Annotated in this window: 95 protein-coding genes and 5 pseudogenes (2 of these 100 cut by a window edge); 67 read left to right on the forward strand and 33 right to left on the reverse strand. The window is 60.1% G+C overall.

What is annotated here, in order from left to right:
• Both RI103_RS22055 and RI103_RS22060 read left to right on the forward strand, forming a co-directional pair.
• Positions 1 to 346 carry the 3' portion of a hypothetical protein gene (locus RI103_RS22055; RefSeq protein ID WP_310817608.1) on the forward strand. The gene continues 170 nt to the left of window position 1, outside the view, so only the last 346 of its 516 coding nucleotides appear in the window; its start codon lies beyond the left edge, outside the window; its stop codon occupies positions 344 to 346.
• Positions 347 to 1,550: 1,204 nt separating this feature from the next.
• Complete coding sequence (locus tag RI103_RS22060; protein ID WP_310817610.1) at positions 1,551 to 1,877, forward strand: H-NS family nucleoid-associated regulatory protein; 327 nt, start codon at positions 1,551 to 1,553, stop codon at positions 1,875 to 1,877.
• Positions 1,878 to 1,924: 47 nt separating this feature from the next.
• Here RI103_RS22060 and RI103_RS22065 read toward each other — a convergent pair whose 3' ends face one another.
• From RI103_RS22065 to RI103_RS22075, 3 genes are all read right to left on the reverse strand, one after another.
• Positions 1,925 to 2,428, reverse strand: coding sequence for a hypothetical protein (locus RI103_RS22065; protein ID WP_310817611.1), 504 nt, complete (start codon positions 2,426 to 2,428; stop codon positions 1,925 to 1,927).
• A gap of 811 nt (positions 2,429 to 3,239) precedes the next feature.
• Positions 3,240 to 3,479, reverse strand: a complete 240-nt coding sequence (locus RI103_RS22070) for a DUF2442 domain-containing protein (RefSeq protein ID WP_310817613.1) — start codon at positions 3,477 to 3,479, stop codon at positions 3,240 to 3,242.
• Between the two features lie 272 nt (positions 3,480 to 3,751).
• On the reverse strand, positions 3,752 to 4,207 hold the full coding sequence (locus tag RI103_RS22075) for a thioesterase family protein (RefSeq protein WP_310817615.1): 456 nt from the start codon (positions 4,205 to 4,207) through the stop codon (positions 3,752 to 3,754).
• Positions 4,208 to 4,451: 244 nt separating this feature from the next.
• Between RI103_RS22075 and RI103_RS22080 the strand changes: the two genes are divergently transcribed.
• The 3 genes from RI103_RS22080 to RI103_RS22090 all read left to right on the forward strand — a co-directional run bounded on the left by RI103_RS22080 (position 4,452) and on the right by RI103_RS22090 (position 7,045).
• Positions 4,452 to 5,423, forward strand: a complete 972-nt coding sequence (locus tag RI103_RS22080; RefSeq protein ID WP_310817616.1) for a LysR substrate-binding domain-containing protein — start codon at positions 4,452 to 4,454, stop codon at positions 5,421 to 5,423.
• Between the two features lie 121 nt (positions 5,424 to 5,544).
• The gene (locus RI103_RS22085) at positions 5,545 to 6,234 is read left to right on the forward strand and encodes a nitroreductase (protein ID WP_310818537.1); all 690 of its coding nucleotides are present in this window, start codon (positions 5,545 to 5,547) and stop codon (positions 6,232 to 6,234) included.
• A 229-nt stretch (positions 6,235 to 6,463) separates the two neighbouring features.
• Positions 6,464 to 7,045, forward strand: coding sequence for an NAD(P)H-dependent oxidoreductase (locus RI103_RS22090; protein ID WP_310817617.1), 582 nt, complete (start codon positions 6,464 to 6,466; stop codon positions 7,043 to 7,045).
• Positions 7,046 to 7,283: 238 nt separating this feature from the next.
• Here the strand turns inward: RI103_RS22090 and RI103_RS22095 are convergent.
• Positions 7,284 to 7,841 (reverse strand): annotated as a pseudogene (locus RI103_RS22095) (DUF4863 family protein).
• Between the two features lie 517 nt (positions 7,842 to 8,358).
• Here RI103_RS22095 and RI103_RS22100 point away from each other — a divergent pair.
• Together RI103_RS22100 and RI103_RS22105 are read left to right on the forward strand one after the other, a co-directional pair.
• Positions 8,359 to 8,517 (forward strand): annotated as a pseudogene (locus RI103_RS22100) (porin); the annotation flags it as partial.
• A 55-nt stretch (positions 8,518 to 8,572) separates the two neighbouring features.
• Positions 8,573 to 9,013 carry a hypothetical protein gene (locus RI103_RS22105; RefSeq protein WP_310817618.1) on the forward strand — a complete coding sequence of 147 codons (441 nt, stop codon included), beginning with the start codon at positions 8,573 to 8,575 and terminating at the stop codon, positions 9,011 to 9,013.
• Positions 9,014 to 9,187: 174 nt separating this feature from the next.
• On the opposite strand, the gene RI103_RS22110 is transcribed toward RI103_RS22105, so the two are convergent.
• A complete protein-coding gene (locus tag RI103_RS22110) occupies positions 9,188 to 10,135 on the reverse strand; it encodes a pseudouridine-5'-phosphate glycosidase (RefSeq protein WP_310817619.1) in 948 nt (315 codons plus the stop codon).
• Positions 10,136 to 10,364: 229 nt separating this feature from the next.
• Between RI103_RS22110 and RI103_RS22115 the strand changes: the two genes are divergently transcribed.
• The gene (locus RI103_RS22115; protein ID WP_310817621.1) at positions 10,365 to 13,118 is read left to right on the forward strand and encodes an MGH1-like glycoside hydrolase domain-containing protein; all 2,754 of its coding nucleotides are present in this window, start codon (positions 10,365 to 10,367) and stop codon (positions 13,116 to 13,118) included.
• 167 nt (positions 13,119 to 13,285) lie between these two features.
• On the opposite strand, the gene RI103_RS22120 is transcribed toward RI103_RS22115, so the two are convergent.
• Positions 13,286 to 14,176 carry a pirin family protein gene (locus tag RI103_RS22120; protein WP_310817623.1) on the reverse strand — a complete coding sequence of 297 codons (891 nt, stop codon included), beginning with the start codon at positions 14,174 to 14,176 and terminating at the stop codon, positions 13,286 to 13,288.
• 128 nt (positions 14,177 to 14,304) lie between these two features.
• On the opposite strand from RI103_RS22120, the gene RI103_RS22125 reads away from it, so the two are divergent.
• A complete protein-coding gene (locus tag RI103_RS22125; protein ID WP_310817624.1) occupies positions 14,305 to 15,207 on the forward strand; it encodes a LysR family transcriptional regulator in 903 nt (300 codons plus the stop codon).
• A gap of 10 nt (positions 15,208 to 15,217) precedes the next feature.
• Here the strand turns inward: RI103_RS22125 and RI103_RS22130 are convergent, their stop codons facing one another.
• Positions 15,218 to 15,892 (reverse strand): hypothetical protein, encoded by a 675-nt coding sequence (locus RI103_RS22130; protein ID WP_310817627.1) that lies wholly within the window; start codon positions 15,890 to 15,892, stop codon positions 15,218 to 15,220.
• 348 nt (positions 15,893 to 16,240) lie between these two features.
• On the opposite strand from RI103_RS22130, the gene RI103_RS22135 reads away from it, so the two are divergent.
• The 3 genes from RI103_RS22135 (at position 16,241) to RI103_RS22145 (ending at position 20,442) form a co-directional block, all read left to right on the forward strand.
• Positions 16,241 to 17,563, forward strand: a complete 1,323-nt coding sequence (locus RI103_RS22135; RefSeq protein WP_310817629.1) for a TIGR00366 family protein — start codon at positions 16,241 to 16,243, stop codon at positions 17,561 to 17,563.
• 332 nt (positions 17,564 to 17,895) lie between these two features.
• Positions 17,896 to 19,887: an acyl CoA:acetate/3-ketoacid CoA transferase gene (locus tag RI103_RS22140; protein ID WP_310817631.1), complete on the forward strand. Its 1,992-nt coding sequence runs from the start codon at positions 17,896 to 17,898 to the stop codon at positions 19,885 to 19,887.
• An 81-nt stretch (positions 19,888 to 19,968) separates the two neighbouring features.
• Positions 19,969 to 20,442 (forward strand): PRC-barrel domain-containing protein, encoded by a 474-nt coding sequence (locus RI103_RS22145; protein WP_310817632.1) that lies wholly within the window; start codon positions 19,969 to 19,971, stop codon positions 20,440 to 20,442.
• Positions 20,443 to 20,674: 232 nt separating this feature from the next.
• Here the strand turns inward: RI103_RS22145 and RI103_RS22150 are convergent, their stop codons facing one another.
• Entirely contained in the window at positions 20,675 to 22,045 is a 1,371-nt protein-coding gene (locus RI103_RS22150; protein ID WP_310817633.1) for an FAD-binding oxidoreductase, read from the reverse strand.
• Positions 22,046 to 22,414: 369 nt separating this feature from the next.
• Between RI103_RS22150 and RI103_RS22155 the strand changes: the two genes are divergently transcribed.
• Positions 22,415 to 23,299 carry a helix-turn-helix domain-containing GNAT family N-acetyltransferase gene (locus RI103_RS22155; protein WP_310817634.1) on the forward strand — a complete coding sequence of 295 codons (885 nt, stop codon included), beginning with the start codon at positions 22,415 to 22,417 and terminating at the stop codon, positions 23,297 to 23,299.
• A 125-nt stretch (positions 23,300 to 23,424) separates the two neighbouring features.
• Here the strand turns inward: RI103_RS22155 and RI103_RS22160 are convergent, their stop codons facing one another.
• Entirely contained in the window at positions 23,425 to 24,183 is a 759-nt protein-coding gene (locus RI103_RS22160; RefSeq protein WP_310817635.1) for a TetR/AcrR family transcriptional regulator, read from the reverse strand.
• Positions 24,184 to 24,555: 372 nt separating this feature from the next.
• On the opposite strand from RI103_RS22160, the gene RI103_RS22165 reads away from it, so the two are divergent.
• The 7 genes from RI103_RS22165 (at position 24,556) to RI103_RS22195 (ending at position 34,893) form a co-directional block, all read left to right on the forward strand.
• Positions 24,556 to 25,344, forward strand: a complete 789-nt coding sequence (locus RI103_RS22165) for an enoyl-CoA hydratase/isomerase family protein (protein WP_310817637.1) — start codon at positions 24,556 to 24,558, stop codon at positions 25,342 to 25,344.
• A 410-nt stretch (positions 25,345 to 25,754) separates the two neighbouring features.
• Positions 25,755 to 26,855, forward strand: coding sequence for a porin (locus RI103_RS22170; protein ID WP_310817638.1), 1,101 nt, complete (start codon positions 25,755 to 25,757; stop codon positions 26,853 to 26,855).
• A gap of 85 nt (positions 26,856 to 26,940) precedes the next feature.
• Positions 26,941 to 28,344, forward strand: a complete 1,404-nt coding sequence (locus RI103_RS22175; protein WP_310817640.1) for an MFS transporter — start codon at positions 26,941 to 26,943, stop codon at positions 28,342 to 28,344.
• Positions 28,345 to 28,612: 268 nt separating this feature from the next.
• Positions 28,613 to 30,352 carry a CocE/NonD family hydrolase gene (locus tag RI103_RS22180; protein WP_310817642.1) on the forward strand — a complete coding sequence of 580 codons (1,740 nt, stop codon included), beginning with the start codon at positions 28,613 to 28,615 and terminating at the stop codon, positions 30,350 to 30,352.
• 64 nt (positions 30,353 to 30,416) lie between these two features.
• Positions 30,417 to 31,205 (forward strand): enoyl-CoA hydratase/isomerase family protein, encoded by a 789-nt coding sequence (locus RI103_RS22185; RefSeq protein ID WP_310817643.1) that lies wholly within the window; start codon positions 30,417 to 30,419, stop codon positions 31,203 to 31,205.
• Between the two features lie 79 nt (positions 31,206 to 31,284).
• On the forward strand, positions 31,285 to 33,021 hold the full coding sequence (locus RI103_RS22190) for an AMP-binding protein (RefSeq protein ID WP_310817644.1): 1,737 nt from the start codon (positions 31,285 to 31,287) through the stop codon (positions 33,019 to 33,021).
• Between the two features lie 117 nt (positions 33,022 to 33,138).
• Entirely contained in the window at positions 33,139 to 34,893 is a 1,755-nt protein-coding gene (locus RI103_RS22195) for an FAD-dependent monooxygenase (protein ID WP_310817645.1), read from the forward strand.
• 82 nt (positions 34,894 to 34,975) lie between these two features.
• On the opposite strand, the gene RI103_RS22200 is transcribed toward RI103_RS22195, so the two are convergent.
• From RI103_RS22200 to RI103_RS22215, 4 genes are all read right to left on the reverse strand, one after another.
• A complete protein-coding gene (locus tag RI103_RS22200) occupies positions 34,976 to 35,665 on the reverse strand; it encodes a TetR/AcrR family transcriptional regulator (protein WP_310817646.1) in 690 nt (229 codons plus the stop codon).
• Positions 35,666 to 35,837: 172 nt separating this feature from the next.
• Positions 35,838 to 36,911, reverse strand: coding sequence for a maleylacetate reductase (locus RI103_RS22205; RefSeq protein WP_310817647.1), 1,074 nt, complete (start codon positions 36,909 to 36,911; stop codon positions 35,838 to 35,840).
• 207 nt (positions 36,912 to 37,118) lie between these two features.
• The gene (locus tag RI103_RS22210) at positions 37,119 to 38,003 is read right to left on the reverse strand and encodes an intradiol ring-cleavage dioxygenase (protein ID WP_310817649.1); all 885 of its coding nucleotides are present in this window, start codon (positions 38,001 to 38,003) and stop codon (positions 37,119 to 37,121) included.
• Between the two features lie 156 nt (positions 38,004 to 38,159).
• A complete protein-coding gene (locus tag RI103_RS22215; protein WP_310817650.1) occupies positions 38,160 to 39,083 on the reverse strand; it encodes an amidohydrolase family protein in 924 nt (307 codons plus the stop codon).
• A gap of 477 nt (positions 39,084 to 39,560) precedes the next feature.
• Here RI103_RS22215 and dctP point away from each other — a divergent pair, with 477 nt between their 5' ends.
• The 7 genes from dctP (at position 39,561) to RI103_RS22250 (ending at position 46,656) form a co-directional block, all read left to right on the forward strand.
• Positions 39,561 to 40,562 (forward strand): TRAP transporter substrate-binding protein DctP, encoded by a 1,002-nt coding sequence (gene dctP, locus RI103_RS22220; RefSeq protein WP_310817651.1) that lies wholly within the window; start codon positions 39,561 to 39,563, stop codon positions 40,560 to 40,562.
• A 30-nt stretch (positions 40,563 to 40,592) separates the two neighbouring features.
• Positions 40,593 to 41,504 carry an SMP-30/gluconolactonase/LRE family protein gene (locus RI103_RS22225; protein ID WP_310817652.1) on the forward strand — a complete coding sequence of 304 codons (912 nt, stop codon included), beginning with the start codon at positions 40,593 to 40,595 and terminating at the stop codon, positions 41,502 to 41,504.
• 51 nt (positions 41,505 to 41,555) lie between these two features.
• On the forward strand, positions 41,556 to 42,920 hold the full coding sequence (locus RI103_RS22230; RefSeq protein WP_310817654.1) for an acyclic terpene utilization AtuA family protein: 1,365 nt from the start codon (positions 41,556 to 41,558) through the stop codon (positions 42,918 to 42,920).
• A gap of 2 nt (positions 42,921 to 42,922) precedes the next feature.
• Positions 42,923 to 43,237, forward strand: coding sequence for a DUF4387 domain-containing protein (locus RI103_RS22235; protein WP_310817656.1), 315 nt, complete (start codon positions 42,923 to 42,925; stop codon positions 43,235 to 43,237).
• A gap of 64 nt (positions 43,238 to 43,301) precedes the next feature.
• On the forward strand, positions 43,302 to 43,919 hold the full coding sequence (locus tag RI103_RS22240) for a TRAP transporter small permease (RefSeq protein WP_310817658.1): 618 nt from the start codon (positions 43,302 to 43,304) through the stop codon (positions 43,917 to 43,919).
• Positions 43,916 to 45,214 (forward strand): TRAP transporter large permease, encoded by a 1,299-nt coding sequence (locus RI103_RS22245; RefSeq protein WP_310817659.1) that lies wholly within the window; start codon positions 43,916 to 43,918, stop codon positions 45,212 to 45,214. The genes RI103_RS22240 and RI103_RS22245 overlap by 4 nt, the downstream gene beginning before the upstream one ends.
• 266 nt (positions 45,215 to 45,480) lie before the next feature.
• Positions 45,481 to 46,656, forward strand: coding sequence for a porin (locus RI103_RS22250; RefSeq protein ID WP_310817660.1), 1,176 nt, complete (start codon positions 45,481 to 45,483; stop codon positions 46,654 to 46,656).
• Positions 46,657 to 46,680: 24 nt separating this feature from the next.
• Here the strand turns inward: RI103_RS22250 and RI103_RS22255 are convergent, their stop codons facing one another.
• Positions 46,681 to 47,601 (reverse strand): LysR family transcriptional regulator, encoded by a 921-nt coding sequence (locus tag RI103_RS22255; RefSeq protein ID WP_310817661.1) that lies wholly within the window; start codon positions 47,599 to 47,601, stop codon positions 46,681 to 46,683.
• Between the two features lie 687 nt (positions 47,602 to 48,288).
• Between RI103_RS22255 and RI103_RS22260 the strand changes: the two genes are divergently transcribed.
• The 10 genes from RI103_RS22260 to RI103_RS22305 all read left to right on the forward strand — a co-directional run bounded on the left by RI103_RS22260 (position 48,289) and on the right by RI103_RS22305 (position 62,612).
• The gene (locus tag RI103_RS22260; protein WP_310817663.1) at positions 48,289 to 49,986 is read left to right on the forward strand and encodes a methyl-accepting chemotaxis protein; all 1,698 of its coding nucleotides are present in this window, start codon (positions 48,289 to 48,291) and stop codon (positions 49,984 to 49,986) included.
• Between the two features lie 19 nt (positions 49,987 to 50,005).
• A complete protein-coding gene (locus RI103_RS22265) occupies positions 50,006 to 50,833 on the forward strand; it encodes a protein-glutamate O-methyltransferase CheR (RefSeq protein WP_310818538.1) in 828 nt (275 codons plus the stop codon).
• Positions 50,826 to 51,308, forward strand: coding sequence for a chemotaxis protein CheD (locus RI103_RS22270; protein ID WP_310817664.1), 483 nt, complete (start codon positions 50,826 to 50,828; stop codon positions 51,306 to 51,308). The genes RI103_RS22265 and RI103_RS22270 overlap by 8 nt, the downstream gene beginning before the upstream one ends.
• Before the next feature lie 14 nt (positions 51,309 to 51,322).
• Positions 51,323 to 52,819 carry a chemotaxis protein CheW gene (locus tag RI103_RS22275; RefSeq protein WP_310817665.1) on the forward strand — a complete coding sequence of 499 codons (1,497 nt, stop codon included), beginning with the start codon at positions 51,323 to 51,325 and terminating at the stop codon, positions 52,817 to 52,819.
• 807 nt (positions 52,820 to 53,626) lie between these two features.
• Positions 53,627 to 54,568: a hypothetical protein gene (locus tag RI103_RS22280; protein WP_310817666.1), complete on the forward strand. Its 942-nt coding sequence runs from the start codon at positions 53,627 to 53,629 to the stop codon at positions 54,566 to 54,568.
• Positions 54,569 to 54,947: 379 nt separating this feature from the next.
• On the forward strand, positions 54,948 to 55,265 hold the full coding sequence (locus RI103_RS22285) for a flagellar transcriptional regulator FlhD (RefSeq protein WP_310817668.1): 318 nt from the start codon (positions 54,948 to 54,950) through the stop codon (positions 55,263 to 55,265).
• A gap of 227 nt (positions 55,266 to 55,492) precedes the next feature.
• Positions 55,493 to 56,659, forward strand: a complete 1,167-nt coding sequence (locus RI103_RS22290) for a mandelate racemase/muconate lactonizing enzyme family protein (RefSeq protein ID WP_310817670.1) — start codon at positions 55,493 to 55,495, stop codon at positions 56,657 to 56,659.
• 163 nt (positions 56,660 to 56,822) lie between these two features.
• A complete protein-coding gene (gene dctA / locus RI103_RS22295; protein WP_310817672.1) occupies positions 56,823 to 58,178 on the forward strand; it encodes a C4-dicarboxylate transporter DctA in 1,356 nt (451 codons plus the stop codon).
• Positions 58,179 to 58,213: 35 nt separating this feature from the next.
• Positions 58,214 to 60,511, forward strand: coding sequence for an NADP-dependent malic enzyme (locus RI103_RS22300; protein WP_310817673.1), 2,298 nt, complete (start codon positions 58,214 to 58,216; stop codon positions 60,509 to 60,511).
• A gap of 373 nt (positions 60,512 to 60,884) precedes the next feature.
• On the forward strand, positions 60,885 to 62,612 hold the full coding sequence (locus RI103_RS22305) for a methyl-accepting chemotaxis protein (protein WP_310817674.1): 1,728 nt from the start codon (positions 60,885 to 60,887) through the stop codon (positions 62,610 to 62,612).
• Positions 62,613 to 62,676: 64 nt separating this feature from the next.
• On the opposite strand, the pseudogene RI103_RS22310 reads toward RI103_RS22305, so the two are convergent.
• From RI103_RS22310 to RI103_RS22330, 5 genes and pseudogenes are all read right to left on the reverse strand, one after another.
• Positions 62,677 to 62,772, reverse strand: a pseudogene (locus RI103_RS22310) (IS6 family transposase); the annotation flags it as partial.
• Between the two features lie 40 nt (positions 62,773 to 62,812).
• Positions 62,813 to 63,238: pseudogene (locus RI103_RS22315) on the reverse strand (cupin); the annotation flags it as partial.
• 144 nt (positions 63,239 to 63,382) lie between these two features.
• Positions 63,383 to 64,849 (reverse strand): efflux transporter outer membrane subunit, encoded by a 1,467-nt coding sequence (locus tag RI103_RS22320; protein ID WP_310817675.1) that lies wholly within the window; start codon positions 64,847 to 64,849, stop codon positions 63,383 to 63,385.
• Between the two features lie 47 nt (positions 64,850 to 64,896).
• Positions 64,897 to 66,126 (reverse strand): efflux RND transporter periplasmic adaptor subunit, encoded by a 1,230-nt coding sequence (locus RI103_RS22325; protein ID WP_310817677.1) that lies wholly within the window; start codon positions 66,124 to 66,126, stop codon positions 64,897 to 64,899.
• Between the two features lie 44 nt (positions 66,127 to 66,170).
• Positions 66,171 to 69,335: an efflux RND transporter permease subunit gene (locus tag RI103_RS22330; protein ID WP_310817679.1), complete on the reverse strand. Its 3,165-nt coding sequence runs from the start codon at positions 69,333 to 69,335 to the stop codon at positions 66,171 to 66,173.
• A gap of 614 nt (positions 69,336 to 69,949) precedes the next feature.
• Between RI103_RS22330 and RI103_RS22335 the strand changes: the two genes are divergently transcribed.
• Together RI103_RS22335 and RI103_RS22340 are read left to right on the forward strand one after the other, a co-directional pair.
• Positions 69,950 to 71,584 (forward strand): methyl-accepting chemotaxis protein, encoded by a 1,635-nt coding sequence (locus RI103_RS22335; RefSeq protein WP_310818539.1) that lies wholly within the window; start codon positions 69,950 to 69,952, stop codon positions 71,582 to 71,584.
• A 259-nt stretch (positions 71,585 to 71,843) separates the two neighbouring features.
• Positions 71,844 to 74,441 (forward strand): 2-oxoglutarate dehydrogenase E1 component, encoded by a 2,598-nt coding sequence (locus tag RI103_RS22340; RefSeq protein ID WP_310817680.1) that lies wholly within the window; start codon positions 71,844 to 71,846, stop codon positions 74,439 to 74,441.
• Between the two features lie 72 nt (positions 74,442 to 74,513).
• Here RI103_RS22340 and tatB read toward each other — a convergent pair whose 3' ends face one another.
• Positions 74,514 to 75,101 (reverse strand): Sec-independent protein translocase protein TatB, encoded by a 588-nt coding sequence (gene tatB, locus RI103_RS22345; protein WP_310817682.1) that lies wholly within the window; start codon positions 75,099 to 75,101, stop codon positions 74,514 to 74,516.
• A 46-nt stretch (positions 75,102 to 75,147) separates the two neighbouring features.
• Positions 75,148 to 75,375 carry a Sec-independent protein translocase subunit TatA gene (gene tatA, locus RI103_RS22350; protein ID WP_310817683.1) on the reverse strand — a complete coding sequence of 76 codons (228 nt, stop codon included), beginning with the start codon at positions 75,373 to 75,375 and terminating at the stop codon, positions 75,148 to 75,150.
• A 324-nt stretch (positions 75,376 to 75,699) separates the two neighbouring features.
• Here tatA and RI103_RS22355 point away from each other — a divergent pair, with 324 nt between their 5' ends.
• Positions 75,700 to 76,956, forward strand: a complete 1,257-nt coding sequence (locus RI103_RS22355) for a cupin domain-containing protein (protein ID WP_310817684.1) — start codon at positions 75,700 to 75,702, stop codon at positions 76,954 to 76,956.
• A 160-nt stretch (positions 76,957 to 77,116) separates the two neighbouring features.
• On the forward strand, positions 77,117 to 78,421 hold the full coding sequence (locus RI103_RS22360) for an Nramp family divalent metal transporter (RefSeq protein ID WP_310817686.1): 1,305 nt from the start codon (positions 77,117 to 77,119) through the stop codon (positions 78,419 to 78,421).
• Here RI103_RS22360 and RI103_RS22365 read toward each other — a convergent pair.
• Both RI103_RS22365 and RI103_RS22370 read right to left on the reverse strand, forming a co-directional pair.
• Positions 78,308 to 79,447, reverse strand: a complete 1,140-nt coding sequence (locus RI103_RS22365) for a LysR substrate-binding domain-containing protein (RefSeq protein WP_310817687.1) — start codon at positions 79,445 to 79,447, stop codon at positions 78,308 to 78,310. The genes RI103_RS22360 and RI103_RS22365 overlap by 114 nt on opposite strands.
• 753 nt (positions 79,448 to 80,200) lie before the next feature.
• Positions 80,201 to 81,019 (reverse strand): formate/nitrite transporter family protein, encoded by an 819-nt coding sequence (locus tag RI103_RS22370; protein ID WP_310817689.1) that lies wholly within the window; start codon positions 81,017 to 81,019, stop codon positions 80,201 to 80,203.
• A 350-nt stretch (positions 81,020 to 81,369) separates the two neighbouring features.
• Between RI103_RS22370 and RI103_RS22375 the strand changes: the two genes are divergently transcribed.
• The 4 genes from RI103_RS22375 (at position 81,370) to RI103_RS22390 (ending at position 85,900) form a co-directional block, all read left to right on the forward strand.
• Complete coding sequence (locus tag RI103_RS22375) at positions 81,370 to 82,140, forward strand: response regulator transcription factor (protein WP_310817692.1); 771 nt, start codon at positions 81,370 to 81,372, stop codon at positions 82,138 to 82,140.
• Positions 82,141 to 82,251: 111 nt separating this feature from the next.
• Positions 82,252 to 83,274 (forward strand): hypothetical protein, encoded by a 1,023-nt coding sequence (locus RI103_RS22380; protein ID WP_310817694.1) that lies wholly within the window; start codon positions 82,252 to 82,254, stop codon positions 83,272 to 83,274.
• Positions 83,275 to 83,660: 386 nt separating this feature from the next.
• Positions 83,661 to 84,644, forward strand: coding sequence for a LysR family transcriptional regulator (locus tag RI103_RS22385; protein ID WP_310817695.1), 984 nt, complete (start codon positions 83,661 to 83,663; stop codon positions 84,642 to 84,644).
• Between the two features lie 101 nt (positions 84,645 to 84,745).
• Complete coding sequence (locus tag RI103_RS22390; protein ID WP_310817696.1) at positions 84,746 to 85,900, forward strand: porin; 1,155 nt, start codon at positions 84,746 to 84,748, stop codon at positions 85,898 to 85,900.
• Positions 85,901 to 85,969: 69 nt separating this feature from the next.
• Here the strand turns inward: RI103_RS22390 and RI103_RS22395 are convergent, their stop codons facing one another.
• Complete coding sequence (locus tag RI103_RS22395) at positions 85,970 to 86,257, reverse strand: DUF4148 domain-containing protein (protein WP_310817697.1); 288 nt, start codon at positions 86,255 to 86,257, stop codon at positions 85,970 to 85,972.
• 339 nt (positions 86,258 to 86,596) lie between these two features.
• Here RI103_RS22395 and RI103_RS22400 point away from each other — a divergent pair, with 339 nt between their 5' ends.
• The 3 genes from RI103_RS22400 (at position 86,597) to RI103_RS22410 (ending at position 88,330) form a co-directional block, all read left to right on the forward strand.
• Positions 86,597 to 86,746: a hypothetical protein gene (locus tag RI103_RS22400; RefSeq protein ID WP_310817698.1), complete on the forward strand. Its 150-nt coding sequence runs from the start codon at positions 86,597 to 86,599 to the stop codon at positions 86,744 to 86,746.
• A 331-nt stretch (positions 86,747 to 87,077) separates the two neighbouring features.
• Positions 87,078 to 87,833 (forward strand): hypothetical protein, encoded by a 756-nt coding sequence (locus RI103_RS22405; RefSeq protein WP_310818540.1) that lies wholly within the window; start codon positions 87,078 to 87,080, stop codon positions 87,831 to 87,833.
• Between the two features lie 74 nt (positions 87,834 to 87,907).
• Positions 87,908 to 88,330 carry a histidine kinase gene (locus tag RI103_RS22410; RefSeq protein ID WP_310817699.1) on the forward strand — a complete coding sequence of 141 codons (423 nt, stop codon included), beginning with the start codon at positions 87,908 to 87,910 and terminating at the stop codon, positions 88,328 to 88,330.
• 128 nt (positions 88,331 to 88,458) lie between these two features.
• On the opposite strand, the gene RI103_RS22415 is transcribed toward RI103_RS22410, so the two are convergent.
• Entirely contained in the window at positions 88,459 to 90,681 is a 2,223-nt protein-coding gene (locus RI103_RS22415; RefSeq protein WP_310817700.1) for a TonB-dependent receptor domain-containing protein, read from the reverse strand.
• Positions 90,682 to 91,436: 755 nt separating this feature from the next.
• Here RI103_RS22415 and RI103_RS39700 point away from each other — a divergent pair.
• The 6 genes from RI103_RS39700 (at position 91,437) to RI103_RS22440 (ending at position 95,446) form a co-directional block, all read left to right on the forward strand.
• Positions 91,437 to 91,787 carry an aldehyde dehydrogenase family protein gene (locus tag RI103_RS39700; protein ID WP_409077033.1) on the forward strand — a complete coding sequence of 117 codons (351 nt, stop codon included), beginning with the start codon at positions 91,437 to 91,439 and terminating at the stop codon, positions 91,785 to 91,787.
• Entirely contained in the window at positions 91,712 to 92,089 is a 378-nt protein-coding gene (locus RI103_RS39705) for an aldehyde dehydrogenase family protein (protein WP_409077019.1), read from the forward strand. Before RI103_RS39700 ends, RI103_RS39705 begins: the two co-directional genes overlap by 76 nt.
• A gap of 251 nt (positions 92,090 to 92,340) precedes the next feature.
• A complete protein-coding gene (locus tag RI103_RS22425) occupies positions 92,341 to 93,120 on the forward strand; it encodes an acetoacetate decarboxylase (protein ID WP_310817701.1) in 780 nt (259 codons plus the stop codon).
• Positions 93,121 to 93,130: 10 nt separating this feature from the next.
• Positions 93,131 to 93,913: a 3-hydroxybutyrate dehydrogenase gene (locus RI103_RS22430; RefSeq protein ID WP_310817703.1), complete on the forward strand. Its 783-nt coding sequence runs from the start codon at positions 93,131 to 93,133 to the stop codon at positions 93,911 to 93,913.
• A 9-nt stretch (positions 93,914 to 93,922) separates the two neighbouring features.
• Entirely contained in the window at positions 93,923 to 95,176 is a 1,254-nt protein-coding gene (locus RI103_RS22435; protein ID WP_310817704.1) for a patatin-like phospholipase family protein, read from the forward strand.
• Positions 95,177 to 95,242: 66 nt separating this feature from the next.
• Positions 95,243 to 95,446, forward strand: coding sequence for a hypothetical protein (locus RI103_RS22440; protein WP_310817706.1), 204 nt, complete (start codon positions 95,243 to 95,245; stop codon positions 95,444 to 95,446).
• 339 nt (positions 95,447 to 95,785) lie between these two features.
• Here RI103_RS22440 and RI103_RS22450 read toward each other — a convergent pair.
• Positions 95,786 to 95,944 (reverse strand): annotated as a pseudogene (locus RI103_RS22450) (aconitase family protein); the annotation flags it as partial.
• A 219-nt stretch (positions 95,945 to 96,163) separates the two neighbouring features.
• Here RI103_RS22450 and RI103_RS22455 point away from each other — a divergent pair.
• The 4 genes from RI103_RS22455 (at position 96,164) to RI103_RS22470 (ending at position 98,627) form a co-directional block, all read left to right on the forward strand.
• Positions 96,164 to 96,961: a substrate-binding domain-containing protein gene (locus RI103_RS22455; protein ID WP_310817707.1), complete on the forward strand. Its 798-nt coding sequence runs from the start codon at positions 96,164 to 96,166 to the stop codon at positions 96,959 to 96,961.
• Positions 96,962 to 97,068: 107 nt separating this feature from the next.
• Positions 97,069 to 97,194 carry a hypothetical protein gene (locus RI103_RS22460; RefSeq protein WP_310817708.1) on the forward strand — a complete coding sequence of 42 codons (126 nt, stop codon included), beginning with the start codon at positions 97,069 to 97,071 and terminating at the stop codon, positions 97,192 to 97,194.
• Between the two features lie 127 nt (positions 97,195 to 97,321).
• The gene (locus tag RI103_RS22465; protein ID WP_310817709.1) at positions 97,322 to 98,218 is read left to right on the forward strand and encodes a GNAT family N-acetyltransferase; all 897 of its coding nucleotides are present in this window, start codon (positions 97,322 to 97,324) and stop codon (positions 98,216 to 98,218) included.
• Between the two features lie 97 nt (positions 98,219 to 98,315).
• On the forward strand, positions 98,316 to 98,627 hold the full coding sequence (locus tag RI103_RS22470) for a DUF4148 domain-containing protein (protein WP_310817711.1): 312 nt from the start codon (positions 98,316 to 98,318) through the stop codon (positions 98,625 to 98,627).
• Between the two features lie 231 nt (positions 98,628 to 98,858).
• Here RI103_RS22470 and RI103_RS22475 read toward each other — a convergent pair whose 3' ends face one another.
• The gene (locus RI103_RS22475) at positions 98,859 to 101,093 is read right to left on the reverse strand and encodes a xanthine dehydrogenase family protein molybdopterin-binding subunit (protein ID WP_310817712.1); all 2,235 of its coding nucleotides are present in this window, start codon (positions 101,091 to 101,093) and stop codon (positions 98,859 to 98,861) included.
• 258 nt (positions 101,094 to 101,351) lie between these two features.
• Between RI103_RS22475 and RI103_RS22480 the strand changes: the two genes are divergently transcribed.
• From RI103_RS22480 to RI103_RS22490, 3 genes are all read left to right on the forward strand, one after another.
• Positions 101,352 to 101,507, forward strand: a complete 156-nt coding sequence (locus tag RI103_RS22480) for a hypothetical protein (RefSeq protein WP_310817713.1) — start codon at positions 101,352 to 101,354, stop codon at positions 101,505 to 101,507.
• A gap of 359 nt (positions 101,508 to 101,866) precedes the next feature.
• A complete protein-coding gene (locus RI103_RS22485) occupies positions 101,867 to 102,469 on the forward strand; it encodes a DUF1326 domain-containing protein (protein WP_310817714.1) in 603 nt (200 codons plus the stop codon).
• Positions 102,466 to 103,263, forward strand: a complete 798-nt coding sequence (locus RI103_RS22490; RefSeq protein ID WP_409077020.1) for a DUF2182 domain-containing protein — start codon at positions 102,466 to 102,468, stop codon at positions 103,261 to 103,263. The genes RI103_RS22485 and RI103_RS22490 overlap by 4 nt, the downstream gene beginning before the upstream one ends.
• Before the next feature lie 122 nt (positions 103,264 to 103,385).
• Here the strand turns inward: RI103_RS22490 and RI103_RS22495 are convergent, their stop codons facing one another.
• Positions 103,386 to 104,813 carry an MFS transporter gene (locus RI103_RS22495; protein ID WP_310817716.1) on the reverse strand — a complete coding sequence of 476 codons (1,428 nt, stop codon included), beginning with the start codon at positions 104,811 to 104,813 and terminating at the stop codon, positions 103,386 to 103,388.
• Positions 104,814 to 105,059: 246 nt separating this feature from the next.
• Between RI103_RS22495 and RI103_RS22500 the strand changes: the two genes are divergently transcribed.
• On the forward strand, positions 105,060 to 106,019 hold the full coding sequence (locus tag RI103_RS22500; protein WP_310817717.1) for a LysR family transcriptional regulator: 960 nt from the start codon (positions 105,060 to 105,062) through the stop codon (positions 106,017 to 106,019).
• Positions 106,020 to 106,269: 250 nt separating this feature from the next.
• Here the strand turns inward: RI103_RS22500 and RI103_RS22505 are convergent, their stop codons facing one another.
• The 3 genes from RI103_RS22505 to RI103_RS22515 form a co-directional block, all read right to left on the reverse strand.
• Positions 106,270 to 107,580 carry an SUMF1/EgtB/PvdO family nonheme iron enzyme gene (locus RI103_RS22505; protein ID WP_310817718.1) on the reverse strand — a complete coding sequence of 437 codons (1,311 nt, stop codon included), beginning with the start codon at positions 107,578 to 107,580 and terminating at the stop codon, positions 106,270 to 106,272.
• 131 nt (positions 107,581 to 107,711) lie between these two features.
• On the reverse strand, positions 107,712 to 108,368 hold the full coding sequence (locus tag RI103_RS22510) for a helix-turn-helix domain-containing protein (RefSeq protein ID WP_310817720.1): 657 nt from the start codon (positions 108,366 to 108,368) through the stop codon (positions 107,712 to 107,714).
• Positions 108,369 to 108,779: 411 nt separating this feature from the next.
• Positions 108,780 to 109,247 carry a universal stress protein gene (locus RI103_RS22515; protein ID WP_310817721.1) on the reverse strand — a complete coding sequence of 156 codons (468 nt, stop codon included), beginning with the start codon at positions 109,245 to 109,247 and terminating at the stop codon, positions 108,780 to 108,782.
• 290 nt (positions 109,248 to 109,537) lie between these two features.
• On the opposite strand from RI103_RS22515, the gene RI103_RS22520 reads away from it, so the two are divergent.
• A complete protein-coding gene (locus RI103_RS22520) occupies positions 109,538 to 110,227 on the forward strand; it encodes a FadR/GntR family transcriptional regulator (RefSeq protein WP_310817722.1) in 690 nt (229 codons plus the stop codon).
• Between the two features lie 170 nt (positions 110,228 to 110,397).
• Here RI103_RS22520 and RI103_RS22525 read toward each other — a convergent pair whose 3' ends face one another.
• Positions 110,398 to 110,991, reverse strand: a complete 594-nt coding sequence (locus tag RI103_RS22525) for an acyl-homoserine-lactone synthase (protein WP_310817723.1) — start codon at positions 110,989 to 110,991, stop codon at positions 110,398 to 110,400.
• Positions 110,992 to 111,144: 153 nt separating this feature from the next.
• Here RI103_RS22525 and RI103_RS22530 point away from each other — a divergent pair, with 153 nt between their 5' ends.
• Positions 111,145 to 111,462 (forward strand): XRE family transcriptional regulator, encoded by a 318-nt coding sequence (locus RI103_RS22530; protein ID WP_310817725.1) that lies wholly within the window; start codon positions 111,145 to 111,147, stop codon positions 111,460 to 111,462.
• On the opposite strand, the gene RI103_RS22535 is transcribed toward RI103_RS22530, so the two are convergent.
• A complete protein-coding gene (locus RI103_RS22535; protein ID WP_310817726.1) occupies positions 111,446 to 112,150 on the reverse strand; it encodes a LuxR family transcriptional regulator in 705 nt (234 codons plus the stop codon). The genes RI103_RS22530 and RI103_RS22535 overlap by 17 nt on opposite strands.
• A gap of 565 nt (positions 112,151 to 112,715) precedes the next feature.
• On the opposite strand from RI103_RS22535, the gene RI103_RS22540 reads away from it, so the two are divergent.
• From RI103_RS22540 to RI103_RS22550, 3 genes are all read left to right on the forward strand, one after another.
• A complete protein-coding gene (locus RI103_RS22540) occupies positions 112,716 to 113,657 on the forward strand; it encodes a dihydrodipicolinate synthase family protein (RefSeq protein WP_310817727.1) in 942 nt (313 codons plus the stop codon).
• A gap of 23 nt (positions 113,658 to 113,680) precedes the next feature.
• Positions 113,681 to 114,619: an SMP-30/gluconolactonase/LRE family protein gene (locus tag RI103_RS22545; RefSeq protein ID WP_310817729.1), complete on the forward strand. Its 939-nt coding sequence runs from the start codon at positions 113,681 to 113,683 to the stop codon at positions 114,617 to 114,619.
• A gap of 239 nt (positions 114,620 to 114,858) precedes the next feature.
• Positions 114,859 to 115,343: the 5' end (the start) of an extracellular solute-binding protein gene (locus tag RI103_RS22550; protein ID WP_310817731.1), read on the forward strand. The gene runs 685 nt beyond the window's last position; the window shows 485 of its 1,170 coding nt (coding positions 1-485); its start codon is at positions 114,859 to 114,861; its stop codon lies beyond the right edge, outside the window.

The following is a 115,343-nucleotide window of genomic DNA, read 5'->3' on the forward strand; positions in this document are numbered from 1 at the left end:
GACGGTGGCCGAGTTCATCAAAGGCGCTGCAAGCGCATTCTTCCCATGGCCAGCAGAGTTGCTCGAGGCAGAACTCAATCGGGACGGACTCGCGTCGACGGTTCAGCACAACCTCTTTGGCGGCAATCCCGATGGCTGGAACGCGTATATCAGCGGTGTCCAGAAGAAAGTGAAGTGGTTTGGCGCCGGACTTGCGAATATGAACAAGAACGCTCCGGCTGAAGCGTCGCGCGATGTCACTGACGCGGCGACTCTAGTCGAGGCGCCGGTTATGGGCGTGGCGACAGTGGATGTGCTTAACGAAAAGAGAGGTTGGCCTTGGCCCGAACCGAGGTCAACGTCGTGAAGCGTTCAGTTCGTGGCCTACCCCGCCTGGTCAAGGTTCTCGAGCGCTCAAACCCGGATTGCAACGTTTATTCCGCCCGCTCCTGAAGCAGGCGGAAGTTTCGCATTTCAAAAGAACTCCGCTAACGGGACATACCCGGACCTTAAAGGATGAAAGGGACCCGGCCAGCCCGGCCAGGGACACCGGTCCCTTCCCGATGCGAGCGAGCAGTACCGTCAGTTATTGACTCGCGCGCCGTCAGCTGGCTTCTAGCTGCCCCCGAAAAAAACGTTGCATTGTGGGTCCACCCTACACGGCCTGGCATGTTTCGCGCCGCTTTGGACTCTTGTATCAGGTGTGCCGCCGTAGGACTCCATGCCCGTACTGGGCGAAGAAGAATCGGCCTGAGCCGCGGCGTTCTGCTGTGAGGTGGGTTGCGCAGCGTCGGGCGTGCTTTGCGCATATGCAAACCCGGCCATGACAAACAACCCGAAAGCAGAAGCAACCATCAGTCGTAATTTCATGTTGGCTCCTTAATCTAGGTTGAATTTTTCATCCACGTCATTCGTTGTTCGCGTGTCCCGCTGTCGAAATCCATACAGGATGTGCGGATGCGAAGCCGTCTTCGGGTCCGCGGGCCAATCGCCCGAGGCCAAAGTTTTAGGTAATTGGGAAGATATGAAGCGCAGTACGCCGAGCGAAAGTCTATGGACGCAAGATGGCGTGCGGACAGCTAATGCCAATGGATTTTATGGACCCATCGACACGAATAGTCGCCCCTGCAATTACGTTATAGGGCGCAGGAAGACGAAACGGAAGTGAATGTTTAAATCGAGCGCATCCACACGACACGGAAGCAACTGTCCGTTTCGGTTTGAAAGAGAAGGGCGCTTCGTCGGATAGCTGCCCTACGCCCCGCGTTGGTTGTCGTTCGGAGAGCGTCTCCGGCAAGTCGTGATACGCATCTTTTTTGATGCTCTGCCATTAAAGCGAGCCGGCGTTCAGCGAGGCATATCACACAACCGTCTGCAACTCGCACATGAGTACATGTCCGGCGAGTTAGCCGGTTTTGCCACGCGGCCTGCAACAGTGTTTTCAGGAATCGCACATCGACGCAAGTCTTGCTCGACATGATACTTGCCACATCCGAATTGTTGGGTGGCGGGGCGCGTCGGCGAGACGACAGGAGACCGCTACGAGACTATCGAGTCGAAGGGGAAACGACATGGATGAGCAAAAGCGCCAAAGCATGATTGCATACCTGCGTCGCAAGATGGCAACGGTTGGCATCAAGTTGGGCGATCTCGCGGCGGCAATCGCCGAGGACAAGGCGCGCCAGAAGTCGGCACGATACCGCAGCGCTTTCGGCGACACCTGGGATGGTAAGGGTGAACTGCCGCAGTGGCTGAGACAAGCCACGAGCGCCGGACAGTCGCTGGCGCACTTTGCTGTTGAGAAGTCGTCGAGGTCGGCTAGCGCCGGACGTCCGGCCATTGACTGGAGTCGCGACCCGTTCGCTGGCACGCGACTGGCGACAGTTCGGCCATCGTAAGCTGACGGCTAACAGCCTGTAGAACACGGGTGCATCGCTATTGGCGTTCAATGCGAATGGCCGTGGCCTCCTCCGCCGCCGCCCCTGTAATAGCCGCCGCCCATACCGTGCCCTGGGTATCCGTGGCCACCCCAGCCGCCATGACCGCCCCAACCGCCTCCATATCCGTGCCCCCAGTAGCCGTGGTGTCCCCAGTAGCCATATCTGCCGCCTCCATAACAGCAGCCGCCCCAATAGCCGAAACTCAGTGACACCGATGGTCCCCACCACGCGGGCCACCCGTAGTACGGATACGCGACCGGATAATACGCCGGCGCGACGAAGACGGGCACGGCTGGTGCGATATAGGCGTTCGTCGATGCAGTCGCATCTGACGCTGCCGCTGCGTCGGCCGTTGAGAAAGGATATTGCTGCGGCGCGCCCGCGGTTGGCACGTCGCCATACGGAACATAACCATAGGGCACGTAGTAGTAGCAACCGGACAAAGCGGCGGACAGGACCACCAACACAACGGCGCCGCCCGCGCGCGACGTTGCGTCCACCGTTTTCATGAGGTGCTCCAGTGTCTGACGCGACGCAGCATGCGCCGCGGCCTCAAGCTTCAATACAGTTAGCTTACTCCAGCAAACAGGATGCCGATGCACCTCGTAGCTCAAGGACATTTCGCATTGGGTTGCTGCCGCCGGAAACGGCGACGAAAGATCGGCTATTCACCGGTAGGGGCCACGAGGCTAAAACGCCGCTTCATGATTGCTCCCTTTCGAACGGAAACATCAGGCTGGTGATGGATAAGGCGAAACAGGCCGTACTTCCTTGGAGACACCATTCTCGGCGCTTTGTCGTACAAATCTCTTCCGGCGGCAACCGACTCCTCGTCATCGAACCTTCACACATAGACGGGACAATCGCACCACTGAGAGAACGGGGTGTTGCCACCCCAAAAAATGATATGCAAATCCAGCCGAGCACACCGGCCACCAGAATCAGCTTTCATCGAGGGTATGGTCTTCGCGCAAGTACGACGCCGACCGGCGATGGCTTGCATTCCGCGGACCTCGTTATCGAACCACCAGGACGGCCGCCGCAAGCGTTCAACTCGCTGGATCTGTTCTATGACCACGAACAGGCGATAAGCTACGCCACTGTCTGGGGGCGTATTTGGGTCGACTCGAGGGCTTAAACCCCATTTCTTTCTGAGCGTGCTTGTCGCGCTTGCCCAACGTCGAGTCTTTCAGGAGACGAAGCGCAGTGCCGACATCGCCTTGCCGGAAGAAACAAGCCGGTAAGCCGAGGCCGGACGAATCGCGCCATCGCGCTCGACGGGTAGCGCCGGATATCCCGCGGAAAAACCAGGGCAGGCCGCTAGTGTCGTGTGCTGTCTGGCAAGGACCGAAGCATTGCGGTAATGCTCATCTCTTCGTGCAGATCTGGCCAGTACAACTGCTGGCGATCCAAAGAGATTGCAAAATTCCCGCGCTCCGCTGTTGTAGCTGCCTGCAGGATAGGAAACCAGCCAAGCGGAAATTCAACGGCTTGGCCGTCGGACAGGTCGACAAACAGGTGCCCACTGTCGAAATGCACACTTACCGCTCCAGAGTCCATGGCCGCCTCCTGAATGACAAGCAACTTAAAGATAGGCCCGTGCAAGACGCCATACAAGAAAGAATGCTGGAATGCAGGCGTGCGCCGAGGTTGGGACTGAAGTGATGCGACGCTATCGGGTCCTGCCTTTCCTCTCACGGCGATTGGCAAGATATAGAAATCCGCGCTGGTTCAAAGGGAAATCAGGCGGCCAATTCTTGTAGTTTTCCAAAGGTTCATCCTGCCTGTTCTGGCCAGCACGACTTAGCTCCGGCGCAATTGCAGCCGCGAACTCAATCCGGTTGGACTCGGCTTACACTGCTCGGCAATTCGACAAAATCCTCCGTCTTGTCCAATGCATTCATCGCGTCGATCAGGGCGGGAGGCGGGCAAATCAGTTTGCGCTTTTCCAGATCGAGCCAACCGCCCGCCGATGTTACGCGGGCCACCAGCTTGCCCTCGCGTAGAAATTCATTGCGCAGCAACATACGGCTTCCATCGGCCGATAGGCCAGCGAGCGCAAAGCTCACCATGACCCGATCAAGCAGATGGATCTCGCGAAAATATTCAATCTCGTCCTTCATCACGACCGGTCCGATGCGCAGCTTCACGAACTCCGACATCGAAAAACCCTGTTTCGAGAAGTACAGCATCCGCGCATCGACGGACTTGTCGAGATAGGCGGTGTTGCGCATATGCGAGTTGAAATCCATATCGCCCCAGCCGGCGAAGAGTTCGGTCTCAAACATAGTGTGGCCTTACGATAGGGGTTGCGTGATAACTTCCTGCCAGTGTTGCCAGCACGGTTCAACGCAGAATATCAGGGATGGGCCGCAAGGATGCGCGCGCCTGCCAGTTGGCGATGGGCGGTACTTACGCTGAAGCTCTCGAGCCGTCACCGTTAAATCGAGCGCTATGACTGGGTGTCGTTCAGATGACGTGGTCGTTAGCGCGGGTAAAATGCTTCGACCGCAACGCTGACCTATTGATAATATGAACCTCGGACGGATCGACCTTAATCTATTGCGAGTATTCGACGCGGTGTTTGAGGATCGCAATTTGGTCCTTGCTGGAAAGCGGTTGAATTTGAGTCAGTCTGCCATCAGTCATGCACTCGGGCGGTTGCGGGACGCACTCGAGGATGACCTGTTCGTGCGTACGTCCAAAGGCATGGAGCCGACAGCCCGCACAGTCGCGATCGCGGCCCCGGTGCGCAATGCACTCCAACAGATTCAGGTAGCGCTCGGCGACGAGCCGTTCCGGCCCGAGGTTGCCGAGCGCGAGTTTGTCGTCGCGGCGAACGACTACATCACGATGCTTCTTCTCGGCCGCCTCAGTCAGAGGCTCGCCGCTGAAGCGCCAATGGTGAACCTTGTCATACGACCGTCCACCCGCTTGGACCTGGCCGGGCAGATCGACATCGGTCGGATCGACATCGCCGTTGGAGTCTTTGCGGAGGTGCCGTCGCGTTTTCAGTCGGCGCTGATATGGCAACAGAGAGACGTGCTGGTGATGCGCCTGGATCATCCCATCGGCGAGCGGGCCGTGACTCACGACGATCTGTTGATTTATCCACTTCTCGCTGTCTCGCTCGGCGGCCCGGAAGAGGGCGCCGTTGGCGGCTTCATCGTTGAACGAGGTCTGGCGCGACAATCGGAAATGTTCGATCGGCAAGCATTGGAAGATGCATTTGCAGAGGGGCCGGCGCGACCCCGGCTGAGGGTGGCTGTGGCGCATTCGTTGGCAATCCCCGCGTTGCTCCGTCACAGCGAAATGTTCGCCATCGTACCTTCTCCGTTGGGACGCGAGCTCGAACGCTACGGCGAGCTGAAGACGCGGGCGACGCCTTACTCGTGTCCGGAGTCTTCGGTCAGAGCGGTGTGGCATGCGCGAAATGCGCACGATCCGGCCCTACAGTGGCTGCGGTCCCAGATACTTGACGTCGGCAGACAGGTGCGAAGCTAGGTAATCCCGTTTTATTCAAGACCGTCTTGAAGACTCTTCACCGCGCGTGGGATTCGGGCTGTGCCATCATGCAGACACTATGCATACAGACATCCTTGAAGCCGCGGAGACCGGTCATCAAATGCATTCGGACGCCCACGTTTTTGATTCGGTTATTCGATCTCGGAAAGCCGTTCGCGTTTTTCGTCCAGATGCAGTCTCCCAGAAAGACATCGCTGACATTCTTGATGTCGCTCGCACGGCGCCTAGCAACTCGAACATGCAACCATGGCGGGTGCATGTCTTTAGCGGAAACCCGAAGGAGTCGCTGAGTGAAGCGCTTTTGTGCGCTCACCTGGCGGATTTGCATCCACCGCTCCAGCATATCCCCGATCCCATGCCGGAGGAGTATCGCCCCATGCAGGAGGCGTTCGGTGCCCGATACTATGGTGCGCTTGGGATCGACAAGGCGGACGTCGCTGCCCGAGCACTGGCCACTGGCCGTAATTTTGGTTTTTTTGGGGCGCCAGTTGGTCTGATCTTCAGCGTCGACGCGAGACTGACGAAGTACAGCTGGCTCGACTACGGCCTTTTTCTACAGACGATCATGCTCGCCGCACGCGCGCGAGGTCTGGATACATGCCCGCAAGTGTCGTTCGCCCGCTATCAGGCAATCATTGCGGAACATCTCTCACTCGATCCCGGTTTTGACGTCGTGTGCGCCATGTCGCTGGGTTACGCAGATCAGGATTCAGTGGTCAACAGACTCGCTATTCCACGCGAGAAGGTCGAAAGCTTTACAACGTTTGTCGGATTCGATGAAGCGTTGTAGTCAAGATCGCAGTTATTGTTCGAATGACTAACTAGTTATGAATTTCGGAATGCACGTTCGTCGCCGTCGCGATACGAGCATTAGCGTTGCCGTAGAACTCGCGAGACGCGACCGGCGGCCGAAAGTGTTTATGCGCGCGATCGCAGCTCATCTGAATACGCGGATCGGATCAGCTAGCGCCTGTTCGGTTAACTTTACCTCAACCTTCTGACTTGGCTACGTACAGAATATGACTGTGAAAATACTCGCTTTTTGTGGGAGTTCCCGCAGCGCGTCCCTTAATCGAAAACTGTTGGAAATAGCCGCATCTGGGGCGACAGCGGATGGAGCAGAGGTGACTTTTATCGCTCTGGCGGACTATCGCCTGCCAATTTACGACGCTGACATCGAGCTTGAGCATGGCGTACCTGAGCAAGTTCGAGCGCTCCAAGAATTGTTCGCCACACATGACGCGCTGCTGGTCGCTTCGCCCGAGCATAACGGCGGCTACACTGCGTTGCTCAAGAACGTGCTTGACTGGGTAAGCAGACCGACCGCGGCTGGAAAACCTGGCCTGACGCTCTTTGCGGGTAAGGTGGCAGCGGTCGTCTCGGCGTCACCGGGACCAATGGGCGGCGTTCGGGCAACGCTTGGGATGCGCGGTGTTCTTGAGAAGCTGGGCGCGATCCTGATCCCGCAGGGGTTTTCGCTGGGTTCTGCTCATCAGGCATTTGCCGAACATGGTGGCCTTGCCGATGAGAACACGGACGCCGAAGTTCGACGCGTGGGTTTTAGTCTCGTTCGCGTGACGAAGCAACTGGTCACAATCTGATCGTCGATGCCCGGGCGCAGCGCTACGCACCCGGTACATGCTGTTCATGACGTCGCGAAGCCTTATGGCGGCAATTGGAACCCCCAAGCAAAGCGAACCGTGGATTCCGAAGCAGTGAGGTTCGGTAATATTGCGTGTTATTCGCGCCTATGACACTACGACTTCTGGATTGAAGAGAGGTCGGTGTCGACGGGGCGAGAACGCGGGACGCGCCGTTACCAGCGCGTCCCGCACCTGATCAGTTTGCGTCGGGCGCCTTGACGTTGTACGCGATGCGCCCTGCAGGCAGAAAAAACAGAGCGATAATTGCACCGCCCTTTGTTTCTGGATAATGATGACTGCCCGGTGCCGGCGCAGTCCAGCCGCCATAACACCAGCCATTCGGGCCGGCGAGGGCCGCACCTTCGTTCAGCGACACCACCATGTTGAATTCGCCGTACGGGTGGGCGTGGTAGTCACCTCGGAAGCTTCCCTCAGGGTTGTTCTGATCATTGCCGGTGCTGTCCATATAGACAGCTGTAATGCTGAATCAAAAGGTCTCTTCGGAGGGCTCGACAAGACGTGCGCGCCGGTACTTGCGCCCGGATATCTCGACGTTTGCTGCCCAGCCTTCCTCCACCACGCCAATCGTGATCAGCCGTTTCAGATCCTGATAGAACTCGCTCGACGTGCCGTATTTGTCGTTGAGCCACTGTTCGACCTCGTTACCGGTAGTCAGGTCCTTCACCTCTTCAAGAAAGGGCAGACATTTGCCTATCAGTTCGTCTCTACTGCTCGGAATGTTAGCTGGTGACAAATTGGTCCTCACTAGTTTCAAGAGTTGCCTGTGCGACCCGCATCTATGTCGCCGCAACGGAAATGGCCGATATCGTCTGTCGGCGTATCACAAAAGCGCTACGGTCACGATGCCACATCGTTGATCGAGGACGAAGGGGAGAGTTTTCAATACCACATTGCATGGCGTTCAAGTAGCACGCACTGGACGAATGCCGGCCAAGACGCAGGAGACGACACGGCTTACTTCGTTCAATAGGGATATGAATACAATTCAGTTCGAAGTTCGAGGCGACCCGCGATTCTCTTTTGAATGCGATAGTGCAAAAAAGTAGCCGTGCAGCATCCCGCAGGAAGAAAAGTATGTGAGTCTGTGCGGCGGCAGAATTTAAATTCTTATACATGACTGAAGAGCCAGCTCGGATTTGCGTCGCCCCGTGTTGTTGCTTTTTATTTTCGACCATAACCTCAAAACCAATGATCCGTACCACAGAAAGTACTTGGTACGACGAAACGAATAAACATTCATTGGGAAGAGTATGAGGCGTGGACTGGCAGCGGTGTTTGGTTTCGGAATGGTGAGTGCATCGGCTTTCGCACAAAGCAGCGTCACACTGTATGGCTTGATGGATACCGGTATCGAGTACGTGTCTCATGCAAACGCTGCGGGGGACCACGTCATCCGCATGCCTTCCATGCGGCTGGTTGATGGATCGCTTTAATCCCTGACGAGTAGTCGCCCTGGCGTTTCTGTTGCTGGGTGCGGCTGTCTGTGCAATGGGGCAAGGGGCAGTCGATGTTCAGTTGCTTGGGATCGCGACTTTCGTCGCGGGTGTCTGCATGACGGGCGCGCAGATGTCGATGCTCGCCCTCGCGGCGCTGTTCTATCCCACACACGGTCGGGCGTCAGGGGTAGCGTGGATGCTGGGCATCGGGCGCTTGGGCGGAATTCTCGGTGCGCTTGGTGGTGGAGCGCTCTCGGCGGCGGGCTTCAGCATGATCACCATTTTGACGTCGATGGCCGCGCCCGCAGTTATTGCGGCCATGGCATTGCTGGTCGCGGTATCGGCCAGTAAGAAGCAACGAAACTTGCCGGCCGCGATTGTGGATTCGCGTCTGGGAGGTTCCGCGATAGCCGAACGCCGGACCGCTACACGCTCCGGACACCCGGTGACCTCGTCGAACATCTTCTGAACAAACGTCATGCGCGAGCTGTGTTGAACGGCGCACAATGATTGAACCCACGGGTGCCTGCACCGCAGGTGTGAAGGTGCGCATCACTCGCCAGCGTACGGTCGGAAAATCGCCCGACACAGTGGCGCGGACATAGCAGCCGAAGTAACGCCCGGCCGCCCGTGGCATTTCACGCTACGCCGCGCCCGCCCCGCGCCCTGCGTGTGCCAACGCCAGCGCCAGCCTTGCCCCCACCTCGGCATTGTGTTTCACGAGCGCGATGTTCGTTGCGAGGCTGCGGCCACTTGTCAGTGCCTTGATGCGAGCCAGCAGAAAGGGTGTCACGGCCTTACCCGTGATTCCTTGCGCCGTGGCCTCGGCGAGCGCCTGTTGGGTCAGCGCATCGATCTCTTCGAACCTCATCGCTGCCGCTTCCGGCACCGGCGTGCTCAGTACCACGCCGCCCACGAGGCCCAGGTCCCACTTGGCGCGGATGAAGCGTGCCTGCTGCGCCGCGTCGTCCAGCCTGAAGTCCGAGCGAAAGCCGCTGTCGCGCGTGTAAAAGGCGGCGAAATTGTCTTGCTCGCAACTGAGTACCGGCACGCCGTGGGTTTCCAGGTATTCCAACGTGAGCCCGATGTCCAGGATGGATTTCGCGCCGGCGCAGACCACCGCCACCGAGGTCTTCGCCAGTTCCTGCAGGTCGGCCGAGATGTCGAAGGTTTCCGGCGCGCCCCGGTGCACGCCGCCAATGCCTCCGGTAACGAAGACCTCGATCCCGGCCAGGGCGGCGCATATCATCGTGCCTGCCACTGTCGTGGCGCCAGGCTCGCCGCTGGCCAGCACGGCTGGCAGATCGCGGCGGCTGACCTTGTGTACCCGGTCCGAGCGGCCGAGCAGTTCCAACTCCTCGTCCGCAAGGCCGATGCGGATTCGCCCGCCGATCAATGCGATGGTCGCGGGCTCGGCGCCCAGCTCACGGATCAAGGCCTCTACTTCGCGCGCGGTGCGAACGTTCTCTGGATAGGGCATGCCGTGAGCGATGATGGTCGATTCCAGCGCCACGAGCGGCCGGCCGGCGGCCTGTGCCGCGGCCACAGGTGCGCTGCGGGTCAACCACGAGTGTGCGAGATTCGCAGCCATATGGATGTTTCCGTCAGGGCGATTCGCTCAAGTATGCAACACGGGGCGCGTCCGTGGTTCACGCGCTGCAGCGCGATGGCGCCTATCATTGAGGTTCAGTCTGGCCGCCGTTGCCGGGACCGGTCGCCGAAGCGGGATTGTGCACGTGGCGCACGGTGTTCCTGATGAAACAGGACAGACTTTCATCTGCAGAACATGTTGGATGGTCGATGTCGAGTCGGGAGGTTCCATGCCACCGCTACGCGCAATCAGTCTTCTCCAGTCGAAGGAAGGTGCCCGGCTCCATGGTCCGGAGATCGATCGCTGGCGCCGCTGGGGACCCTATCTGAGCGAGCGGCAATGGGGCACGGTTCGCGAAGACTACAGCGAATACGGCACCGCCTGGGACTACTTTCCGCACGATCATGCGCGCAGCCGCATGTACCGCTGGGGTGAGGACGGCATTGCCGGATTCGGCAACGACCCGCTCGACTGGTGCGTATCGCTCGCGCTCTGGAACGGGCGCGATTCGATCATCAAGGAACGGCTCTTCGGCTTGACGAATGAGGAAGGCAATCACGGCGAGGACGTAAAGGAGCTTTACTTCTATCTCGACGGCACACCGACGCATTCGTACATGAAGATGCTGTACAAGTATCCTCACGATGCGTATCCGTATCAGGATCTGATCGACGAAAACCTGCGGCGCGGAACCGATCAGCCGGAATATGAAATCCTCGATACGGGCGTGTTCGACGATAGCCGCTACTTCGACGTCTGCGTCGAGTACGCGAAGCACACACCCGACGATATCGTGATGCGCGTTAGCGTCGAAAACCGCGCGGACCAGCGCGCGGCGCTGCATGTGTTGCCGCAATTCTGGGCGCGCAACAGATGGGCATGGTCGGGCAAGCCCGGCAAGCCGTCGCTCACATTGGAGTCGAATGGCGAGGAAGGCGTGCGCGTCGTCGCGCGCAACCCCACGCTCGGAACGATGATCGTGACGGCCTCGGCGCAACAGCCGTTCGAGTGGATCTTCTGCGAAAACGAAACAAATGTGCGCCGCATTTTTGGCTCCGAGGGTGCCGGGCCGTTCAAGGACGGCTTCAATGACTACCTCGTTGACGGTGACGAGCAGGCAATCCGGCGCGACAAGGGCACTCGCGCCGCAGCGCATGTGTGCCTGCAGTTCGCGCCTCATGAGCGCTCGGTGCTGTATCTGCGCTGGCGTCCCGACTCGGCTTCGAACGCCGTGCCTCTCGACATGGAAGCACTCTTCACGCGCCGGCAGGCGGAAGCCGACGAATTCTATGCGGCGCTTCAGCACGACATCCCCGACGCGGATGCGCGGCTCGTGCAGCGTCAGGCGCTCGCCGGCATGCTGTGGACGAAGCAGTACTACCAGTTCGACGTGACGCGCTGGCACGACGGCGACCCCGGGCAACCGAAGCCGCCGAGAGCACGCAGGCATGGTCGCAACGCGGACTGGCGGCACATGTGCAATGGCGACATCGTGTCGATGCCCGACAAGTGGGAATACCCGTGGTACGCGTCGTGGGACCTCGCGTTTCATGCGGTCGCGTTCGCCATGATCGATCCCGACTTCGCGAAGAAGCAATTGCTGCTGCTCGTGAAGGAGCGCTATATGCATCCGAACGGACAATTGCCCGCCTACGAGTGGGCGTTCGGCGATGCGAATCCGCCCGTTCATGCGTGGGCAACATGGCGCGTGTATGAACTCGACCGCGAGGTGACGGGCGTCGGCGATCACGAGTTTCTTGAAGTCATGTTCCACAAGCTGCTGCTCAATTTCTCGTGGTGGGTCAACCGCAAGGACGCCGATGACCGCAACATCTTTCAGGGCGGCTTTCTTGGACTCGACAATGTCGGCATCTTCGACCGGTCTTCGCCGCTGCCGACCGGCGGTCGCATCGATCAGGCCGATGGCACGGCATGGATGGCCTCGTACGCGCTCGACCTGATGCAGATCGGCCTTGAACTGGCGATGACGAACAATGCCTACGTCGAAATCGCGGTGAAGTTCTTCGAGCACTTTCTGTATATCTCGGAAGCGGTCAGTTGCAGCGAAGGCTGCAGCACGGGGTTATGGGACGGACACGACGAATTCTTCTACGACGTACTCCACCTTCCGGACGGTACGCCTGTGCCGATGCGCATTCGTTCGATCGTCGGGCTGATTCCGCTTTTCGCCGTTCATGTGCTCGAGGAGGGGGTGTACGGCCATCTGCCGGGTTTGCGTGAACGGCTGGCGTGGTTTCTCGATCATCGGCCGAATCTGGCGAAGCTGGTGTCTCGCTGGACGGAGCCCGGCAAGGGTAGGACCACGCTGCTGTCGTTGTTGCGCGGACATCGGATGAAAGCGCTGCTGCACCGCGTGCTCGATGAAAACGAGTTTCTCTCCGGGCATGGCGTGCGCGCGCTCTCCCTTGTGCATCGCGATGCACCGTACGTGTACGACCATGACGGCGTGAGCTTCCGTATCCAATATCTGCCCGCGGAATCGGACTCGCGTGTTTTCGGCGGCAACTCGAACTGGCGCGGCCCGGTCTGGATACCGGTCAACTACCTGCTGATCGAATCGCTGTATGAGTTCTATCGCTACTACGGCGACGAGTTTCGCGTCGACTATCCGACGGGGTCGGGGAAGCTTTTTTCGCTGAGCCAGATTGCCGACGATCTTGCGCGGCGCGTCACCACGCTCTTTCTCAAAGATGCACAAGGCGTGCGGCCCGTGATGGCGGCCTATCCGATCCTGCAAGCCGACCCGCGGTCGCAGGATCTCGTACTGTTTCATGAGTACTTTCACGGCGATAATGGGCGCGGCGTCGGCGCTTCGCATCAGACTGGCTGGAGCGGGCTCGTCGCGCTGCTGCTCCAGCCACGCGTGATGAAGCTGTCGCATGTTGCGCCTGATGTTGCGCCGGTTGATGCGTCGGTTGATGAGTCGACGAGAAGATCCTTGAAGCGCTCAATGGCGCAGTGACGGTGTTCGAATAGTCGCACGTGAACGCGGCGGGCGACCTCTTTCCGTGTGAGGTCCGGCTCGTGCGGTTGCCCGATGCCGCGCGCCGTCTGGCTCGAGGCAACGTGATAGACATTAACGACCGCAAGTGTGCCGAGGCGGCGACGGGCCGAGCACTCCCGGTGTTGTTAGTGGGCGGCGCGCGGTTCGCTACCCGTCGCCATTTGCCCGAACCGTCCGCTATTGAAATCACTTACCGCCTGTTGGATTTCCTCAGTGGTGTTCATGACAAACGGCCCATACGCGACAACCGGTTCATCGATCGGCTCGCCGCTCAGCAGCAGGAGCGTTGCGTCGCTGATCGCTTCGAGCTGCACCCCTGTCCCTTGGCGCCCGAGCAACGCCGTCTGCGCTTCGCTGACCGTCTCCTTGCCGTTGACCAGCACCTCGCCGTGCAGGACGACGAGGGCCAGTGAATGGTCGGCGGGCAGCGTAAAGTGGGTCGGCCGTCTCTTGTTCAGCCGCACGTCCCACACGTCCATCGGCGTGAAGGTCAATGCCGGACCCCTGTGTTCCTCGTAATCGCCCGCGATCACGCGGATGCGGCCCGCATCTCCCGGCAACTCAACCGACGGAATATCCGCGGCGAGTACCGTCTGATAGCGCGGGGGCGTCATCTTGTCCTTTGCCGGCAGGTTCACCCAGAGCTGCACCATTTCCAGCGTGCCGCCTTGCTGCGCGAACGTGCCGGAATGGAACTCCTCGTGCAGGATGCCGGCGCCGGCCGTCATCCACTGCACGTCGCCGGGACCGATCTTGCCGCCTCCGCCGGACGAATCGCGATGCTCCAGTTCACCGTCGTAGACGATCGTGACGGTCTCGAAGCCCCGATGTGGATGCTGACCGACACCGCGCTTCCGGGAAGTCGGCGTAAAGTGAGCCGGACCCGCATAGTCGAGCATCAGGAACGGACTCAGGTGGCCACCCATCATGCTGTCCGAAAACAGCGTGCGCACGGGAAAGCCGTCGCCGACCCAGTGCGATCTGGTATTACGGTACATGCCGAGAATCTTTTTCATGGTTTCAATTCCTGGTGAAGGTCGCGTCGACCTCGTTTGCATGGCAGTAAGATAGGCGCGCGGCGCGCCGTTCGGTAGACGTCCTGGGCTATCCTCTGTGTCTCACGAATGGAACGACGGGTCATCCGATGCAGGATCTCAACGATCTTTATTTCTTTGCGCAGGTCGTCGAATATCAGGGGTTTGCGCCGGCCGGGCGCGCGCTGGGCATCCCGAAGTCCACTCTCAGCAGGCGAATCGCCTTGCTCGAGGAACACCTCGGCGTGCGGCTCATTCAGCGCTCTACACGGCGTTTCACGATCACAGAAATCGGGCAGAGCTACTACAGCCACTGCAAGGCCATGTTGATCGAGGCGGAGGCGGCGCAACAGGCGATCGAACTCAACCGTTCCGAGCCGCAGGGCATTGTCCGGTTGACCTGCCCCGTAGCGCTGCTGCACGCACGCGTGGGGGCGATGCTGGCAGCTTTCATGGCGGAGACCCCGCGCGTCACGGTACATCTCGAAGCGACCAATCGCACGGTCGACGTGATCGGCGAGGGTATCGACGTGGCGATACGGGTGCGGCCGCCGCCTTTGAAAGACAGCGATCTCGTCATGAAAGTGCTCAGCGAGCGCCATTGGTGTCTGGTGGCGTGCCCTTCGCTGCTGGATCGGTATGGGGTGCCGGCCGCGCCGGCCGATCTGGCCACGCTGCCCAGTCTCGATTTCGGTCCGCCGCACGGCGAGCACGTATGGCACCTCGAAGGGCCGGCCGGCTCGGCGGCGGTTCGCCATACGCCCCGCTTTGTCACCGACGACATGATCGCCCTGAGGCAGGCGGCGGTGGCCGGCGCAGGCGTCGCCCAGTTGCCGGTGATGATGGTGTGCGACGAGCTGGCGAGTGGCGCACTCATCAAGGTCATTCCAGCGTGGTCACCTAAACGCGGAATCATTCATGCCGTATTCCCTTCGAGGCGCGGCTTGCTGCCTTCCGTGCGAAAGCTGATCGACTTTCTGGCGGCGCAATTCGGACAAATCGAAGAGATGTAGTGAATGCAGCTCAGCGTGAGTCCTTACCTCGGACGTGTTTTGTGGGGTCGCCGTTGCGTCGAACGCTTTTGGTTCGGCGGATGACGAATGCGCCGCATGCAATCGCGAGGAGGACCACAGCCATCAGGCCGGCGCTCATGCCGGTCGTGTTACGGGATTCACTTGCGCTGGAAGGTGCGGAAGCGACCGCGGATGAAGAGGCTTGAGTCTCGACAGGCTGCGGAAGCGCCACGCCGGCGGCACTCCCCTGACGCACAAGCGATGCTTCTGATGTCGACAAGGCTTGGGATGCGGGAAGGGCGATTGCGTCCGAAGCAGGTCCGACAGGGGCCGTGGCGGTGGCCGAGGCCATGACCGGAGCCGCCGCGGCGCGAGAAGTGGTTTCGACAGACCTGGCTATCGCCGCCCACCGTGCAAATACGCCGTCGATGCAGTGAACATCAGTGCACGCGTTGCGCGATTGCCTCCATTGGGCGATTTGCTCACGTGAGAGCTTTCCCTTGCTGAGCTGAGCCTGCTGTTGAGCAAAAATGTTGTCGTATTCATTGTTCAGGATGGCGTGGTCGCATATAACGCGCTCGGCCGGTTGCCGCGTGGTCGAACATTGAATATCGCTCGCCCATGCTCCGGCCGAACCAAAAGCTGTCATTGACAGCAGTAATGCAGCATGTCGTTTCAGATGCACCGTGCCTCCTCGAAGATGATTGTCGTGATTTGAACCGCGATCATATGTGAACGAACTCGAAATTTGTGCCGGACCTACTCAAGGCCCGGCAGTGCCACCCTCCCGACACTGACAAGAGCGGTTTAGTGGACGCCCGATTTTCGCGGTCCATGTTGCCCGGCTGTCTGCCTAAAACACGAATTCTGCCGGGCGAGGCTATGCCGATCAATGCTGTCTTCACCGACTGCGACAGTCGTGGTGTCCGGCGCTGCAGGATTTTTCGTTGTGTGCAAGAATCGCCGCGCGCGGCTTACCGCCCATAACAATGACAGTAGGTCGATTCCATCTTTGGTGACGAGGAGTAGATAGTTGATTCAGCGAATTTCCGCCTTTTTTACTCAGGTGGTGCATCGGGTTTTGCCCGACCCCTTGATTTTTGCCATCCTTCTGACCGTCGTGACCTTCGCGCTCGCGCTTGGTTTGACGCCGAAGCCTCCAGCCGACCTCGTGATGCTGTGGGGCGCTGGCTTCTGGAATCTGCTCGCATTCTCGATGCAGATGGCGATGATTCTTGTGACCGGTCACGCATTGGCGAGTTCGGGCCCGGTCAAGCGAATGCTGGTTGCTCTGGCGAGCTCCGCGCGTACACCTGGCCAAGGCGTAATGCTGGTGGCGTTCGTAGGCGGGGTTGCCTGCGCCATCAACTGGGGATTCGGTCTGGTCCTTGGTGCGATGCTTGCTCGTGAGGTCGCCCGGCGCGTTCCGGGAACGGACTACCGCCTGCTCGTCGCAAGCGCCTACATGGGGTTTCTGACGTGGCACGGTGGCTTGTCCGGGTCGGTCCCGCTCGTGGCAGCTACCAAGGGCAATCCCATGGAGAAGACAGTTGGGCTGATTCCGGTTTCCCACACGATTTTCACTGGCTACAACGCGTTTATTACCTTCGGCCTCATCATTCTCTTGCCGATTCTGGCGAGACTCATGATGCCGAAACCTGAGGACGTCGTCACAGTTGACCCAGCCCTTTTGCAGGACCCACCGAGCGTTGAGCGCAAACTTTCTCCTAACGCAACGATGGCCGAGCGGATGGAGGAAAGCCGTATATTAGCGGTCCTCGTGGCCGCACTGTGCGCCCTGTTTCTGGTAATCCGATTCGTCAAGAAAGGCTTCGTACTTGATATCGATACCGTCAACCTCGCGTTTCTCGCAGCCGGTATCGTGCTTCACAAGACGCCAATGGCATACGCGCGCGCGGTGGCCGGGGCAGCGAAGGGCGCGTCAGCCATCATGATTCAGTTCCCCTTCTACGCGGGTATTCAGGCTCTCATGGACCATTCGGGGCTGGCCGGCGTAATCACGAAGTGGTTTGTCGACATAGCGAACGTCCACACATTTCCGCTTCTGGCGTTCCTGAGCTCGGCACTGATCAATTTCGCGGTGCCATCGGGCGGTGGTCATTGGGTAGTGCAGGGACCTTTCGTCATGCCGGCGGCGCAAGCGCTCGGCGCGGATCTCGGCAAGTCCGCGATGGCAATTGCTTATGGCGAAGCATGGACGAATATGGCGCAGCCGTTCTGGGCACTGCCTGCGCTTGCTATCGCCGGTTTGGGCGTTCGAGACATCATGGGTTACTGCGTGACGGCGCTTTTGTTCTCGGGCGTAATTTTCGTAGCTGGTATGTACCTGTTCTGAGAAGGTTGGCGGTCCGCCTCGGACGAGGTTGGGCCGCCCAGGAAGGCAGGAATTCATCCGGTCCATGGCACTTCCTTCATAAGATACCGTCGCCGCTTGTTCGAGGCGATTGACGCTTGCCTCCTGAAGTACTCACCGTCAATTTTCGAAGAGACGGTGCGAGGCGTGTACTCTTACGACTGAGCCGCAAATTCATTCGTCAAGCCGGCTCCCGCGCCGGTGATGAATGGTCTACATACTTTTCAACGCATAGAAATGGTGGTCGAGTTGCAGCAGGTCCGAACAACTATATAGCGCCGGAGCGCGGCTCCATGGTGCGGTTTGGAGACATCATGAGCGCAGGCTTTCAACACCCGTTTCTGGCCACCGCAAGCAGCGTTGGGCGAGGCAAAATCGTCAGTGCCCAGCAGGCCGTCAGACTGATTCGTCCGGGCAATACGGTGGCAACGGGCGGCTTCGTCGGCATTGGCTTTGCGGAAGAAATCGCCGTCGCACTGGAACAGCTGTTCCTCGACTCAGCCGCTGGCGATAGCGAGGCGCCTCGAAATCTGACGCTAGTCTACGCGGGCGGTCAGGGCGACGGCGCCCGCAAGGGCCTGAATCACTTTGCCCACCAAGGTCTGGTCCGGCGGGTCATCGGTGGTCACTGGGGGCTCGTTCCGGGGCTTCAACGCCTGGCCGTCGAAGGCCACATCGAAGCGTATAACCTTCCCCAAGGCGTCATCTCCCAGCTGTTTCGCGATATCGCGGCGCATCGGCCAGGGCATTTGTCCACGGTCGGACTCGATACGTTCGTCGATCCGCGCAACGGTGGCGGCAAGCTCAACGCCCGCACAACCGAGGACCTGGTTAGCCTGATATCGGTCAACGGCGCTGACTGCCTGCTGTATAAGACATTTCCGGTCGATGTCGCCATTGTGCGCGGCACCACTGCCGATGCAAACGGCAATGTGACCATGGAAAAAGAAGCGCTGACTCTTGAGTCCCTTGCTATTGCAATGGCCGCACGCAACTCGGGTGGCATCGTGATAGTGCAGGTCGAGCGCATTGCCGAGTCAGGGACATTGAACCCACGTCAGGTGAAAATACCTGGCATTCTGGTCGATTGCGTTGTGGTCGCAAAACAGGAAAACCACTGGCAAACCTTCGCTGAGCCGTACAGCCCCGGTTTTTCGAGCGAGCTTCGCATGGCGACCGGTTCGATTCCAAACATGGCGCTGACTGAGCGGAAAGTCATCGCGCGGCGCGCTTCGTTCGAGTTGATGGCCAATAGCGTCGTCAACCTCGGGATCGGCATGCCGGAAGGGATTGCCAGCGTCGCGAACGAAGAGAAGGTGTGCGACCTTTTTACCATGACAACCGAGCCGGGCGTCATCGGGGGGATCCCGGCCGGGGGCTTGAATTTCGGTGCGGCAACCAATACCGACGCCATCATCGACCAGCCCTACCAGTTCGATTTCTATGACGGCGGTGGCCTCGACATTGCATTTCTCGGACTCGCGCAAGTCGACCGGGAAGGCAACCTCAACGTGAGCAAGTTCGGGCCAAAGCTTGCGGGTGCAGGTGGATTTATAAACATCTCGCAGGCGGCGAAGAAGGTCGTGTTTGTCGGAACGTTCAACGCCGGCAAACTGGAAGTCAATATCAAGGATGGGCGCCTGCAAATTCTTCAGGACGGCGTCTGTCAAAAGTTCGTGGACGCTGTGGAACATCGAACCTTCGGCGGTCGTTACGCCAATGAACGGCAGCAGCCCGTGCTCTACATTACGGAGCGCTGCGTCTTTACCCTGACGCCTGACGGACTCGAACTCATCGAAATTGCACCGGGGGTCGACCTGCAGCGAGACATCGTTTCGCAGATGGGGTTCGCTCCCATCATTAAATCGCCGCCGCACCTGATGGACGCCCGCATTTTCGACAATAAGCCGATGGGTTTGCGAGCAATGCTGTTGAGGCTGACTCTCAGTGAGCGGTTTAGCTACGACGCCGACAAAAACATGTTGTTCATCAACTTCGAAGGGCACAAGGTCACAACTGTTGACGACGTTGAAGCAGTCAGAGCCGAGGTTGACCGGGCCCTGTCCGGCCTCGAGGTCCGGCCCCACGCAATCGTCAATTACGACAATTTCTCGATAGCGCCCGAAGTCATCGATGCTTATTCTGAAATGGTGACTGGCCTGGTCGCCCGATATTACTCAGACGTGACGCGTTACACGACAAGCAGCTTCCTTCGAATGAAACTGGGGGACGCGCTGCAACGGCGCAGTGTCGCTACGTACATTTACGAGAGCCCCGAGGAGGCCTCGTCTCACGAGGCACGTTAGCCTTCAGTCCGAACACCCATACCAACGGCTCGGGAACGCCTCTTGCGCGCCACCTGGTTACCTTTTTCAAGGAGGTGAACCATGGGCTCAATCAACCCGCAAGGTGGCACCCAGGGTGGGGCCAATATTGTAGGTGGCGGTATGGGCGAAGGGCCGGGGCCGGACATCATGGCCGCGGCAACGCTGGATGGAAATAAGGTGATGTCTTCCGACGGCGAACATGTGGGGAAAATTTCAGACATCATGCTGGACGTCCGGGGCGGACGCATTGCGTATGCGGTGCTGGCTGAGGGAGGTTTTCTCGGAATGGGGGCCAATCTGCACGCCATCCCATGGAGCGCACTGACACTCGACACCGACGAAAAGTGCTTCTTCGTCGACATTACCGCGCAGCGCCTCAAGGACGACCCGGGTTTTGACAAGGACCACTGGCCCGTCATGGCGGACACAAAGTGGGGCATGTCGATGCACACCTACTACAACCGGGAACCGTACTGGATGGCAACCCACGAAGTGATCGAACGCGACCCGAGCATCAGGCCGAGCGAGCATTAAATACATAACGGTAAGCCGCGCCATGCGGACAGCCAGTCTGTCGCTCCGGTGCCTACGCCACCGCGATCCGTTGCGGTGGCGTAGGCACATTCTTAGCAACAAGCCGCCCGAATAGCCCTTGCCCGTCTTCTTCGAGCTTTAAACGGCCGTGAGTCGCACTGGCGAATCCACCGCGGCCCGGTTGACCCAAGCCGATGCTTTGGCGCGCCCACGAGCCGTGCCGCGCGTAGATTTACGCTTTCGGTTTAATGTTCTGGTTGACCTGGAACAGGTTGTTGGGATCGTACTTCGCCTTGATCGAGGCAAGACGCTTGTAGTTTTCACCGTAACTTAGTTCGACGCGGTTCGCGGCCTCGTCGGCGTCCAGGAAGTTGACGTAGGCGCCTTCCAGATTGAACGGGTGGACGGCCTCCCAGTAGGCACGGCCCCAGGACTTAAGCGCCTCGGCGTCCTTTGGATCGGGGCTGATCGCGGCAATCACCATCGAAAAAGACGCGTCCCGCGCGCTCCACGGCGTGGCGTCCTTGGAGACCCGTCGAACGGCGCCGTCAATGGGGTAAAGGTGCATCAGGCAGAAAGGGGTCGGCGCCTTGAGCGCGTTAGCGATGTGCACCTCAATCGCCTCGTCAGGCAGCGCCTTGACGAAGTCGCCCTTCCAGTACCACTGCAAGCCTTTAGGGAAGAACGGGTCGAACAGACTGTTGATGGCGGTCCATGGCATCTCGCCCATCCAGTTGAACAGTGGGGCGGGCAGTTTCTCGAGCAGCGAGGCCATGAGCTTCTGCCCCTCTGCGATCGGCCCATTAAAAGCACCGATCAGAGCGCAGGCGCGTTTGTTCCAGTGCTCCTTAGGGAAGGGATCGGTCGGAGGGACGGTTTTGAGGCCGACAAACAGGCCAAGCTCTTCGGGGGCGTCCGGGATGAAATCGCGGTACGTCGCCATGATCTGCCTGGCGTCCTTGGCGTCCCAGAAGATCGGACCAGCGAACACCATTTTGGCTTGGTGGGCCTGGAACAGAAAGCTCGTGACCACGCCGAAGTTACCGCCGCCACCGCGTACCGCCCAGAAGAGGTCAACGTTATTGTCCTTGCTGGCGGTGACGAAAGAGCCGTCGGCCAGCACGACATCCACCTCGAGCAGATTGTCGACCGTGAGGCCGTGCTTGCGCGTGAGATAGCCGGTTCCTCCGCCCAAGGTCAGACCTGCGACGCCCGTGCTGCCGACGATGCCGAGCGGCACGGCCAGGCCAAAGGCGTGGGTTGCGTGATCGAGATCCGCTGCAGTGCAGCCTGGATCGACACGCACGGTGCGGCTCGCGGGATCGACGCGCACGCTGCGCATCTGCGACAGGTCGATGACCAGCCCACCGTCGCAACTGCCCAAACCGGGGCCGTTGTGTCCGCCTCCGCGGATTGCGACAAGCAGCTTGTTCTCCCGCGCGTAATTGACCGCCGCTATGACGTCGGCGGCGTCGGTGCAACGGGCGATCGCCTTGGGCCGCTTATCGATCATCCCGTTGTATAGCGCTCGCGCCTCGTCGTAGTCCTTGTCTGACGGATCGATCACCCTTCCGCGAAATTCTTGAATCGCAAACTCGCCCATGACGCTGCCTCCTTTAAGTGTAAATCCATCGCGCGCACACGCGATGAGATGCCGTCCCAGAAGCCTCGCGCCGAACAGTCGACAAGAACGATATCGGGCGCGCGGGATCAATCGGCACTTACGCACCTATCTGATAGCCGTGCGCGAGCCTTAGCCTTGTAACCCACTTGATGAAAAGCATAGTGCTCCGACGCAATTGCCGAAAGGAACTTCCGATTGACGGCACTGACAGCAAGACGAGCGAGCAACGAGTCGAATGAAACCCGACCAGTCCTCGGCCGCTCTTTGCGACAAGAGAAAAAAAGGGGCGCGGCCAATGGGCGGCTTGCGATGTTGACCGATTTTATATCTCTGACTATAGTCAGAGATATGAGCGCATCCGACATTCTCCAGATCCGCAGCTTTAACCGCATAGTCGCCGAAAGCATTGGCGCTATCGATGACCATTTCCTCGGACGGGGCCGCCCGATGGGCGAATCACGCCTGCTATGGGAGATCGGTGTCGAAGGTGCGGATATTCGTACTCTTCGCGCGCGGCTGAATCTTGATTCAGGCTATGTCAGCCGTACGTTGGCATCTCTTGAACGGCAAAAACTTGTCGCTGTCCTCGCTCATTCGGGCGACCGCCGGGTACGCCGGGCTTGCCTGACTCAGGAGGGCCTCGTGGAAAGGGCTGAACTCGAACGGCTCTCCGACGCGGTCGCTTTACGCGTGCTCGAACCGCTCGGCGCTGAGCAGCGTCGGAGACTGGTTGCAGCCATGTCTGAGGTTCAGCGTTTGCTGCAGGCATCGCTCGTGCATTTTGCGCTTGAGGAACCGGATAGCGATGACGTGCGGTGGTGCTTTGAACAGTATTTTGGCGAACTCGATGAGCGCTTTGACGCGGGATTCGACCCGTCCATGAGCCTGTCGGCGGATGCCCATGAACTGACGGCGCCGGAAGGCGCGTTGATCGTCGCGAGACTTCATGGAAGCCCGATCGGCTGCGTCGCGCTGAAGTTTCACAAGAAGTCCCCGGCCGAACTCAAAAGAATGTGGGTGAGCCCTTCCGTTCGCGGTATGGGTGTAGGCCGCCGGTTGATTGCCGAGGCGGAGAAGCGTGCCCGGCAGGCCAAAGTGCGCATTATTCGCCTGGAGACAAACCGAACTCTAGGCGAGGCGATTTCGCTATACCGGCAATCTGGATACGTCGAAGTCGATGCATTCAGCGCGGAACCGTATGCCCATCACTGGTTTGAAAAGCGACTGGTCTGAACGGTCGTAGCGCTTTGCTCTGCGGACTTTCGACTGTGGCCGATGATCATCTCATGCGGGGCGAGATGGCATGGGCACCGCCTTCCCGCCGGTCGGCAGCGGCCCAGTCGTACGGTCAGGCTACCTCAATCGATCTTTGCGCGTCCCGATGTGCGGGGGCGGTTACCGGACTTACCCGAGCGTGGTTCGGTCTTGTCCGAATGTTGCGTCACCGGTTGTTTGCTGAAGACGAGTGCCTCGACCATCTGCCAATACGCCTCAACGACGGCGGGATCGGACGCGGAAACATTGCTGGTCGCGAGCATTTCCGGGCCAAATCCTGACAGCGTCGATGTCAGGCTGATCATCAGATAGTGCAAGAGGATCGGTTCGACTCGTGGCAGAGTCTGTTCGTCCTGCGCCGCACGAATCTGCGGAATGAGCCAGTTGATCAGTGGCTTGAGTATCGTATCCGCGAGCCACTGCAAGCGGGGACTGTATACGAGGAACTCCTGAAGCATGAAGCGATGGAACTGTGGGAAATCCACCGTGAACCGGAACAAAGCTCGATACACAAGTTTCACCCGGTCCGTCGCCAGGTCAGGCGGAGTATCGGTCAGATAGGCGTCCCACTCGTTGCGGATGCGTTCGAACACATACTGCGCTACCGCGTGCCAGAGATCGTCCTTGGATCGGTAATGGTATGTGATCAGCGGATGTTGCAATCCGATGCGATCCGCAATGCTGCGAATACTCGCAGCCTCAAAGCCCTTTGTGGCGAATTCGGCAAGTGCCGCGTTCAGGATCGCGGAGCGGGTTTCCTGCGCCCGCTGCTGCTCTGCGCGCCTGAGTTCGGTTGGCCTGCTTTTGTTGCTAACGCTCTTGGTACCTGTGCTATCCGCCATTTCGTTTCTCGATTGGGAATGTCGTTGCTTCCGTGCTCTCGTGCCCTCCGCTTTCTGGCAGGCCGCCAGCATATGAGGGTGGCCGCATGCGCGAGCGTCCGGGAAGACAGGATTCGCAAAGGTATCACACCCTCGACACGCACCTTGACCGCCAACTGACCTCGTTGTGCACAGTCGATCCAGCATTTCGTCAGATAAAAGTGAAGCCGCCCATGACACATGCCCGGGCGACCCGCGGTCCCATTGTGTCTAGTGTCCTTTTAAATTAACACATCGTAAAGTATAATAAAAATAAGCTGGCAGGTCCATACATTCCACCGCCGACGGCGGAACGGCATCCAATGACAGATTTGATTCACGGATCAAGGACAGATGGAAAGCAAAATTACGCTGACGTCGAGCGACGACATCGCCTTCGTGACGCTGGTGGACGAAGCACGCGCGAACTCGATCGACACGGTGTTCTGCAATGAACTGCTGGGCGCCGTCCATGATATTGAAGAGTCGTCGAAGTATCGCGTCGTGATACTTCAAGCCAGAGGGAAGATATTTTCCGCCGGCGGGGATCTTCGGCAGATTTCCGACGGACTGAAGAGATCCGATTCCTTCCTTGACTCGCTAATTAGCGCACTGAACGCCACCATCGTGGCGATGCGGCGCTTGCCGATACCCGTGATTGCGTGCGTTCAAGGGGCGGCAGCCGGCGCAGGCTTTTCGCTGGCAATGGCGTGCGATCTCGTGGTGGCGTCGAACGCTGCCCGTTTTGTCGTCGGCTACGCCAAGCTGGGGACGTCTAGCGATGGCGGTTTATCTTTTCACCTGGCGCGTCGACTGGGGTCCGCGAGGGCGTTGGAGATTTTGTTGACGCGGAATTTGCTGAGTGCGGACGAGGCCAGACAGTTAGGGCTCGTTCAAAGTGTTGTCGATCCAGCTTCCTTGCAGGACGCCAGCCTGGCGCTCGCGCGAAAACTCATGGACGTACCCGCGGCAGCGGTCAGAGAAATGAAATCGCTCGTCGGAATGGCGGCCGAGGATCACCTTGAACGCCATCTCGAAGAGGAAAAACGCGCGTTCCTGCGATGCGCGTCGACGGACGCGTTTGCCCAACGAGTCGCGCAATTCGTCACGAACTCTGACTCGCCCAGAAGCACATCGACCTGATGTCGTAAATCTGGTCTCACGGAAGGGCTGCAAAAATCCTGAATTGATGACGCCTTTCATCTGACGCCGGTTCACCGGCGTTGACGTCGCGCACACTGCAAGTGCGAGGTCAGTTGACCTTCCGTCATTTCGCTGCATCCACATCTCCTTTCTCAATCGGCGTTCTCGCCCAGTCGCCCCGCGCGACGTCACGATCGATTCCCGATCTGATGGGCTGCCAGATTCACCTTCCCTTTTAAGCCATTGCGGGTGTCGAACGCCCGTCCCAATTCAATCGTCAGGCGAGACATACCTGGGGATTCTCCTATCCAAATTAAACTGTACGACCGGAAAATTTAGACATATCCTTCTTTCACAAACTCTGATGTACCGGTTGGTAGCGAATTCAAAAATGACAGAGGAGGTTGGAGATGAAGAGACTGTCCTGGGCAGCGGCGCTTTTGTGCGTCATGCCTGCCATGGTGTACGCGCAAAGCTCCGTAACGCTTTACGGTCTGCTGGATGAGGGCTTGACCTACACGAGCAATCAGAACGGACACTCTGCCTGGTTGCTTCAGAGTGGAGGTGGATCACTGTCCAGATGGGGGCTGCGCGGTGCCGAAGACCTGGGTGGAGGTTACAAGGCGGTCTTCACATTGGAAAACGGCTTTGACCCATCTAGCGGAAACCTCTCGAATAATGGGCGTCTGTTCGGAAGACAGGCGTACGTCGGCGTTTCAAGCCCATACGGAACGATCACGCTCGGTCGTCAGTATGAGGAAGTGGCTGAAATGCTCTCCACCGTCGCTGCCGGGTTGAACTGGGCGGTCTACTTCGCTCATGCTGGTGACGTCGACAACGCTGGCGGCAGCATACGGATTAACAATTCGGTTAAATATGCCAGTCCGAAAATAGCGGGGTTCACATTTGGCGCGCTCTATAGTTTTGGTGGACAGCCAGGACAATTCTCCACGAATAGCGTGACATCGGTGGGATTGAGCTATACGGGAATAAGCCTTCCACTGTATGTTGCGGCTGCCTATACGGTCATCAAGAATCCGTATGCCGCCGCCTTCGATAGCGTCGCACCGCGAAACATCATTTACGCGCCGTACGTGCAGAACGCCGAAAGCGAAACCATCGCAGGGATAGGGGCATCGTACAAGATCGGTAGCGCTTCAGTTGCCTTCGAGTACACGACGACGCGATTCAAAAAAGGCTTCCTCGGCTCTGACGTCCGGTTAGACAACTACGAGGCAAACGTCGGTTATTTCATTACGCCTTTTCTCTTCGCGGGTGCGGCGTACATCTACACGCACGGCAAAGTGGATGCGACTTCCGCGACGCCCATCTATCGGGCAATCGATCTTTACACCAACTATTTCCTCTCGAAGCGGACGGACGTCTACTTTGCGGCCGAACTGCTTAAAGCGGGCGGTTCGGCGACTCAGGCGCAGATCACGTTGATTCCTTCGCCGTCGAGCGGACAAACTCAGGGCCTGCTACGAGTTGGAATTCGTCACCGGTTTTAACGAACACGTGATGTCGATGCCGTCGAGAGACGGGTGAAACCAAATTGATACTGGACCTTGGCGGTCGATCATCAAGGAAAATGCCATGGAAAACGCAGGCTATGTGAACCGGGATGTACGCAATATTTTCAACGATATGCCTATGGGCCGAAGGCAGTGGATGGTGTTCATCATCTGCTTCGCCGCTACGGCAATCGAGGGTTTCGACACGATCGTCATCAGTTTTATCGCACCTGCAATAAGCCAGCATTGGCAACTTTCCAGCATGGCGCTTTCGCCTCTGGTGGCCGTTGGATTAACCGGCTTACTGATCGGCTCGATCGTAGGAGGAACACTGGCTGACCGTGTCGGCCGCCGAACGGTGAGCATAGTGGCGATCGCCTGGTTTGGAATCGCGGGGGTGCTGTCGAGCGAAGCGCAGTCGATAGTTCAGCTTATCGGCTGGCGTTTCATCACCGGCCTCGGCATCGGAGCGGCAATGCCGGCTACGTCAGCGATCGTCGCGGAATATAGCCCCGATCGTTCCCGTTCATGGGTGCTCGCAACGACTTACTGTGGATTTCTTTTCGGTGCCGCCGCCGCCGGTTTCGTGACGTCATCGGCAATCGGCACGTTGGGTTGGCGAGGCATGCTGGTACTGAGTGGTCTATTGCCGCTCGGGGTTGTTGTCCTGTTCGCATGGCAAGTACCGGAGTCACCGCTCTACGTAGTGGCCAGCCGAAAGTCCAACGAGGTAGCACAACGAATCCTTGCCAAGGTATTTCCGAGCCTGGACTGCTCCCGAATGCATCTGTTCATTGCCGAAACGCGTGAATCGATAAGCGGAAGCGGGGCGTTATTGAGCAAGCAGTACCGGCTCGGCACCATATTGACGTGGCTTACAGAATTTGCAGGCTATCTGGTGTTCTTTCTTATCGGAAGCTGGTTGCCGACGCACCTGAAACAGACGGGTTTGTCGATGCACGATGCTTCACAGGTGTCGTCAATGTTCCAGTTCGGTGCGCTTGGCGGTGCGGTCCTTTTCGCTGTCCTTGTGCGTCGTTTCAACGTGGCATCGGTCATTTCCGGGGCGTTCGGCGCAGGCTCATTGCTGGTCGTCGCTTTGGGCATGTCTGAAACCACTCAGTGGCATGTCGGCGTGGTGTTCCTGGCCGGGTTGGCAGTTGGAGGCCCGCTGATCTGTGTCAACACCATCCCCGGAATCTTCTATCCAACTGCGCTTCGCGCGTCTGGTGGTGGCTGGAACGTTGCGATCGGCCGGCTGGGTTCAATCGTAGGTTCGTCGTTGATCGGCCTGATAGTCATGTCGGGCTTCCCTTATCTGTTCACGTGCGCGTTGTTGTCGATACCGCTCCTGATGGCTTGCGTATGCATGATCGTCATGGCGCGAGTTCTCTCCGCGCAACGACGAATTCTGAACGAATACGCGGCGAACAACAGTGCGGTATCGGCTGTTGATTCACCGTTGCCGAACAGCACCACGCAATGAGCGTAGTGCAATAGCAAGCGAAAGTGTTTCAGACGAAGTTGAAGTTGAGTGTACGAAGAAGCGCCGTCGCCGGATTCTGACTGGCATGTAGCAGTTGGTTCGCCTTGCATACTTTACGATCGTGAAGTATAGTGATTTACGAAAGCTGCTCGATCGTGCGACCTTCCGAAAGAACGAACGCGAGGCGCAGGTCGAGGGTTAAGGGATAGTTTCAAACCGAACACGGCTATCTGTTGGGGCCATACGTGCCAACGAAACAGGAGGAGACATGATTGAGGAACGCGACATTGTCGTAACGATGCGAGACGGGACTCGTCTGGCAGTAGACGTTTATCGGCCGGATGCGGATGGCAAGTATCCCGTGCTGTACGCATCGGCACTGCACAACAAGGATCTTCAAGGTCCGGACATTGCAGATGTCCTGCCGCCGCAACCCGCGCACGCTCCGCTCTGGTTCGGACCGGTCGAGGCCGGAGACACCCGGCGCTTCGTTGCCAATGGTTATGTGCACGTTATCGCGCAACCGCGCGGTTCCGCCAAATCGGAAGGCCACTACGGCGAGGAGAATACTGACCATTACGACATGATCGAATGGATCACGCAGCAACCGTGGTCCGACGGCAAGGTCGGCATGGTGGGCATCTCGGGATTTGCAGGCGAGCAATGGCGCGCGGCGGGGCAGGGACACCCCGCGCTCAAGGCAATCTTTCCGTACGACGCCTGCGGTGCATACGGAGGGATGTTCGGGTTTCGGGACTTCAACCCCGGTGGTGTCATTCACACTTTCCCGTACTTGCTTGACGTATTCAGCACTGTGCACGAGCCCCGTGGTGTGCCGGGCGCATTACCCGATGCACAGGAGGAACTCTGGCGCGCAGCCATGCGCAATCCCGACTACAAGATGTATATCAACTTGTACAACATCCTGACGCAGAAGGGGCAGCGCACCGGCGTGATGTACCACATCATGACGAACCCTTGGGAGCCGGACGGAACCGTCGAGCGAGCCGAAGAAAACTTCAAGTCGATCAAGGTGCCGTTCTATACGGGTTCCGGTGCCTATGCCTATACATACAAATTGCACTGGCTCGGCGCGCAGCACTACTTCCAGAAAGTCAAGCAGCCACGCAAGCTGATTTTTACCGGTCCGGCACATCTGGAGCGACCGTTCCACCAGTACCACGACGAGGTCATCCGCTGGTACGACTACTGGCTGAAGGGTATCGACACCGGCATCATGAACGAGCCCCCGGTTCGTTATTGGGTCATGGGCGCGAACGAATGGCGTACGGGCAGTGACTGGCCATTGCCTGAAACGCAGTGGGCGAAGTACTACCTCGCGGGTTGGGAAGGGCTTTCGACAGAAGCTCCTCGGCCCTCGGCGGAGGTCGGCAACGCACTGCGGGAGCCTGATGTCTTTACGCAGATGCCGTTAAAAAAGACCTCCAGGGTGGAGCGCCTGCGCTACATGACTGAGCCGCTTGCGCAAGACGTGCTGGTGGCCGGTCCCATTTCGTTGACGCTCTACGCGGAAATCGACCAGACGGACACGAACTGGATTGTCGTACTCAAAGACGTGGGTCCGGATGTATCGGTCGTCACTGCGCGCGTCGGTGAACGAACGGTTCCGGACACGTTGGCGGAGCGTGAACTGACGCGCGGCTGGCTGAAAGCGTCTTATCGCGCAACCGATCCTGACCGGTCTACGCCTGCGGAACCGTTCTACAAGCTGACGAAGGATTCGATCAGGCCGGTTACACCGGGCGAGATCGTCAAGTATGAAATCCAGATCATCGCGACGGCCAACCAGTTCAAGGCCGGCCATCGAATCTGCATCGAGATCTGCAGCCTCGACGTGCCGACTGGAACCGGCGCGATGACCGACGTCGAGTACATCCCGTATCACGTGACCAGTAGTAATACGGTCACTCACCGGGTTTACCGGGATGCCGATCGCCCCTCACATCTGCTGCTTCCATTGATCCCATTGAATAGACACGGATCCTGAATTGCAAGGCATTCCTGAGTGTCACCAACGCGTGGCCACTTTGACTGAAAAATGAGGTTGGGCGATGAAAAGTATCCGTTTTGAGCGCGATGGAAAGGTTGGGAACATCGTTCTGGCAAATCCCCCTTACAACCGGCTCGATGCACGGTTTGCACAGTGTCTCCGGGAGGCCGTTCACGAAGCTAGCGAAAGCGACATCCGGGTGCTGGTCGTCCGGGCTGAGGGGCCGCACTTCAGTCTCGGTGGAGAGGTCCGTGAATGGCCAGGCAAAGACCTGAACTGGTTTCGCACATTCGTTGCGGAAGTCAACAGTTCGTATCGCGCAATCGAAGCGCTCCGCGTCCCGACGGTGGCGGTGGTACAGGGCCTGGCTCTCGGCGGCGGGTTCGAACTCGCGTTGAACTGTGACTTCATTGTGACTAGCACCGACGCGGTGTTTCGATGTGTCGAAGTGACGACGGCGATGCTTCCCATTGCGGGAGCGCTTCAGCGGCTGGCTGAGCGAGTGGGGCGTAGTCGCGCATCGCGCTTTGCCATGCTGGGCGAGCCGATTCTGGGTAGCCAGGCCGTGGAACTCGGCATAGCCACGCACGTTGCCGAACCGGGTGAACTCGATCGCGTCGCCGCGGAACTGGTCGCGCGACTTGCGGACGGTCCCACGCTTTCTTATGCGGCGACGCGCACCTTGCTCAAGACGTGGTCAGGCGGTGGTGTAGCGAGTGCCGACGTTGCAATGCTGGATGTGTGCATGGACTTGTACACCACGGAAGACGCTACGCGGGGTTTTACCAACACGGCCGAAGCGTTCGACCGTGACGAGGAGCCTGGCGAAATGGCCTTTTACGGCAAATAGCCTGACGCTCCTCAACGCTACATAGCCGGTTCGACTGACTTTTTGGCAGAAACGCGCAGCAACGATGGAGGATGGTTTCATGCACACTTTACCCGGTTCCCTTGCGCTCGATGCGCCCGCCGATGGCATTGCCTACGTACGGGGCGCGACGGACGTTCCGTTGAGCGAATCCACGGTCGGCCAGTTTCTAAGGGAAACCGCACGCCGGATGCCCGATCAGCAAGCCGTGGTATTCCGTGAGCAACTCGTACGGTGGACATGGAGGGAATTTGACGACCATGTTGACCAGCTCGCCGCAGGTTTCCTGTCGCTGGGAATAGAAAAAGGGGATCGGGTTGGCATCTGGTCTCCCAACCGGTTCGAATGGCTGCTCACGCAGTTCGCGACGGCTCGCATCGGCGCGGTGTTGGTCAACATCAACCCCGCTTTTCGTGTGGCGGAACTCGAGTACGCGCTACGGAAAGTGGCATGTAAAGCGATTGTCACTGCCGAGAGCTTTAAAACCTCGAACTACATTTCGATGCTGATCGACATAGTGCCCGAGCTTACTTCACAGCAGCCGGGCGAGGTGAGGGCGGCACGTCTGCCGGACCTTCGTACGGTGATTTCCATGGGGGATTGGCGCATACCGGGCGTCATGTCATTTCACTCGGTCATGCAGCGCGGAGAGGCGACGCTTCGAGACAAAGGGCGCGAGGCAATTGAAAGCGTCGAGCAGACACTTTCTGCCCATGACCCGATCAATATCCAGTTCACGAGCGGCACCACCGGCAGCCCGAAGGGCGCAACGCTGACACACCGGAACATTGTGAACAACGGGCGTTTCGTGGCGATGGGGATGAAGCTGTCCGACACCGACTCACTCTGCATTCCTGTCCCGCTGTACCACTGTTTCGGCATGGTGATCGGCGTACTTGCGTGCGTGTCGGTAGGCGCGAAGATGGTCTTCCCGGGCGAAGGCTTCGACGCAGGTGCGACCCTCGCGGCCGTCTCGGAAGAGCGTTGCACCGCGCTTCACGGTGTGCCGACCATGTTCATTGCCGAGCTGGGACACCCGGACTTTTCGTCGTTCGACCTGAGTAGTCTCAGGACCGGCATCATGGCGGGCTCGCCTTGTCCTATCGAGACAATGAATGAGGTGGTGGCCAGAATGCACATGCAGGAGGTCACCATTGCGTATGGAATGACAGAGACCAGTCCCGTGTCGTTTCAAAGCGCAACCACGGATCCACTAGATAGGCGCACAACAACGGTCGGCCGGATTCAGCCTCATCTCGAGGTGAAGATCGTTGACTTTGAGGGCAAGACGGTATCTGTCGGTGAGACGGGAGAACTCTGTACACGAGGATACTCGGTCATGCAGGGGTACTGGGACGACGAGGCGAAAACGCGCGAAAGCATCGTCGACGGATGGATGCATACGGGCGATCTTGCAACCATCGACGCCGACGGATACTGCAATATCGTCGGAAGGTTGAAGGACATGGTGATTCGTGGCGGCGAGAACATCTATCCCCGCGAAATCGAGGAATTCCTCTTCAGACATCCAAAAATACAAAACGTACAGGTATTCGGCGTGCCGGATGAGAAGAACGGCGAGGAATTGTGCGCCTGGATCGTGCTTCGAAAAGGTGAAGGTACGACTGAGGAAGACATCAGAGACTTTTGCCGAGGGCAGATCGCTTACTACAAGGTGCCGAAATATATTCGCTTCGTGAGTGAATTGCCGATGACGGTTACGGGAAAGGTACAGAAATTCGCAATGCGTGCCGAGATGATCAACTATCTTAAGCTGGCTGAACACAAAACCGCCTGACCGGTCCATAAAACCCGACCGGATCGTATGAATATAGCGTCGTAATCCAACTTTTAATTAGTTATCCGAAGGCGTGCAATAGACGGAATACTAAGGTTTGACAATTGGAGGTGTCGAATGTATGAAATAACCACAGATGTACTCATCGTCGGAACGGGGCCGGCCGGATCAGCGTGTGCCGCGCTGCTTTCGACGTACGGTATCGACAACATGGTGGTCAACCAGTATCGTTGGCTGGCCAACACGCCTCGAGCGCACATCACAAACTTGCGCACTATGGAGGTCCTTCGCGACCTCGGTCAACAAGTGGAGCAGGAGGCTTACCTGCACGCGACCGATCAGGATCTGATGGGCGGGACGGTTTTCTGCGAAAGTCTGACGGGTGAAGAGATCGGCCGGGTGCCGAGTTGGGGACTGCATCCGCTCTCGAGAGCGGAACGCCAATTGTCGAGTCCGGCAAAGATGAACGACTTGCCGCAGACGTTCATGGAACCGTTGCTTTTCAAGACGGCTTGCGCGCGAGGTACTGAGGCACGGATGAGCACGGAATATGTGAATCATACGCAGACTGACGAGGGTGTTCTGACGCGTTGCCGTGATCGGTTGTCGGGGGAAGAGTTCACGGTCAAATCAAGGTACCTTATCGGCGCAGACGGAGGGAATTCCAAGGTCGCAAAGGATCTGGGCCTGCCTTTCGAAGGGCAGATGGGCGTGCGCGGGTCGATGAACATCTGGTTCCGCGCGGATTTGTCTGAATTCGTTGCACACCGCCCGGCAGTGTTGTACCCAATCATGCAGCCCGGCGCAGAGGTAGGCGGTATTGGCATGGGCCTGATCCGGATGGTTCGGCCTTGGAACGAGTGGTTGATTGTCTGGGGCTATGACATCAATGAGCCTGCCCCTGTCGTGGACAAGGAGAAGGCCACAACGATCGCACGCCAACTGGTGGGCAAGCCGGATCTCGAGATCGAACTGTTGGGTGCGAATACCTGGACAGTCAACAACATGTACGCCACTCGCATGCATGATGGAAGAGTGTTTTGCATGGGCGACGCGGCCCACCGGCACCCGCCGTCTGGTGGGTTGGGCTCCAACACTTCGATTCAGGACGCGTTCAACCTGGCGTGGAAGCTCGCGTCAGTCATCAAGGGGTACGCCGGCGAAGCGCTTCTGGACACCTATTCGGATGAGCGCGCGCCGATCGCCAAGCAGATCGTCACCCGTGCAAACCAATCGATCGCAGAATTCGCCCCGCTCTATAGCGCGCTTGGCATTGACAAATCCAACGACGCGGAAGTCTTGCAAGCGAACATGCATGCTCGAAGCGGAACCACCGAGGCCGCGGAAAAACAGCGGGCCGCAATTCGGGAGGCGTTGGCGTTCAAGCGATACGAACTGGACGCCCATGGCGTGGAGATGAATCAACGATATCAATCGAGCGCCGCATTGACGGATGGGCAGGCGGAGCCAGCGTTCGCGCGTGACCGTGAATTGTATTACCAGGCGACGACATGGCCTGGCGCACGCCTGCCGCATGCCTGGGTTTTCGATTCCCGTGGACGGCCACACTCCACACTTGACCTCGCCGGACATGGGCGATTCGTGTTGTTCACCGGCCTCGGTGGTGAAGCATGGGTTGAAGCTGCCGCACGAGTCGGCGAGGAACTCGGGTTGAAGCTTGACGTACACGTTATCGGTCCGCGGCAGGCGTACGCGGATCATACTGGCGACTGGGCTCGCGTGCGCGAAATCGGCGACAGCGGTTGCGTATTGACCCGTCCGGACCATCATGTGGCGTGGCGTAGTCTCGCCTTGCCGAGTGATCCGGCCGCCGAGCTTCGTCGTGTATTGCAGCATGTGCTTTCGAAATAATGTCTGAAGGCAAGCGTCTTGCCCGCACTCGCGTGATTACGCTTTCAACGGCGAGACGCTTACACAATTCGAGCTTGGTTAGTTATCGGCTGGAGCGTCGCAATGTTCCAAACACGACTCGTTCTACAGTGCACCAATACTCCTCGACCAGCACCGGATCAGACGGCGATAGATTACTGGTCGCCGAAAATTCCGGCCCGAAGCCTGACAGCGTCGACGTCAGGCTGATCATCATGTAGTGGAAAACAATAGGCTCCACGTTGGGTACGGCATGTTCCGTTTGGGCAGCGCGGATTTGCGGCAGCAGCCAACCGATCAGCGGCTTTAAGATAGAGTCCGCGAGCCATTGCAACCGCGCGCTGTGACCTAGCGACTCCTGAAGGATGAAGCGGTGAAACTCTGGAAAGTTTACCGTGAAGCGAAACAGCGCCCTATATGCCAGCTTGAGTCGGTCGGTTGCACTAGCCGGACCGAAGCTGGACAGACTCGCATCATGTTCCTGCCGGACACGTTCGAATACATACTCAGCTACCGCCTGCCACAGAATCTCTTTGGAGCGAAAGTGATAGGTAATGAGCGGATGCTGCATCCCGATCCGGTCTGCAATGCTACGAATACTCGCGGCCTCAAAACCTTTTGATGAGAATTCGGCGAGAGCCGCATTTAGAATGGCCGAACGGGTTTCCTGCGCACGCTGCTGTTCAGAACGCCTCAGTTCCGCGGGTCGACGTGGCCCGATATTTCCTGTGTCAGGTGGTGTTAGTGATGCCATGTACGAATGCGTTGCGGCACGTTGAAATGAACGTCTGCCAATCACACTAGTAGGCGATCTGCCAACTTCAATGCGAGGGTCGACTCCATGACTGTCGATTGTGTCGAGCTTGCGTCATATAGGTGCGAATATTTTGCTGCCGCTTGTTTTTCGACATCTGAGCGAGGCGGCCCTACAACCCATCGTTCGGCGCGCTACCGTCAAATGCCCGCTGCAGCAACGCTCGAATTGCTCCGCGTTCCAGTGGACGGGGATTCCAGTAGGCGTTGTTGCACGCGGTGTCGGCGGCCTGGTCGAGTTGTTCCTCCAGCAGGCCAATCTCTTTCAGCGCGACGGGCGCACCGTTTGCGCGCGCGAGTTCGTATAGACCCTGTGCGGCGTTGTCATGCCCGAGCGCCCGCGCAATACGTTGCATCGCATCGGGCACAGCGTTGGCGTTGTACGCCAACGCGTGTGGAAGCACAATGGTATGAGTGGGCGCGTGCGGCAGATTGAAACTGCCGCCGAGCGTATGGCATAGCTTATGGTGCAAAGCCATACCGACGCTTCCGAGCACTGCACCGCAGAGCCAGGCGCCATAGAGTGCATCGGCGCGTGCGGCCGGGTCGTTGGGCTGTGCGACGATTCGAGGCAAACTGCGCGCTAGCGCCGCGATGCCCTCTTCGGCCATCAGGCTGGTAAGAGGATTGGCATCACGTGAATACAGGCCTTCTGCAGCATGTGCAATTGCATTGATGCCGCTCGTTACCGACATCCCTGCCGGCAAGGTCAGTGTCAGGTCTGGATCGTAGACTACCGTTTTCGGCAGCACGCGTAAATCAGTACCTGTTCGCTTCAGGCCCGATTCGGTCAACCCGAATATGGGCGTCATCTCACTGCCGGCATAGGTTGTCGGCACGGCGAGAATCGGCAGGTTCGTCTCAAGGGCGAGGCCCTTCGCGAGGCCGATTGCGGAGCCGCCGCCCACGGCGATGATACAGTCGGCATTCAACGACGCGGCAACCGTGCGTACTTCAGCGACCAGCTCAACCGGCACGTGCATGGCAGCGCGATCGAAGATGCCCGCTGCGCGCGCACCTAACTGATCGGCCACCGATACACCCAATGTGCGCTGCTCCTGACTACACAGCACCAGAGCACGTTGAACCTGCAGCGTGTGCAATTCACGTTCGATATGGGCGCGCGAGCCGGCCCCAAAGACGACACGTGTGCCGCGTCCGTTATAGACGAATTCAGATGCTGACATGGCGGATCCCGGCGAGTCGATGCTGGAGCGGTACATTGCATGGCCAACCGGCTAGCGGCAAATCATTGCGCTGGCGTCGCGGCTGAAGATGCGGCGCACGGAAAATTGCGCTAATTCTCGCCGCGGATATGGGTCTCATAGATAAACTGGCGGTCACTTCGTCAGCGTGCCCGTTCTTTGGCGCTCGCTGTATATCGACGCGCACGTTCATGACCCGTGCTCCGATGGGTTGAGAACGAAGTCATAGTCGAGCGTATAGAACGGAGTATCCATGGCAGTACCATCCGGCGCGATACCCGGCGGATGTTGGACCCAGTCAACGATCAAGGTTGAGCGCACGCCGAATACGGCATCCGAGTCGAGGTACTTGTCCCCGTTGCGGAATACGTGTGTGATCAAGGGTTCGTAGCCTGACGCCTTGATCCAGAAGTGCAAGTGGGCTGGGCGCCACGGGTGGCGTCCGAGCGCATCGAGCATGCGACCGACGGGGCCATCGTGTGGGATCGGATAGGCTTCGGCGAGAATCGAACGGAAATGAAAGGCTCCGTCCGGCAGCGTCTGCAAACGACCACGGGCTTGATACTCCACATGGGTATCCTGAGGATCCCCGTACTGCACATCGTAGTATCCGTCTTCATCGGATTGCCAGACCTCGATCGACGCCCCGGCTACGGGTTCTCCCGAAAGACCCCGAACGCTGCCGGTAACAAAGCAGGGAAGGCCTGCCGCGCCGTTGGAGATATCGTCACCGTTACTGTATTCGGGGGCGCCGGTAACAAAGAAGGGGCCAAGAACAGTTGCTTCCGTGCATTCGACTGGTTTGCGGTTGTTCTGGGTGGTAACCAGCATCGACAAGCCGAGCGTATCCGACAGAAGTACAAACTCCTGGCGTTTTTCGTCAGTGATGTGGCCAACCTCAGTGAGGAAGTCGACTGCGTAGCGCCATTCGCTTTCGGTCAACTTGACCTCTCGGGCGAACGAATGCAAATGCTGGACAAGGCTGGTCATCACAGTGCGCAGCCTCTCGTGGGTACAACCGGCCATCGCCTCCAGCACCGCTTGAGTGATGGTGTCTTCGTTGATATTGCGCATTGTCTTCCCTTGCACTCCGCATTTCCGACCCCACCGGTTAGATGGGAGCCTTGCCGTCCAGCGCCGAGCCGCTTACATCCTCACTGTCCCTGCACGCCCAAAGAGCGTTTTCATCTGTTGCCCGGCAAAGCAGGGAGCCGCCGATTGCCTGTACCGTCAGCGCGCAAGCAAGCGGGCAGCATTTTCCCCATACACCTTGTCCATCTCGATGCCGGGAATCTGGATGTCGTCGAGCACCTTGCCGAATTGTCGAATTGCGCTTGTCGGTGCGAACGGGAAGTCCGTTCCGAAGAGAATGTGATCGGGGTCTGCCACGTGCGCCAGCGCACTGAGGGGCGCATAGCCGCCGGCGAGTGCCGTGTCGAAGTAGAAGGACCTAACCGCCGCCAACGTGTCACCCACGCGCTCGGCCACCTCGGGCATCATGGAAATCGAAAGAGCGATGCGAGGTACGAGAAACGGCAACGTCCCCCCGGCATGCGAAAGGATGAAGCGAATGTTCCTGAAACGGCTCATTGCACCCGACATGATCAAGCTCGTGGCTGTACGGGTCGTTTCGAACGGATACTCGATCACGGACGCCGGCGCCACCGGCGGCGCTTCGTGAGGCGGCTGGTTAGGGTGAATGAAAACCACGCTCCCGCGCCGGTCCAGTTCTTCCCACAGCGGCGTGAAATGGTCGTCTCCCAGATACAGCCCGTTGTAGTTCGTAAAGGCAATGAAACCATCTACCTTCAAATCGTCAAAACAATAGCGGACTTCCTTCAGTGCTGCGTCGACGTCCGGCAGCGGCAGGCTCGCGAAGGAGCCGAACCGTCCGGTATGCCGGGACCTGAGCTCCGCTGCGTGGTCGTTGCATTTTCTCAGCAGCGTGGCCGCATCCGGCAGTCTGGGACCGGAAGAAATCGACAGAATACCCTCGTCGATTCCGTTTTCATCCATCATCGCGATGGCTGCCTCGACGGACCAGGTCGGGGCCTTGCCGCCCGGCATCGCCGCATTTAGCAGATCCAGTCCAACTGCGTCCACGTAAAGCTTCGGCAGAAAATGCTGGTGTGTATCAATTTTTCGCTTGGACATGGCTGTCGTCTCCTGAACTAGCCTCTCGCATGGGATGAGGTGGTGCCCCTCGGCTTGAACTCATCTTATACGTTATTTTTTACGATTGCAAAGTTTAGTGTGACGAGCGGCTTTCTGCATGCTGCTCGTCGAATTGATGCGAAGTTTCCGGCGTACGGCTCAAAGCGGGAGCTCTTTTGCAGGACCATGGGGCCGCTGAAACCGCCTGAACTTTGAGCCGTAGCGTTCTACGAAGCGCAATGATGCTTTGCAATCTGGAGATGCATGCGTGAGCGTCGAGACCATGCCATCGACTTGCGAACCAGCCCGTCGCGGGTTTCGTTGGGCCGTTGCTCCGGCGGTCGATCTCCACCCTGCACCCCATCTCCGATCGCGATGGCCCCATCTCCAAAGATCAATTTCCCGCTTGTGGCATCCCTCCTAGTATTGACGGCAGAAACAAACCCCAAAGGCGCTTGAACGCCGCGGAGGAGACAGATGAAAACGACTGTGCGCGCACTGTGGTTGGCGCTGCTCGCGTTTGGCCCGTGGTTTATGACGACACCGACGCCGGCGGCGGAATTCAACTGGCGCTGCTACACCTATCTTCCATCGTCGACCGATCCGGCCTACCAGGCGCTCGTCGCGCTAGCCCGTGACATCGGTACCGCGACTAACGGCGCGGTGCAGATCACCTGTAACGTCGGCGGCTCGCTGCCGATCAAATCGAGCACGATTCCGTCGGCGATTCGCGACAACGTGCTGCAGTTCGGCCTGACGGACTCGGGTTCTTATACGGGTTTCGTGCCGATCGCGGGTCTTTTGTCCCTGCCGGGCCTCTATCAGAACGACGCGGCGCTCGACACAGGCATCAAACTACTGACGCCGATACTGGAACAGCAACTGGCCTCGAAAAACGTGAAGCTGCTCGGCGTCTCGTACTACCCGCCACAGGTGCTGTGGAGCACGCAGAAGCTCACGTCGCTCGCAGATCTGAAGGGCCAGAAGATTCGCGTGACGACCGCCGAACAAGCCGAGTTCGCGAAACGGGCTGGGGCAATTCCCGTCAGCATCGACACGCCGGAGGTGTCGGCGGCCTTGCAACGCGGCATCGTCAGCGCGGTGCTGACATCGAGTTCGGGCGGCGGGCGTATCTGGCACGACCTGCTCAAGTACAACTTGCGCATCGGCGCGAACTACGTCGCGGTGATCTTCACCGCCAATCTGGTCGACTTCAACAAACTGCCGCCGCCCATGCAGCAGAAGATTTCCGCGCTCGGCGCGAGTGCGGCCACCCACCTCACACAGCTGCTGCGCAGCAATGAGACGACCTTGACCGACGGTTTCGCGAAAGCGGGCATGACCGTCACGTCCGGCGCTGACGCTGATGCGAAATCGATCACTGCAATGATGCGCCCGTACTGGAGCGACTGGGCCAAATCACGCGGCCCCGACGCCGAAGCGCAACTGACGAAGCTGCGCGCCGCACTCGGCCAATGAACTGGATTCCCTCGCCTCGGAGACACGCCCATGTACGCTGCCCCACCGCTTCTGGATACCCACGTATTCGCCAAGGTTCCCGTCGAACTGGAAATCCGCAACCGTTCGACCGACTGGCTTGAAGGACGTCATCACGGCCGGCCCACGTCGTTTCTCGAGGGTCCGTCCTTTGACCGCGAGGGCAACCTGTACTGCACCGACATTCCGTACGGTCGCGTATTGCGCATTGCGCCCGATGGCAAGTTCAAGGTGATCGCCGAATACGACGGAGAACCTAACGGTTTGAAGATCCACAAGGATGGCCGCATTTTCATCGCGGACCAGAAGAACGGCATTCTCGTGCTCGAACCGGGCAGCAGCGAACTGAAGCCGTTTCTGGTGCGCGCGAATCTGGAACGCCTCAAAGGTCCGAACGACCTCGTGTTCGCGAGCAACGGTGACCTGTACTTCACGGATCAGGGCCAGTCCGGCCACCAGGATCCGACCGGGCGTCTCGTGCGCGTGCGTGCGAACGGCGGCATCGACATCCTGCTCGATAACGTGCCGAGCCCGAACGGTCTCGTGCTCAACGCCGACGAAACCATGGTGTTCCTTGCCGTGACGCGCGCTAACGCAATCTGGCGTGTGCCGATGACGCGCGGCGGCGTCAGCAAAGTGGGCACCTTCATCCAGATGTCGGGCGGCGGCGGCCCGGACGGCATGGCAATCGACGAGCAGGGCAACATCGCCGTCGCCCATGCGGGCCTCGGTAGCGTGTGGCTATTCAGCGCGCTCGGCGAGCCGCTCTACCGGATCGCATCGTGTACCGGCGGACGCATGACGACCAATCTCGCGTATGGCGGCCCGGAACACAAGACCCTGTTCATCACCGAGTCCTCGACGGGGACCGTCATCACGGCACAGATGGACGTGCCGGGCCGGGCCATGTACTCGCACCAATGACTCTCGTAGCGCATGGTGTTTATCGCGATCTTTTTGGAAAAGGTACTTTAGATGACCAAAATCTTTAAGCTGGTAGCGGCAACGGGCATGCTCGGCTCGGGTTTCCGGGCGGAGTCGATCGACAAGGCTATCGAAATGGGCGCCGAGATGATCGGCTGCGATGCCGGCTCGACAGACTCCGGTCCGAACGGTCTCGCGCAGGGCAAAAGCCATTTCTCGGTGGCGGCCGTCAGGCGCGACGTGAGCAATATTCTCGGGCGCGCGGTGAAGGCGGGCATTCCGCTCATCATCGGTTCGGCGGGCACGTCGGGATCAGACAAGTCGCTGGCCTCGCTGGTGGAGATCGTGCACGACCTTGCCCGCGAGCAGGACCTGCACTTCAAGCTGGCCGTGATCCATTCCGAGCAGACCAAAGAGGTGGTGCTCAAGCACGTTCGCGCCGGCCGTTCGCGTCCGCTGAAGCCGTCGAAGCCGCTGACGGAAGAGGAAGTGAGCGAGTCGATGCATATCGTTGCGATGATGGGTGTCGAGCCGATCCAGGAAGCGCTCAAGGCGGGTGCGCAGGTGGTGCTGGCGGGCCGCAGCAGCGACACGTCGATCTACGCGGCGCTGCCGCTGATGAAGGGTTTCGATCCCGCCGTGGTCTGGCATATGGCGAAGATCCTTGAGTGCGGCGCGGCCGCCGTGGCGGTGCGGCTTGCGCCTGACAGCATGATGGCGGTGCTGCATGACGATTCCTTCGACGTCTTCCCGATGCGTGAGGACTATCGCTGCACGCCGCAAAGCGTCGCTTCGCACACGCTCTACGAGAACGCTGATCCGTTCGATCTGAAAGAGCCGTCTGGCACGCTGATCACGCGAGAGTCGCAATACAAGGCGATTTCGGATCGCGCGGTCAACGTGTCGGGCTCGCGCTTCGAACCGGCATCCGAATACACGATCAAGATCGAAGGCGTGCGGCAGCGCGGCTGGTCGACGATCATTCCGGGCGCGGTGCGCGATCCGTACATCATCGCAAATCTCGATTCGTGGCTCGCGCAGCTGAACGACAACATCGGCATCCGGCTGTCAAACACCATCGGCGACAAGAAATACGAGATCGTGACGCGCGTCTACGGCCGCAACGGCGTGATGGGCGAGCTCGAGCCGGAGCCGGTCATCAAGGGCCACGAGATCATGATCCTGTGGGACATCATCAGCGAATCGCAGGAACTGTCGCACACCATTGCGAGCAGTGTGTCGCATCTGGCCGTGCACAACCCGATTCCGAAATGGAACGGCCTGATTTCCGGTGTCGCGTATCCGTACTCGCCGAACGAAATCAATCGCGGCCCCGTGTACGAGTTTCACCTTAATCACGTGCTCGTACCCGACTCGCCGACCAGTCTCTTTTCCACCGAATTCGAGGAGCTTTGATCATGGCAAAGACCATCGGCGACCTGGCCGTTCTGGTGCGTTCAAAAAATGCGGGCCCGTTCTGGCTGACTTTCGACGTGATGTTCAGCGACGAGGCCGTCTATCGGCGCGTGCGCGACAGCAATGTGATCAACGCGAAGGACATTGCTCGCACATTCCGGCGCGACATCGAGGACGTGATCGTCGTCAATCATGACGCGGCGCTCGCGGTGAAGGTAAGCTTCCCGCGTCCGCAAAGCTCCGGCTCGAAACTCGACAACGACGTGTACGGCGGCCAGCAATATGCACCGTTGCTCGGCCTGGAGATTCCCGACTAGCCGCGATGCAGTATGACGGTGAACCGGTCACGCACGATGACGGAATCGAAGGAGGGGACGTTTCATGGCGCAAAACAATGACCCGGCAGCGTCTGGGCCGGAAACGCAGCCCGGCACGGACGCCGAACGGATCGCGCTGCAGCAGACGCTGCATCACGGGCATAGTCCGTTCGCGCCGGTGTCGCACCCGGGCCGGCTCGAATGGGTGTTTCTGTGGGCGTGCAAGCTGATCATCCTGGCGATGATCGGCATCATCGGCACCGAGCTGGTCACGCGCAATCTCTTTGGCTTCTCGTTCCAGCTCTCCGACGAATTCGGCGGTTATCTGCTGGCGGCGCTGGCGTTCTTCAGCCTGTCCGTGTGCCAGTCGCACGGCTATTTTCATCGCGTCGATTTCGTGCAGGCGCGCTTGTCCGAACTGGGACAGGCGGTGTCGATGGTGATCTTCGACCTGCTGTCGCTCGCATTCAGCGTCATTCTGTTCTGGCAGATGTTCCTGCTCGAACATGGCTCGTGGCAATCCGGCGAACTCGCATCGACCATTCTGATGACGCCGCTGTGGATTCCGCAGATAGCCTTGCCGATCGGCGCGGCCGCGCTGTGCATCGCGGTGGCGAAGAGCCTTGCTATGAATCTCGTCTGGCTTGCCGGTGCGATCGGCCGGCGCTGGGGAGCCAGATGATGTCACCGGAACTTCAGATCGCATTTTCGTTCGGCGCGTTCCTAAGCCTGCTTGCCTGCGGCATGTCGGTGCCCTTCGCGATCGCCGTCCCAGGCACGCTCTATCTGATCCTGCAGAACGGCTTGGATGCGCTGCGCGGTCTCGGCCTCGTCACGTGGGGCAGCATGGACAGTTTCACGCTGACAGCCGTGCCGCTCTTCGTGCTGATGGCGGAGATCATGCAGTTCAGCGGGCTCAGTTCGCGCATCTACCGCGGGCTGTCGCGGCTCGTGTGCCGCGTGCCGGGCGGGCTCGTGCAAACCAATATAGTCGGCTGCGCGCTGTTCGCGGCGATTACCGGGTCGAGCGTGGCGACGGCAGCATCTATCGGCGGAGTGGCGCTGCCGCAGTTGCTGCGACGAGGCTATGAGCCGCGTTTGTCGGCGGGTTCGCTCGCCGCGGGCGGCACGCTCGGCATCCTGTTTCCGCCCAGCGTCGCGCTGATCATCTACGGCAGCCTGACGGATACGTCGATTGCAAGGCTCTTCATGGCGGGCGTGATTCCCGGCCTGATGCTGACGGCGATGTTCATGATCTACGTGGCCATCTATGCGCTGGTCCGTCCACATTCCACGCCCGCCGAACCGCCGCTGGTGTCGTTGGCGGAACTGGGCCGCGCGCTCGCCGACGTCGTGCCGTTCGTGTTGCTGATCGGCGGCACCATGGGCAGCATGTACTTCGGGCTGGTGACGCCCGTCGAAGCGGCAACGGCCGGCTGCATTTTCGCGACGATACTGGCGATCCTCATGGGAGAGCTGACACTCGACAAGTTCCGCCAGGCGCTGCGCCGCACGGTGCTGATCGTCGGCAATCTGCTTTTCATCATCTACGCGGCGTTCATCTTCGCGTATGCGATCGACACCTCTGGCCTCGGCGAAGAGCTGACCGGCTGGATCGTCGGCCTGCAGCTTTCGCGGCTCGAGTTCTTTTTTGCGCTGTTCCTGCTGTACAGCGTGCTGGGCTGTCTCGTCGAAAGCATCGGCATGATGGTGGTCACCGTGCCGCTGCTGCACCCTGTGCTGCTGCAATACGGCATCAGTCCCATCTGGTTCGGCGTGATTCTCGTGATGTATATCGAACTCGGCCAGATCTCGCCGCCGATCGGCATCAATCTCTTCGTGATTCAGAGCATCTGGACGGGCGTATTGCGCGACGTGGTATTAGGCACGATGCCTTTTCACGTGATCATGTTCGTCCTTCTGCTGATCCTCTCCGTGTGGCCCGATCTGGTGCTGTGGCTGCCGGGAAGAATGTAGCGGCCTTGACGAAGTACGCGCGCGGCGCACCACGCCCGATCCGCGGATCCTGAAACGCTTGCATCCGATCATCCGACGGCGCTCGTTCGAGCAGTGCCACGGGCCAGTTCACGCTTCGAAAGCGAGACGCCGTGCGCAATACGCGCAAGGAAATCCAGACCGCGGCGGACAACAACCAGCAAGGAAAATCAGAGCCATGCATAACACGGCCGAACAGAGGCGTATGTCTTATTGTTCGGCATACTAATGAAATTAAGGAGACGAGCATGAAGCGCAGAATTTCATATGTATTGACGACCCTGGCGATGGGCGCCGCGGTGCCCGCTTTCGCGCAATCGAGCGTGACGCTGTACGGGTTGATCGACGAAGGTCTCGAATACAACACCAACGCGGGCGGACACCAGCAGTACAGCATGGTGAGCGGCGTGCACGGCGGCAGCCGCTTCGGGCTACGCGGCACGGAAGACCTTGGCGGCGGCCTGAAGGCCATTTTCCGGCTCGAAAACGGATCCGACGTGAACAGCGGCAAGCTCGGGCAGGGCGGCCTGATGTTCGGCCGCCAGGCATACGTGGGCCTGACGACGCCGTACGGCACGGTGACGATGGGCCGCCAGTACGACTCCGTTGTCGACTATGTCGGGCCCGTCACGGTCGGCGATCAGTGGGGCGGCACGATCGGCTCGCACCCCGGCGATCTCGACAATTTCGACAACACGCAGCGCGTGAACAATACGGTCAAGTACACGAGCGCCACCTACGACGGCGTGACGTTCGGCGGCATGTACAGCTTCGGCGGCATTGCAGGCAACACCGGGCGCAACCAGGTATGGTCGCTGGGCGCCGGCTACACGAACGGGCCGCTGCTGCTGGGTATCGCGTACCTGAATGCGCGCAATCCGAACGTCAGTTTCTTCGGCACCAGTTCATCATCGACGTTGACGGCTGCGACCAACAACATCACCAGCCCGGTGTATAGCGGCTACGCGTCGGCGAGCACTTACGAGGTGGCCGGCGCGGGCGGCAATTACACGTTCGGTGCGTCAACGTTCGGCGCGACTTATTCGTACACGCGCTTCAGCGGGCTCGGCAACGCGGCGACGAGCGGCCCGAACGTGCTGCACTACACGGGCAGCGCCTTTTTCAACAACGTCGAAGTGAGCTACAAATACCAGTTGACGCCGGCATTGGTGCTGGGGGCCGAGTACGATTACACACACGGCTCGTCGGTTCAGGGGCGCGACGCTGCGCAGTACCATCAGGGCACTGTCGGCGCCGATTACTTCCTGTCGAAGCGCACCGACATCTACGTGATCGGTGTCTACCAGAAGGCGCTCGGTTTCGATTCGACGGGCAAGTCGGCGGTGGCGGCGATCAACCAGGTGACGGCGGCCTCGACCAATCATCAGGCAGTCGTGCGGCTCGGTTTCCGGCATACGTTCTGACGCTACGATATGTGCAGGCGGAGTTCAAAACAGTGTATCGGCCGCATGGTCCTGCTTGCCGAGAATATGGGCGAGCATCAGGCGCGCGGCGGTGGATAATTCGTCCGGCTGCCGCACGCATACGCGGTGCTCGCGCCGTGCCCACGGTTCGAGCAGCGGCCGCGCGACGAGCCCCATCGCTTCGGCAAGCAGCAGCAACGACGTGCTTTCCGCGACGATGCCGACGCCGAGCCCTTCCTGTGCGAGGCGGCACGCAAGGTCGAAGCCCCGCGCGCGCACGCGGGTGCGCATCGTGCAGCCGTAGGCGGCCGCCTGGCGATTGAGCAGACCGCTCAATGCGCCGCGTTCGTCGTCGCCGATGATTTCGTGATCGAGGAGCTGAATGAGCGTGACGCCCGGCTGCGCCGCGAGCGCATGTTCTTCACGCATCACCGCTATGATCTGATCGCGAAAACAAGGCCGCACCCACAAGCCGCCGGGTGGCGTGTCGCCGGCGTAGATGCCGAGATCCGCGCCGTGCCTCTCGATCGCCGCAGCGACATCGGCGTTCGCGCGCTCTTCGAGATCGACATGAACAGCGGGATGACGCTGCAGGAACTGTCCAAGAATTTCGGGCAGGTAACCAACCAGCGTGGTTTCGCTCGCGACGATGCGCACGTGGCCCTCGACACCTGCGCTCAGTTGCGCAAGCTCCACATCGAGCTGACCGGCTTCATGAATCAGGTTACGCGCACGGCGCAGCACAATCGCGCCGGTCGGCGTCATCTCGACACCGCCCGCGTGACGCGTCAACAGACGATGACCTAGCCGCTGTTCGAGTTCGCTGACACGCTTGCTGACCGCCGACGGCACGATGTTTTCGCGGCGCGCCGCGCCGGCGATGCTGCCTTCCTCGATGACGGCGACGAAAAGACGCGCGGTAGTAGTGTCGAGCAGATAGGCCATCCGGAACGTTTCCTTGTAGAGTGCCGCGCTCTTCGCGCGCCGGTCTCTTTTTCGTGGCGCGTCTCAACAGATGAATAGACGTGCTGCGCGTGAACGCAGTACATACAGAATAGGTGAGGCGCAATTGTGGTGCAAGCTGCTGGTGCGTGCGCAGTCGTGGAGTTCCGCGCCGAAACTACGCTGATCTCCGTTCAATCGCTCGACGGGAAGATGGCCGCGAACGACGCGGGGTTCGCAGCAGCCTCTAAAGTTCGACCGGTTCGAACCGATAAACATTAAATAACTGTTTACAAGTTGTCGAACCGATAACGCGAGCTTTCTGTTCGCTTTCGCGAAACGCGCGAATGCTGCTTGAAAAGGTACGCAGTCCGGGCTGCTTGCAACCGCCCGTGGTGCCTTCTGACCGACACCTGACCTTCCGGCTTCAAATCGGCCGCCGAATTGCGATGAATTGCCGCGATTGATCTGGAAAACCGCAGTGCCATCGTCATTGGAGAATGAGTCCATGTACTTCAGAAACCTGAAGCCTGGCGCCAACTGCTCAGCGTCTTTGTGAGAGCAGGAGCATGTTGAAGAACCTGTCGATTCGCGCCGGCCTTAATACGATGATCGCTTTGTTTGGGATCGTACTGGTGGCGGGCACCGGCGTACTTTGATTTTTCACGTCCGTTCAATGAAGGAAACGAAGTGGAGCATTCATCGCCCGAGCGGCACCTGGAACTGCATGAACTCAGCGCGGTCAGCGCGGCGCTGAACCGCGTTCAGGCTGTCATTGAATTCGATCTGCACGGCATTGTCCTGCACGCCAATGACAATTTCCTCAAGACGCTCGGCTACACGCTCGATGAAGTGCGTGGCCAACATCATCGGATGTTCTGCGACCCCGCCCACGCCGATAGTCACGCCTACCGCCAGTTCTGGGAAAAGCTGGGCCGCGGCGAATTCGATCACGGCGAATATCAACGAGTGGGACGCGGCGGGCGCGAGGTCTGGATCAATGCGTCGTATAACCCGGTATTCGATGCGCACGGCAAGCCCTACAAGGTCGTCAAGTTCGCGACCGACATCACCGCCGCGCGCCAGCAGACCGCCGAATACGAAGGTAAGGTGCGCGCCATCGACCGCGCTCAGGCCGTGATTGAATTCGATCTGTCCGGCAACGTGCTGTTTGCCAACCAGAATTTCCTCGACACGCTCGGCTACCGGCTCGACGAAATCCAGGGCAGACATCACCGCCTGTTCTGTGAGGACGCCTACACCGTCACTGCCGAATATCGTGATTTCTGGGCCAAGCTCAATCGCGGCGAGTTCGACGCCGGCCGCTACAAGCGCCTTGGCAAAGGCGGTCGCACAGTGTGGATTCAGGCCAGCTACAACCCGATTTTCGACGTCGCAGGACGCCTCTCCAAGGTCATCAAATTCGCCACTGACGTGACGGCTCAGGTCGCGCTGGAAGACCAGGTGCGCGTGCGCGCCGAAGACGATCAGCGCAAGGTCGCGGCGCTGCTGGATGTGGTCAACCAGGCCGCTGCGGGCAATCTGACCGGCACGGTCGAGCTTGCCGGCGACGAGCCGATCGATCAGCTCGCCGCCGGCATCCAACGCATGATGGACGACCTGCGCGGCGTGATCGGCAAGGTGGTCGAATCGGCCGGTGGCTTTACGGCTTCATCGCAGGACATCGCCGGACGCGCGAATACGGTCGCGAGCGGCGCGCAGTTGCTGGGTGCAACTGTCGAGGAAATGAACGCATCCATCGAAGAGCTGACGGCGTCGATCAATTCGATCGCCGACAATTCGCGCAGCGCCGACAACCTCGCCAAAGATACGCAACAGGAAGCCGAGCGCGGCGCGAAGGCGATTGCCCGCTCGATCGAAGCGATGGACCTGATCAACAAGTCGTCCGAAGACATCAGCGAGATCATCAAGGTGATCGGCGAGATTGCCAGCCAGACCAATCTGCTCGCGTTCAATGCGGCCATCGAAGCGGCCCGCGCCGGCGAACATGGTCTGGGCTTTTCCGTGGTGGCCGACGAAGTGCGCAAGCTCGCCGAGCGTTCGTCGCAGGCGACCAAGGAAATCTCCAAGCTGATCAACGAATCGGTCAAGCGCGTCGCGCAGGGTAGCGAAATCTCGAAGCAGGCCGGCGAAGCCTTCGACAAGATCGTGGCAGGCGTGAGCCGTACCACGCATGCAATCTCGGAGATTTCCTGCGGCGCCGACGAGCAGCTGATCGCCGCCCGCGAGGTCAGCGCCGCGATCCAGCAAGTCGCCGAGGAGACCGAGAAGTCCGCCGGTGCCTGCGACACGATTGCGCGCGCCAGCGCCACGCTGATGCAAGGCGCACAAACGCTCGATCAAATGGTCACGCGCTTCGTCGTCTAAAGCAGGAGGCGTCGTGGATATGGATCGTGAGGTCGATCAGGCGACCCGTCGCGCCTTCTTCGATCAGGTGCGGAGGCATACCGGAATCGCGATGAGCGAGCGCAAGTGGACTCTGCTGGAGGGCCGTTTGCGCCGGCGCCTGCGGGAACTGGCGTTACCGGATTATCGCGATTATCTGCAGGTGCTCGAAGCGAAGCCGGAGGAGGTGAACGATTTCATCGATCTCGTCACCACCAACGAGACGTCGTTCTTCCGTACGCCGCGCATCTGGGAGTACTTCGCGCAGCAATTCCTGCCGCGCTGGTTCGACGCGCGTCCCGACACGCCGCTGCGGGTGTGGTCGGCGGCGGCGTCGAGCGGCGAAGAGGCGTACACGGTGGCAATGCTGTGCGAGGAGTTTCGCCTCGCGCATCCGGCATTCCGTTATCGCATCGTGGCAACGGACATCGCGGACGGCATCCTGCGCAAGGCGGCCGCTGCGCAGTATCACGGCCGCAGTATTGATGGACTCTCACAGACGCATCCCGAGTTGTTGAAGAAATACTTCAGCGCGCACGAGGAGCTTTTTTGCGCGGGTCCAGCATTGCGCGCCAACGTCACGTTTCGCAAACACAACCTGCACCAGCGGCCACGCGACCTCGGCTCGTTCGACGTCACGTTCTTGCGCAATGTGCTGATCTATTTCGACGCCGACGGCCAGCAAGCCGTGCTCGAAAACGTACGTCGCGCGATGGCCCCCGGGGGCGTGCTGATCGTCGGGGAATCCGAGTCGCTGAGCCGCTTCGATATGGGCTTCGCATTCGAGCAGCCGCTGATCTACCGCAATGGGGAGGGCGCACGTGACTGACCCGCGTGAAATTCAGGTGCATATGTGCGCGATCGGCATTGGCAGTGGCAGCGATCGCGACGTGTTGCGCGCCACGCTCGGCTCCTGCGTGGGGATCGCCCTGATGTGGCGCGAGCGCGGCATCTACGGACTCGCCCATTGTCTGCTGCCCGATGCGCAAGACCGGCCTGAGAGGGTCGGCGCCAAATATGTGACGCAGGCCATTCCCTCGCTGCTTACCTTGATGCAGGTACAGCGTGCCTCGCACCATGCACTCGAGGCGGTGCTAGCCGGTGGCGCAAATATGGTGCATTACGTGCGCGGTCCGACCCATCCGCCGATTGGCGAGCAGAACGTGCGCACCGCGCAGCAGTTGCTCGAAAGGCTGGGTGTGCGCGTGGTGCATACGGATGTCGGCGGCGAATGCGGCAGGCAACTGCTGATCGATTGCCATGAGCATGCGTTCGTTGTGAAAAAGATTGCCCGCACCTTCTGAACGGGATTTCCATCATGGACCTCACCCGCGCCTGTGCCGCAACGACCGGCACGCCCGCCGTCGAATGGTTCGGCTCGTTTCATCTCGGCGAGACCGAACTTGCGCTGCCGGTGGCGGCCTTGCAGGAAGTGGTCAATTATCCGGCGGCAGTCACGCCGGTGCCGCTCGCGCCGGGTCATCTGCTCGGCCTCTTCAATCTGCGCGGCACGCTGATTCCCATTGTCGACCTGCGCCAGCTGCTGCATCTGCCGGAGCGCGGCGAGCGCTCGTCGAGCAAGATCGCCATCATCGAACTGGGCGATGCGCGCGCGGGACTGCTGTTCGATTCGACCGGCGAAATTCAGCGCGTGCCGGCGGCGCAAAAAATCGTGTTCGACCGTCCGGACAATACGCCGCTTGTGATTTGCGGCGCGCTCAAGCTGAACGACGGTGAACGGATCGTGCAGATTCTCTCGGCGGCGACGCTGCTCGGGCTGCCGGATGTGCCGCAATTGCATCACCGTGCCGCCGCCTCAGGGCGGCGCGTGCAGCAGCGGCGCCAGACCGTGTCGTTTCGGGTCGCCAGCGCGCATCTGGCGCTGCCGATAGCCGCCATCCAGGAGATCATCCGTGTGCCGGCGATGCACCCGTCGCCGCTCGCCGATGCTATCTGTATCGGCATGCTGAATCTGCGCGGCACGACCCTGCCGGTGATCGATTTCACGCGTTTCATGGGCCTGACTCGCGACGACGCAGCAGCGCCAGATGAGGCCGCGAATGTCGACGAACGGCGCATCGTCGTGCTCAACCAGAATGACGTTCACGTCGGGCTGATGGTCGACGAAGTGCGCAGCATCGTCAGCTACCGTGACGACGAATTGATGACGATGCCGGCCTACAGCCGCCGGCACGTCGCACTGTTCGCCGGATGCCTCGGCAACGCAGGGCGCGGCAGCATCATCCTGTTGAATCCGGACGCACTGTGCGCACACGAGCAGATCGCGGCGGTCGCGCGCGGCCATCACGATCTGTACCGCAACCGGCCGCGGACGGGCGACGCCGCCCGCGAACCCGGCAGCGCGCGCGAGACCTACGTGACGTTCCGCCTCGTACACTTGCTGGGCGTGCGCATCGGTCAGTTGCGCGAGGTGATCGACTACTCGGATGACGTTGCCGTCACACCAGGCGCGCCGGATTTCGTTCGCGGCGTGCTGCAGCTGCGCCGCGAACTGGTGACGGTAATCGACGTGCGCGCGATGTACCGTATGCCGCCATACGAAGACCTGACGCACGCGAAGATCCTGATTGTCGAGCATCGCGGCGAAAAGTTCGGGCTCGTCGTGGATGCGGTCGACAACATCGTGACTATCGAAGCGGCCAGCCGTATCCCAGTGCCCGCCATGCTGACGCGGCAGCTCGGCAATGGCTTCGGCAACGGCATGAAGGAGGCGGTGGAGCTGCCCGGACGCGGCACGTTACTGCTGATCGATCTGGCGACGCTGTGCGAGCAGGCAGTGGTAGAGGCTGGCTAAACGGAGGAAGGCTGAGCATCAACCTCAGACACCGACGTCTGCGTCGACAACGGGACTTCGGCCGATCGAAAGGAAAACGAAGGGCACCCTACAGTTTCTTCAAGTTCTTTGTTCTCCATTGATGCGTTCGCACTCAAAGGACAGCAGCCGACCCTTCGCCCGCTTTCGCAAGATGATGGCCAGTGACGGTTGACCCGTCACAAACAGGATCTCTCCAGCCAGAACGGAATGATTGGTTGCATGGCAGTACGCGTGGCAACTCGCGTGCTGCCTGAGCATTTCTGCGCTGAGGTTTTAAAGCCAGGCTGCGACAAACCGCCGCGAATGCCGCTTTTCACTCAAGGTGGGCCGAATGCGAGCCGATATTTTGTACGATGAATTCATGAAATGAAATTTACCATCATGGCGTAGCGGTTGCGCCTGAACGGGAAGGCTTTGCGTTTGAGAACCCTCCCCCGAGTGTTTCGATGCGGCACGGCAGCTCGGTGTGCAGGCTGCCCACGTCGCGGAACAGGGTGGCAGCAGCTCGCCCGGCCCGGCATTGAAGGTTCGCCGCTCAACATACAGAACTCCTGGGGACAGCGCTCATCGGGTGTCAAGCTTGCCGTCGACGATTTCGACACTGAAAACGGCAACCTTGTCCCGACGCGGCGATTTCACTTCGACTACATCAAGATCGACCGGCAATCCGTCCGGGTGTAGAGCGCGACGATTGCGCGCTGGTGAAAGCGATCATGTTCCTCGCGAAGCAAGTCGGGGCACTAGTGGTTGTTCGATCCACCTGAGATCAAGACAAAGACCTTTCAAATGAAAAAGACGGCCATTTTCTACACACTGCTATTCATCGCTGCAACCCTCCTGGCCGGATGCGGAAGAGAGAAGACCAAAGACGACCGGATCGAGGAAAAGGCGCTTCGTCTTTACAACGCGGAGATGAAAAGCGGTGACTTCTGCAAGGCCGCTCAGGTGGTCGCAGGACGCTTCGAATATCCCGACGATTACCAAACGTCAAACGATGTTTTGACGGAGCGAATGCTCAAGTGGGAGGTCCGCCGGCGAGAGGTCACGCTGGATTGCAAAAGGCAGAAGTGGCCAGCCTACAAGGCCGCCATCGAAAACAGGCTCAACGATCTGCGACAGAAAAAAGACGAATACGAGAGCCTGCAGCGCGTGGCGGTTACCATGGTTGGCGGCTCGTTCGACGAAGACCAGATGAGCCGGCATTGCTTCGCCTCATTCGCAATCTCCAACAAATCGAAGTTTCCCATTTCGGCGGTCGGCTTCGCTGATGACCCGTTGCACAATCATGTAGGCGATTTCATGGTTCAGCAGGCGGATCGCGCTGATGCCGCGGCAGGCCCGAATGGTGGCTTCCTGCGGGCCGTTGCCGCGCACGAGCGGATGCGGGTTCAACATATTCCCCCGGTCGACTATGCGAGCGGCCAAACCGATGGCGAGTGGAATGGCGCGAGAAACTCCATCGCGAGCGGCGATACGAAGACCGTGGCCATGTGCAACTTCAAGATCGCCGGCCCGGACTCCATCTATCGACAAATGGACGAGCCGTCATATTCAATGGCGGTGAAATGGGTTGCGCTCGGCTCGGGCGAGCGGGTCGAACTATGGCGATACGTCAGGGGTGAAAGCGGATATGACTTCGACAATCAAATCCAAAACCTCCAGAGGAAGTTGATCACCGAGGATCCGAACCAGTCGATGGCGACGGACCAACATGGCGGCCAGTCCTAGCGATCTGACTTGCTCGATGCAGAGGGCGACGCGCGAAAATTGCAGGAGGTCAACGAAGCCTACGCTGTGCTCTCCGATGAGAGCAGGCGACGATTTTATGACTCGCGCCGCGCCAGCGAAGCGAGCTCAGCAATTTTGCCGATTCGTGACATGTTCAATGCGAGGAGTTCCGTAGGTTTGAAACGATCTTTGGTCAGCAAGCTCTCGCTGCCGGCAGCCAGAACTTGCCGCGTCTCGCAGGAATATCAGTCTCCAACGCGTTCCGGACGAGACGAATGCCTTGCAGTCGCAAAAGGAGTTGACGTGTGGCAGAGGGTCTTTAGCCTCCTCCAGTCGCGCATTGGAGATTGCGTTGAGCGTACGAGGGGCTGATCGAAAAATGCTGACGGAGATAAAAAACGTCAACTTGTCGTATTTGAAGCTGGCGCAACGTTTGTTGCGCATAGACAAGGCGATGGGCATGGCGAGCATGGGCGTCACGGAGAAACTGGCGGATTTCATCCTGAATCTCACGATGGAGGAAGCCGAAATACTCGCCGCATCGACTCAGTTACTGTGCCGGTTTGGCGTCAACGGACACGTCATTCTTTCCGCGATCACGAATAAGGGAATCGCCGAGAGAATGACTTCATCGACCCTCACGGCCGACGCAGGATGTCTGCCGGTAGACGGTAAGCGCGAACTTCCGCCCACCTAGCTTGCGATTCTGGGCTCGGGTGCGAGTAGGGGCGGCGAGTCGGTCAGGGGCATTTCGTTGGGCAAGATAGTGGGCAAATCGGCGAAATCCGACGTGGAATCAGTTGTCACTTTAAGTAAAAAATGAAATGAATTGGAGCGAAGTTTGGCCGGTCGTTTCGCTGCTAAGCTTGGTCGGAATTGCTGCCAGAAAGCATTCGATAAGCACAGTACTCACGAGACATATCCATGAGAATCGTCGAAGTCCGCGAAAAGACCGTTCCGATCAGTTCCCCCATCCGTAATGCCTACATTGACTTCCGCAAGATGACGTTGAGTCTCGTCGCCGTGGTGACGGATGTCATCCGGGACGGCAAGCCGGTGGTGGGTTATGGCTTCAATTCCAACGGCCGCTACGGCCAGGGCAAGCTGATGCGCGAGCGCTTCATTCCGCGCATTCTCGAAGCCGACCCCGCCACGCTCGTGAACGATGCGGGCGACAACCTCGATCCGCACAAGATCTGGGCGACCATGTTCACGAACGAAAAGCCGGGCGGCCACGGCGAGCGCTCGGTCGCGATCGGTACGATCGACATGGCAATCTGGGACGCGGTGGCGAAGATCGAAGGCAAGCCGCTGTTCCAGCTGCTGGCCGACCGTTACGGCAATGGCCAGCCCGACCGCAAGGTTTTCGTATACGCGGCGGGCGGTTACTACTACCCGGGCCAGGACCACGGGAAACTGAAAGACGAAATGCGCAGCTACCTCGACCGTGGCTATACGGTCGTGAAGAAGAAGATCGGCGGCGCTTCGCTCGATGAAGATCTGCGCCGCATCGACTCGATCCTGAGCGTGCTGGGCGATGGACAGAAACTCGCGGTCGACGCCAATGGCCGCTTCGACCTCGACACGGCGATCCAGTACGCGAAGGCGTTGTCGCAATACGACCTGTTCTGGTACGAAGAGCCGGGCGACCCGCTCGACTTCGAATTGCAGGCGACGCTGCGCAACTACTACGACAAGCCGATGGCGACGGGTGAGGATCTGTTCTCGATGCAGGACGCCCGCAACCTGATCCGCTATGGCGGCATGCGTCCGGACCGCGACTGGCTGCAGTTCGACTGCGCACTGAGCTACGGCCTCGTCGAGTACCTGCGCACGCTCGACATGCTGCATCAGCACGGCTGGTCGCCGAGCCGCTGCGTTCCGCACGGCGGCCATCAGATGTCGCTGAACATCGCGGCCGGACTTGGCCTGGGCGGTAACGAATCCTATCCGGACCTGTTCCAGCCTTACGGTGGCTTCCCCGACGGCGTGAAGGTGGAAAACGGCTTCATCACGATGCCCGATCTGCCCGGCATCGGCTTCGAAGGCAAAGCCGATCTCTTCGCCGAGATGCAAAAGCTGTCCGCATAAGCCGTCCAGCAGTAAAACGCGCCGAGTAACGGAGCGGTGTCACGTTCAAAGAAATAGACCAGGCAATGCAGGCGAAATCGGTTCGTGTTCGCTGCGGCGGTAGGCTCTCCCGTGGCGGCTCAAACTGATTTTCATTAAAAGATGCCACGCATAGGAGACCGTCGTGCGGGTTTCAAAGATCGGAAAGTCCCTTTCCAAGCTCTACGTGCAGGTTCTGATTGGAATTATTGCCGGTATCTTCGTCGGCCATTTCTATCCTGACATCGGTTCGCAGCTCAAACCACTCGGCGACCTGTTCATCAAACTGATCCGGATGCTGCTCGCGCCGATCATCTTCGCTTCCGTCGTGGTTGGGATTGCGCGGATGAACGACCTGCATCAGGCCGGTCGCGTCGGCGTCAAGGCGGTCGTCTACTTTGAGATCGCATCGACGATTGCCCTCGCTATCGGCCTCGTCATCGTGGATGTCGTCAAGCCGGGCAGCGGTATGCACATTGATCCCGCGCATATCGATAGTTCTTCCATTGCCACGTACACCCAGGCGGCACAGCAACACGGGATGCTGGAGTTCTTCATGAGCATCGTTCCAAATAGCATTGTTGGAGCGTTCGCCAATGGAGAGATCCTGCCGATCATTTTCTTCTCCGTTCTGCTTGCAATCGCGCTCGCGAGGCTGGGTCCGCGCGCTGCGCCGTTCGTCGACATGCTCGATATTTTCCTTCAGGGCATGTTCGGTATCGTGCGGATCGTGATGTATGTCGCGCCCATCGGTGCCTTCGGCGGCATGGCCTTTACCATCGCAAAGTACGGCATCGGTACGCTGGCATCGTTCGGCCAGCTGATGCTATGCCTTTACCTCACCTCGATTATTTTCGTGACTGTTGTGCTTGGTCTGGCGATGAGGTTGAGCGGGCTGTCGCTATGGAAGTATCTCCGTTACATCAAGGATGAAATCTTCATTACGCTCGGCACCGCTTCGACTGAAGCAGTGCTCCCTCAGATGCTGATCAAGATGGAGAAATTGGGTTGCTCTCGGCCCGTAGTGGGGATGGTGTTGCCTACGGGCTATACCTTCAACGCCGATGGCACGGCGATCTACCTGACCATGGCATCGATGTTCGTTGCCCAGGCGCTGAATATCCACCTGACGATCTGGGACCAGCTGCTGCTCCTCGGCGTGCTGCTGTTGACATCCAAAGGGTCGGCCGGCGTGGCGGGAGCCGGGTTCGTCGCGCTGGCTGCCACGCTGGCCTCGATGCACAAAATCCCTGCGTCTGGACTGGTGCTGCTGCTCGGCGTCGACCGTTTCCTCAATGAGGCGCGTGCAGTCACCAATCTGATCGGCAACGGCGTAGCGACCATCGTGGTAGCACGTTGGGAAGGGGCACTCGATATGAATAAGGCTCGCGCCATGCTCGAACGTACCGACACGAGCCTCGATGCCTTGGAAGCCACGACTGAAGAGCAGACAGATCGAACGAAGCCGAAAGACGCCATTGTTCGATCCCGCGCACATTGAGCCTTTGATTTAACTTTATTCCGAGCACTGCAGCAATGACCAGGCATTCTGAAACGACGAGCTTCCGCGAAGCCGCCCTCGATTACCACGAATTCCCGACTCCCGGGAAGATCGCGATCGCCCCGACCAAGCAGATGATCAACCAGCGCGACCTCGCGCTGGCCTACTCGCCTGGTGTCGCGTTCGCGTGTGAGGAAATCGTCGAGAACCCGCTGAACGCCGCGCGCTTCACGGCACGCAGCAATCTGGTCGGTGTCGTCACGAACGGCACCGCGGTGCTGGGTCTGGGCAACATCGGGCCGCTCGCCTCGAAGCCGGTCATGGAAGGCAAGGCCGTGCTGTTCAAGAAGTTCGCCGGCATCGACGTGTTCGATATCGAGCTGAACGAGTCCGACCCGCACAAGCTGGTGGATGTGATTGCAGCACTGGAGCCGACCTTCGGCGGCATCAACCTCGAAGACATCAAGGCGCCGGACTGCTTCATCGTCGAGCGCGAATGCCGCAAGCGCATGAAGATTCCGGTCTTCCACGACGACCAGCACGGCACGGCGATCGTCGTCGCGGCGGCGATCACCAACGGGTTGAAGGTGGTCGGCAAGGACATCAGGGAGGTCAAGCTGGTGTCCTCGGGCGCGGGTGCGGCGGCGCTGGCCTGTCTGGACCTGCTGGTCGATATCGGCCTGCCGCTCGAGAACATCACCGTCACGGATCTGGCCGGCGTGGTCTACAAGGGCCGTGTCGAACTGATGGATCCGGACAAGGAGCGCTTCGCGCGTGAAACCGACGCCCGCACGCTCGCCGAAGCGATCGGCGGCGCGGACGTGTTCCTCGGGCTGTCGGCCGGCGGCGTGCTCAAGCAGGACATGGTCAGGCAGATGGCGGACAAGCCGCTGATCCTGGCGCTGGCCAACCCGACGCCGGAAATCCTGCCGGAACTGGCGCTCGAAGTGCGTCCGGACGCGGTGCTGTGCACGGGCCGCACCGACTATCCGAATCAGGTGAACAACGTGCTGGTGTTCCCGTTCCTGTTCCGCGGCGCGCTGGATGCGGGCGCGACGACGGTCACGCGGGAAATGGAAATCGCGGCGGTCAACGCGATCGCCGAACTGGCGCGCCAGGAGCAGAGCGACATCGTCGCGACCGCGTATGGCATCCAGGATCTCTCGTTTGGGCCGGAATATCTGATTCCGAAGCCGTTCGACCCGCGTCTGATCGTCAAGGTCGCGCCGGCCGTGGCGAAGGCCGCGATGGATTCGGGCGTGGCCGAGCGTCCGATCGAGGACATGGAAGCGTACGAACAGCATCTGCAGCAGTTCGTGTATCACAGCGGCACGACCATGAAGCCGATTTTCCAGCTCGCGCGTGGCGTCGAGCCGGAGAAGAAGCGCATCGTGTTCGCGGAGGGCGAAGAAGAGCGCGTGCTGCGCGCGATGCAGATCATCGTCGACGAAAAGCTGGCCAGGCCGATCCTGATCGGCCGTCCGGCGGTGATCGAGCAGCGCATTGCGCGCTACGGCCTGCGTCTGGTTGCGGGTCAGGACTACACGGTCGTGAACACCGACCATGACGAGCGTTACCGCGACTTCTGGCAGGAATATCACAAGATGATGTCGCGCAAGGGCATCAGTGCGCAGATGGCGAAGCTCGAAATGCGCCGCCGCACCACGCTGATCGGCGCGATGCTGGTGGAAAAGGGCGAGGCCGACGGCATGATCTGCGGCACGGTGTCGACCACGCATCGCCACCTGCACTTCATCGATCAGGTGATCGGTAAGAAGGCGGGCGCGAAGGTCTACGCGGCGATGAACGCGCTGGTATTGCCGAACCGGCAGATTTTCCTGGTGGACACGCACGTGAACGTCGATCCGACGCCGGAGCAGCTGGCTGAAATCACGCTCATGGCGGCGGAGGAAGTGCGCCGTTTCGGGATCGAGCCGAAGATCGCGCTGCTGTCGCATTCGAACTTCGGCACGAGCAACGCGCCGACCGCGCAGAAGATGCGCGACACGCTGGCGATCCTGCGCGAACGCGCACCGGACCTGCAGGTGGACGGCGAAATGCACGGCGACATTGCGCTCGACGCGAATCTGCGCCGCGAAGTGATGCCCGATTCGACGCTCGAAGGCGATGCGAACCTGCTGGTGCTGCCGAACATCGACGCGGCCAACATCTCGTATAACCTGCTGAAGACCGCCGCGGGCAACAACATCGCGATTGGTCCGATGCTGCTGGGCGCGGCCAAGCCGGTGCACGTGCTGACGGCTTCGGCGACGGTGCGCCGGATCGTCAACATGACGGCGCTGCTGGTGGCCGATGTGAATGCGCTCAAGTAGCCGAGAGGTTCGCACAATCGAGTTGCGTTATCGACGCGTTCTGCCAGGAGTCGCGATGGCAGAACGCGGTCACTGACGGCGATTCATCATCGAGACGTGACGGTCCGATCTGAAGGTATCTGCGAGAGTTGACAGAGCCGGACCCAAGCCGCGATTTCCGGTGAGATCACTGTGAAATCGGTATCGGTCAACGACGGATCCGCGCGCCGCCATCACGGTCGAGAAAAACCGCGTCGGTGCGAGATGTGCGTCGTGTCCGTGTTTCGGAGCCATCGAGACGGCGGATCGACATAGATCTATAAGTTGAACCCTAAACCATTGAGAACACGTGCCGATAAATGGTTGTGGTTACTCCGTGGAAAAATACCCCCTCATGACTCTCTCCCGACGCCTGCTTCTCACACTATTAGTCGCCCAGCTAACCCTGCTGTTCGTGGGCATTCTCGGGCTATGGCATCTGAATCGGGCACAACAACGTTTTCAGTCTGTGCAGTCCGATATCATTCCCAGCATGAAGGAATTGAGCGGCGCCAAATATGACATCGCGGGCTTCGGCCGGCTAAATTACCGCTACCTTGTCAGTGCGGATCACGCCGATACCGCAGACGAGGCTCAAGTCGAAAAAGAGGTCGTTGTCCTCAACAAAAGTATCGATGATCATTTCGCCGCATACGAGCGCAGTGACGTTTCGGACGAAACTGACAGCCAGATGTTCCAGGCCGACAAGTCGAATATCGCGGCTTACCGTGCAGCCCGGGAAGGCTTTCAGGCGAAAGTCCATGCGGGAGACGCCGAAGGTGCGAAGGCCTTGCTGGTCGACGGTGCTGTTCACAAGGCAGCCGGGGCGCTGACATCGGGTCTCGAGAGCCATATTGCCTACAACAACAAGCTCGGCGAGGATCTGCGCGATGCGAACAACGCAGCTTACGCCCAGGCTTTCTGGCTGTTAGTGAGTTGCGTCGTCGCGGCGCTGGTCGTGAGCGGCGGCCTGGGCATCCAGCTTTACCGCGCGATTACTTCCGGCTTGAAGAATATCCAGCAGACGTTACAGGAAGTTAGCCAATCGCTGGACCTGACCCACACAGCGAAGGTCGGCCGTATGGACGAGATCGGTCAAACTGCAATTGCCTTCAATGCCTTGCTGGCGCGCGTGGGGGCCGTTGTCGGCGAAGTCAGGCTCTCGGCGAGTTCGGTTGCTGTCGCCTCCAGGCAGATCGCGACTGGCAATACCGATTTGTCCCAGCGCACGGAGGAGCAGGCTGCGTCGCTTGAGGAAACCGCGTCCAGCATGGAGGAGCTGACAGCCACGGTTCGGCAGAATGCGGATAACGCGAAGCAGGCCATGACGCTGGCGACTACGGCGTCGGATATTGCCCGGCGCGGGGGTGAAGTGGTCGGTCGCGTGGTTGAAACAATGCACGGAATTTCCGGCAGCTCGACCAAGATGGCCGAGATCATCACGGTGATTGAAGGCATTGCGTTCCAGACCAACATCCTTGCGCTCAACGCAGCGGTCGAGGCGGCGCGTGCCGGCGAACAGGGACGCGGTTTTGCCGTCGTGGCCGGCGAGGTCCGCACACTCGCGCAACGCAGTGCGACTGCTGCGAGAGAGATCAAGGACCTGATCGGCGAGTCGGTCAGTCGGGTGGATGCGGGCTCGAGGCTTGTGGACGAAGCAGGAAGCACGATTAGTGAAATCGTCCGGTCTGTGAAGCATGTCACCGATATAGTGAATGAAATCTCGGCGGCGTCGGAGGAACAGCGCACCGGCATCGAGCAGGTCAATCAGGCCGTCATGCAGATGGACCAGGTCACCCAGCAGAATGCCGCGTTGGTGGAAGAGGCGTCAGCAGCTGCCCAGTCGATGGCAGGCCAAGCCGATACTTTGCAAAGCGCGGTTGCGGTCTTCAGGATCGGCGAGACGGAGTCAATCACGCCGGGCGTCGACGCCCGGCGGAGCGAACCGCGCCGGTCGGCTTCGGGGGGCCGCACGTCTCGTCGAGTGGAGTCGGCTCCGTCGAACAAGGGAGCCATCCTCGTTGCAGAGGGGAGTGCACTAGGCACTTCCGATGCCGGTGGTATGAACTGGGAAACATTCTGAACGGCGGAACTCACCAGACGGCGGCACGCTGCCGAAGTCCGATCAACCTCAAATCTTCGGCGATCAGGCTGAACTGAAACCTGAAATACCAGCGCACCGCGCAACTGATGAGCGCCGCCGGAAAGCGATTACCGTGGTCACGCGATTTTCTTTTCTCCATCGCGCAATCGTACGTGATCGCCTTGCGAACGTGACAGAGCCTTTCCGTCCACGATGATCGCCCACCTGGCCTGCTGGTGCCAGTGCATCCCGCGCATGCCGTTGGCCGCGAGACGCATGCTGACGCTCGAGATGTCTTCCGGAATCGCAAAGTCGTCCTGCGTCGCTTCACCTGCCCATCCGCCGTTCTGATAGCGCTTGTGCGCGTCGTTGAACGAGGTCCAGAAGAGCGGCAGGCCATTGACGTCGGCGGCCGGCGGATTCTGGAACGATGGGGACTGGCCCGCGAGCGTCGGGCTTTGCGGGCCCGGGTCGCTCAGGCTGGTAGGGCTCTTCGCGTTGATCTGGCCTTCGGGCGGCCGGTCCGGGCTGCCGGACGAAGCTGCCTGGGCGGTGGCAGCCGCGCCGAGGGCGGCCGCCGATGCAGTAGCGCCTACCAGAACTTTGCGTTTAGACAGATCAGTCATCGTGAATCCTTTACCTGTGGTTAAAGCGCGATCGATAAGTTGATTCCAGTTACTGCGTAGTGTGTATAGATAATTAGGATGCTTGATCTATATGGTTGGGGAGCGCGGTTTTTACGGACCAGTCAAAGCCGGTCAGGTCGATCCTCAATCCGGTTCGCGAACGTCACCTGGCGCGTGGTGAAGCGCAAGCGGATTGAAGGGGATCGTTTGTTTCGAGGTCGGCAGATCCGCCGTGCTCCAGCCGCCGCCCACCGCGCCAATCATCCCGACAGCTGCCTGTAGTTGGCGGGTCTGCACCTGAACCGTTGCCAGCTCGGCGCTCAGCGTGGCGACCTGCGCAACGGTCACACTAAGGTAGTTGTCCAGACCGTTGGTATAGAGGCGCAGCGCGAGATCCTGCACCTTCCGCGCAGCCTTGAGAGAATCTTGCTGCTGGGTGTTCTCCGAGACAAGACTGTTGGTCAGCACGAGCTGGTCTTCGACCTCGCGAAACGCCTGCAGCACAGTCGCGCGGTAATTGTCCGCGGCCTGCGTGAACGCCGACTTGCTCTGCTGCTCCTCCGCTCTGCGCAGTCCGCCTTCGAAGAGCGGCAGGACGGCCGATGCGCCGACTGACCAGAGGCTGTTGGACAGGGAAGCGAGCCCGCCGAAGGTGTCGTTCTGGAATCCCGCATTGGCGCTCAACTGAATGTTCGGATAGAACGCCGCGCGCGCCACGCCGATCGCCGCGTTTTCTGCCGCCATCTGTCGCTCGGACTGTGCGATATCAGGGCGCCGTTGCAGTAGGGCGGAGGGCACGCCCGCCGGAATGGTGGGGACCGCCAGGGACGTCAGTTCTTCGGCGGGCAGGCTGAAGATCGACGGGTTTTCGCCTGCGAGCACGGCGATTGCGTGTTCGAGCACGCCGCGCTGCGCCTGGATGTCGGTATCGGCTGCCTGTGCCGAGGAGAGCTGGTTCTGAGCCCGCTCGACGTCGAGACCTGCCGCAATCTTCCCGGCAAAACGCAGCTTCGTGATCTTGAGCGCGTCGCCGTAATAGGCGAGCGTTTTCGTATAGACCGCATGCTCCGAGTCGAGCCCCCGCAGCGCCATATAGTCATCGGCCAGTTCGATTTCGAGGCTCAGGCGTGCCGATGCAACCATCGCGGCAGTGGCCTGGGCGTTGGCCTTCGCATAGTTGGTCCGATTCCGAATTTCGCCCCAGAAATCCGGCTCCCACGACAGGGCCGCCCCGTAGCCGAGCGTACCTTCCTCACTCAGCCCGCCTCCGTTGGCGCGGAACAGTCGGTGCTCGGATTGGCGGTTCTGCGATCCATACGTCTGGGCGCTCAACTGCGGAAACAACTGCGAGCGGGCCTCGCCCACGATATCGCGCGCCTGCGTGTAAGTTTCCTCCGCTGCCTGAAGATTGGGGTTGGCGGCGTTCAGGCTGGCTTCCAGATGATCGAGTTGTTGATCGCCGAACATGGTCCACCAGTCACCTTGCATGAGCTGCGCTTCCGGATGCGCGAGCGCGAAGGGCCCGGTTCCTTTGTAACTGGCGGGCAGCGCCATTTTCGGTGGCGTATAGGGCGGCGCAAGACTGCACCCGGCAAGCGGACCGAGCAGCATCAGGACCGTGGCGACGGCAAGACGGCAACGAGGATTGAAGTAACGCATCATTTCGGCTCACTCGTCGCAGCTGCGGTGTTGCCTTGCTGATTCCCGTCTGAATGCACCGGCTGAGATGCCACAGTTCGCACCTGCGCTTGCGGCGCGACGCCCGGCACGCCGCTTACGACTTGCACTTTCTCGCCTTCGAGGGTGCCCGCGGAAGGATTGGCGATGAAGCGGTCGGTGGGTTGCAGGCCGGAGAGCACCTGAACGTTCTGGCCGAGATTCAGCCCGAGCTTGACGTTCTGGAGGTGCACCCGGTTGTCCGAATCGATGACCGCCACCTGCATGCCCTGGTCGCGGAACAGCAGCGCCTGTTCGGGCACGACGAGCACGCTCTGGTTGGCGGGCACGACAAACTGAACCGTCGCATAGGTGCCTGGCCAGATCAGATGATCCGGGTTATCAGCCACCAGTTCCGTGACGACGGTTCGCGTCTGCGGGTTGAACGCATTAGCGGTGGTCAGGAGCGTTGCCTTGAACTCGCGGCCCGGATACTGGGCCAGCGTGAAAGTCGCCTCGAGGCCCGGCTTCAGCATGTCCGCATAGTCCTGCGGCACGGAAACGAAGAGCCGCATCTTGTGGATATCCGCTACCGAGAACAGCTCGTCCGCCGTTCCCCGGGAACTGACGTCACCGCCCGCGGCGTTCACATAGTTGCCCACGTCCGTGTCGCGCGAGGTGACGACGCCGTCGAAAGGCGCCACGATATTCTTGAACCCCTCCAGCGCGTGGTAGCGCGCAAGGTCATGCTGGGCTGCCAGCACTTGAGCCTGCTTCGCCGCGGCATCCGCGACTTTCACGTCCACCTCTTCCTGCGCGACGGCTTCCGTGCCCGCCAGTGCCTTCCAGCGTTTCGCCGTCACATTGGCAAGCGTGCCGTTGGTTTTCGCCACGTCGAGATTTGCGACCGACGTCTGGTATTGCTCGTCGACGGTAGGCGCGTCAATCGTGGCGAGCAACGTACCGGCCTTGACGGACGCGCCGTAATCCACGTACCACTTGCGCACGTAGCCGGAAACCTGCGCATAGATCGGCGCGGTGTACCAGGCCTTGATGTTGCCGGGCAGCGTGACCGTTCGCGTGGCGGGTCCTGACGTAGGCGACATCACCTGAACCTGCGGTACGGACTCCTCGTCGGCGACCGATTTAAGATCGGTGACAGTGTCGTGGCGCTCGACGATGCCGTGGACAACAAGGCCGGCAAGAACAAGGGCGGCGATCGCGGCGGACAATTTGGGTCGGATTCGGCTCGGAGCCGCAACTTCGCGATTTACGTTCATACATGAGACTCCGTGGCATTTTTGTCGTTGCGATGCATCATCGCGAACACGCAGGGAACAAACAGCAAAGTGGCAAACGTCGCGACGAGAAGTCCACCAATGACCGCGCGTCCGAGCGGTGCGTTTTGAGTGTTGCTCATGGACATCGGCAGCATCCCGATGATCATGGCGAGGGCGGTCATCAGAACCGGGCGGATACGGGCATAGCCGGCTTCGATGGCGGCGACGATCGCATCACCGTGTTCCGCGAGGCGCTCACGGGCATACGACACGACAAGGATCGAGTTGGCCGTCGCCGTGCCCATGCACATGATTGCGCCCGTCAGCGCGGGCACTGAACCGGTCGTATGGGTGAGGAAGAGGCTCCACACAATGCCAGCGAGTGCCCCTGGCAGTGCCGTGATGATGATGAAAGGGTCGAGCCATGACTGGAAATTGACGACGATGACGAGATAAACCAGCAGCACGGAAAGCGCCAATCCCCCCAGAAGTTGCGCGTATGCGCTGTTCATCGTCGTAGCCTGGCCGCGCACGTGCACGCTCGCGCCATGCGGTACCTGCGAATTCATCTCCTTCACGACCTGTTGGACTTGATCGTAGACAGCGCCGAGGTCGCGTCCCTGGTTGCTGACGTAGATATCGATCGAGGGCAGGATGCTGTAGTGAGACACCAGCAAAGGCGTGCCCGTTTGCGTGACGGTGCCGAGCGCGCCCAGCAACTGCGGCTGCGGTCCACCTGCCTTGCCGCCGTTGCCTTGAGCGATCGGAATCGTCTCGAGGTCGTTCATCGACGCGAGCTGGTCTTGCGGCGTCTGCAAGTTGACGAGGTGCGAGACGCCGGTCGTCGTGTCGAGCCAATACGTCGGCGCCGTCTGCCCGCTGCCGGACAGTGTCGCAAGCGCGTTGTCCGCGATGTCGGCTTCGCTCAGGTTCATACCGGAGGCAAGCGAGCGGTCCGCGGCAACCCTGAGCGTCGGTTCGTTGAACGCCTGCTGAATGTTGACGTCGGCCGCGCCTGGAATCTTGTGCAGGCGTGCAGCAAGCGTCTGCGCGAAGGCCATGTTCTGCGTTTGTCCGCGGCCCGAGATCTGCACATCGATCGGTGCGGGCAGGCCGAAGTTCAGGATCTTGGCCGTGATGTCGCCGGGCAGGAAGGTAAACGTCGTGCCGGGGAACAGCTTCGGCAGCGCGCGGCGCAGCTTGAACCGGTAGTCCTCCACAGGCGACTGTTCATTCTTCAGCGTGATCGTGATGTCGCAGTCCTGTGGACCGATTGTGCCGTCAGAGGTATAGGCCAGGTTCAGGCTGCTGGAGGGCAGGCCGCAGTTGTCGACCAGATTGGAGACCTGGCCCGGCAGAATCTTGCGGATTTCGGCATTGGCGAGCACCGCGATCTTCGACGCATCCTCAAGCCGCGTACCGATCGGTGCGCGCATGTGCATATCGATTTCACCCGACTTGATGCTTGGGAAAAAGTCACGGCCGAGGAACGCGAGCAGACCCATCGACGCGACCGCGAAAATGACGAAGCAGAGGATGAAGCGCTGGCGATGAGTCACGGCGGCGGTCAGCACGTCCCGGTATCGATCACGAAAGTGCGTGAATCCCCGCTCGAAGCGGCGCTGAAAGCGGGTGAAAAAACCAGGATTGCCTCCGTGCTCATGCCCGTGCCCGTGCACCTGGCCGCGCAGCAGCCATGCGGCCATGGTCGGCACCAGCGTGCGCGAGAGGATGAACGAAGCGATCATCGCAAAGATAATGGCTTCGGCAAGCGGCCGGAACAGATACCCCGAGATGCCGTCCAGCTGGAACAGCGGCAGCCAGACAATACAGATGCACAGCGTCGCGACGAGCGTCGGCACGACGATCTGGTTTGCCGCCGCAATGATGCCCGGCTCCAGCTCGGCACCTCCTTCAAGGTGGGAATCGATGTTTTCGATCATGACGGTGGCGTCGTCGACCAGAATACCGACCGCGAGCGCCAATCCGCCAAGCGTCATGACATTGATCGTCTGCCCGGTGTAGTGCAGCACCAGGATCGAAGACAGGATCGCGAGCGGAATCGAGGTCGCGACGATCAGCGTCGAACGCCAACTGCCGAGAAAGAGCAGCACGGTCAACCCTGTCAGGATCGCTGCCGTGATCATCTCCTGAACCACCTCTTCCACCGAATCGCGCACGAACCCCGAGGCATCGTTGAGCGGCGTGACCTTCACGCCCGCCGGCAGCGTCCGGATAATGCCGGGCAGCGCCTGCTTGATGCCTGCCACCACGGCGAGTGTCGACGCGTTGCCGCTCTTGAAGATCTGGATCAGCACGGACTGCTTGCCTTTCACCAGCACCGCGTTCGTCTGCGGCGGCGCGCCGCGATGGACGTAGGCGACGTCGCGCAGATAGACTGTCGCGCCGTTGACCGTCTTGATCGGCATGTTGTTGAACGTCGGCACATTGAGAGGCGTCGAATTCGTTTCAACCATGAAGTCGAGTCCGCCGATCTTCTGATCGCCCGCGGGAAGCACCACGTTCTGCGCCCTGAGTGCCGCCGCTACGTCGGCGGCCGAGAGGCCGTGCGCCAGCAGCTTCGCCTGGTTCAGATCGATTTCGACGTTCAGTGAAGCGCCCCCGTACGGAGCCGGAATCGAGACGCCCGGCACGGCCACCAGTTGTGGGCGCACCAGGTTGGACGCCATGTCGTACACCTGCGCGGCCGTCATGTTCTGCGCGGAGACCTGAAGGTCCAGCACCGGGACCGAGGACGCGTTGTACACCAGCACTTGAGGCGGCGTGATGCCTGCCGGCATCTGCTTCAGCACGGTCTGCGAGATGGATGCGACCTGGGCCTGGGCGGCAGCGATGTCGGTGCCCGGCTGAAAGAAGATCTTCACGATGCCGGCGCCGTACAAGGACTGGCTCTCGATGTGTTCGACGTTAGCCACCGTCGCGGTCAGGGCGCGCTCGTAGTAGTAGACCACGCGGCCGGACATATCCTGCGGAGACAGGCCGTTGTAGTTCCACACGACCGCGATCACCGGGATGCGGATGGCGGGAAAGATGTCCGTCGGGGTCTTCAATACGGCCATCGCGCCGAACAGGAGTATGAGGATGCTCATCACCACGAAGGTGAGCGGGCGGCGCAAGGCAACCAGGACAATGGCGTTCATGTAAAGGTGTCTGTGTCGGATGAGCATTGCGTCGGCGCCCTGGTCCAGCGGGAACCGACGAGGTGTGTAACAGACGCCATGATCGCGGGCGCGGTTTAAGCGAACATCGCCACTCGCATTAACTTTTATTTAGTTAGCGTTTTGCGAAGTTATCGTCCGGCGCGTTCGCTGGACCGCGCTGGCCAGAGGCGGTCACCGCCAACGGCACGAGCACACCGCCGAGCGTGGCTGCGCCCCGACCTGGTCTACAGCGACACCCCAAGAGATCCCATCCCGCAACAACCCGCGGCCGGCTACCGGCCTGCCGCTCCTTTCAGTTCACGGCCAATTCCCCGCAACTGAAAGTCACCCTTAATTCATCAGATAAATTGGCGTAAACCCGTAGGACTGTCCATTTGGAAGGCGGAAACGACCGTCGACCCGGCATGCCCTTTTGAAGTTTGTGGCTTCGAACGCGGATGAGGGCGGCCTGGTTGTCTGCGCCGTAGGCATGACGCATAGGCGCCGGGATCCGCGCGCGCCAGGGACGGCCATTGGACCGAGCGCTGCGATCGCGTCGTTAACGTCGCTTCAGCATCGGAAGCATCGTCGAGATAGGAGTTGGGGAAAGAATGATGTGGATTGCAAACCTGAGAATCGGGGCTCGCCTGAGTTCGGCATTTGCCCTTGTCGTGGCGCTGATCATTGGAACCGCTGTCCTCGGCATCAAGCATCTCAACTCCAGCAACGCGAAGATGGACGCCATCGTCAGCCAACGCTACTCACTGATTGCGCTGAGCAACCAGATCAAGAACAACGGCTACAAGGCCAACGCCATCCTCAGCAATCTGCTGCTGGCCAGGTCTGAAGACGAGGCCAGCAAATACATGGACGCTTACGTCGTCATCCGCAAGGCCAACGCCGATGCGTACGACAAGCTTGAAAAGATGCTTCAGAGCGACGACGCCAAAGCACTTTTCAAGGAGCAGATCCAGGCTCGCACCGTTTATGGCGGCAGTGTCCGCAAGTTCTTCGACGAGATCAAGGCGAAGAACCAGCAGGACGCCCGCGAGCTCTACCTTGGCGACCTCGCGCGCCAGCAGGACAGCTACTACGTGCTGGTCGACAAAATGGTCGACTATCAGGCTGACCAGATGAAGAAGGACACGGCACAGGCGGCCGACGACGCCGGCGGCGCCACGGTCCAGATGCTGCTGCTGGCGCTCGGCGCGATCGTCGTCTCGGTCACCACGGCCATTGTCATCACGCGGAGCATCACGCGGCCTGTGCACCGCGCAGTCAGTCTCGCCGAAGCGGTGGCGCAAGGAGACCTGACGCATCGCCTCGACGTCGACACGAAAGACGAGATCGGCAGAATGCTCCAGGCGCTGAAGCATATGACCGAGAACCTGCACGGCATTGTGGTCCGGGTGCGCAAGGGCACTGAGACGATCACGCATGCATCGCGCGAAGTCGCGAGCGGCAACATGGATCTGTCGAGCCGCACGGAACAGCAGGCCGGTGCGCTGGAACAGACGGCAGCCGCGATGGAGCAGCTCACGTCCACGGTCAAACAGAACGCGGAGAACGCGCTCGAGGCCAACCGTGTCGCCTCAAGCGCGTCGGTCATTGCCGGCAAGGGCGGCGACGCCGTCAATCGCGTCGTGGACACTATGAGTGCCATCAACGACTCGTCGCGCAAGATCGTCGACATCATTGGCGTCATCGAGGGCATCGCATTCCAGACCAATATTCTCGCGTTGAATGCAGCCGTCGAAGCGGCGCGTGCGGGCGAACATGGTCGCGGCTTTGCGGTGGTGGCCAGCGAAGTGCGCAGTCTCGCGCAGCGCAGCGCGGTGGCCGCCAAGGAGATCAAGGCGCTGATCGACGACTCTGTCGGCCATGTCGATCTTGGCAGCAAGATTGTCCAGGAAGCCGGGCAGATTATCGGTGAGGTGGTCAGCAGTATCGCAAACGTCACGGCCATCGTCGGCGAAATCAGCTCGTCGATCAGCGAACAGAGCGACGGGATCGAGCAGATCAATCGCGCCGTCACGCAGATGGACCAGGTCACCCAGGAAAATGCGGCGCTCGTCGAAGAGAGTGCGGCCGCCGCACAGGCGTTGCGCGACCAGGCCGCCGAACTGACCGAAATGGTCGCCGAATTCAAGCTGGATGGCGCGCGACCCCGGAACCAGCGAGTTGGACAGATTGATGACGCGTACGACGTGACTGACGTTGTGCCGGAGCCCCTGCTGCCTGGCAACTGAATGCAGCGCTGCAGCACGAAGCATTAGTAGCACAAACCAAAAAAAGGACGGAGACGCAAGCCGGGTTATGAAAACCGGCCGGGTCAAGTAAGCGCTGGCGCGTGACTACAGGGTGTGCGCACCCAACGGTCCGGGCCAACTCGCCAACTGCTCGATGGCGCCCGCCCTGAAGTATCAGACTGGAATTCCGTGGGAGGGCGTGTATCGAAGAGCGGCGGGCGAGGTCCGATTAACGGTATCTCTCCATACGCTACATACCATGTCCAACGATTACTCCGAGCATGTCGTCGTTCCACAGGATTCTGCTTCGGCCCCGCAGCAGCCGTACGTCGAAACGCAGACCCCGCTCTCGCTGCGGATTGACCGCCTGATCGAGGCACATCGCCAGTTCGGCTATCAGGCTGCCAATCTCGATCCGCTTTCCCTCATTCCCGGCGTGGTGGCGCCGAGGCTTTCGCCGCAGTTCTACGGCCTCGATCCCAGCCAGAAGCGTCCTGCCGATCAGGTCCGGTTTCCTTTCGCACCCACCGTCGGGCAGCTGGAGCACCAACTCAAACGTGTCTACTGCAGCGAGATCGCGCTCGACCTCAGTGGCGTGCGCAGCGAGATCCGCCGACACTGGCTGTTCACCCGCATGGAATCGGAACTGATCTTCCCCGAGCCGACGATACAACAGCGCGAGGCGGTGCTGCGGCGCCTGCTTGCCGCCGAGGGCTGGGAGCACCTGGTCGCGTCCCGCGACGAGCACGCAAAGCGGTTCTCACTGGAAGGCTGCGAAAGCCTCATACCGCTTCTCGATACTTTGATCGACAGCGCCGGCATCGACGGCGTACGCCAGATCTTCCTCGGTATGCCGCACCGTGGACGGTTGAATGCGCTCGTCAACCTGATGGATTTCCCGGTGTGGAAGATGCTGGCCAGTCTCGACCACGAGTCCGACTTTTCCGCCGCGCAAAACGACCTGCCCTATCATCTCGGCGGCACCGCGCGCAAGCAAACGCCGCACGGCGAAGTCGAGGTGGTGCTGGCGCATAACCCATCGCATTTGCAGAGCGTGTTGCCGGTCGTCAGCGGCATGGCCCGGGCATGGCAGGACGAGCACCCGGGTGCCGGCTGCGTGCCGATTGTCGTTCATGGCGACGCCGCGTTCGCGGGCCAGGGCATCGTCATGGAAACCCTGAACCTCACGCGCACGAGTGGCTATACGCTGGGAGGCACCATCCATGTCATCGTCAACAACCAGATCGGTTTCACCACGCCCAACCGTATGGACATGCGCGAGAGCAGATACTGCACGGACATTGCCCGGATGATCGACGCGCCCGTCATTCGCGTCAATGCCGACCACCCTGAAGCCGTGATTCGCGCTGCCCGTATCGCGTTCGATTACCGGATGAAGCATGACGCGGACGTCATCATCGACCTGATCGGCTACCGGCGGCTCGGTCATTCGGAACACGACATTGCAGATATCACCCAACCGGCCGTGCAGGCGGCCATCTCTGCTCACCCAACGGTAACGCAGCTCTATCACACTGCGATCGGCGCCGAGCAACCGCTCGGTTACCTTCGCGAAGAGGCACTGCAAAACTTGCAGAGCCATCCGGTTGATACCGATGCGGTTATTCGCGTCGCGGCGGTGCCGAAAAAGGGCGCGCCGATCGCGTTCGAGCCGATATCGTTCGAACGCATCCAGTCACTGACTGCAGCGATGACCCACGTGCCAGATGGATTTCAACTGCATGAATCCGTTCGCAAGCTCATCGGGAAGTGGGAAGCGGTGGCCGGTCATGAGGGCCGCGCTGCGGACTGGTGTTTTGCGGAGAACCTTGCATATGCCTCGTTAGTGTCCGAAGGCCATGGCATCCGTCTGTCTGGCATGGACGTCGGCCGGGGCACATTCATGCACAGGCATGTGGTGTGGCACAACCAGACTTCCGGGAAGGGTGCAGATCCCATTCACGTCCCGTTGAGGCACATCGCCGCCGGGCAGGGCGCCATCGATGTGATCAATTCGCCGCTTACGGAAGAAGCGGTGCTCGGTTTCGAATACGGCTACAGCGTGCAGACGCAATTCCGGATGACGATCTGGGAAGCGCAGTATGGCGACTTCGTGAACGGAGCCCAGGTCATCATCGATCATTACATCGCGGCCGGTGAGTTCAAGTGGGGCTATCAGTCCGCGCTCGCCGTCCTGCTGCCGCATGGCCATGAAGGCGTCGGTCCGGAACACTCGAACGGTTTCCTTGGCCGCTTTCTGCAGCTGTGCGCGGACGAAAACATGCGTGTCGTGGTCCCGTCGACGTCGGCGCAATGGTTCCATCTGCTGCGCCAGCAGGCCGTGTTGCCTCGACCCAAGCCGCTCGTCGTCATGTCGCCAAAATCGCAGCTGTATGGCAACACCGCGTCGCATTCGTCGATCGAGGAATTCACTGACGGTCTGTTCCAACCGGTGCTGCGCGACAACACAGTGACCGACCGGCACGTGATCACCCGCGTCGTGCTCTGCAGCGGCAAGCTGTTTTATGAGCTGCAGGCGGCGCGCGACGCTACCGGCGATAGCGCGACCGCATTGGTGCGCGTCGAACAGCTTTATCCGTTCCCGCGCGCGGAGCTAAGCGATCTGCTATCGGGATTCGAGAACCTGACCGAAATCGTCTGGTCGCAGGAAGAAGACCGCAACCAGGGTGCATGGCGCTTCGTGCGTGAGGAACTCGAGCGGCTGTTGCGGTCGGGATGCCGGCTGCGCGAGGTGTGCCGCAACGCCACTGCATCGGGCGCGCATTCGTCGATTCGGGCACATCGTCATGAGCAACGCCGTCTGGTGGCGGCGACGCTCAACAGTATGGCTTCCTGACAGCAGCCTGGTCAGATATACGATCCGCAATCCGCAATCCGCAATCGCAGCAGATGCCGCCTGTCGAAGCGCTCACCCGCTGTTCCGTCCCAGCGCTTTGCTGGCGGCCATCGAGACAACGCGAGTGCGCTTGACAGAGGCGCCTCGGCTGCCTGACACCGATCCGCGCCACCTCGCCCGCGGCTGTTGGCCCGCAAATGCTGGTGTCATGAGCGAAACAGCATCCGCGCGAGGCGAGCGAACCGAGACATCGGACTGCCCCGACATCGGCAGCCGCGCGGGTCGAACCTTGAATAGATCCGCCTGCAAATCGCCTGGCCCTTCGTGGACGGAGGGCAGGTAGGCGGTTGGCAACGCTTCTTTCAAGCTTGCCGCCGCCGCATCGACGCCGGCTTGCAGTTCACCCGCATGCTGGCGCACGGTACGGTCGACGGTGCCCTGCACATTGGTCACCGTCAGTTCGAAACCTTCCTTCAGCTTGCGCAGTTCGTCGATCCGAATCTGTTGGTCTACTTCCGCCCGCACGCTACTGAGGTAACGTTGCGCGCGCCCCAGTAACGTGCCGGCGGTACGCGCGACACGGGGCAGTCTTTCGGGACCGAGCACGACCAGTGCAACCGTGCCGATGACGGCCATTTTGGAAATGTCGATGTCAAACATGGCAACCGTCTCTCCAGTTTGTGGCGAAATCAATCACATGCACGGTTCATTGTTGTGAAACAGCGGGAGGATTCTGCACGTCGATCTGCGCGGCCGACGGCGCTGCCTTCGCGGCGGCGTCCGCGGTAACCGGTTCGATTTCCTGCATGCCTTCCTTGAAACCCTTGATCGCTCCGCCGAGATCCGAGCCGAAAGTGCGGATCTTCTTCGTGCCGAAAACTAGCGCAACGATTACCAGGACGATCAGCCAGTGCGTCATGCTGAGGCTACCCATGATCAAACTCCTTTCATATGTAATGAACTTAACAGCAACCTGTCCAAGGTCGTGCGCTGATCGTAGTGCCATTTGCGGGTAGCGTGTATCAAACCTTCTTATAGCTTCTTCAAAGAAATCTTGATTGTTCATTTGCGCCGCACGTTCCTAATATTTGCCGCACGGAGCGAATGGCGATGTCCGATTCTGCAGTGAGCCCTCCAGATTGAGCGACGGTTCACTGCAGCAGAAGCCAGGCCGGTTCCTGCCCACACCTGCGTCGTACAGGAATTCGTCCTGAACACCGGGGAATTGTTCAATAGGATTACTTATGAGAGAGCAACCATGACTGACCTGAAACGTCGCAGTGTACTAGCTGGAGCGGCCGCCGGAGCTGTGGCACTCGGTGCAACGGCCGCTGCCAAGGCCGCCGAATTCGGCAACCCGGACAGCCCTCCGCAAGGAAGTATCAACTCGACGCCCGCTGCGATTTCCGAGCCCGGTCCGCAGAATCCGCAACTGCGCGACGTTTTGCCGTCGTTCAACAACCCGCCGGCGACGGACGTCGGCGGAATGCCGATTCCATGGGCGTCCTTCAATGAGGCGCACAAGCGCATTCAGGCGGGTGGCTGGGCACGCGAAGTGACGACGAAGGCGTTCCCGGTGTCGAAGGACATCGCGGGCGTGAACATGCGCCTCGGACCGGGCGGCGTGCGCGAACTGCACTGGCACCAGCAGGCCGAGTGGGCCATCATGGTCAGCGGCGAGGTTCGCATCACGACTATCGACACCAAGGGGCGCGCTGAAGTCGCCGACGTGCAAGCCGGCGACATCTGGTACTTTCCGCCGGGCCTGCCGCATTCGCTGCAAGGCTTGGGCAACAACGGCGGCGAATTCGTGCTGGCCTTCGACAACGGTGCATCGGGCGAATTCAACACGCTGATGGTGTCGGACTGGATGGCGCACACGCCACCGGAAATCCTGGCGCAGAACTTCGGCGTGCCGGCCGAGAAGTTCAAGGAAATCCCGCTCGAGCAGCTGTGGATCTACCAGGGCGCCAAGGCAGGCCCGCTAGCAGCCGACCAGGCCTACGCCGCGTCGCCGAACGGCCGCCCGGACCATCCGTTCATCTTCCGGATGGGCTCCATGGCGCCGACGCTGGCTCAGCCGGGCGGTGAAGTGCGCATCGTCGACAGCAGCAACTTCCCGGTTTCGAAGACCGTGGCGGCCGCGATGGTGACGCTCCGTCCGGGTGGTTTGCGCGAGATGCACTGGCACCCGGATGCGGATGAATGGCAGTACTTCATCCAGGGTACCGGTCGCATGACGGTGTTCAACACGGGCCCGGCCGCGCAGACCGTCGACTTCAATCCGGGCGACGTGGGCTATGTCGAGAAGAACCTGGGGCACTACATCAAGAATACCGGGAATACCGACCTTGTTTTCCTCGAAATCTTCAAGTCGGACCACTTCTCCGAAGTGACTCTGGCGCAGTGGCTGGCGAACACGCCGCGCCAACTGGTGCGTGAGCACCTGCGTGTCGATGACGCCACGCTCGACGTTATCCATAAGCTGAAGGAACGTCGCGACGTGCTCGCGTAAGCGGGCAGTCCTGCAGCAACAGTGGCGCCGTGTGCACGCGGGTTCGACCTGAAGCGGTCGCACGGCGCCCAATCCGGATTCAATGCTGTCCCGCTGTGATTGCGGGTAGAGGCAGTCATCCCGTATCGACGCAACGCAGCACTTTGAAGAGGCGCCCACCATGCTGATGGCAATAAAACGCACTGCTAGTTACGCCCTGTCCGGGGAATCAACGGCAGACGCCGTCACGGCGATGCGCGACGCCCTCGACAACAAACGCCGTGGCATCCGTGCGCTACTGCCGTTCGCGGGCCCCGGCGTGATCGCCTCGGTCGGCTACATGGACCCGGGCAACTTCGCGACCAACATCCAGGCCGGGTCGACCTACGGCTATGAGCTGCTTTGGGTGGTGCTGCTGTCGAGCCTCGTGGCGATGCTGTTTCAGGCGATGTCAGCCAAGCTCGGGATCGTGACCGGCCGTAGTCTCGCGGAACTCTGTCGCGACGAATTTCCGCGTCCGCTTGTGATCGGCATGTGGATCGGCTCGGAGATCGCCGCGATGGCGACCGATCTGGCAGAGTTCGTGGGTGCGGCGATGGGAATCTCGCTGCTCTTTCACCTGGCGATCGGGTGGGGATTGCTGATTACCGGCGCTATCACTATCGGGATTCTGTCGCTCGATAAAAAGGGTTTCCGTCCGCTCGAAATCGTCATTGCCGCGCTCATCACCGTCATCGGTCTGAGCTATCTATGCGAACTCGTGATCGCACCACCGGACTGGCACGCTGCCATCTTTCACACCTTCGTGCCGCATCTGCATGGCAACGACGCGCTGATGCTCGCAGTGGGCATCATCGGCGCGACCATCATGCCGCACACGATTTATCTGCACTCGGGTCTGACGCAGAACCGTGCGCCGGCGCGCAACAATGACCAGCGTCGCAAGCTGGTGCGGTTTTCAAACCGTGAAGTGGTGATCGCACTGGGCTTTGCTGGCCTCGTGAACCTTGCGATGGTGGCGATGTCCGCTTCCGTGTTCAGCAAGAAGGCGCCGGGCATTTCCGACTTCACGGTGGCGTATCACACGCTCACGCCTGTTCTTGGTGCCGGAGCGGCAGCACTGTTCCTCGTTTCACTGCTGGCCTCTGGTATCTCCAGCGCAGTGGTGGGAACGATGGCCGGTCAAAACATCATGCAGGGCTTTGTCGGATTCAAGACGCCAGTGCTGGCACGACGCCTCATCACGATGGTGCCGGCGGTCATTGTCTGCATGACGTGCAATCCGATGAACGCAATGGTGGACAGCCAGATCGTGCTCAGCATCGTCCTGCCAGTCCCGCTCATTGCGCTCGTGGTGCTGTCGTCGCGTCGCTCAGTGATGGGTCGATTCGCTGCGTGCCGGAAGCTGATCGGCACGGCCGTCGTCGCCACCGGCGTGATTCTGGCCCTGAACGTAATGCTCATCTGGCAGTCGGTCGTCTCGTAACAGCGCGCGAGTGCGAAGCGCGACTTCGTGGCTGGCGCTATTGACGGCAGTCATCCTTGTTTCTGGAGCAGCGTGGTCAGGCCGCTGAAGATCCATGCCCGTATGCACACTGTCGATTCCCGTGAAATCTTCAAGCCGTGTGCCGCCCTCGGTAAGAAGAAACTGCCGGAAGTCGCGAGCCGCCGGCGGCAGGGGACGGTCCGCGCGATGCGCTACACACCAGTGGCGTTTAAGCGGAAAGCCCTGCACGTCGAGCACCTTGAGCAAACCGGCGCGCACTTCGGACTGAACTGCTTGGGCGGACAGAAAGCTGATGCCCATGCCCGCCATGACCGACTGCTTGATCGCTTCTTCGCAGCCGATTTCCATGAAACGCGGTGTCGATTCGCGACTGCAGAATGTCTCGTTGGCGGCGTTGCGGGTGTCAGTCCCGCTCTCCCGCACGATCAGGCATTCGAGCGCGATGCGCGCATAGGGAATGTCGGCTTCGTAAGCAAGCGGGTGAGTCGGCGCCGCAACCAGTACGAAGGGATTAGGTGCAAACGGTTCGGCTACGATGGCAGGGCCGTCCGGCGCGTGCACCATCACGGCGAGGTCGATCTGGTCGCTTCGCAGCAAGGTGATGAGTTGATCGCGACTGCGCACCGTCATGTCGAGATCGACCCCTGTCTTGCCCTGCATGAACGAGTTGATCAGATGCGGAAAGAAGTAACTGCCCGAGGTAATCAACCCGACTCGCAGACGCTGGATGCCACCGGTCATGAGGTCCGCCAGTGATTGCTCGGCGGTCTTCAGATCCGCGAGAATCACGCGGCAATGACGCAGAATCAGCTTGCCTGCTTCGGTCAGCGAGATCCGCTTGCCGGTGTGACAGAACAGCGGCAAGCCGGCCTGATCCTCCATCTGCTTGATCTGCATCGATACGGCCGGCTGGGTCAGGTGAAGGTCCTCAGCCGCGCGGGAAAAACTCAAGTTGCGCGCCACGCTTTCGAAAGTCTTGAGTTGTCGAATCGTTATATTTCTCATGTGAGACCGTGCGTCTCCTTTCAGAATCGTAAAAACGCCCGCGGGGAAATCTGGGCTCTACGGCAGTTTATCCGTAGAACGCGACACAATGTCGCAATAGTGAATTGGTGTTGGCGACACAATCTTTTTTGTATCTCTGTCTTTCAGAAGCGTACTGAACATTAGATCCGATTCGTTTTGGATGGAAGTACATTGGAGATCAGTGCCAATTCCGCGAAGGACACTTGGAACGTAGAACGATAGAGACAGACTAAGCATGAAGAGAGAGCTGTGGCAGTAGCCGCATGCGGGCTCAGCCTATGCCGATGACAGTAGCAGAACTGCACCGACTTTCGTACCGCCAGTCCCGACGGGACCACAAGGCACCGCCGGACCAGTCGTCCAATGTGATGACCGAAGGAAACTGTAATACCTTACGGCGCTTGACGGTTCGCGGATCACCCGCTATTACGCGGCCAGAGGAGCAAGTACTGGATTCCCGCATCAGAGCCGGTATCGGGACTGCAACCAATTGACGACCGATGCAGTCCCTAAAGACCTGATCGACGGGATGCATTGACCGTGTCGGCGAATATGGGTGCGCCGGCTTGAGCGATTTGCCGTATTAAACGACTACGTTTGGAATGGAAATGTCGTTCGTCCGGACGCGGCGCAGACGCACTGTAGATCAACAGCGACGACAGGGAGGTGAGATGTCGCGCGCCTGGCCAGGCTGACGCGTGAAAGTTGAGGCGCTATTAGTTTCGGGTGCGATTAGTCCGTGCGGGTGTGGGCGACCGCAGCCGGAATACGTGAATTCGACGGGTGGCCAATGTCGCCTTCCTGGAGCCAATAGCCAAGACCCATGAAAATCCCACCGCCGGCGAGATTGCCCAGAGTGACGAAGAGTTCGTTGTGTACGGCACCGGCGAATGTGATGTTGGCCGGGTGTCCGCTGATCAGCGCGAGCGCGAACACGAACATGTTCGCGACGCTGTGCTCGAAGCCGCTTGCGACGAACGCGAATACTGGCCAGAAGATCAACCCGAGCTTCGCCGCGTCGCTATTGGTCCGGGCTGCCATCCAGATCGCCAGGCACACGAGCCAGTTGCACAGGAGGCCCTTCGCGAACAGCTGGAGCGCTGAGGCGGCCATCTTCGCTTCAACGACCTTGAAGAACACCTCCGAACCGTCAGTCAGCAGCACGCCTCCGCCGGCCGCATGCAGAATCGCCGCGAGCACCACCGCGCCGATCAGATTGCCGATCCAGCATACCGTCCACACTAATACCATGCCGCCGAGCCCGGTTTCTCCGCGGAGTACCGCAAACGGCATATACATCGCCGTGCCGGTGAACAGATCGGAACCGGCGAACACAACGATCGTCAGCGCACAGGCGAATACCGCGCCCATGATCAAGTGCACATACGCCGGATCGACATGCGAGCCGACCGAAAACATAAGGATGTCGCCAAAGCCAATGTAGGCGCCGGCCATCGCCGCGCCGATCAGGAAGGCAAGCGGTGAGCGCACGATAGCCGACGCTTTGTGGGCGCCGCTCTTCGCGAATTTATCGATGCTATCTGCGTACATCGCTGCTCCACAAAATAAGTTGCATCCGGATCGAAGAGGTATCCACACCGCCTCTCTCGGGTCCAATCACAAGTCAATTCGAGGCCTCAGGTACGACCTGATCTATGTCTGAAGAGTTTCACGCTCGTCGGGTACGCCATCTTCGGCCGTTCACTCTGACGGTTCGGTGACACTGCGATTACAAGCGCGTTATCTGGACGCTAGCGCGCTGATTGTCCTGATGGCTATTCTCTGTCACGTACTATGTCCGCCGCATTTCCTTACTAACCTGACTGGTTAGCATAACTACGATTCCGGCGGCAGAAATGACAAAAATGTAATCTTTCGGTCATCGCTTGCATGAAGTGTGGTTGTGCACAATTGTTCCGCGACATTTGAACTGTCGCAGCCACTCGCGGACCCGGGGACCATTTCGCTCGTCTCTAATCCACCTTCGCTTCACCCGCTTTATTCAGCTGATCATGCGTATTCTTCTAGCCGAATCGGTCGAACGGGATGCAAGGCGACTGTCGTCGATTCTGCGCGCCCAAGGCTATGCCGTCGACCGCGTCAAGAACGATCGCGAGGCGCAGCTCGCACTCAGCACGGCGCGATATGCGCTGGTCGTCTTGAACATGATGTCGCCTCGCGGGACACGTCTCGATCTTCTTGGCTGGCTACGGCGCGTCGATCGTGTGGTGCCGGTCTTAACCTTCAAGGAAAGTGACAGCCCCGGCGATTGTGTGCGCGCGCTCGAGGCCGGCGCCGACGATCATCTGAACAAACCCTTCGACTCGCGCGAACTGGTCGCGCGATGTCGCGCGTTAGTACGTCGCTCTCAGGGGCGCAGTACGGATCAGATCCGGCACCGCGAACTGCTTATCGACACGGCGTCGCGCGCGGTGACTTGCGCGGGCGTACCTGTCACCCTTTCGGGGCGCGAGTGGGCAATCCTGCTTCAGCTTGTTGCCTATCGCGGCATACCTCAGTCGTCGTCGACGCTGGAGGACTGCATCTATGGGTGGAAAGAGGAAGTAGAGAGCAATGCAATCCAGGTTCACATCTCGAACCTTCGCAGGAAGCTCGGCGCGAATACGATAGAAACGGTGCGAAGAGTTGGATATGTCATCAGAGACGAGTAGGGCAGAAGTGAAGTCTAAACCGCAATCGAGTGCCATCGCGCAGCTACGCGAGACACGCAGCTGCGGCCACCAATCAATGTTTCAACTCTCTGTATTTTTTCGAGCAAACTCATGAGGATTCGCTTTCGCCTGCTGGTCGCCGCCGGCCTTTGCATGGCATCGACCGCATTCGCGGCAGAACGCGCCACCGCTCCACTCGTACCTGTTTCCACCACGCCGTTGCCCAACGTGCCCGGAGGCGACTTCGATCATTTCGCAGTCGATCTGTCCCGCTCGCGTCTTTACGTGTCGGCAGAAGCGTATGGCTCCATCGAAGTGTTCAGCTTGCCCGATGGGGCGCACATCGCGAGTATCAGGACGGTTGCCAAAGCGCCGCACAAAATTCTGCTGGCAAACGGAGGCAAGGAACTACTGATAGCCGACGCAGGCGACGCGGCGCTCAAGGTAGTCGACACGACGCGCTTCAAGGTCAGGAAAACCATCGCACTCGCGCCGCAACCCGACTCCGGTATTGCAGACCGTAAAAGCGGCATCTTTTATATCGGCAACGGCGGTGCGCAGTCACATCAGGATCATGCCTACATCAGTCTGATTTCGCTTGCCAACCATTCCGTAAAGGGCCGGATCGACGTGCCCGCCGGTCAATTGAAAGCCATGGTCATCGATCCGGCGACGCAGCGCCTGTTCGTCAACATGCGCGACAAAAACGAAGTCGGCGTGATCGACTTGCGTACGCGCAAATTGACGGCCACCTGGCATGTTCCCGGCCCGAGCCGAAATTCGGCCATGGCCTTCGACCCGAAGAGCGGGCGCCTGTTTATCGGTTCGCGCGACCCCGGCAAGCTGTTCGTGATGAATGCGAGCGACGGCTCGATCATCCAGTCGCTCGACATCGTCAACACGTCGGACGACATGACTGTCGACGCGGCCCATCGTCACCTGTACATCACAGGCTCGACCGGCCTGGATGTCGTCGACCCCGTCGGGCCGGATCAATACGCGGTCAAACAGCATCTCGACACGCTCGGCGGGAAGACTTCGGTCTACGTTCCGTCGCTCCAACGGCTGTATGTCGTTCATACGAAGGGCCCCGCTGCGGCGATGGCGGGACTGCAGGTATTCAGTGTGCGCTGAGGCGCGAAGTCGCTCTGCCGGAGCTGGGCCTGCCAGTGCGGGAACTTCGATACCGACTTCGCCTCGCATAGAAAAAGTATCTGACGGCAAATCGAAAAAGATTAAGTGAGTCAAATTCCATTTCGAATTGAATCCTGGGCCTGCTTCGAATAGGTCTAAATCAGGAAAATAACAATCCTGTAATCTGCCGGACGGCTTTGGGTAACGAAGCCGCCGCTATGCTGAGAACTAACCTCCCGCAGTCAGGCGCGTACGTAGCGATGCGGTTCCTGCCCTCGCGTGGAGTTCGTTGTCCAGCAGATGGAGTGCCCACCTATGGTTTCTCGCCCCTCCACACCGCCGTATTGCGCCCGACGCCTGTCACCCGGTGCGCGCCGGAGAACACGATGAACCAGTTGGCGTCGATACGCATCTTCGCCAAAGTCGCGGAGTACCTGAATTTTGCCGAAGCCGCCAAGCAATTGGGCATTTCCAATTCGGTGGTCACGCGCAGTGTCGCGACGCTCGAGGAACACCTGGGCGTTCGGCTGGTCAACCGCACGACGCGGCGCGTATCGTTGACGGCGACGGGCCAACTGTATTGGAAGCGCTGCATCGAAGTGATCAGGCAGCTCGATGACATGGACGAATTCATCGCCTCTGCGGTGGGACAGCCGGCCGGTTCGTTGCGCATAGCGGCGTCGTCGCTGTACGCGAGCACGGATCTGCCGGGGGTGCTGGCCGCTTATCGCGCGCAGCAACCTCGCATGAGTTTCGACCTGACCGTGTTCGACAATATGAGCGACGTAGCGGCCAGTGAATTCGATGTCTGTTTCAGTATGGAACGGCGCCTGCGTGATTCGTCCATGGTGTGTCGGCCGCTCGCGCAAACACGCGACGTGATTGTTGCCAGTCCGGACTATCTGGCGCGTTGCCCGGCGCCACGCACGCCGGCCGAACTCGCCTCACACGACGTGCTCATCGCGTCGGATGCGCCAAGCCGTTACTGGGAGTTTCGCGACACCCACGGTACACAACGCATCGTCGTGCGGCCGATCATGAGCATACAGAGTCCTCAGGTCGTCAAGCAGGCAGTGCATGCGGGACTCGGCATCGCGCGCTTATCACGGTCGTTCGTGCGGAACGAACTGGCCAACGGCAGTTTGCGTGTGTTGCTGGACGACGCACCACTCTGCGGCGACGAACGTACTGTGTGGCTGCTGTATTCCGGGCAACCTTACATGGCGGTTGCTTTGCGCAGCTTCGTCGATTTCGTTGTGGAGCGCTATCGTCAGAAACCGCGGGAAAACAAGGCACAAAACGAAGCGGGCGTCGGCTCGGAACAACATCTATTGCGCAATACTGAATTGCTGTCGGGCGGGATTTTGTAGGCCCTAAAGTGCGAGCACCCGACGTCGGCTGCGTCTCCACGCTGAGCAATTCGCGTGAGCGACGCACTGGCGCAGTGTTCTTACCATAAGGATCCGCATCGATGAAAAAGCTCCTGATTGCCGTAGTTGCCAATGCGGCGCTTGGCTGTTCGTTTATCCCTGTCAGCGCGATGGCGCAAAGCAGCGTCACGCTGTACGGCCTGATCGACGAAGGCCTGAATTACACCAGCAATACTGGCGGCCATTCGAACATACAGATGGAAAGCGGTTTTGCGCAAGGCAGCCGCTGGGGCCTGAAGGGTTCCGAGGATCTGGGCGGCGGCACCAAGGCTATCTTCCAGTTGGAAAACGGATTCGACGTCAACTCGGGCGCGCTCGGCCAAGGTGGGAGGATGTTCGGACGTCAGGCCTACGTCGGCTTAAGCTCGGCGCAATTCGGCACTGTGACGATGGGTCGCCAGTACGACTCTGTCGTCGACTTCCTCGCACCGCTCACGGCGAATGGCAGCTGGGCCGGCTATCTGTTGTCGCATCCATACGATAACGACAACACCGACAATTCGTTCCGCTTGAACAACAGCGTGAAGTACTTGAGCAATACGTACGGCGGCTTTACGTTCGGCGGTCTCTATGGCTTCAGCAACCAGGCAGGCGGCTTCGCGAACAATCGGTCGTATAGCCTCGGCGCGCAATACGTGGGCAGCGCAGTGACGGTGGCCGCCGCTTATATGCAGATCAACAATCCGGGCGGCACGACAGGTGGTTCGCTCGCAACCGACGACACCAACTTTTTCGCCGGCCGTCAGCAAGTTTGGGGTGCGGGCATCAACTACACGATCGGACCGACGGTCCTCGGCTTTGTGTATAGCCATACAAGCCTGAACGACGCGACCGGTTCCGTATACGTCGGCAACTTTGCGAACACCGCGAACAGCCTTAAATTCGACAACTTCGAGCTCAACGCCAAGTATCAATTCACGAAGGCCGCGTATGTCGGCGCGATGTACAACTACACGATTGCCCATTTCGACAGCAGTGCAGGAAATTCAAAGCCGAAATACCAGCAATTCGGCTTGATGGCGGACTATAACCTGTCAGTGCGCACTGACGTCTACGTGCAGGGCATGTACCAGTACGCATCGGGTGGCGGCACCGTGTCGGCTCCGTTGAATACCGCTTATATAACGGGCGCGGATGCTCCGTCGTCGGGCCCGAGTCAGTTCCTCGCGCGCGTCGCCATCCGTCATACGTTCTAAGCGCTGGCACTTTGCGGTTATCGGGCAGCGTGTGCCCGATAACCTGGCGCCACGCACTGCCCCACTGGATTAGTTCGACGTCGATTCTGAAGGGACGGCTGCCGTGCTGGCGGTCTTCGTCATGCTTGCGCCGTCGGTGCCGTGCCGGACTGCGTAGATCTCTTTATTACGCGCGATGGCCTCTGCCGACGGCGGATAGTCTTCCTTGGGCGACGGCACGAGACCGTCTGCCTCGGCCTGCACGAGTTGCGCGCGCACCTCGGCGCGCGTCAGCCCACTAGGGGACGACTGGGCAAAAGCATTGGCGCCGAACGACAGGCTGAGGACGGTGACAGCGAAGGCGGTAAGCAGTTTCATGATGTTTCTCCGGTTGGCGAGCGATGAGTGGCTTGAATCACCATGTCCCATTCTTCTCGTTCCGGCTGTCGGCGCGCTGACTCCTGCATTACCGTTTTGTTAACTGCGCGAGGCATTGAGTGCCTGGGCGCTGCGAATCGAGCAAAACCGCCGCCGGTCCCGCGCGACGGTTCCATTCCCTTTGATTCAGCCAGGCGTGCTCAGGCCGCCTTGGCTGCGGCCTCCTTGGCTTGCAGGCGTTGCGCCTGCTGGTCGCCCTTTGCTGCTTCCTGAGCGGTTTGCACCGAGGTCTCGGAGGGTTCCGACATCAATGCGCGCGCCGCGCTGCTGATACTGACCGTGTACGACGACGTACTCGTGCTGGCGCTCGCGCTCGAAGACGACGAAGCGGTTGAACTCGTACTCGACGACGGTGTGGCCGCAGAAGAAGCCGGTTTCGACGTAACCGACGAAGCCGACGCCTGCACGGTGCTCTGGCCAACTGCCTGAATGGACATCTCGATCTCCCGACATAAAAGGTTTGGACTGCGGTCTGTCTAACGGCCTCAAGATGTAAGGCTTGAGAAGTATATTTTTTGAGTTTTTGGCAGTTCCTAAGCGTTTCTTAAGGCTTGCGTCGAGACACCGCCCTCGATGCGAACGGCCCCTCAATTTGCCGCCTTCTCAGGAGTTCTTCGTAAGGCTTTCATAAGGTTTCCCGTTGCATATTCGCCTCACGGAACAAACGCGAGCGCGCCCGCTTGCAGGGCCGAATTCAATGCCGATCGACGGGAGAACTCACTTGGTTGACACTTCAACTTATCGTGTCGTGGATTTGTCGATACGCAACAAAGTGCCGGAGGCGACGCTCATTTTCTGGGCGATCAAGATCATGGCGACTACAGTGGGCGAAACCGGCGCCGACTATCTTGCCGTGCACGTAGGTCTGGGCACCGCGCTTACGGGCGCGACGATGGCCGCATTGCTGCTCGCCGCATTGGCGATGCAACTTCGCATGCGCATTTACGTACCATGGATTTACTGGCTGACGGTAGTGCTGGTTAGCGTGGTCGGCACACAGATCACCGATGCACTGACTGACACGTTCGGCGTCAGTCTTTATGTGAGCACAGTCGTGTTCGCGCTTGCGTTGGCTATCACGTTCGCGCTTTGGTACCGGAGCGAGAAAACGCTATCCATCCGCACCATTGTTACCCGACGCAGAGAGCTTTTCTATTGGGCGGCCATCCTGTTCACGTTCGCATTGGGGACAGCTGCCGGTGACCTCGCCACGGAGGCGCTGGGGCTGGGCTTCACGATCGGCACTGTGGCGTTTGCGGCGTTCATCGCGTTGGTCGCCACCACGCATTACGTTGGCGCAAATGCGGTGCTGACCTTCTGGATTGCCTACATTCTCACGCGGCCGCTTGGCGCTTCGCTCGGTGATCTGCTGGCACAGTCACGCGCGTACGGCGGTTTGGGACTCGGTACGATCAGTACGAGCTTGCTGTTCCTGTGTGCGATCGTCGTGATGGTGATCTTCGCGAGCGCCTCCGAACGGCGAGGCGTGCGCGCTGCCACCTCAAGTGAACACTGATTTTCTAACTTCCAGCGCGCTACACACGTTGTCCTCTTTTCATCGAAAACTGGATCAAACTGACGAGAACAATCATGAATCGACACACTCTGAGCAAGACTGTCATCGCTTCCTTCGTCGCCATTTCCGCAATCAGCTTTGGGTACTACGAGCCAGGCGGCATCGGTTTTTCGTCGGCTGAAGCTGCCGAGCCCGCCAAGGCGTCGAAGCTCGGCGACCTGTCGTCGTTTCGCAAGATAGCAACGGACACGGCGGCGTTGGTCAATCAAGGTGATCTCGCGGCAGGCAAGGCGCGGATCAAGGACCTGGAGGTCGCGTGGGATGACGCCGAACCGTCGCTGAAGCCCCGCGCCGCCGCGGATTGGCACACCGTCGACAAGGCGATCGACCGGGCGCTGAGCGCATTGCGCGCCAGCAGCCCGAACGCCAGCGACTGCAAACAGGCGCTAGCAGAGCTGATCGCGACGATGGACAGGATCAGCGGTAGGGTCGCGTAGCTGCCGCAAGCGTGGCCAGGTGCCACGATTGCGTGCAACGGTCATCGTGAAAGCGCTCGCGGTGGCATTGCCCGCGAGCGCGTTTTTTAGCAGCGGTGGCTCGGCGTTGAAGCGCCGCTTGCTCACGCTTACTGATAGAAGTTGAGCGTCAGCATCGCCGAACGGCCCGGCGCCCAGGTCGCATAGATCGGATAGGCCGTCGAGAAGTACTTTTTGTCGAAGATGTTCTGCACGTTCAGTTGCAGATCGACGGTCTTCGATACGCGGTAGGTCGCCATCGCGTCAAAGCGCGCATAGCCCGGCGTCCACTTGCGCGTCGTTGCCGAGACCGACGCGTAGGTCAGGCTCGAAATCGTCGCACCGCCGCCGATCGACAGCTTCGGCAACACGTCGTAGTACGTCCACAGCGTGAAGTTGTGCTTGGGCACCATCACCATCGGCAGGCCGGATGCCGTCGGGTTCGCGGCGCCCGCGTCGATCGTGATCGCATCGAGGTACGAGTAACCGGCGAACACGCTCCACTTGCTGGTCAGATTGCCCGCCGCGCCGAGTTCGACGCCGCGCACACGCTGCGCACCGGCATTGACGGTTCCGCCCAGACCATTGCTCACGCGCGCATTGGTCTTGTCGGTCTGGAACAGCGCCGACGTCAGCGACAAGCGCTGATCCATCACGTCCCACTTGGCGCCGACTTCGATATTGCGCGAGCGTTCGGGCGACAGGTCCTGATTGGCTGTTGTGAGCTGATCGGTGCCGCCACCGATGCCGGCATTCGCCCCAGGCGGATTGGCCGAAGTGCCATATGACGCATACAGACTGACCGTCTGCACCGGCTTGAAGACGAGGCCGAACTGATAGCTGAACAGATTCGAAGTGTTGGCCAGATCGCGCGCGCCGGCCTGGATCGCGGTGACGTCGTAGCGGTCGAAACGCAGACCGGCGTTGAAGATCAACTGGTCGGTGAGCTTCACGCTGTCGAACAGGTAGGCCGACGCGATGTTCGTCTGCGTGTGCGTCGCGGCGCCAGGGAAGCTCTTGTCGCCGTTCAGCAGCACGCTGCCGGTCCACGGGTTGTCCGGGTTCCAGCCGCCATGCAGCGTCGTGCAGTTGTACGCGACGGAGCACGGTCCGCCCGTGCGGATGTTGTTGCCCGCGCTGTCGCTCACCAGATAGCCTTCGTACAGGCTCTTTTCGTGAGTGAATTCGGCGCCGCCGGTCAACGTGTGCTGCATGCCGAGCAGGGTCGCCTTGCCCGTCAGCTCGGTCTGGTTGGCGATGCTGTTGGTCGCATATTTGCCGCTCTTCGCCTGCAGGCTCAGGATGTTCGTATTGGCGTTCTGGAACTGCGGATTGGTCGCGATGTAATCGAGCGTGGAGCGGCCAAACATGGTGGTGTTCTTCAACTTCCAGTCGTTGGCGAAGCGATGCTCGACGCGCACTTCGCCAGTGTCGGTCTGACCGCGGCGATAGTCCCGATTGTTCAGCCCGAAGAACTGGCCGCGGTCCGCATTGGCGGGCGTGCCGCCGCTCGCGCGGAACGGCACGCTGAAGTCGGGCATGTCGTAGCTGTTCAGATGGTAATAGCTGAGCGTGACCGTGGTCGGGCTGTTCAGTCCGAATGCGACTGACGGCGCGACGCCCCAGCGCTTGCTGTAGATGTCCGTGCGACCTGCCTGGTTGGCGTCGTGGCCGAGCACGTTCAAACGCACGGCGGCGTCGTCGCCGAACTTGTGGTTTGCGTCCAGCGTAATGCGCTTGTAGCTGTCCGTGCCGACACCCACGCTGCTGTTGACAAAGTTTTCGTTCTTCGGCGTCTTGGTGACGATGTCGATGCTGCCGCCCACCGCGCCGCGGCCCGCGTAGACCGAGTCCGGGCCCTTGATCACGGTGATCTGCTCGATGTCGAAGGTCTCGCGGTTCTGCACGCCGTCGTCGCGCATGCCGTCGACGAAAATCGAATTGCGCGATTCGAAGCCGCGAATCACCGGACGGTCCGCCGACGGATTGGCCGCCGCGTCGCCGCCGAGGAAGGTGATGCCGGGGACCGTCTTCAAGGCCTCGGCGAAGATCGTCGCGTTGGTCTGCTTGATCAGTTCCGCGGGAATTACGGTGATTGAGCGCGGCGTGTCGAGCAGCGGCGCGGTGAATTTATACGAGGGCACCGTTTTGATCTGCATTTCGGAAGACGAAGTCACCACCACGGCGGGCAAAGTCGCGGAACTCGAAGCCGTGGCGGCGTCGGCGTTCGTGTCCGATTGGGCAAGGGCGGCTGCCGGAACCAGGAAACTCGAGCAATACACGGCGGCTACGGACGCGAGCGAACGCGGCCGCGCCTTAAAGAGGGCGGACATAAGGAATAAGAGCGAAGTGGAAAGAAGCGGATGCCGTATCCCGGAAGACCGCTTGAGCCAAGGTCGTCCCGCGATTCCGTGCTGGAGGCCTATAACGTTATTTTGTAAATGCGTACCGTTCTCATTTGCGTGGATGCGGATTGTAATGAACTGAAATGAGTATGTAAACAACAATCGGGAAATGGAGCGACCGGCGCTTAGGAAACGGACGCCGGAATTGCCGCTTCGTCTGCGCCGTCCTTGAGAGTGGGAACGTGTGGGGCTAGCGGTGGAGTTAGCAACGCATTCCGTGGCAAACCGGCGACCCAACTGCAATCAAACGCGCTGTTCGTGCCTGATCTCAGTACCCGAGCCAGGTTGGCACCGAACCGAGAGATCAGCCATGTTTCCGAAAAAATCGAGGTTGCGTTTTGCGACGCAAAGTGTCCTTCAGTTTCACAAGTTGCGCTAAGTTTCAATTGCCATCGCAGAATCATCGACAAGACGTTCAAGTGCGTAGCAGCGGATCTGCTGAAAAGATCGCGACATTTGAGAGCCAGTACGGCGAACTCACGAAAGAAGGAGGCAGCGGCTTTTATCGCTGATGTCGCGGAGTGCCTACGAAAGTCGCGTCTCAATGGTGACGTTGATAAGAATCTGCGCCCCGGTGTGGCGCCAGTCTGAAAGAAATTGTGGAATCCTCCACATTCTGACCAACTGATGAACGCCGCTGGAAAATCGATATTCGCGACGCGGTCGAGGGGAGCGCTTTTGCAATCTTCCATAACCAGGGGCAGGCCTGCATTGCGGGTTCCCGGCTATTCCTTCACGAATCGATCGCAGATGAATTCATCGAGCGATTCCTGAAGGTGGCAAAGCGGATCCGTATCGGCGACCCGCTCGATATGGCGGTCCAGATGGGCCCGCTGACCAGCAAGGAACACCAGGAACGCGTGCTGGCATTCTGCGAGACAGCGCGCAAAGAGGGTGATGAAATCCTCTATGGGGGCCGTAGTCCGGACGCCCCCCTCTGGCGAAGGGCAACTACGTCTTGCCGACGATCGTGCGGGCAAAGGCGGAGGATACGGTCTGCCAGGAAGAGGAATTTGGGTCCTTTATCACTCTGACGACGTTCTCGGACGAAGAAGAAGTTGTCCGAATGGTCAACGACGACACCGTCTATGGCTTGGGTGGATGCGTTTGGACAAATGATTTGAAGCGCGCTCATCGGCTCGCGAAGAAGCTGCGAACCAGCATGGTTTGGGTTAATGCATACAAGCGGGGCAATGCGGGCTCGCCCTTCGGCGGTGTCGGTGATTCAGGCTATGGGCGGGAGTTGAGCCTGGAAGCGATGCACGAATACACCGAGGCAAAGTCAGTCTGGGTGAACGTTGACGCGCCGACCGTGGATTGGTTCGGTGAAGATTGATACCCATACGACCCGCCAGCTAGCAGCTGAGCCGAAGTCGGCGACATCCTGATCTTTACGGGGGGCAGTGCTGGCGTTCCCGCCTTTGGCGTATCTGAACGTGCACTGAATTGCATGATGCGGTCAAAAGTTCCGACCGCAGCGTTGCAGTTTGATTAACGGTCTATTGATCAATCGAGGCTTCTACTGCGTGGGCACTGCCTCTACCATTGCACCGGCGTTGCTTACGCTGCCAGTCATAAAGGAGTCTCATGAACCTTGCTTCGATCCGCAAAGACGCCTTTGCGATGCCTGTCCACAATCCCGCCTATCCCCGGCCGCCGTACCGCTTCATCAATCGGGAATACTTCATTATTTCGTACGAAACCGATTTCGATGCGCTGCGCGCTATCGTTCCGGAGCCGCTGCATCCGGAAAACGACCTCGTGCACTACGAATTCATTCGCATGCCGGACTCGTCGGGCTTCGGCGATTATACCGAAAGCGGTCAGGTCATCTCGGTGCGCGACCAGCAAGGGCGCCTGGGCAATTACACGCATTCAATGTACCTGGATGACGAAGGCCCGATCGCGGGTGGCCGGGAAATCTGGGGTTTCCCGAAGAAGCTGGCCAAGCCGACCTTGAGCGTCGACGGTAACGACACGCTGCTCGGCACGCTCGACTATGGCACACAACGTATCGCCACCGGCACGATGGGCTTCAAGCACGTTCCCCTCGACATCGAGGCCGAGCGCAAGAAGCTCGCGGACACACCGAATTACCTGTTGAAAGTGATGCCGCACGTTGACGGCTCTCCGCGCGTGTGCGAGCTCGTGCGCTTCTATTTGCGTGACGTGAGCGTTATTGGCGCGTGGTCAGGTCCCGCTGCGCTCGAACTGCATCCGCATGCGTTGGCACCGGTCGCCGATCTGCCGGTGAAGCGGGTGGTCGGTGCACGGCATGTGATTGCCAATCTCACGCTGGATATCGGCGAGGTTGCGCTCGATTATCTGGCGACGAGCGAGAGCATCAAGCTCGCGGTCAATCAATAAGGAGGACAACATGTCGTTGAACCAAAAAGTCGCGCTGGTGACCGGCGCAGCAAGCGGTATTGGCGAGCAGTGTGCACGCAAACTCGCTAGTCTCGGCGCCGCGGTGGTAATCGCCGACCTGAATCTCGAGAACGCGCAGAAGGTGGCCAGCAGCATTATTGCGGCAGGCGGCAAGGCGCTTGCCGTCGCAATGGATGTCACCAACGAAGAAGCGGTCAATAGCGGCATTGAACGCGCGGTGCGGGAGTTGGGCAGCATCGACGTGCTCGTGTCGAATGCAGGTATCCAGATCGTCGCTCCCATTGAGGAGTATGCGTTTTCCGACTGGAAGAAGATGCTGGCGATCCATCTGGACGGCGCCTTTCTCACCACGAAGGCAGCGATCAAACACATGTACGCCGGCGGTAAGGGCGGCTCGATCGTCTACATGGGCTCGGTGCATTCGCATGAGGCTTCGAAACTGAAGTCCGCTTATGTGACGGCCAAGCATGGTTTGCTGGGACTGGCCCGGGTGGTCGCGAAAGAAGGCGGCCCGCGCGGCGTGCGGGCGAATGTGGTGTGTCCGGGCTTTGTTCGCACACCGCTCGTCGACAAGCAGATCCCCGAGCAGGCCAAGGCGCTCGGCATCTCCGAGGCCGACGTCGTGAAGAACGTGATGCTCAGGGAAACGGTCGACGGTGAGTTCACCACGGTCGAGGACGTCGCCAATACGGTTGCGTTCCTTGCGGGCTTCGAATCGAATGCGCTCACCGGACAGTCGGTGATCGTCAGCCACGGCTGGTCAATGCAATAAGGGGCACGTATGCGCAGCAGCACAAAAAAAACTAACCGGCAGCCGGATGCGTTCGTGCTGCCGCGCTACGACGAAATTGCCCTGGTGCTTCAGGGCGGCGGTGCGCTCGGGTCTTACCAGGCCGGCGTCTACGAGGGCCTCGCCGAGGCCGGTGTACAACCGAACTGGATCGCCGGCGTATCGATCGGTGCACTGAACACCGCTATCATCGCCGGCAATGCGCCGGAGAAACGCGTGGAAGCGTTACGCGGATTCTGGAATTCGATCTGCCGTCCGCTCGACTGGCTCGGTGGCTTGGGCGCCTGGACATTGCCTGGACTTGGGCTGGACGACCTGTCGCGCAAATGGAGCAGTATGTGGGCGGCCGGGCGCGCGTTGACTGAGGGTCAAACAGGCTTTTTCTCGCCGCGCGTTCCATTGCCAATGGCCGGTTTCGGCAAGCAAAACCCCAACGTGGTCAGCTATTACGACACGGCCGCGCTGCGGGAAACGCTGTTGAAGTTCGCCGACTTTGACCGTATCAACGACGGCGATATCCGTGTTTCGGTGGGCGCGGTGAACGTGCGGACCGGCAACCTGGTGTACTTCGACAACACGAAGATGCGTCTGGAGCCGGAGCATTTCATGGCGTCAGGGGCGTTGCCGCCAGGTTTTCCGGCGGTGGAGATCGACGGAGAGTACTACTGGGACGGCGGTCTGGTTTCCAACACGCCGCTGACCGAGGTGCTGCGCGATGCGGATCACAAGGATGCACTGGTTTTTCAGGTGGATTTGTGGAGCGCAAGAGGCAATCCGCCAGGGGACTTCCTCGACGTGTCCGAGCGTGCCAAAGACATTCAGTATTCGAGCCGTACGCGGGCGATTACAAGCATGCTGGCGGATCGTCAGAAGCATGCCCGTTTCATCAAGGAGTTGCTCGCGCATGTTCCGCCCGATCTGCGTAGAACGGATCCGCTATTCCGTCTCGCTGAAGAAGCGGCCGACGGCAGCGCGATCAATGTGGTCCACCTTATCTACAAGAACAAGCCGTACGAGGGGCATTACAAAGACCACGAGTTCAGTATCGACACGATGCACGAGCACTGGGAAAGCGGTCTCGACGATATTCGTGATTCGTTTGCCCATCGGGAGTGGTTCGATGTGCCGAGCCGCGAACAGGGTTTCGTGACGCACGACGTGCATCGTCGGCCGGGCTCGGTGCCGCAGTCCGATCGTGAGCTGCCTGAATTGCCCATCGGCATGGAACGAAAAGTCGCGGCTTGAACGGGCGCGTTGGCCACTGACGGTGCGGGACGCAGGCTGTTGGCGGCCGGCATGCCAGGAATTGCCATGACTGACTCAACGAGTGCGGACATCAAAGCAATTCAGGCCGAGCTGAAGGCGCTGAAAAGAGAAGTCAAAGCAAGTCGAGGACGAAGTGGCGTCCAGTGTCGCAGTAAGTCGCTGCGGCACGATAGGCCACGCCATATTCTTGATGGCCATAATGGCAGAGACGAAGAAGACGCTCTGAAAGCGAAAATGCCAGCGCACTGAGCAATGACGCTGGCTGGGTTAGCAATTTGTGATTGATCTAGATGGAGATAATGCTCGGAGAAATTTCTCCGTAGTGGGTCACTTGGGCCGGAGCAGCGTAAAAATGACCCAACAGGTCTTTCCATTCCTTGTGCTGGGGCGCGAGTCTGAATCCCACCGTATGATCTTCTAGCGTTCGCCACCGGATCAGGAGCAGGTACTGTGAAGTTATGCCCTCGTCCGAACCTGTGCGCTCTAATATGAAACCGATCGCCGTAGGAGCAATCGCCCCTGATGCCGCGCCCTACGACTTCCCTGATATGCATATTCATAAGTGGTCGCACTCCCGAAGCGGACGGTTCAGCATGCCGGATCCGTATTTGCTCGATACATGCCGAATAGTTCTCGAGCATCGACCACTTTGCCGGCGATCGCTGCCGCGGCAACCATGACGGGCGACATGAGTATTGTTCTGCCTTCCGGTGAGCCTTGTCGGCCTTTGAAATTCCGGTTGGACGATCTCAGTGGAAAACTGGCGCTGGATAGTCCACCGAAGCGATTGAATCTACGAAAGTCGACGAAGCTAACTCGGTTTTTGCGATCCTTGCTGGCGCGCTCGGGCAATTGCAGGAAATACGGTAGTCTCGCTGCCGCGCTCGATGCCCGCTAACATCATGACTGGCATCCGGGCTCGATGCATATCCGGACCTGGTCATTCAATCGACATGGGGTGGGGCCGTGACCATCCGCAAGCTGAAGATTTGCGCACTCGCGTTTTCCGTAGCGGGCGCGTTATTGAGCAGCGTTGCCGCATGGGCAGACGAAGTCAAGGTGATGATTTCGGGCGGGTTTGCGTCGGCCTATCGCGAACTGGGGCCGCAATTCGAAGAGGTGACCGGCCGTAAGCTGATCACCGTCTGGGGGCCCGCCGTGGGCACGGCCGCGAATGCGATCCCTGAGCGGCTTGCGCGCGGCGACTGGGCCGACGTGCTGATCGTCGCTGAGTATGCGCTCGACGGCCCGATCAGTGCCGGCAAGGTCTTGCCGGACAGTAAGGTGGATTTCGCACGCTCGGCGATCGGCCTCGTGGTTCGCCAAGGGACGCCGAAGCCGGATATCAGCTCGGTCGACGCGTTGCGGCGAGCGCTGCTCGCAGCGAAGTCCGTCGTCTATCCGGACAGCCCGAGCGGCGTCTATGTCGGCAGCGAACTGTTCTGGCGTCTCGGCATCGCGGGGTGGATGGACAGCAAGAGCCGCATGATTCCTGCCGGGCACGTCGCCGACGCCGTCGCGAATGGAGAAGCTGAAATCGGAATCCAACAGGTCGTCGAATTGTTGCCGGTGAAGGGGGTGACGGTGGTCGGCAGTTTGCCCGCAGAAGTGCAGAGGTACACGGTGTTCTCCGGGGGCATCGCCACCAATACGAAAAATCCAGCCGGCGCAAAGGCGCTGATTCAATTTCTGTCGTCGCCGGACGCGATGCCCGCGATTTCGAGGACTGGGCTCGAACCGCTTTCGGCGACGCCTGCGAAATGAGCAAAAAACGTGTCCGGCGCGCCGTTCGACATGGGTGGCCGGCGAACTTTCTGGATTCGGCCACAAAGGCACGCTCAAGAGTCCCCGAGGCCGACAGGTGGTGGCACATGACCGATCCGAGCAGCCTTGACGACAAAGCCCGCGATGAACCGCTCTGCTATCTGGCGACCGAGCGCGCTTACCGGCTGAACCATCCGTCGCCGGCCGCTGCTGCGTATTTCGGACGAACGTGACCGGGCATTTCGGGAACGTGGTCGAGCAGACTGGAAGGCAGGACGAGGCCCGCGGCCATTGATTGCGCGCTTGGCTCTGCCGTGCCCTTCTGCTATACATCTAGACGTCGTCACGCAGGAGGTGTCCATGCCGCTCGTTGTCCGACCTGCAAACGCTGACGAACTGGCACGCGCCGAAGAACTGGTTGCCCGCAGCATCAACGACCTGACCGGCCGCCACGGGTTCGGGCCGATCGCCACGTCGCGGCCTTCGGATTTCCAGGCGTTCTGCCTTCGGGACGATCCACGCGGAGTGTGGCTGGCCGAGGATGATGGCGAAATTGTCGGCTTCGCCCTGAGCTGGGTCTGCGGTGCGCTCTGGTTCCTGGCGGAACTGTTCGTTGCACCTGGCCGGCAGGGACAGGGCATCGGCAACGAACTGCTCGACCGCACCATGCAGCACGCGAGCCAGGCCGGCGCGACCGAAAAGAGCCTGATTACCTTCGCCTTCAACGTCGTGTCCCAGGGGCTGTACGTGCGGCACGGCTTGTCTCCGCGTGTGCCCATCCATTTGTGCAGCTGCGAGCGTGAATCATTGCGTCAGGCGCACGGTCCCGCGCTTTGCGCGACGCCCATCCGGACGGCGTCCGTCGATCTCGAAATGCTGCGGCAAGTCGACGTGGCAACCCAGGGTGTTTCGCGAGAGAAGCATCACCGGTATCTGCTGGGCGATCCCAGGATGAAAGGTGTTTTCCTCGAAGAAGGGGGTGAGCGTGTCGGCTACGCGTACGTTGCAGCAACGGGCCACGTAGGTCCCCTGGCGGTCATGCACGCGCATGCGATGCCCGGTGCATTCCGGGCGGCGCTGGCGATGGCCGTCGCGGGAGACGCAAAGCAGATCTCCGTGTTCGTTCCTGGGACGAGCGAAGCACTGGCGATCGCAGCCAGCCAAGGCATGCGATTCGCACTTCCGATGGTGCTGATGTCGACGCGCGACTGCGGCGACTGGACGCGCTATCTCCCGCGAAACCCGGGCTTCATGTGAGGCCGCTTCGGGCGCCGGGCGACACGACTTGACGAGAGAGGCGGGCGCGGCGGCGCCATCGGGTAGGCCGCCGCCATCGCAGGGAAGGAGACGTACCATGAGAAGAGCGCCTGGAACACGGTCAATGCTTCCCGCGCTGGTGCTTTGGCTCGCCGGCTGTGCCGCCGGCGGCATGCCGTATGCCGGGCCGCACCTCAGTCCAACAGAGTGCCGCGACCTGGCGGCGCTCAGGACCAACGCGCCCCCTACGATGGCGCAACACCATAGTGAATTGGCTGCCCTGAGGAAAGCGGGCTACAACCCGTCACCGTGGTATGACGATCCGTACTACCCGGATGATCTGCAAGCGGCACAGCGCCTGGTCGACTACTGGTTCCAAACGGAGTGCCAGCAGCCTCAACCCGGCTGAGAAGCCAAGGTGAATGCAAACCAATCCAGGCTCAGCGCGTACGGAACAAACGGAATTGATGAGGCAGCCACTAACTTTGTCGGGAATGCGTCAATCGAGTAAGTCCGAATGAATGCGTCCACCGGTCTATTAGACTTCCGAGTCCGTCCGCAAGGTGTCGAACTTATAGAAGATTCTGTGCTCATTGCGGACCGCCATCCGTGGGCATTTGAAAGCGAAGCGTGGGCGCTTCTACGCGGACAGCTGAGCCGTCAACAGGTCTTCAATCCGAACCGGAAGGTTACGCACGCGCACGCCCGTCGCGTGATAGACAGCATTCGCAATCGCTGGTGCAATACCCGCGATCCCTATCTCGCCGACACCGCGCGCGCCGAGTGAATTCAACGCGAGATCGGGATAGTCGAGGAACGTGACGTCGATCTTCGGTGCATCGGCATGTGTGGTCATGACGTAGTCGGCGAGGCTGCGGTTGATCGGGGCACCGGAACGGCTGTCGTAGTTCGTCTCCTCGAATAGCGCCATACCGACGCCCATCACCACGGCTCCTTCGATCTGGTTACGGGCCGTGCGGGCATTAATGATCTTGCCTCCATCAATCACGCTCACCACACGGCTGACTCGCAACCGCGCCGTTTCAGGTTGCCATGTAACCTCGACAAAATGCGCGCAGTAGGAGTGCACCGACACGTGCTTTGCGTCAGGATCGTCCTGATTGGGGCCGGACCGGCCCCTTCCCACCACCGTGTTGATCCCTGCCGGCCCCAGGATCCGCTCGAAGGGCACGCCTGCTCCGGGTGAGGTTCCTTTGCGGTAGACCATTCCTTGCTCAAAGCCAAGCGCCTCCACCTTCAGCCCGTTGAAGGGTGAGTTGGCTGCCTCGGCCGCGGTGAGCAAAAGGTGCTGGACGGCTACTTGTGCCGCCTGTGTTGCAGCCGGAACCAGCGACGCCGTAGCCCTCGAGCCCCCCGACATCGGGCCTGGGGGCAAGCGGGTGTCACCGATAACGACTGAAATTCTGTCGAGCGCGATCCCGGTCGCATTTGCCGCCATCTGAGCGAGTACGGTGTACGTCCCGGTGCCAATGTCCTGAGTCGCTGTCAAAACGCGCGCCGTTCCGTCAGCGTTCAGTTCAACGATGACTTCGGCAGCGGATCGCTGCGCCTGCCACGACCCCGCTGCGACGCCCCAGCCGATCACCAGACCGTCACGCCGCATCGAGCCGACCGGCGCCTTGCGTGCCGCCCAGCCGAATTGTTCCATGCCGCTCGTCAGGCATTCCTTGAGGTGCCGGGAGGAAAACGGCACATTCAGGCTTTCGTCAATCGCCGGCTCATTGAACAGGCGCAACTGGACGGGGTCGATATTGAGCTTGATGGCAAGCTCGTCGACGGCCGATTCGATTGCGAACAAGCCAGGGACGGCGCCCGGGCCGCGCATCGAAGTGCTGGGCGCGATGTCCCGGCGCGCATAGGCGGCAGTTACTTGCAGATTGGGCGAGCTGTAGAGATAGCCTGTCGCTTCACCGCAATTCTCTTTGCGTGTATCGAGGCGGCCTGCTTGATAGACGTAATGTTGTTGCAACGATGTCAATCGTCCGTCGCGCGTTGCCGACAAGCGTATGCGTTGCTCGGTGGCCGGGCGGTGCCCCACGTTCTGGAACATCATCTCGCGGGTCAGCACCAGCTTGATGGGCCGCCGCAGATTGCGGGCCGCAGCGGCGGCGAGTAGCGAGTGGGACCACGGAAACAGCTTGCCGCCGAATCCGGAGCCTAGATACTTCATGACGACGCGTACCTGGTCTTCCGGCACGCCGAGCATTTGTGCCATCATCTGCCGCTGGTTGACGATCGACTGAGTCGTTTCGTAAAGCGTGTAGTTCGTGCCATCGAATACTGCTACCGTGGCATGCAGTTCGATTGGGTTGTGCGTTTCGACCGGCGTCGTGTAGATCTGGTCGAGCTTCAGCGCCTCAGAGGCGGTCGCGAATGCGGCCTCGGCGTCACCGCGCTGTGTGTCGACGGACGGCGTCCCTTCCGCCGGCATCCGGCTCGTTACATCGGGTTGACTCCGCGCATACCGCGCCTTCACCGCACTGGACGCGGCGGTTGCCTGCTCGAACGTATCGGCCACTACAACAGCAATGTACTGGCCATAGTACGAGATGATGTCGTCATCGAGCGGCGGGCGCCTTTCGTCGATTCTTGGTCCAAAGCCGACGCGATAGAACTTTCCGATGTTCTGGCGTGTGAAGACAGCCCGGACCCCTGGCATCTTTGAGGCAGCGGCCGTATCCAGTTGATTGATGCGTCCCTTGGCGATTGTCGCGCAAACCGGTACGGCGTATAGCATCCCGGGAAAGTTGAAATCCGACGTGTACGTTGCCGCGCCAGTGACCTTGAACGGTCCGTCAATTCGGTGAAAGTCGCCGCCGATGAGCGGCTGCGTTTTGTTGCTAGCTAATTGCACGTTCTCTCCGCTTCACGAACATGGGTCAAGCAATCTGTGTGGTCAGCTCGGGGGCTCGCCAGGTGCAGCGTATTCAAGTTCGACCTTGAAGCCGTTCTGGATTTGCGCGCGCCGCTGGAGCGCGGCATCGGCCGCCGTCCGGAACGCCGTGGGCTCAGGCAAATGGCCGGGCAACGCGGTTTCAGGTCGGTGAGCGGTGCCCGGTGTTCGACCGGTTCATTTCTAACACCCGCCGTATAAAGCGGGAATGGCACCAAGATGAAACTCGCGACATCTTTGAAGGCTGGACGGGCGGTGGCAGAAAATGGAAGCGCCCTGAAAGACCTGGGTGAGCGGACCGCGATGCAGCAAAAAAAAGCTTCAGGACGCGCAGTCAAAATCGCGATGAACCGCGCGGGGTCTCTCGCTCACTGATGACAGGTTCGCTGCCCGTCCCGTGTCGGGTTCGACTCGAAGTTTGTCATGACGGACTTGAGCAGTGGAATGGCCGCCTCGCCTTGGAAAACGGCCCTGCCGCTTAGCCGGCGCGTAAGACTGCTTTGGGGTCGGAGCGTCGTTGCAGGCTTTCGCGGTTGAACACTGCAATTGGGCCGATCGTGCCCGTTGCGGCTTGCTGGTGCCTCTGCGGCGCCGAAAAGGCACTCATCACCGTATGAGCTGCTCCAATCATTCGCAGCGACCAGACGCTTTGATTCCTGCACGCTTAACGCCTACAACAAAGGATGTCCGGCGATATTCTTTCCGGCCGGATTCAACCGGCAGCGGAGGCGCGAATGAGCTATCAACTGATGGGCAGCATCCTCGAAGTGTGTGAATGCAAGGTCCTGTGCCCGTGCTGGATTGGAGAAGATCCCGATAACGGCATTTGCCGCAGCGCGCTTGCTTACCACTACGAGCAAGGCACGATCGACGGCGTCGATGTGTCGGGCTTGACGATCGCGTTCGCGGCATTCATTCCCGGCAATGTGCTGAAAGGCGGCTGGCGCGTCGCGATGTTCGTCGACGAGCGCGCGAGCGACGCGCAATTCGACGCCTTGGTGAGCGTGCACCGTGGCGAGCGCGGCGGACCGCTCGCGGACCTCGTGAAATTGATCGGCGAAGTCGTCTCTGTAGAACGTGCTTCAATCGAATACACGGTCGTCGACGGCAAGGGCAGGATGAAAGTCGGCGAAGCAATCGAGGCCGAGATGGAGCCATATCGCGGCCCCACGGGCGAGCCGACCAAACTGGTCGAAAGCATCTTTTCGACGATACCCGGATCCCCTGCTTTCGTCGGTAAGGCGAACTCTTTTCGCCTGCGGTACGAAAAGCTCAATCTCGACCTCGCATTGACGGGACACAACGCCATTCAGGGATCGTTCAGCTTCGCGTCGTGAAGACGCTCGTACGCTCGCGGCTGTTCGCGCTGCTCTTCGTCGCATTGACGACGAGCGCGTGGGTCGCATTATGGATGTGGGACGCGGGGCCCTATGCCCGCTATCTGCGTCACGCGAGCTGGGCCGAACTGCCGCTCGTCGGCGCGATATGCCGCGAGGTGCCTGGCGCAAGCCTGACGCTTGCGGGGTTGCTGCACAGTGTCGCATGGCTCCTGATGATCGCGGCGATGATGCTGCCGACCGCCTTCCCGCTCTTCGATACGTTCAGACGCATGACAATCGCGCGTGAAAACCGGCGCACACTGATGGCGTTTTTGATCGTCGGTTACGCGACGGCGTGGGCGCTGTTCGGCCTCGTCGCGCACGGCTTCGATACGGCACTCCATGGGGTCGCGGACCAATCGCCGACATTGCTTGCGCACGCATGGCTGATAGGCGCTGCGATCGTGGCGCTCGCGGGCCTCTATCAGTTCAGCAGCCTCAAACATCGATGTCTCGACAAATGCCGCTCGCCGCTAATGTTCATCACCGAACATTGGCGGGGCAGGAGCGCGCGCCGCGAGAGCTTTCTGCTCGGTATAAGTCACGGCGCTTTCTGCATCGGCTGCTGTTGGGCGCTGATGCTGCTGATGTTCGCGGTCGGCACAGGGAGCGTCGGCTGGATGCTGGCGCTGGGCGCGATCATGGCGGCCGAGAAGAATACCCGTTGGGGCGGGTCCATCGGCAAGCCGCTCGGCGTTACGTTGATTGCGTGGTCCGCGTGGATCGTCGTACAGCACGCCCGCATCGCCTGAGCCATGCGCGGCACCCCGCGCCCCCGCGTGGCCTTCGGGCACGAAACACTCAACGTTGACCAGTTGGTTTGCGAGCGCTGTACATGACGACCCGAGGCACCGATCTTACGCACGACCGATTACTACTTTGTCGCTGTTGCGCCGCTCACCGTGTGCCCGGCATCACGGGCGACTTTCGTATAGCCGTACATCGACACTATCATCAGAACACCCACGCACAGGAACGCGAACCGGAAATCGTGAAGCGTGAACTCCTGCGCGCTCGCAGCGCCGTTGCCGTTGACCGTAGACGCCGCGCGCAGTGCCAACGCGCCAAAAGCGATGCCGAGGCCGATGCCCAACTGGTAAGCCACGTTCCAAAGTGTATTGGCTGCACTCGTCTGCTCGGGAGGGACATCGGCATACGCAAGCATCGCCAGCATGGCAAATTGCATGGAGCGCGTGATCCCATATACGAAGACGACGAACAGAATCCATATGAGCGGGGACTCGGGCGTCAGCAGTCCGCATGCGATGGCGAAGACGCCTCCCACCACGCAATCGACGATTGCGACTCGCCTGAAGCCGTAGCGCCGCAAAATCGACGTCGTCAGGGTTTTCATGCCGAGATTGCCGACTGCGCTGACGATCAACAGCAGCCCGGATTTGAACGCCGACAGTCCGAAGCCGATCTGTAACATCAGCGGCAGCAGATACGGTACGGCACCGATGGCGATACGTGTCAGCGTCCCCGTGACGACCGTAACCGAGAACGTCGGAATGTCGAGCGTGGTCACATCGATCAGCGGGTGCCGCTGGCGACGCGCGTGATAAAACCCAACGCAACCGATCGCGAGGCCGGCCACAATGATGCCAAAACCCACGAGCGGGTTCGTGCCGGGCTGGCTTGCCATATCGGCACCATACAGGATCGCCGTCAACGCGGACCCGCTCAGCGCGAGGCCGATCAAATCGAAGGGGCGACGTTCGGCGCTGCGCAGGTTCGGTACCCATTTCAGCACGGCGGCCAACGCGGCGAGGCAGACAGGCAGATTGAGCAGAAAGATCCAGCGCCAGGACGCGTAAGTCGTAATGAAACCGCCCAACGGCGGTCCGACCAAAGGCGCGACCACGCCGGGCCACGTGATCGTGTTGATTGCCTGCATGAGTTGCTTCCTGTCGGTGGTGCGTACGACGATCAGGCGTCCGACGGGCACCATCAGCGCACCTCCGAGACCTTGCAGCACCCGCGCGGCGGTGAATTCGAGTACATTCTGCGAAATCGCGCACATCAACGAAGCGACAGTGAAGACGACGATTGCCGAGAAGTACACGCTGCGCGATCCGAAGCGATCGGCGACCCAACCGCTCGCCGGAATGAAAATCGCGACCGCGATCATGTAGGCGCTCATCCCGAGACTGAGCGCGTTGAGGCTCGCCCCGAACGAGTGCGCCATCTGCGGCAACGCAGTCGCAATGACGGTGCTGTCGAGATACTCAATGAAGAAGGTCACGGCCACAACGTAAGGAAGCGGCCCGAGTGAACTTGAGCGTGATGGAGAATTTTTCATAACATTGCTGGTGAATGTTGCGTAGCGATTTGAATCCGGTTCGTCGAGCATCGGTATATGGATTCGAGCTATGAACCGCTGTGTACGATTCACTGCCGGATACTGTGTGTCACATGCATGCTTCGCTATAGTAGGAAGCGCCCTTGCGAAAGGCGATTGCCGTTTTTTGAATCCGGTGTTGATCTTTTGGCACCGGCAGAACTATCCGCAGTGGACACATGGCACCACGCTAGGGGCGATGAGACTGTGCGCATCCAGGCGATCGGGAAGACAGTGCAAGGAGGCACAATGAGCGGACTAAGTGTCCATACTCTGACGAGGCGGATCGACCTGTTCACGCTGAGGTTGTTTCTGACCGTGGTGGAGGAACGGCAGATCCGCCGTGCCGCGTTGCGGGAGAACATCACACCATCCGCGGCGACCAGACGGATTCAGGATCTCGAGGACGTAGCCGGCATTAATCTGTTCGACCGTTTCCCGAATGGGATGGTAGCGAGCTCCGCGGGCGAAGTGCTGGCGCGGCACGTGCGCCTGCTGTTTGCGAATCTCGATGCCATGCGCCGCGAGATCAACGAGTTTACCGAGGGCGTGCGCGGCCATATCGGCATTAGCTCCACCAGCACGATCATCGTCCATTTTCTAGCGCGGGAAATCGCCGAATTCACGCGAGACTTCCCACTGGTCGACATCGAATTGCAGGAAGATGCGAACGTCAACGTGGTGAATGCCGTCGTATCAGGTCACGCCGATGTGGCGGTGTTCTATGACTCCGACGATGTCGACAGCGAGAGGCTCGATATTATCGAATACCGTGCGGACCGTCTGGTTGCCGTCGTGCCGCGCGGACACCCGCTTGGCGATCGAGCGAGCGTGACGACCCGGGATTTGCTCGAAGAGAGCCTGGTTGGCATCTCGCCGACCACGTCGATGATGACGCAGTTGCGCAACGCAGCGACAGCGCTCGGTCGGGAGCTGCGCATGAAATACAGGGTAAGCACGATGGAAGCGGCTCGTGCTCTCGTCAAAGCGAATCTGGGTGTGACGATCCAGCCGGAAAGCATGCTGCCCAAAGAGGATTTCGACAAGGTGACCATAGTGCCGCTGGACGAGCCGTGGGCGCTTCGTCAGGTTTGCGTCGGCACGAAGCGCGGCGAAATGTTGACGGCGGCCACGAAGGCGCTCATCGCGCAGTTGACTGATCGCTAACGGGTTGCAAGGCGGCCATATTGATTCAATATGGCAGCTGCGCTTCGCGAATTTGAGATGGTTCTGCGATCACGAACGACAGTTTTGCGCCCCGTCTGAGCCTAGAGTTTTAATCAAAACTCTAAAGTCTCTGTTCAGGGTCTATGCTGAAGGAGGGAGCGCTACCCTTTGGCCTAAGGCATAAGTACGCACATTTGTGCAATAAAGCATAAGCACGCCAAACCTGACCACCTTATGCTTTATTCGTCAGTCACCTCACACACCGAAACCCCGCATACACATATTGATAATGCGGCTGAAACCAGTTTCGGAAAGCCGGCCGCAGCATGCACTGCGCGGTGCGTGCCGAACCGCCTTTTATCACGTAGTGCTGGCCATCGAAAAAGTTGGCCGAATAGCCGAGATAAAACGGAAAGGCTTCGAAGCCGGGCAGCGCATCGAACACCGTTGAGGTCCACTCCCATCCATTACCGAATTGACCTTCCACGCCAAACGCGCTGACGTTATCCGGATACGCATCGACCGGTTTCGGATCCCAACTGCGAAAATCGAAATTGCCCGACGCGGCGTGCGGCGCACCGTGTGCCGCGCGTTGCCATTGCGCCTCGGTGGGTAAGGTTTTGCCTGCCCAGCGCGCGTAGGCACTGGCTTCAGCGTGGCTTACATACGCGGGCCAGTCGAGCGGCAACGGAACTTCGTCGAACATGGTGCGCAGCGTCCATGAACCATCTTCGCCGCCCGCATCGCGCCGTGACCAGCACGCGGGATGTTCGATGCCCTCAGCTTCCTTCCAGGCCCAATCCTTCTGCGACCACCACTTCGGCTCGCGATAGCCGCCAGCCTCGATGAACTCGCGGAACGCACCGTTCGTCACCATGTGGCGATCGATCTCGAAGGCGGGCACAGCGACGTGCATTTCGCCAAATTCGTTGTCCCAACCGAAGCGGCCACCGTCGCGCGGCATGCCGAGCACGGTCGTGCCGGCCGGTATGCTAACCATCGACGACAACGCGTCTCGCGGTTCCGCACGCGTCACGACAGGCTCGCGCAGTTCGGTCACCTTCTGTGCAAGCGGCAACTGATGGAGCATGTACGCCAGCGTTTCAGCATGCATCAACCGATGCTCGATCGCGACGTTCAGCAATTGCTCGGAGGCATCGGCTTGCGCACCGTTGCGGCCGAGTTGCGCGGTGTTTGTCAGCGCATCGAGTTCGCGGTCGATCTGCTCGCGAGCACGCGAGCCGTAGCCGCGAACGATGTCGAGCGACGGCCAGTCCTTGGGTTGGTCGGTCGGAAAACCACCGTCGACGGGATCGATGCCGAAGGCAAAAAGCTGGTCCAGAGGCGGATCGAACGCCGGCAGATCGCACAGGCGTTGATCGAAAAGATTACGATCGAAAGCTTCGAGATGGCCGATGTAAAACACGATCCGGTGGCGTTCGCGGATCGGCCGTTCATACAGATAGTCGGGTTTGACGATGGAAAACAGTGCGTCAGTCACTTGACGCGCTTCGATCAGCCGCTGGACGAGCGGGTGATGCGGGGCGGGGTCGCGATTCATTTCGCCGGGTCTCCTTGCGGGGGGCGGACTAAAGACTGTACCCGCTCGCAGGAGCCATGCCAAGACGAAAAGCGCGTGAAAGAGAACGTGGGCGGGACGCGGCGGCGCGGGGCCGGGCTCCCGCTTGCTGCTTAGACCTGCCGCAGACCGTCCAGCTCGACGATCCGGATGTGCTTGCCCTGTGTGTCGATCAGGCCGCGCTTTTGAAATCTTGACAGGGTGCGGCTCACGGTTTCGAGCGTCATGCCGAGGTAGCTGCCCATGTCCTCGCGCGTCATACGCAGATTGAATTCCGCCGACGAATAGCCTCGCCGCGCATTGCGCTCCGAAACGTCGAGCAGGAATGCCGCGACCCGTTCGTCCGCCGACAGCGAGCCGAGGACCATCATTTGGGCGGCTTCGCGCACGATCTGTTCGCCCAGCAGCTTGTGCATGCGCTCCTGCATTGAACTGATCTCGCGGCACAGCGATTTGAGCGCTTTGTAGGGGACGATGCAAACCGTGCTGTCTTCGAGTGCGAGGGCACTGCAGGCGTGCGCGTCTTCGCTGATGCCGTCGAGGCCGAGCGCTTCGCCGGCGAGACGCAAACCGGTGACCTGCACGCGGCCGTCACGGTGTGCCATGACGGTTTTCATCGAGCCGGAACGTACGGCGTAAATATTGTCGAAGCGATCGCCGCTGCGATACAGCGCTTCGCCGCGCTGCACGGAGCGCGCGGAACAGATGAGCGTTTCAAGTTTGCCCAGTTCGTCGGACGCCAGGCCTTGGGGCATGCAGAGCTGCCGCATCGCGCAACTTGAACAGCGGGCGGTGGAACGGGCGCTTGCCCGTGCCAGTGCCGCACGGCGTCTGCCGCGCACCGGCGATGAACTTGCGGTGGACACCACGGAATCGGCAGTGTCGGCAGAATGCGTAACAACGGTAGGAGTGAGCATGTTCTGCAGCCAGTGGTCAGGGTAAAGACTAATTGTCCCACCGGCCAGGTTGCCCGCTTCGCGGCAAAATGACGCGATTCGGGCAATCGGCTCATGTTGAGCAATGTCACACCGGCGTTGGTGAATTTGATTACGGACTGCTATGGATTGTGAGCAGGCAGACCCCGCTCACAATTTGGCAGAGAGGAGAGTGCTCTTTGCTAGGTCGGTGCGCTGGCGGCCGCAATGCAGCCAAACAGTCAGCCACCTTGCGCGCCGACGCGTTCAGCCGGCGTCGCCTGGCTGGCCCGCCGCGGATGGGATCAACAGCACGGGCAAGGTCGCCTGCCGCACACAGCGCTCGGCGATACTGCCGAGAATCAGGCGCTGAAAACCGCGCCTTCCGTGCGTGCCCATAACCAGCAGGTCGGCGTTGAAGTCGGCTGCGGCTTTTAGCACGACTACCGAAACATCGTCGAGCGTCGAGGCCTCGCCCACCACGAGCTCACCCTTCACGCCTTGCTCAGTCATGGCGTTGGCGAATTCAGCGCCGAGCTCCTTGCCTTCTTCGACAAGACGGTTACGCAAGACAGACGGGTCGTAGCCGGGCGCTTCGAAATACATCGGCGTGTTTTCGACGACATAGAACGGCCGCAAGACCGCGCCGGTGGATTTGGCGAGCGCGAGCGCTGCTTCGAATGCACGGCGGGAGGTGTTGCTGCCGTCGACCGCTACAAGGATGCGTGTGTACATATCGACTCCGCGTCTGAAGGATCCGGGTGCCGCAGCTGTTTCCAACCGGCTGGGCGCAATGACGATCATTGCTGATGCGAGCTTAGATGATCGCTGAAAAACATGCGTTCGACCTGGATGTAAATCAAACTCTTGTCAAATTTCGCGACGGCGCCGTCTGGCTCGACAAGCGCTGGCCAGCAGGCGTCGGCGGGACTTCGCTCCAATTCGCTACGCATATCCGCGACCAGGATAAGCCTGAGTTTGCCTTACAATTACAGCCTACTCAGACAAGCTGCTTCAGCCCGCTGATGAACGAGCGCAAAACGACGGGCTTGCCCGACAAGATCTACGGCGACATTCTCAACCGCATTGTCGAAGGCGAGTACAAGGAAGGTGAGCGCTTGCCGACCGAGCACGCGCTGGCCGAGCGTTTCGCGACGTCCAGGCCGACGGTGCGCGAAGCCCTGGCGCGCTTGCGGGCGGACGGCATCATCATGACGCGGCACGGCTCGGGCACGACGGTCGCGCGGCGTCCGGACCCGGACGTGCGCCGCTTCGCGCCGCTCGAAACGCTGTCCGACATCCGGCGCTGCTATGAATTTCGCATCGTGACCGAAGCGGGCGCGGCGGAGCAGGCGGCGCTCAAGGCCGACACCGACGACATTGCCGCGATCCAGCACGCATGGGACCAGTTGGAGCGGGTCATCGAAACGCAGGGCATCGGCGCAAAAGACGACTTCATGTTCCACCTGGCCGTGGCGCGCGCGTCAAAGAACCCGTTTTTCGTCACGGTCATGTCGTTCATCGAGGAACAGATCCTGTTCAGCATGAACCTGTCGCGCAATCTTTCGTTAGTGAAGACGGTGGCGCGGCAGCGGCTCGTGCAGGCGGAGCATATGGCTGTGCTCGATGCGATCCGCCGCAAGGACGCGCCGGGCGCTGCAAGCGCCATGCGAATGCATCTCGAAAACGCGCTCGAGCGGATGTTCGGCTCCTGAGTTCCGCGGGCTATCGCCGCGCAGCAGGGCCGCAGCGACACTGGGGCGCCGGCTGCCGGGCCGCCGGGCTGAGGCAATCCCAGCGCGGCAAGGCACGGAGTGGAGTTCGCCGCTTGCGTGGCAGCGAACCGGTCGCGAAGCAACAGCAACGCAGCCAAACTAGGCAGCCACTAAGCAGCAACGGCCATCGGCCCGAACAACGCCGTACGAGTCTTCGGACTCACCGCGATATCCAGCGCCACCGCCCGCTCCACGCCGATCTGTAGCGGCGGTCCGAGTCGGCTGATTTCGATGCCGGTCTTGCGCAGCAGCCGCTCGATCGGCGTGGTGGTCACCGTGACGTAACGCGTGATGCCCATCTGGTCGGCGAACGTCACGAGTTCGTGAATCGCCTGCATCGTCAGGTCCGCGAATCCGAACGACTGCTCTTCGCCGCCGGTTTCGATGGCGAACCGGCTCAACTCCCAGATGTGCCGTCCGACCGGCGCCGCCGCCCCATGCAGCAACTGCGGAAACGTGTCCTTCAGCATATTGGGGCCTTCGGTCGGCATCAGGCGCCAACAGCCGCGCACCTGGCCGTCGTCGGCCTGGATCAGCATGTAATGCGGCCCGAGCGCGTCGTAGCCGTCGATCTCCATGCCCGCGATGGTCGGGATATCCCACCCAAGTCGCCCGTGAAACACCCGGGCCCGCAGGCGGTACATCTCGTTAATGTCTGCGTTGTCGAATTCCTGACGCATTCCAATCCGGATTGCTGTTTGCATGACGTTCTCCTGAACGTGTTGGGGTACCCAATACGCAAGAAAACTTATGCATTTTGAATGTTTCTGCCACCTACCTACCTGGATAGGTGTGCATGCTTATCGGGTAAAGCAAAATTCGAGACAAGAACCGCACTCAACCGACAGGACCGAAAAATGGAACTCCTCGAAAATCATTGGCAACCGCAAACCGGCCTTCAAACCCGCGCCGCGGAGCCGTCCACGGCGGTGGACCGGGTTCTGATCATTGCTTACCGCAAGAAGAAAAAAGAGAGCCAGCGCCGCTTCTGGGCCCGCTTCGGTGTGACGCAGTCGCGCGGCAGCAGGTTCGAATCGGGTGCCGAAATTCCGGCTCCGGTGTCGATCCTGCTGGGTCTGTACTTCACCAAAACCGTGTCCGACGCCGATCTGGGCCGCGCCGAGCGCGTGCTCTACAGCCGCGACGCCGCCGCCTTGCTCAACCCGGGTCAATAAGCCCGAGCTGGGTTGCAATCACGGCCGCCGCACGCCGCGAATTCACGCCGAATTTCGTCCTGATGTTCTTCACGTGGAAGTTCACCACGGCTTCCGAACAGTTCAGGATGTGGGAGATTTCCCAGGTGGATTTGCCGCGTGCGGTCCATTTCAGGCATTCGCGTTCACGCGGCGTGAGCTTGGGCAATAAGGTCTGAGCGTGCGTATTCAAATGCCGTTGACTGGTGTCGATTACCAGATCGCGCAATAACACCAGATTCGGCAATGCCACGTTGATATGGCGCCGGAATTCGTCGTTGGGATTGTTGTCATTGACGAAGCACATCATGCCGGCTTCCTGGTTCGGCCCATGAATCGGCAACGTTACGCCCGCGCGCAACCCGTGCGCGCGGGCTTCCTCGTACATCGAAAGCTGCGGCGCGGTCGTGAAAATGTCCGGCGACCAGATCAGCGGTGTGGCGCGCGTCGCGCAATGCGCGACGGTCGGGTCGATGTGGACCAGCCCCTGCTCGTCATAAGTACGGCGCCACGCAGGCGCATACGTGCTGCGTACATAAGCGTCTTCCAGTCGAATGGTCGGGCGCGGCAGCATGGCGATCAAAAGCCTGTCGAAGCCCCACGTCTCGGCGAGGCCCGTGATTGCACCGAACCATTCCGCTTCGTCGGCGGCGTCCAGTAGCGGTGCCATCTGCTCGATAAAATGTAGCGACAATTTTTACTCTCTCAGGCTCGTAAACATCCCGTTGCGGTTAATTGCGGTACGGCATTCCGTCCAGTGGTTTTATCTTCACAATCTATCACCAAAATCTATTTCGCAAACCGGGAAGTGATTGCTAACAGAATGTTGACGGCGATGGTTTTGCGTCAATACGGACGAATCGCTCTTTGTATCTGATTTTCTGACCGAATTAACATTCACCGATCGCGACTGTGGGTAATTTCGCGTCGCCACCGATTTGATGCCATTCATTGGCAACATTATCGTGAGGGCATTCTAATTACCGATCGCTGCCAAAATTTCGGTCAAAACGCACTGATTGCCGATATCGACTGCTTGCGGCCGGGCGCGATTGCCGCGACATGAGCATCACGCCGGCTTCGACTGTCATACAAAAGCAACCCGGGATAGTCTGCGATCTTCGCGGTCAATGCAAAGATCCGCGACGACCTACTCACCTAAGTTGTTTGACAACGTTCCGAGCACGATGCTACCTTGAGCGCTTGAGTCTGTACCGCTCCCGGTGCGAGGCATCATGAACGAATCTCCCATCCGCGACGGCGAGTTCGCCGCTTCGGTCATGGCGGTGCCGCCGCTGGCGCGCCGCGCCGACTACACGCTCGACGCCGCGCAAAATCGCGCGCTGATTCACCATATCGAGGCCGGCGGCGTGCGCACCTTGCTGTATGGCGGCAACGCGAACCTGTATCACGTCGCCGTCAGCGAATATCGGGACTTGCTCGATCTGCTGGCCGACGCAACCGGGGAAGACACGCGCGTGATCCCCGCCATCGGCCCGGACTACGGAAAAATGCGGGATCAGGCGCGCATCCTCGCGCAAACCCGTTACCGGACGGCGATGGTGTTGCCGCTCGGCGGCTTCACGACGTCCGAAGGCGTCGAAGCGGGCCTCACGCGCATTGCCGACACGGCGGGCATGCCGCTCACGCTGTACATCAAAAGCGAGCATTACGTCGACGTGGACGGGTTGGCGCGCCTGATCGATCGAGGCACGCTGGTCGCCGTGAAATACGCGATCGTGCGCGAGAATCCGGCGGACGATCCTTATCTGCGCCGGCTGCTGCAACACATGCCGGCGGCCAAACTGGTGTCGGGCATGGGAGAACGGCCGGCGCTCGTGCATTTGCGCGAATTCGGTCTGGCGGCGTGGACCACCGGCTCAGGATGCATCGCGCCGCACATGGTCACGGCCCTGCTGCAAGCGGTCAAAACCGGGGATCGCGAGACGGCGCAACGTCTCTACGACGCGTTCCTGCCGCTCGAAACTTTACGCGACGATATCTCGCTGATCCGCGTGCTCCACGACGCCGTGACGTTTTCGAAGATCGCCGACATGGGGCCGATTTTGCCGCTGTTGAGTTCGACGCCGCCCGAGCATCATGCGAAGATCGAGCATGCCGCGCGGGAACTGCTCGCGTTGGAACACGCATTCGCGCAAGCCAATCCACATCCTTGAACCTTGAACTTTGAACCGCCAGCATGACCGACAACAGCCGACGCTATCCCGATCCCTCCATCCGCGCGTTCGATCCGCGCTTCAAGCCGCTGATCCTGGCCTCCGCATCCGTCGAGTGTCTGTATCAGGGCACGCGCTGGTCCGAGGGGCCGGTCTGGTTCGGCGACGGCCGCTATCTGCTGTGGAGCGACATTCCGAACGACCGCATCCTGCGCTGGGATGAACCGAGCGGCACGGTGTCGACGTTTCGCCAGTCGTCGAACAATGCCAACGGCCATACGCGCGACCGTCAGGGGCGCCTCGTCAGCTGCGAGCATCTGACGCGCCGCGTCACGCGAACCGAGTACGACGGCTCGATCACCGTGCTCGCCGACCGCTATCGCGGCAAGCGCTTCAATTCGCCGAACGACGTGGTCGTGAAATCGGACGGCTCGATCTGGTTCAGCGATCCGACCTTCGGCATCGACGGTTTCTATGAGGGCGAGCGGCAGCAGTCGGAACTGCCGGCGTGCGTGTACCGGGTCGACGGCCAATCCGGCGAAGTCACCGTCGTCGCCGACGACGTGCTGGGTCCCAACGGTTTGGCGTTCTCACCGGACGAGTCGGTGCTGTACATCGTCGAATCGCGTGGCGAGCCGCGCAAAATCCGTGCGTTCGACGTCGGCGGCAACGGCGGCGCGCTGTCGAACAACCGCGTGCTGATCGACGCCGGCCCGGGCACGCCGGACGGCTTTCGCGTCGACGTCCACGGCAATCTGTGGTGCGGCTGGGGCATGGGCACCGACGAGCTTGACGGCGTGCGCGTCTTCACGCCGCAAGGCGAGCCGCTCGGCCACATTGCGTTGCCGGAACGCTGCGCGAACGTGTGCTTCGGCGGGCGGCATCGCAACCGACTATTCATGGCGGCGAGCCACGGCCTCTACTCGCTTTATGTGAATACCCAAGGCGTGCAAGGCGGCTAGTTGCCTGACAAGTGGTCATCGGAGCGGATGAGTAGCTCCGGGTTTGCCCCTGGAAGCAGCGGGCAAACCTTTGAGCGGCAAGGATTCACCGCGAAAACGGCGGTTTTCGCGAGCCCGGAGCCGTCACGAGTATTTGCTTGACATCAGCTGTCCCGCTTCGCTATGTTCCATTGGTAGAAAGACACCGCCCGCAGCGCATCCGACCGGCGGATTTCCATACCAAGAAGCGAGGAGACGCAATGACTGTTTCACACAGGTTGTCGCTCAGGCTGGTGTCCGTATGTCTCGCGGCGAGCGCCGCTTTCGCATCCGTCGCGCATGCGGCCGATCCGGTCACGCTCAATATCGTCGACGTGGCCGGCGACCTTCAACTCACGCAAAAGGGCTTCGAGGCCTTCAAGACGAAGTATCCGAACCTTGTCGCCAACCTCACTTTCACGAACGCACCCGCTCCGCAGTTGCCCGGCAAGATCAAGGCGATGCAGGCCGCGGGCCGCTCCGACATCGATCTCGTGCTGACCGGCACCGACGCGCTCGCGGCCGGCATCGAACAGAGTCTGTGGATGAAGCTGCTGCCTGAGAACGCCGCGGTGTTCCCCGGCGTGCTCGACAAATATGCGCCGGGTCCGCGCAAGATGCAGGATCTCGCGCAAGGCTACGGGCTCGAAGTGGCATATATGCCCGCCGGTCCGCTGCTCGAATACAACCCCGCGAAAGTCACTGA

It is taken from the genome of Paraburkholderia sp. FT54, from assembly GCF_031585635.1.
In the GTDB taxonomy this organism is placed as follows: Bacteria; Pseudomonadota; Gammaproteobacteria; order Burkholderiales; family Burkholderiaceae; genus Paraburkholderia.

What these genes read in the sequence shown, in the direction of transcription:
- RI103_RS22245 (WP_310817659.1), top strand. Translation starts at nt 43,916, where the DNA reads ATGATGTCACCGGAACTTCAGATCGCATTTTCGTTCGGCGCGTTCCTA.
- RI103_RS22465 (WP_310817709.1), top strand. Translation starts at nt 97,322, where the DNA reads ATGCCGCTCGTTGTCCGACCTGCAAACGCTGACGAACTGGCACGCGCC.
- tatA (WP_310817683.1), bottom strand. Translation starts at nt 75,375, where the DNA reads ATGGGTAGCCTCAGCATGACGCACTGGCTGATCGTCCTGGTAATCGTT.
- RI103_RS22225 (WP_310817652.1), top strand. Translation starts at nt 40,593, where the DNA reads ATGTACGCTGCCCCACCGCTTCTGGATACCCACGTATTCGCCAAGGTT.
- RI103_RS22460 (WP_310817708.1), top strand. Translation starts at nt 97,069, where the DNA reads ATGACCGATCCGAGCAGCCTTGACGACAAAGCCCGCGATGAACCGCTC.
- RI103_RS22240 (WP_310817658.1), top strand. Translation starts at nt 43,302, where the DNA reads ATGGCGCAAAACAATGACCCGGCAGCGTCTGGGCCGGAAACGCAGCCC.
- RI103_RS22150 (WP_310817633.1), bottom strand. Translation starts at nt 22,045, where the DNA reads ATGGGCGAGTTTGCGATTCAAGAATTTCGCGGAAGGGTGATCGATCCG.
- RI103_RS22335 (WP_310818539.1), top strand. Translation starts at nt 69,950, where the DNA reads ATGTGGATTGCAAACCTGAGAATCGGGGCTCGCCTGAGTTCGGCATTT.
- RI103_RS22280 (WP_310817666.1), top strand. Translation starts at nt 53,627, where the DNA reads ATGAAAAAGACGGCCATTTTCTACACACTGCTATTCATCGCTGCAACC.
- RI103_RS22165 (WP_310817637.1), top strand. Translation starts at nt 24,556, where the DNA reads ATGGAAAGCAAAATTACGCTGACGTCGAGCGACGACATCGCCTTCGTG.
- RI103_RS22060 (WP_310817610.1), top strand. Translation starts at nt 1,551, where the DNA reads ATGGATGAGCAAAAGCGCCAAAGCATGATTGCATACCTGCGTCGCAAG.
- RI103_RS22545 (WP_310817729.1), top strand. Translation starts at nt 113,681, where the DNA reads ATGACCGACAACAGCCGACGCTATCCCGATCCCTCCATCCGCGCGTTC.
- RI103_RS22085 (WP_310818537.1), top strand. Translation starts at nt 5,545, where the DNA reads ATGCATTCGGACGCCCACGTTTTTGATTCGGTTATTCGATCTCGGAAA.
- RI103_RS22330 (WP_310817679.1), bottom strand. Translation starts at nt 69,335, where the DNA reads ATGAACGCCATTGTCCTGGTTGCCTTGCGCCGCCCGCTCACCTTCGTG.
- RI103_RS22250 (WP_310817660.1), top strand. Translation starts at nt 45,481, where the DNA reads ATGAAGCGCAGAATTTCATATGTATTGACGACCCTGGCGATGGGCGCC.
- RI103_RS22120 (WP_310817623.1), bottom strand. Translation starts at nt 14,176, where the DNA reads ATGAAAAAGATTCTCGGCATGTACCGTAATACCAGATCGCACTGGGTC.
- RI103_RS22485 (WP_310817714.1), top strand. Translation starts at nt 101,867, where the DNA reads ATGAGCTATCAACTGATGGGCAGCATCCTCGAAGTGTGTGAATGCAAG.
- RI103_RS22205 (WP_310817647.1), bottom strand. Translation starts at nt 36,911, where the DNA reads ATGTCAGCATCTGAATTCGTCTATAACGGACGCGGCACACGTGTCGTC.
- RI103_RS22215 (WP_310817650.1), bottom strand. Translation starts at nt 39,083, where the DNA reads ATGTCCAAGCGAAAAATTGATACACACCAGCATTTTCTGCCGAAGCTT.
- RI103_RS22210 (WP_310817649.1), bottom strand. Translation starts at nt 38,003, where the DNA reads ATGCGCAATATCAACGAAGACACCATCACTCAAGCGGTGCTGGAGGCG.
- RI103_RS22155 (WP_310817634.1), top strand. Translation starts at nt 22,415, where the DNA reads ATGAGCGCATCCGACATTCTCCAGATCCGCAGCTTTAACCGCATAGTC.
- RI103_RS22080 (WP_310817616.1), top strand. Translation starts at nt 4,452, where the DNA reads ATGAACCTCGGACGGATCGACCTTAATCTATTGCGAGTATTCGACGCG.
- RI103_RS22175 (WP_310817640.1), top strand. Translation starts at nt 26,941, where the DNA reads ATGGAAAACGCAGGCTATGTGAACCGGGATGTACGCAATATTTTCAAC.
- RI103_RS22510 (WP_310817720.1), bottom strand. Translation starts at nt 108,368, where the DNA reads ATGCGGCAGCTCTGCATGCCCCAAGGCCTGGCGTCCGACGAACTGGGC.
- RI103_RS22190 (WP_310817644.1), top strand. Translation starts at nt 31,285, where the DNA reads ATGCACACTTTACCCGGTTCCCTTGCGCTCGATGCGCCCGCCGATGGC.
- RI103_RS22115 (WP_310817621.1), top strand. Translation starts at nt 10,365, where the DNA reads ATGCCACCGCTACGCGCAATCAGTCTTCTCCAGTCGAAGGAAGGTGCC.
- RI103_RS22415 (WP_310817700.1), bottom strand. Translation starts at nt 90,681, where the DNA reads ATGTCCGCCCTCTTTAAGGCGCGGCCGCGTTCGCTCGCGTCCGTAGCC.
- RI103_RS22340 (WP_310817680.1), top strand. Translation starts at nt 71,844, where the DNA reads ATGTCCAACGATTACTCCGAGCATGTCGTCGTTCCACAGGATTCTGCT.
- RI103_RS22110 (WP_310817619.1), bottom strand. Translation starts at nt 10,135, where the DNA reads ATGGCTGCGAATCTCGCACACTCGTGGTTGACCCGCAGCGCACCTGTG.
- RI103_RS22185 (WP_310817643.1), top strand. Translation starts at nt 30,417, where the DNA reads ATGAAAAGTATCCGTTTTGAGCGCGATGGAAAGGTTGGGAACATCGTT.
- RI103_RS22530 (WP_310817725.1), top strand. Translation starts at nt 111,145, where the DNA reads ATGGAACTCCTCGAAAATCATTGGCAACCGCAAACCGGCCTTCAAACC.
- RI103_RS22275 (WP_310817665.1), top strand. Translation starts at nt 51,323, where the DNA reads ATGGACCTCACCCGCGCCTGTGCCGCAACGACCGGCACGCCCGCCGTC.
- RI103_RS22525 (WP_310817723.1), bottom strand. Translation starts at nt 110,991, where the DNA reads ATGCAAACAGCAATCCGGATTGGAATGCGTCAGGAATTCGACAACGCA.
- RI103_RS22540 (WP_310817727.1), top strand. Translation starts at nt 112,716, where the DNA reads ATGAACGAATCTCCCATCCGCGACGGCGAGTTCGCCGCTTCGGTCATG.
- dctP (WP_310817651.1), top strand. Translation starts at nt 39,561, where the DNA reads ATGAAAACGACTGTGCGCGCACTGTGGTTGGCGCTGCTCGCGTTTGGC.
- RI103_RS22265 (WP_310818538.1), top strand. Translation starts at nt 50,006, where the DNA reads ATGGATCGTGAGGTCGATCAGGCGACCCGTCGCGCCTTCTTCGATCAG.
- RI103_RS22140 (WP_310817631.1), top strand. Translation starts at nt 17,896, where the DNA reads ATGAGCGCAGGCTTTCAACACCCGTTTCTGGCCACCGCAAGCAGCGTT.
- RI103_RS22200 (WP_310817646.1), bottom strand. Translation starts at nt 35,665, where the DNA reads ATGGCATCACTAACACCACCTGACACAGGAAATATCGGGCCACGTCGA.
- RI103_RS22520 (WP_310817722.1), top strand. Translation starts at nt 109,538, where the DNA reads ATGAACGAGCGCAAAACGACGGGCTTGCCCGACAAGATCTACGGCGAC.
- RI103_RS22495 (WP_310817716.1), bottom strand. Translation starts at nt 104,813, where the DNA reads ATGAAAAATTCTCCATCACGCTCAAGTTCACTCGGGCCGCTTCCTTAC.
- RI103_RS22235 (WP_310817656.1), top strand. Translation starts at nt 42,923, where the DNA reads ATGGCAAAGACCATCGGCGACCTGGCCGTTCTGGTGCGTTCAAAAAAT.
- RI103_RS22435 (WP_310817704.1), top strand. Translation starts at nt 93,923, where the DNA reads ATGCGCAGCAGCACAAAAAAAACTAACCGGCAGCCGGATGCGTTCGTG.
- RI103_RS22360 (WP_310817686.1), top strand. Translation starts at nt 77,117, where the DNA reads ATGCTGATGGCAATAAAACGCACTGCTAGTTACGCCCTGTCCGGGGAA.
- RI103_RS22230 (WP_310817654.1), top strand. Translation starts at nt 41,556, where the DNA reads ATGACCAAAATCTTTAAGCTGGTAGCGGCAACGGGCATGCTCGGCTCG.
- RI103_RS22440 (WP_310817706.1), top strand. Translation starts at nt 95,243, where the DNA reads ATGACTGACTCAACGAGTGCGGACATCAAAGCAATTCAGGCCGAGCTG.
- RI103_RS22195 (WP_310817645.1), top strand. Translation starts at nt 33,139, where the DNA reads ATGTATGAAATAACCACAGATGTACTCATCGTCGGAACGGGGCCGGCC.
- RI103_RS22180 (WP_310817642.1), top strand. Translation starts at nt 28,613, where the DNA reads ATGATTGAGGAACGCGACATTGTCGTAACGATGCGAGACGGGACTCGT.
- RI103_RS22515 (WP_310817721.1), bottom strand. Translation starts at nt 109,247, where the DNA reads ATGTACACACGCATCCTTGTAGCGGTCGACGGCAGCAACACCTCCCGC.
- RI103_RS22390 (WP_310817696.1), top strand. Translation starts at nt 84,746, where the DNA reads ATGAAAAAGCTCCTGATTGCCGTAGTTGCCAATGCGGCGCTTGGCTGT.
- RI103_RS22370 (WP_310817689.1), bottom strand. Translation starts at nt 81,019, where the DNA reads ATGTACGCAGATAGCATCGATAAATTCGCGAAGAGCGGCGCCCACAAA.
- RI103_RS22380 (WP_310817694.1), top strand. Translation starts at nt 82,252, where the DNA reads ATGAGGATTCGCTTTCGCCTGCTGGTCGCCGCCGGCCTTTGCATGGCA.
- RI103_RS22365 (WP_310817687.1), bottom strand. Translation starts at nt 79,447, where the DNA reads ATGAGAAATATAACGATTCGACAACTCAAGACTTTCGAAAGCGTGGCG.
- RI103_RS22430 (WP_310817703.1), top strand. Translation starts at nt 93,131, where the DNA reads ATGTCGTTGAACCAAAAAGTCGCGCTGGTGACCGGCGCAGCAAGCGGT.
- RI103_RS22290 (WP_310817670.1), top strand. Translation starts at nt 55,493, where the DNA reads ATGAGAATCGTCGAAGTCCGCGAAAAGACCGTTCCGATCAGTTCCCCC.
- RI103_RS22305 (WP_310817674.1), top strand. Translation starts at nt 60,885, where the DNA reads ATGACTCTCTCCCGACGCCTGCTTCTCACACTATTAGTCGCCCAGCTA.
- RI103_RS22395 (WP_310817697.1), bottom strand. Translation starts at nt 86,257, where the DNA reads ATGAAACTGCTTACCGCCTTCGCTGTCACCGTCCTCAGCCTGTCGTTC.
- RI103_RS22170 (WP_310817638.1), top strand. Translation starts at nt 25,755, where the DNA reads ATGAAGAGACTGTCCTGGGCAGCGGCGCTTTTGTGCGTCATGCCTGCC.
- RI103_RS22470 (WP_310817711.1), top strand. Translation starts at nt 98,316, where the DNA reads ATGAGAAGAGCGCCTGGAACACGGTCAATGCTTCCCGCGCTGGTGCTT.
- RI103_RS22065 (WP_310817611.1), bottom strand. Translation starts at nt 2,428, where the DNA reads ATGAAAACGGTGGACGCAACGTCGCGCGCGGGCGGCGCCGTTGTGTTG.
- RI103_RS22410 (WP_310817699.1), top strand. Translation starts at nt 87,908, where the DNA reads ATGAATCGACACACTCTGAGCAAGACTGTCATCGCTTCCTTCGTCGCC.
- RI103_RS22425 (WP_310817701.1), top strand. Translation starts at nt 92,341, where the DNA reads ATGAACCTTGCTTCGATCCGCAAAGACGCCTTTGCGATGCCTGTCCAC.
- RI103_RS22505 (WP_310817718.1), bottom strand. Translation starts at nt 107,580, where the DNA reads ATGAATCGCGACCCCGCCCCGCATCACCCGCTCGTCCAGCGGCTGATC.
- RI103_RS22480 (WP_310817713.1), top strand. Translation starts at nt 101,352, where the DNA reads ATGAAACTCGCGACATCTTTGAAGGCTGGACGGGCGGTGGCAGAAAAT.
- RI103_RS22285 (WP_310817668.1), top strand. Translation starts at nt 54,948, where the DNA reads ATGCTGACGGAGATAAAAAACGTCAACTTGTCGTATTTGAAGCTGGCG.
- RI103_RS22070 (WP_310817613.1), bottom strand. Translation starts at nt 3,479, where the DNA reads ATGGACTCTGGAGCGGTAAGTGTGCATTTCGACAGTGGGCACCTGTTT.
- RI103_RS22355 (WP_310817684.1), top strand. Translation starts at nt 75,700, where the DNA reads ATGACTGACCTGAAACGTCGCAGTGTACTAGCTGGAGCGGCCGCCGGA.
- RI103_RS22535 (WP_310817726.1), bottom strand. Translation starts at nt 112,150, where the DNA reads ATGGCACCGCTACTGGACGCCGCCGACGAAGCGGAATGGTTCGGTGCA.
- tatB (WP_310817682.1), bottom strand. Translation starts at nt 75,101, where the DNA reads ATGTTTGACATCGACATTTCCAAAATGGCCGTCATCGGCACGGTTGCA.
- RI103_RS22255 (WP_310817661.1), bottom strand. Translation starts at nt 47,601, where the DNA reads ATGGCCTATCTGCTCGACACTACTACCGCGCGTCTTTTCGTCGCCGTC.
- RI103_RS22385 (WP_310817695.1), top strand. Translation starts at nt 83,661, where the DNA reads ATGAACCAGTTGGCGTCGATACGCATCTTCGCCAAAGTCGCGGAGTAC.
- RI103_RS22300 (WP_310817673.1), top strand. Translation starts at nt 58,214, where the DNA reads ATGACCAGGCATTCTGAAACGACGAGCTTCCGCGAAGCCGCCCTCGAT.
- RI103_RS22090 (WP_310817617.1), top strand. Translation starts at nt 6,464, where the DNA reads ATGACTGTGAAAATACTCGCTTTTTGTGGGAGTTCCCGCAGCGCGTCC.
- RI103_RS22145 (WP_310817632.1), top strand. Translation starts at nt 19,969, where the DNA reads ATGGGCTCAATCAACCCGCAAGGTGGCACCCAGGGTGGGGCCAATATT.
- RI103_RS22075 (WP_310817615.1), bottom strand. Translation starts at nt 4,207, where the DNA reads ATGTTTGAGACCGAACTCTTCGCCGGCTGGGGCGATATGGATTTCAAC.
- RI103_RS22125 (WP_310817624.1), top strand. Translation starts at nt 14,305, where the DNA reads ATGCAGGATCTCAACGATCTTTATTTCTTTGCGCAGGTCGTCGAATAT.
- RI103_RS22160 (WP_310817635.1), bottom strand. Translation starts at nt 24,183, where the DNA reads ATGGCGGATAGCACAGGTACCAAGAGCGTTAGCAACAAAAGCAGGCCA.
- RI103_RS22320 (WP_310817675.1), bottom strand. Translation starts at nt 64,849, where the DNA reads ATGCTGCTCGGTCCGCTTGCCGGGTGCAGTCTTGCGCCGCCCTATACG.